This is a genomic window from Planococcus sp. APC 3900 (assembly GCF_030407735.1).
Classification (GTDB): domain Bacteria; phylum Bacillota; class Bacilli; order Bacillales_A; family Planococcaceae; genus Planococcus; species Planococcus notacanthi.
Genome location: NZ_JASDCT010000002.1, coordinates 461,371 through 576,713 on the forward strand (window position 1 = coordinate 461,371; position 115,343 = coordinate 576,713).

Annotated in this window: 110 protein-coding genes (2 of these 110 only partly in view); 103 read left to right on the forward strand and 7 right to left on the reverse strand. The window is 45.9% G+C overall.

Features of this window, described 5'->3' with window-relative positions:
• The 11 genes from carB to QMA04_RS06305 form a co-directional block, all read left to right on the forward strand.
• Positions 1–840 carry the 3' portion of a carbamoyl-phosphate synthase large subunit gene (gene carB / locus QMA04_RS06255; RefSeq protein WP_290184582.1) on the forward strand. The gene continues 2,349 nt to the left of window position 1, outside the view, so only the last 840 of its 3,189 coding nucleotides appear in the window; the start codon falls outside the window, past its left edge; the stop codon is at positions 838–840.
• Positions 837–1,604, forward strand: coding sequence for a dihydroorotate dehydrogenase electron transfer subunit (locus QMA04_RS06260; protein ID WP_290184584.1), 768 nt, complete (start codon positions 837–839; stop codon positions 1,602–1,604). The genes carB and QMA04_RS06260 overlap by 4 nt, the downstream gene beginning before the upstream one ends.
• The gene (locus QMA04_RS06265) at positions 1,601–2,515 is read left to right on the forward strand and encodes a dihydroorotate dehydrogenase (protein ID WP_191714015.1); all 915 of its coding nucleotides are present in this window, start codon (positions 1,601–1,603) and stop codon (positions 2,513–2,515) included. The genes QMA04_RS06260 and QMA04_RS06265 overlap by 4 nt, the downstream gene beginning before the upstream one ends.
• Positions 2,512–3,201 carry an orotidine-5'-phosphate decarboxylase gene (pyrF, locus tag QMA04_RS06270; RefSeq protein ID WP_290184586.1) on the forward strand — a complete coding sequence of 230 codons (690 nt, stop codon included), beginning with the start codon at positions 2,512–2,514 and terminating at the stop codon, positions 3,199–3,201. The genes QMA04_RS06265 and pyrF overlap by 4 nt, the downstream gene beginning before the upstream one ends.
• On the forward strand, positions 3,198–3,821 hold the full coding sequence (gene pyrE / locus QMA04_RS06275) for an orotate phosphoribosyltransferase (RefSeq protein ID WP_290184588.1): 624 nt from the start codon (positions 3,198–3,200) through the stop codon (positions 3,819–3,821). The genes pyrF and pyrE overlap by 4 nt, the downstream gene beginning before the upstream one ends.
• Before the next feature lie 156 nt (positions 3,822–3,977).
• On the forward strand, positions 3,978–4,331 hold the full coding sequence (locus QMA04_RS06280; RefSeq protein WP_290184590.1) for a PadR family transcriptional regulator: 354 nt from the start codon (positions 3,978–3,980) through the stop codon (positions 4,329–4,331).
• The gene (locus QMA04_RS06285) at positions 4,318–4,986 is read left to right on the forward strand and encodes a DUF1129 family protein (protein WP_290184592.1); all 669 of its coding nucleotides are present in this window, start codon (positions 4,318–4,320) and stop codon (positions 4,984–4,986) included. The genes QMA04_RS06280 and QMA04_RS06285 overlap by 14 nt, the downstream gene beginning before the upstream one ends.
• A gap of 85 nt (positions 4,987–5,071) precedes the next feature.
• Positions 5,072–6,409 carry a D-serine ammonia-lyase gene (locus QMA04_RS06290; RefSeq protein WP_290184594.1) on the forward strand — a complete coding sequence of 446 codons (1,338 nt, stop codon included), beginning with the start codon at positions 5,072–5,074 and terminating at the stop codon, positions 6,407–6,409.
• 6 nt (positions 6,410–6,415) lie between these two features.
• The gene (locus QMA04_RS06295) at positions 6,416–6,706 is read left to right on the forward strand and encodes a hypothetical protein (protein ID WP_191714493.1); all 291 of its coding nucleotides are present in this window, start codon (positions 6,416–6,418) and stop codon (positions 6,704–6,706) included.
• Complete coding sequence (locus tag QMA04_RS06300) at positions 6,703–6,987, forward strand: TIGR04104 family putative zinc finger protein (protein WP_225218328.1); 285 nt, start codon at positions 6,703–6,705, stop codon at positions 6,985–6,987. Before QMA04_RS06295 ends, QMA04_RS06300 begins: the two co-directional genes overlap by 4 nt.
• Before the next feature lie 98 nt (positions 6,988–7,085).
• Positions 7,086–7,496, forward strand: coding sequence for a VOC family protein (locus tag QMA04_RS06305; RefSeq protein WP_290184596.1), 411 nt, complete (start codon positions 7,086–7,088; stop codon positions 7,494–7,496).
• A 41-nt stretch (positions 7,497–7,537) separates the two neighbouring features.
• On the opposite strand, the gene QMA04_RS06310 is transcribed toward QMA04_RS06305, so the two are convergent.
• The 3 genes from QMA04_RS06310 to QMA04_RS06320 form a co-directional block, all read right to left on the reverse strand.
• On the reverse strand, positions 7,538–8,218 hold the full coding sequence (locus QMA04_RS06310) for an amino acid ABC transporter permease (protein WP_225218383.1): 681 nt from the start codon (positions 8,216–8,218) through the stop codon (positions 7,538–7,540).
• 12 nt (positions 8,219–8,230) lie between these two features.
• Entirely contained in the window at positions 8,231–9,019 is a 789-nt protein-coding gene (locus tag QMA04_RS06315) for a transporter substrate-binding domain-containing protein (RefSeq protein ID WP_290184697.1), read from the reverse strand.
• 386 nt (positions 9,020–9,405) lie between these two features.
• Positions 9,406–11,070, reverse strand: coding sequence for an Rqc2 family fibronectin-binding protein (locus QMA04_RS06320; RefSeq protein WP_191714023.1), 1,665 nt, complete (start codon positions 11,068–11,070; stop codon positions 9,406–9,408).
• Between the two features lie 263 nt (positions 11,071–11,333).
• On the opposite strand from QMA04_RS06320, the gene gmk reads away from it, so the two are divergent.
• The 12 genes from gmk (at position 11,334) to QMA04_RS06380 (ending at position 23,629) form a co-directional block, all read left to right on the forward strand.
• The gene (gene gmk, locus QMA04_RS06325) at positions 11,334–11,954 is read left to right on the forward strand and encodes a guanylate kinase (RefSeq protein ID WP_191714024.1); all 621 of its coding nucleotides are present in this window, start codon (positions 11,334–11,336) and stop codon (positions 11,952–11,954) included.
• The gene (gene rpoZ, locus QMA04_RS06330; protein ID WP_142826599.1) at positions 11,954–12,178 is read left to right on the forward strand and encodes a DNA-directed RNA polymerase subunit omega; all 225 of its coding nucleotides are present in this window, start codon (positions 11,954–11,956) and stop codon (positions 12,176–12,178) included. The genes gmk and rpoZ overlap by 1 nt, the downstream gene beginning before the upstream one ends.
• Positions 12,179–12,252: 74 nt before the next feature.
• Positions 12,253–13,458, forward strand: coding sequence for a bifunctional phosphopantothenoylcysteine decarboxylase/phosphopantothenate--cysteine ligase CoaBC (gene coaBC, locus QMA04_RS06335; protein ID WP_191714025.1), 1,206 nt, complete (start codon positions 12,253–12,255; stop codon positions 13,456–13,458).
• Positions 13,448–15,844 (forward strand): primosomal protein N', encoded by a 2,397-nt coding sequence (gene priA, locus QMA04_RS06340; protein WP_191714026.1) that lies wholly within the window; start codon positions 13,448–13,450, stop codon positions 15,842–15,844. The genes coaBC and priA overlap by 11 nt, the downstream gene beginning before the upstream one ends.
• Positions 15,845–15,863: 19 nt before the next feature.
• Positions 15,864–16,373 (forward strand): peptide deformylase, encoded by a 510-nt coding sequence (gene def / locus QMA04_RS06345; RefSeq protein ID WP_191714027.1) that lies wholly within the window; start codon positions 15,864–15,866, stop codon positions 16,371–16,373.
• Entirely contained in the window at positions 16,370–17,302 is a 933-nt protein-coding gene (gene fmt, locus QMA04_RS06350) for a methionyl-tRNA formyltransferase (protein WP_191714028.1), read from the forward strand. The genes def and fmt overlap by 4 nt, the downstream gene beginning before the upstream one ends.
• Positions 17,299–18,651 (forward strand): 16S rRNA (cytosine(967)-C(5))-methyltransferase RsmB, encoded by a 1,353-nt coding sequence (rsmB, locus tag QMA04_RS06355; RefSeq protein ID WP_290184598.1) that lies wholly within the window; start codon positions 17,299–17,301, stop codon positions 18,649–18,651. Before fmt ends, rsmB begins: the two co-directional genes overlap by 4 nt.
• Positions 18,652–18,684: 33 nt before the next feature.
• Positions 18,685–19,434 carry a Stp1/IreP family PP2C-type Ser/Thr phosphatase gene (locus tag QMA04_RS06360; RefSeq protein ID WP_290184600.1) on the forward strand — a complete coding sequence of 250 codons (750 nt, stop codon included), beginning with the start codon at positions 18,685–18,687 and terminating at the stop codon, positions 19,432–19,434.
• Positions 19,435–19,436: 2 nt separating this feature from the next.
• Positions 19,437–21,410, forward strand: a complete 1,974-nt coding sequence (gene pknB, locus QMA04_RS06365; protein WP_290184602.1) for a Stk1 family PASTA domain-containing Ser/Thr kinase — start codon at positions 19,437–19,439, stop codon at positions 21,408–21,410.
• A 23-nt stretch (positions 21,411–21,433) separates the two neighbouring features.
• Positions 21,434–22,333: a ribosome small subunit-dependent GTPase A gene (gene rsgA / locus QMA04_RS06370; RefSeq protein ID WP_290184604.1), complete on the forward strand. Its 900-nt coding sequence runs from the start codon at positions 21,434–21,436 to the stop codon at positions 22,331–22,333.
• Positions 22,326–22,991, forward strand: coding sequence for a ribulose-phosphate 3-epimerase (gene rpe, locus QMA04_RS06375; RefSeq protein WP_290184606.1), 666 nt, complete (start codon positions 22,326–22,328; stop codon positions 22,989–22,991). The genes rsgA and rpe overlap by 8 nt, the downstream gene beginning before the upstream one ends.
• Positions 22,988–23,629 (forward strand): thiamine diphosphokinase, encoded by a 642-nt coding sequence (locus tag QMA04_RS06380; RefSeq protein WP_290184608.1) that lies wholly within the window; start codon positions 22,988–22,990, stop codon positions 23,627–23,629. The genes rpe and QMA04_RS06380 overlap by 4 nt, the downstream gene beginning before the upstream one ends.
• Positions 23,630–23,778: 149 nt before the next feature.
• On the opposite strand, the gene rpmB is transcribed toward QMA04_RS06380, so the two are convergent.
• Positions 23,779–23,967, reverse strand: coding sequence for a 50S ribosomal protein L28 (gene rpmB, locus QMA04_RS06385; protein WP_049693306.1), 189 nt, complete (start codon positions 23,965–23,967; stop codon positions 23,779–23,781).
• 220 nt (positions 23,968–24,187) lie between these two features.
• On the opposite strand from rpmB, the gene QMA04_RS06390 reads away from it, so the two are divergent.
• From QMA04_RS06390 to sucD, 25 genes are all read left to right on the forward strand, one after another.
• Complete coding sequence (locus tag QMA04_RS06390) at positions 24,188–24,550, forward strand: Asp23/Gls24 family envelope stress response protein (RefSeq protein WP_191714035.1); 363 nt, start codon at positions 24,188–24,190, stop codon at positions 24,548–24,550.
• Positions 24,551–24,568: 18 nt separating this feature from the next.
• The gene (locus QMA04_RS06395) at positions 24,569–26,221 is read left to right on the forward strand and encodes a DAK2 domain-containing protein (protein ID WP_290184613.1); all 1,653 of its coding nucleotides are present in this window, start codon (positions 24,569–24,571) and stop codon (positions 26,219–26,221) included.
• A 132-nt stretch (positions 26,222–26,353) separates the two neighbouring features.
• On the forward strand, positions 26,354–27,016 hold the full coding sequence (gene sdaAB / locus QMA04_RS06400) for an L-serine ammonia-lyase, iron-sulfur-dependent subunit beta (RefSeq protein WP_290184615.1): 663 nt from the start codon (positions 26,354–26,356) through the stop codon (positions 27,014–27,016).
• 16 nt (positions 27,017–27,032) lie between these two features.
• A complete protein-coding gene (gene sdaAA / locus QMA04_RS06405) occupies positions 27,033–27,932 on the forward strand; it encodes an L-serine ammonia-lyase, iron-sulfur-dependent, subunit alpha (protein ID WP_203339424.1) in 900 nt (299 codons plus the stop codon).
• Positions 27,922–29,964, forward strand: coding sequence for an ATP-dependent DNA helicase RecG (gene recG / locus QMA04_RS06410; RefSeq protein WP_290184699.1), 2,043 nt, complete (start codon positions 27,922–27,924; stop codon positions 29,962–29,964). The genes sdaAA and recG overlap by 11 nt, the downstream gene beginning before the upstream one ends.
• Positions 29,965–30,055: 91 nt before the next feature.
• Positions 30,056–30,640, forward strand: a complete 585-nt coding sequence (fapR, locus tag QMA04_RS06415) for a transcription factor FapR (protein WP_290184616.1) — start codon at positions 30,056–30,058, stop codon at positions 30,638–30,640.
• Complete coding sequence (gene plsX / locus QMA04_RS06420) at positions 30,637–31,635, forward strand: phosphate acyltransferase PlsX (RefSeq protein ID WP_290184618.1); 999 nt, start codon at positions 30,637–30,639, stop codon at positions 31,633–31,635. Before fapR ends, plsX begins: the two co-directional genes overlap by 4 nt.
• Complete coding sequence (gene fabD / locus QMA04_RS06425) at positions 31,625–32,563, forward strand: ACP S-malonyltransferase (RefSeq protein ID WP_191714041.1); 939 nt, start codon at positions 31,625–31,627, stop codon at positions 32,561–32,563. Before plsX ends, fabD begins: the two co-directional genes overlap by 11 nt.
• Positions 32,560–33,306, forward strand: coding sequence for a 3-oxoacyl-[acyl-carrier-protein] reductase (gene fabG / locus QMA04_RS06430; protein WP_191714042.1), 747 nt, complete (start codon positions 32,560–32,562; stop codon positions 33,304–33,306). Before fabD ends, fabG begins: the two co-directional genes overlap by 4 nt.
• Positions 33,307–33,346: 40 nt before the next feature.
• The gene (locus QMA04_RS06435) at positions 33,347–33,583 is read left to right on the forward strand and encodes an acyl carrier protein (RefSeq protein WP_146556574.1); all 237 of its coding nucleotides are present in this window, start codon (positions 33,347–33,349) and stop codon (positions 33,581–33,583) included.
• 413 nt (positions 33,584–33,996) lie between these two features.
• The gene (gene rnc / locus QMA04_RS06440; protein ID WP_301610302.1) at positions 33,997–34,752 is read left to right on the forward strand and encodes a ribonuclease III; all 756 of its coding nucleotides are present in this window, start codon (positions 33,997–33,999) and stop codon (positions 34,750–34,752) included.
• Between the two features lie 2 nt (positions 34,753–34,754).
• The gene (gene smc / locus QMA04_RS06445; RefSeq protein WP_290184622.1) at positions 34,755–38,303 is read left to right on the forward strand and encodes a chromosome segregation protein SMC; all 3,549 of its coding nucleotides are present in this window, start codon (positions 34,755–34,757) and stop codon (positions 38,301–38,303) included.
• Positions 38,304–38,318: 15 nt separating this feature from the next.
• Complete coding sequence (ftsY, locus tag QMA04_RS06450) at positions 38,319–39,335, forward strand: signal recognition particle-docking protein FtsY (RefSeq protein WP_191714044.1); 1,017 nt, start codon at positions 38,319–38,321, stop codon at positions 39,333–39,335.
• Positions 39,336–39,402: 67 nt separating this feature from the next.
• Positions 39,403–39,726 (forward strand): putative DNA-binding protein, encoded by a 324-nt coding sequence (locus QMA04_RS06455; protein WP_191714498.1) that lies wholly within the window; start codon positions 39,403–39,405, stop codon positions 39,724–39,726.
• A 12-nt stretch (positions 39,727–39,738) separates the two neighbouring features.
• A complete protein-coding gene (gene ffh, locus QMA04_RS06460) occupies positions 39,739–41,097 on the forward strand; it encodes a signal recognition particle protein (RefSeq protein WP_191714045.1) in 1,359 nt (452 codons plus the stop codon).
• A 93-nt stretch (positions 41,098–41,190) separates the two neighbouring features.
• Positions 41,191–41,463: a 30S ribosomal protein S16 gene (rpsP, locus tag QMA04_RS06465; RefSeq protein ID WP_191714046.1), complete on the forward strand. Its 273-nt coding sequence runs from the start codon at positions 41,191–41,193 to the stop codon at positions 41,461–41,463.
• 13 nt (positions 41,464–41,476) lie between these two features.
• Positions 41,477–41,710: a KH domain-containing protein gene (locus QMA04_RS06470; protein WP_191714047.1), complete on the forward strand. Its 234-nt coding sequence runs from the start codon at positions 41,477–41,479 to the stop codon at positions 41,708–41,710.
• Between the two features lie 62 nt (positions 41,711–41,772).
• Positions 41,773–42,288: a ribosome maturation factor RimM gene (gene rimM, locus QMA04_RS06475; protein ID WP_203339427.1), complete on the forward strand. Its 516-nt coding sequence runs from the start codon at positions 41,773–41,775 to the stop codon at positions 42,286–42,288.
• Complete coding sequence (trmD, locus tag QMA04_RS06480) at positions 42,288–43,013, forward strand: tRNA (guanosine(37)-N1)-methyltransferase TrmD (RefSeq protein WP_290184703.1); 726 nt, start codon at positions 42,288–42,290, stop codon at positions 43,011–43,013. Before rimM ends, trmD begins: the two co-directional genes overlap by 1 nt.
• A 137-nt stretch (positions 43,014–43,150) precedes the next feature.
• Positions 43,151–43,495: a 50S ribosomal protein L19 gene (gene rplS, locus QMA04_RS06485; RefSeq protein ID WP_191714049.1), complete on the forward strand. Its 345-nt coding sequence runs from the start codon at positions 43,151–43,153 to the stop codon at positions 43,493–43,495.
• 99 nt (positions 43,496–43,594) lie between these two features.
• Positions 43,595–44,152 (forward strand): signal peptidase I, encoded by a 558-nt coding sequence (lepB, locus tag QMA04_RS06490; RefSeq protein WP_191714050.1) that lies wholly within the window; start codon positions 43,595–43,597, stop codon positions 44,150–44,152.
• Between the two features lie 11 nt (positions 44,153–44,163).
• Positions 44,164–45,027: a ribosome biogenesis GTPase YlqF gene (gene ylqF, locus QMA04_RS06495; RefSeq protein ID WP_191714051.1), complete on the forward strand. Its 864-nt coding sequence runs from the start codon at positions 44,164–44,166 to the stop codon at positions 45,025–45,027.
• A 140-nt stretch (positions 45,028–45,167) separates the two neighbouring features.
• A complete protein-coding gene (locus QMA04_RS06500; RefSeq protein ID WP_290184625.1) occupies positions 45,168–45,947 on the forward strand; it encodes a ribonuclease HII in 780 nt (259 codons plus the stop codon).
• Positions 45,948–46,058: 111 nt separating this feature from the next.
• Complete coding sequence (gene sucC / locus QMA04_RS06505) at positions 46,059–47,219, forward strand: ADP-forming succinate--CoA ligase subunit beta (RefSeq protein ID WP_191714053.1); 1,161 nt, start codon at positions 46,059–46,061, stop codon at positions 47,217–47,219.
• A gap of 18 nt (positions 47,220–47,237) precedes the next feature.
• Positions 47,238–48,140 carry a succinate--CoA ligase subunit alpha gene (sucD, locus tag QMA04_RS06510; RefSeq protein WP_191714054.1) on the forward strand — a complete coding sequence of 301 codons (903 nt, stop codon included), beginning with the start codon at positions 47,238–47,240 and terminating at the stop codon, positions 48,138–48,140.
• Between the two features lie 153 nt (positions 48,141–48,293).
• On the opposite strand, the gene QMA04_RS06515 is transcribed toward sucD, so the two are convergent.
• The gene (locus QMA04_RS06515) at positions 48,294–48,491 is read right to left on the reverse strand and encodes a glycine zipper domain-containing protein (RefSeq protein WP_290184626.1); all 198 of its coding nucleotides are present in this window, start codon (positions 48,489–48,491) and stop codon (positions 48,294–48,296) included.
• 733 nt (positions 48,492–49,224) lie between these two features.
• Between QMA04_RS06515 and dprA the strand changes: the two genes are divergently transcribed.
• From dprA to QMA04_RS06700, 37 genes are all read left to right on the forward strand, one after another.
• Positions 49,225–50,121: a DNA-processing protein DprA gene (gene dprA / locus QMA04_RS06520; protein WP_290184627.1), complete on the forward strand. Its 897-nt coding sequence runs from the start codon at positions 49,225–49,227 to the stop codon at positions 50,119–50,121.
• Positions 50,122–50,221: 100 nt separating this feature from the next.
• On the forward strand, positions 50,222–52,291 hold the full coding sequence (topA, locus tag QMA04_RS06525; protein WP_191714117.1) for a type I DNA topoisomerase: 2,070 nt from the start codon (positions 50,222–50,224) through the stop codon (positions 52,289–52,291).
• A gap of 21 nt (positions 52,292–52,312) precedes the next feature.
• Positions 52,313–53,623 carry an FADH(2)-oxidizing methylenetetrahydrofolate--tRNA-(uracil(54)-C(5))-methyltransferase TrmFO gene (gene trmFO / locus QMA04_RS06530; RefSeq protein WP_191714118.1) on the forward strand — a complete coding sequence of 437 codons (1,311 nt, stop codon included), beginning with the start codon at positions 52,313–52,315 and terminating at the stop codon, positions 53,621–53,623.
• A gap of 67 nt (positions 53,624–53,690) precedes the next feature.
• Positions 53,691–54,584, forward strand: coding sequence for a tyrosine recombinase XerC (gene xerC, locus QMA04_RS06535; protein ID WP_191714119.1), 894 nt, complete (start codon positions 53,691–53,693; stop codon positions 54,582–54,584).
• A 15-nt stretch (positions 54,585–54,599) separates the two neighbouring features.
• A complete protein-coding gene (gene hslV / locus QMA04_RS06540; protein ID WP_146556600.1) occupies positions 54,600–55,145 on the forward strand; it encodes an ATP-dependent protease subunit HslV in 546 nt (181 codons plus the stop codon).
• The gene (gene hslU / locus QMA04_RS06545) at positions 55,145–56,542 is read left to right on the forward strand and encodes an ATP-dependent protease ATPase subunit HslU (protein WP_191714120.1); all 1,398 of its coding nucleotides are present in this window, start codon (positions 55,145–55,147) and stop codon (positions 56,540–56,542) included. The genes hslV and hslU overlap by 1 nt, the downstream gene beginning before the upstream one ends.
• Before the next feature lie 86 nt (positions 56,543–56,628).
• Positions 56,629–57,408 (forward strand): GTP-sensing pleiotropic transcriptional regulator CodY, encoded by a 780-nt coding sequence (gene codY, locus QMA04_RS06550; protein WP_191714121.1) that lies wholly within the window; start codon positions 56,629–56,631, stop codon positions 57,406–57,408.
• A gap of 377 nt (positions 57,409–57,785) precedes the next feature.
• A complete protein-coding gene (gene rpsB / locus QMA04_RS06555) occupies positions 57,786–58,499 on the forward strand; it encodes a 30S ribosomal protein S2 (protein ID WP_290184628.1) in 714 nt (237 codons plus the stop codon).
• 93 nt (positions 58,500–58,592) lie between these two features.
• The gene (gene tsf, locus QMA04_RS06560; RefSeq protein ID WP_203339434.1) at positions 58,593–59,477 is read left to right on the forward strand and encodes a translation elongation factor Ts; all 885 of its coding nucleotides are present in this window, start codon (positions 58,593–58,595) and stop codon (positions 59,475–59,477) included.
• A gap of 82 nt (positions 59,478–59,559) precedes the next feature.
• Complete coding sequence (pyrH, locus tag QMA04_RS06565; protein ID WP_191714123.1) at positions 59,560–60,285, forward strand: UMP kinase; 726 nt, start codon at positions 59,560–59,562, stop codon at positions 60,283–60,285.
• Positions 60,285–60,842 carry a ribosome recycling factor gene (gene frr, locus QMA04_RS06570; RefSeq protein WP_290184629.1) on the forward strand — a complete coding sequence of 186 codons (558 nt, stop codon included), beginning with the start codon at positions 60,285–60,287 and terminating at the stop codon, positions 60,840–60,842. Before pyrH ends, frr begins: the two co-directional genes overlap by 1 nt.
• A gap of 151 nt (positions 60,843–60,993) precedes the next feature.
• Positions 60,994–61,785 (forward strand): undecaprenyl pyrophosphate synthase, encoded by a 792-nt coding sequence (locus tag QMA04_RS06575; RefSeq protein WP_191714125.1) that lies wholly within the window; start codon positions 60,994–60,996, stop codon positions 61,783–61,785.
• Entirely contained in the window at positions 61,782–62,573 is a 792-nt protein-coding gene (locus QMA04_RS06580) for a phosphatidate cytidylyltransferase (RefSeq protein WP_191714126.1), read from the forward strand. Before QMA04_RS06575 ends, QMA04_RS06580 begins: the two co-directional genes overlap by 4 nt.
• Before the next feature lie 16 nt (positions 62,574–62,589).
• Complete coding sequence (gene dxr / locus QMA04_RS06585; RefSeq protein WP_290184630.1) at positions 62,590–63,735, forward strand: 1-deoxy-D-xylulose-5-phosphate reductoisomerase; 1,146 nt, start codon at positions 62,590–62,592, stop codon at positions 63,733–63,735.
• Between the two features lie 42 nt (positions 63,736–63,777).
• Positions 63,778–65,037: an RIP metalloprotease RseP gene (rseP, locus tag QMA04_RS06590; RefSeq protein WP_191714128.1), complete on the forward strand. Its 1,260-nt coding sequence runs from the start codon at positions 63,778–63,780 to the stop codon at positions 65,035–65,037.
• 99 nt (positions 65,038–65,136) lie between these two features.
• Positions 65,137–66,840 (forward strand): proline--tRNA ligase, encoded by a 1,704-nt coding sequence (locus tag QMA04_RS06595; protein ID WP_290184631.1) that lies wholly within the window; start codon positions 65,137–65,139, stop codon positions 66,838–66,840.
• A 373-nt stretch (positions 66,841–67,213) separates the two neighbouring features.
• The gene (locus tag QMA04_RS06600; RefSeq protein ID WP_290184633.1) at positions 67,214–71,521 is read left to right on the forward strand and encodes a PolC-type DNA polymerase III; all 4,308 of its coding nucleotides are present in this window, start codon (positions 67,214–67,216) and stop codon (positions 71,519–71,521) included.
• Between the two features lie 125 nt (positions 71,522–71,646).
• Positions 71,647–72,132, forward strand: a complete 486-nt coding sequence (gene rimP / locus QMA04_RS06605; RefSeq protein ID WP_191714131.1) for a ribosome maturation factor RimP — start codon at positions 71,647–71,649, stop codon at positions 72,130–72,132.
• A gap of 20 nt (positions 72,133–72,152) precedes the next feature.
• A complete protein-coding gene (nusA, locus tag QMA04_RS06610) occupies positions 72,153–73,280 on the forward strand; it encodes a transcription termination factor NusA (protein ID WP_191714132.1) in 1,128 nt (375 codons plus the stop codon).
• A 20-nt stretch (positions 73,281–73,300) separates the two neighbouring features.
• Positions 73,301–73,579, forward strand: coding sequence for an RNase P modulator RnpM (rnpM, locus tag QMA04_RS06615; RefSeq protein ID WP_191714133.1), 279 nt, complete (start codon positions 73,301–73,303; stop codon positions 73,577–73,579).
• Entirely contained in the window at positions 73,579–73,923 is a 345-nt protein-coding gene (locus QMA04_RS06620) for a YlxQ family RNA-binding protein (RefSeq protein ID WP_191714134.1), read from the forward strand. Before rnpM ends, QMA04_RS06620 begins: the two co-directional genes overlap by 1 nt.
• A complete protein-coding gene (gene infB / locus QMA04_RS06625; RefSeq protein ID WP_191714135.1) occupies positions 73,901–76,258 on the forward strand; it encodes a translation initiation factor IF-2 in 2,358 nt (785 codons plus the stop codon). The genes QMA04_RS06620 and infB overlap by 23 nt, the downstream gene beginning before the upstream one ends.
• Positions 76,255–76,533 (forward strand): DUF503 domain-containing protein, encoded by a 279-nt coding sequence (locus QMA04_RS06630; protein ID WP_290184638.1) that lies wholly within the window; start codon positions 76,255–76,257, stop codon positions 76,531–76,533. The genes infB and QMA04_RS06630 overlap by 4 nt, the downstream gene beginning before the upstream one ends.
• 18 nt (positions 76,534–76,551) lie before the next feature.
• A complete protein-coding gene (rbfA, locus tag QMA04_RS06635; RefSeq protein ID WP_191714137.1) occupies positions 76,552–76,902 on the forward strand; it encodes a 30S ribosome-binding factor RbfA in 351 nt (116 codons plus the stop codon).
• A gap of 64 nt (positions 76,903–76,966) precedes the next feature.
• The gene (truB, locus tag QMA04_RS06640) at positions 76,967–77,896 is read left to right on the forward strand and encodes a tRNA pseudouridine(55) synthase TruB (RefSeq protein WP_290184640.1); all 930 of its coding nucleotides are present in this window, start codon (positions 76,967–76,969) and stop codon (positions 77,894–77,896) included.
• A 1-nt stretch (position 77,897) separates the two neighbouring features.
• Positions 77,898–78,848 carry a riboflavin biosynthesis protein RibF gene (ribF, locus tag QMA04_RS06645; protein ID WP_191714138.1) on the forward strand — a complete coding sequence of 317 codons (951 nt, stop codon included), beginning with the start codon at positions 77,898–77,900 and terminating at the stop codon, positions 78,846–78,848.
• A 135-nt stretch (positions 78,849–78,983) separates the two neighbouring features.
• Positions 78,984–79,253: a 30S ribosomal protein S15 gene (gene rpsO, locus QMA04_RS06650; protein ID WP_142826542.1), complete on the forward strand. Its 270-nt coding sequence runs from the start codon at positions 78,984–78,986 to the stop codon at positions 79,251–79,253.
• Between the two features lie 149 nt (positions 79,254–79,402).
• On the forward strand, positions 79,403–81,520 hold the full coding sequence (gene pnp, locus QMA04_RS06655; protein ID WP_191714139.1) for a polyribonucleotide nucleotidyltransferase: 2,118 nt from the start codon (positions 79,403–79,405) through the stop codon (positions 81,518–81,520).
• 59 nt (positions 81,521–81,579) lie between these two features.
• Positions 81,580–82,806, forward strand: coding sequence for a M16 family metallopeptidase (locus tag QMA04_RS06660; protein ID WP_290184643.1), 1,227 nt, complete (start codon positions 81,580–81,582; stop codon positions 82,804–82,806).
• A gap of 80 nt (positions 82,807–82,886) precedes the next feature.
• Complete coding sequence (locus QMA04_RS06665; RefSeq protein WP_290184706.1) at positions 82,887–83,924, forward strand: aspartate-semialdehyde dehydrogenase; 1,038 nt, start codon at positions 82,887–82,889, stop codon at positions 83,922–83,924.
• A 128-nt stretch (positions 83,925–84,052) separates the two neighbouring features.
• Positions 84,053–85,720: a ribonuclease J gene (locus QMA04_RS06670; protein ID WP_191714141.1), complete on the forward strand. Its 1,668-nt coding sequence runs from the start codon at positions 84,053–84,055 to the stop codon at positions 85,718–85,720.
• A 78-nt stretch (positions 85,721–85,798) separates the two neighbouring features.
• Positions 85,799–88,144: an FtsK/SpoIIIE family DNA translocase gene (locus tag QMA04_RS06675; RefSeq protein ID WP_203339443.1), complete on the forward strand. Its 2,346-nt coding sequence runs from the start codon at positions 85,799–85,801 to the stop codon at positions 88,142–88,144.
• A gap of 175 nt (positions 88,145–88,319) precedes the next feature.
• Positions 88,320–89,048 (forward strand): GntR family transcriptional regulator, encoded by a 729-nt coding sequence (locus tag QMA04_RS06680; RefSeq protein WP_191714143.1) that lies wholly within the window; start codon positions 88,320–88,322, stop codon positions 89,046–89,048.
• A 47-nt stretch (positions 89,049–89,095) separates the two neighbouring features.
• A complete protein-coding gene (locus tag QMA04_RS06685; protein ID WP_203339444.1) occupies positions 89,096–90,169 on the forward strand; it encodes a BMP family lipoprotein in 1,074 nt (357 codons plus the stop codon).
• Positions 90,170–90,331: 162 nt separating this feature from the next.
• Positions 90,332–91,891: an ABC transporter ATP-binding protein gene (locus QMA04_RS06690; RefSeq protein ID WP_191714145.1), complete on the forward strand. Its 1,560-nt coding sequence runs from the start codon at positions 90,332–90,334 to the stop codon at positions 91,889–91,891.
• Complete coding sequence (locus tag QMA04_RS06695; RefSeq protein WP_191714146.1) at positions 91,881–92,930, forward strand: ABC transporter permease; 1,050 nt, start codon at positions 91,881–91,883, stop codon at positions 92,928–92,930. The genes QMA04_RS06690 and QMA04_RS06695 overlap by 11 nt, the downstream gene beginning before the upstream one ends.
• Position 92,931: 1 nt before the next feature.
• Positions 92,932–93,891 carry an ABC transporter permease gene (locus tag QMA04_RS06700; RefSeq protein WP_191714147.1) on the forward strand — a complete coding sequence of 320 codons (960 nt, stop codon included), beginning with the start codon at positions 92,932–92,934 and terminating at the stop codon, positions 93,889–93,891.
• Here QMA04_RS06700 and QMA04_RS06705 read toward each other — a convergent pair.
• A complete protein-coding gene (locus QMA04_RS06705) occupies positions 93,875–94,033 on the reverse strand; it encodes a hypothetical protein (protein ID WP_290184649.1) in 159 nt (52 codons plus the stop codon). The two genes, QMA04_RS06700 and QMA04_RS06705, sit on opposite strands and share 17 nt — an antisense overlap.
• Positions 94,034–94,366: 333 nt before the next feature.
• Between QMA04_RS06705 and yfmF the strand changes: the two genes are divergently transcribed.
• The 17 genes from yfmF to QMA04_RS06790 all read left to right on the forward strand — a co-directional run bounded on the left by yfmF (position 94,367) and on the right by QMA04_RS06790 (position 114,193).
• Complete coding sequence (gene yfmF, locus QMA04_RS06710) at positions 94,367–95,641, forward strand: EF-P 5-aminopentanol modification-associated protein YfmF (protein ID WP_290184651.1); 1,275 nt, start codon at positions 94,367–94,369, stop codon at positions 95,639–95,641.
• The gene (yfmH, locus tag QMA04_RS06715) at positions 95,634–96,935 is read left to right on the forward strand and encodes an EF-P 5-aminopentanol modification-associated protein YfmH (RefSeq protein WP_191714149.1); all 1,302 of its coding nucleotides are present in this window, start codon (positions 95,634–95,636) and stop codon (positions 96,933–96,935) included. The genes yfmF and yfmH overlap by 8 nt, the downstream gene beginning before the upstream one ends.
• Positions 96,932–97,651, forward strand: a complete 720-nt coding sequence (gene ymfI / locus QMA04_RS06720) for an elongation factor P 5-aminopentanone reductase (RefSeq protein ID WP_290184654.1) — start codon at positions 96,932–96,934, stop codon at positions 97,649–97,651. The genes yfmH and ymfI overlap by 4 nt, the downstream gene beginning before the upstream one ends.
• A 94-nt stretch (positions 97,652–97,745) precedes the next feature.
• Complete coding sequence (locus QMA04_RS06725) at positions 97,746–98,546, forward strand: DUF3388 domain-containing protein (RefSeq protein ID WP_191714151.1); 801 nt, start codon at positions 97,746–97,748, stop codon at positions 98,544–98,546.
• Positions 98,547–98,554: 8 nt separating this feature from the next.
• The gene (locus QMA04_RS06730; protein WP_290184655.1) at positions 98,555–99,433 is read left to right on the forward strand and encodes a helix-turn-helix domain-containing protein; all 879 of its coding nucleotides are present in this window, start codon (positions 98,555–98,557) and stop codon (positions 99,431–99,433) included.
• A 47-nt stretch (positions 99,434–99,480) separates the two neighbouring features.
• A complete protein-coding gene (pgsA, locus tag QMA04_RS06735; RefSeq protein WP_191714153.1) occupies positions 99,481–100,059 on the forward strand; it encodes a CDP-diacylglycerol--glycerol-3-phosphate 3-phosphatidyltransferase in 579 nt (192 codons plus the stop codon).
• Positions 100,060–100,142: 83 nt separating this feature from the next.
• On the forward strand, positions 100,143–101,396 hold the full coding sequence (locus tag QMA04_RS06740; RefSeq protein ID WP_290184656.1) for a competence/damage-inducible protein A: 1,254 nt from the start codon (positions 100,143–100,145) through the stop codon (positions 101,394–101,396).
• Positions 101,397–101,570: 174 nt separating this feature from the next.
• Positions 101,571–102,632 carry a recombinase RecA gene (recA, locus tag QMA04_RS06745; protein WP_191714155.1) on the forward strand — a complete coding sequence of 354 codons (1,062 nt, stop codon included), beginning with the start codon at positions 101,571–101,573 and terminating at the stop codon, positions 102,630–102,632.
• A 598-nt stretch (positions 102,633–103,230) separates the two neighbouring features.
• Entirely contained in the window at positions 103,231–104,790 is a 1,560-nt protein-coding gene (gene rny / locus QMA04_RS06750) for a ribonuclease Y (RefSeq protein ID WP_191714156.1), read from the forward strand.
• A gap of 65 nt (positions 104,791–104,855) precedes the next feature.
• Positions 104,856–105,653: a TIGR00282 family metallophosphoesterase gene (locus tag QMA04_RS06755; RefSeq protein ID WP_191714157.1), complete on the forward strand. Its 798-nt coding sequence runs from the start codon at positions 104,856–104,858 to the stop codon at positions 105,651–105,653.
• A 388-nt stretch (positions 105,654–106,041) separates the two neighbouring features.
• Complete coding sequence (locus QMA04_RS06760; RefSeq protein ID WP_191714158.1) at positions 106,042–106,470, forward strand: YlbF/YmcA family competence regulator; 429 nt, start codon at positions 106,042–106,044, stop codon at positions 106,468–106,470.
• A gap of 591 nt (positions 106,471–107,061) precedes the next feature.
• Positions 107,062–109,587: a DNA mismatch repair protein MutS gene (mutS, locus tag QMA04_RS06765; protein ID WP_290184657.1), complete on the forward strand. Its 2,526-nt coding sequence runs from the start codon at positions 107,062–107,064 to the stop codon at positions 109,585–109,587.
• A 4-nt stretch (positions 109,588–109,591) separates the two neighbouring features.
• Complete coding sequence (gene mutL / locus QMA04_RS06770; RefSeq protein ID WP_290184658.1) at positions 109,592–111,406, forward strand: DNA mismatch repair endonuclease MutL; 1,815 nt, start codon at positions 109,592–109,594, stop codon at positions 111,404–111,406.
• A 73-nt stretch (positions 111,407–111,479) separates the two neighbouring features.
• Positions 111,480–112,400 carry an alpha/beta hydrolase gene (locus QMA04_RS06775; protein WP_191714161.1) on the forward strand — a complete coding sequence of 307 codons (921 nt, stop codon included), beginning with the start codon at positions 111,480–111,482 and terminating at the stop codon, positions 112,398–112,400.
• Positions 112,378–113,364, forward strand: coding sequence for a tRNA (adenosine(37)-N6)-dimethylallyltransferase MiaA (gene miaA, locus QMA04_RS06780; protein WP_483313713.1), 987 nt, complete (start codon positions 112,378–112,380; stop codon positions 113,362–113,364). The genes QMA04_RS06775 and miaA overlap by 23 nt, the downstream gene beginning before the upstream one ends.
• On the forward strand, positions 113,361–113,585 hold the full coding sequence (gene hfq, locus QMA04_RS06785) for an RNA chaperone Hfq (protein ID WP_146556690.1): 225 nt from the start codon (positions 113,361–113,363) through the stop codon (positions 113,583–113,585). The genes miaA and hfq overlap by 4 nt, the downstream gene beginning before the upstream one ends.
• 308 nt (positions 113,586–113,893) lie before the next feature.
• Positions 113,894–114,193 (forward strand): rhodanese-like domain-containing protein, encoded by a 300-nt coding sequence (locus QMA04_RS06790; RefSeq protein WP_290184661.1) that lies wholly within the window; start codon positions 113,894–113,896, stop codon positions 114,191–114,193.
• Between the two features lie 46 nt (positions 114,194–114,239).
• Here the strand turns inward: QMA04_RS06790 and QMA04_RS06795 are convergent, their stop codons facing one another.
• The gene (locus QMA04_RS06795) at positions 114,240–114,845 is read right to left on the reverse strand and encodes a trimeric intracellular cation channel family protein (RefSeq protein ID WP_191714164.1); all 606 of its coding nucleotides are present in this window, start codon (positions 114,843–114,845) and stop codon (positions 114,240–114,242) included.
• A 109-nt stretch (positions 114,846–114,954) separates the two neighbouring features.
• Between QMA04_RS06795 and QMA04_RS06800 the strand changes: the two genes are divergently transcribed.
• Positions 114,955–115,343 carry the 5' portion of a methionine gamma-lyase family protein gene (locus QMA04_RS06800; protein WP_290184664.1) on the forward strand. 844 nt of this gene lie beyond the right edge of the window, so the window shows 389 of its 1,233 coding nt (coding positions 1–389); it begins with the start codon at positions 114,955–114,957; its stop codon lies beyond the right edge, outside the window.

Consider the following 115,343-nt stretch of genomic DNA (forward strand, 5'->3'; position numbering starts at 1 on the left):
ATTGCGGTTTATCCAACGCAAAATATTTCAGCGGAATTATTGGATACGCTGGTCGACTATACGACGCGCCTTGCAAAAGGGCTGAACATCGTCGGGTTGCTGAATATTCAATATGTCATTTCCAAAGGTGAAGTGTACGTCATCGAAGTCAACCCGCGCTCAAGCCGGACGGTTCCGTTCATGAGCAAAATCACATCGATCCCGATGGCCAATATCGCGACAAAAGCGATTTTAGGGCAAAGCATCGTCGATCAAGGCTTTACGCCTGGGCTTGCACCGATTTCAAAAGGCGTCTTCGTTAAAGTCCCTGTCTTCTCATTTGCGAAGCTTCGCCGTGTCGACATCACACTTGGGCCGGAAATGAAATCGACAGGAGAAGTCATGGGCAAAGACACGACACTTGAAAAAGCGTTGTACAAAGGATTGGCAGCAGCTGGCATGGAAGTCAAAGATCATGGCACTGTGCTCTTGACGGTGGCAGATAAAGACAAAGAAGAAGCGGTTGGTTTGGCAAAACGCTTTAAAGCGATCGGCTACCAGATCATGGCGACCGGCGGCACAGCGAAAGCTTTCGAAGAAGCAGGCATTGTTGTTGCGCCGATCGGAAAAATCGGATCAGAAGGCAAGACCTTACTGGACGTCATCCAAAACGGCGATACGCAAATTGTCATCAACACGTTAACAAAAGGCAAACAGCCACAGCGTGACGGTTTCCGCATCCGCCGCGAATCTGTCGAAAACGGCATTCCGTGCCTGACTTCGCTGGATACAGCCGAAGCGATGCTGCGTGTCATCGAATCAATGACTTTCTCTGCGGAGGAAATGGGTGCAGGCGTATGATCAAACAAGAGCGCATGCAGGTCGTCAAACAGCAGGAAATCGCCAAGCATATCTTTGAATTAACGGTACAGGGCGGGCTGGCCAATGAAATGGCCGAGCCCGGGCAATTTGTCCATATCCGTGTCGCAGACAGCTTTGAACCGCTGCTGCGCCGGCCGATTTCTGTGGCGTCCATTGATTTGGAAGCTTCACAATTCACGATGATTTACCGGGCAGAAGGCCGCGGCACCGGATTGCTTTCAGAAAAAAAACCGGGTGATCTATTGGATGTCCTAGGACCGCTCGGCCACGGGTTTCCTGTGGAAGAAGCGCAGAAAAAAGCGTATTTGATCGGCGGCGGCATCGGTGTGCCTCCTTTATACGAACTCGCCAAGCAATTAAATGAACGGGGCATTGAAACCGTCCATATTCTCGGATTCGAAAGCAAGCAGGCTGTGTTTTACGAAGACAAGTTCCGAGAACTTGGCGACACGCATATTGCTACAGTCGACGGCTCTCATGGCACCCAAGGGTTTGTTACGCATATTCTCAATGAACTCCCGAGTGATTTTGATACGTATTACAGCTGTGGCCCGACGGCAATGTTAGAGGCTGTGCAATGGGCGTATCCCCAGAAAAAAGGCTTCTTGTCTTATGAACAGCGGATGGGCTGCGGCATCGGGGCATGTTTTGCCTGCGTCTGCCGTACAACGAAAAGCGAAACGGATTACATCAAGGTATGTTCAGATGGACCGGTATTTCCAGCAGGAGTGGTGATTTCATGACAGATTTAACAGTTGAACTTCCAGGACTCGATTTAAAAAATCCAATCATGCCGGCATCCGGCTGCTTCGGGTTCGGCAAAGAATATGCGCAGTTGTACGACTTGTCTCAGCTTGGCGCCATCATGATCAAAGCGACGACGGTTGAAACGCGGCTGGGAAATCCGACGCCGCGGGTTGCGGAAACGGCATCCGGCATGTTGAATGCCATCGGACTGCAAAATCCCGGACTTGAAAAAGTAGCGGGGCAGGAACTGCCTTGGCTTGAACAATACGATGTGCCGATCATCGCGAACGTGGCTGGCACGACGACTGAAGATTATGTGGAAGTCGCGAAAGCCATTTCGGAGGCGCCGAATGTCCATGCACTGGAAATCAATATTTCCTGCCCGAACGTCAAACTCGGCGGCATCACTTTTGGAACAGACCCGGATGTAGCCCGCGAACTGACGCGTGCAGTGAAAGAAGTTTCTTCCGTGCCTGTCTATATCAAATTATCGCCGAATGTCACGGATATCGTGTCGATCGCCAAAGCGGTCGAAGAAGGTGGAGCGGATGGCATCACCATGATCAATACACTGCTCGGCATGCGCATGGACACCAAAACAGGACGCCCGATCATCGCCAACATCACAGGGGGCTTGTCAGGTCCTGCCATCAAGCCGGTAGCGCTGCGGATGGTCTACGAAGTCAGCAAGCACACCAAGCTGCCGATTATCGGAATGGGCGGCGTCACCAATGTGGATGATGTCATCGACTTCTTATCAGCTGGGGCCAGTGCAGTGGCTGTCGGTACAGCCAACTTCGTCAATCCTTTTGTCTGTCCCGAAATTATTGGGCAATTGCCTGAACGCTTGCATGAACTTGGATTTGATTCGGTAAAAGAACTTGTCGGAAGGAGCCACCGTCTGTGAATAAACCCATCATCGCTTTAGATTTTGCATCGAAGGAACAAGTAGAGGAACTTCTGTCGCGGTTTTCCGAGCCGCTTTTTGTGAAAGTGGGCATGGAACTTTATTTCCAGGAAGGTCCGGATCTCATCCGTTACATCAAGTCACAGGGGCACGACATTTTCCTGGACCTGAAACTGCACGATATTCCGAATACGGTGGAATCCGCTATGCGGGGCTTGGCCAAACTGGGTGTGGACATGGTCAACGTCCATGCCGCAGGCGGGCTGGAAATGATGAGAGCCGCCAAACGCGGATTGGCAGGCAGCAGCACAAAACTCATTGCCGTCACGCAATTGACGTCGACGAGCGAAGAAGAGATGCATGAAGATCAGCTTGTCTATGTCAGCCTTGAAGAATCCGTGCTGCATTATGCAAAGCGGGCGATGCAGGCAGGGTTGGACGGAGTGGTTTGTTCGGTTCTGGAAGCTGAAGCCATCACCAAAGTCTGCGGCCCGGATTTCCTTATGGTGACACCGGGAATACGGCCGGCATCGGTTTCAGCCGATGATCAAAAACGGGTGGCGACACCTGCGGAAGCGCGTGTAAAAGGCTCTAGCCATATCGTCGTTGGGCGAGCTATCACGAAGTCGGAGAATCCGGCAGAAAGCTATGCACAAATTGCAGCAGAATGGAGTGGAAGATCTTGAAAAATGAAATTGCAGACCACTTATTATCCATCGGAGCGGTCGAGTTGCGTCCGCAAGATCCTTTTACGTGGGCATCAGGGGTCAAATCACCGATTTACTGTGACAATCGCCTGACGATGTCCTATCCCGCGGTGCGCAAAGACATTGCGGCTGGATTAGCAGAAACCATCAAAGCGTATTATCCGGAATGCCAAGTGGTTGCCGGAACAGCGACTGCGGGAATCCCGCATGCAGCATGGGTCAGCGACTTGCTTGAATTGCCGATGGTCTATGTCCGGTCCAAAGCGAAAGAGCATGGCCAAACGAACATGATCGAAGGCAAAATTGAGCCTGGCCAAAAAGTGGTAGTGGTGGAAGACCTCATCTCTAAAGGCGGATCGGTGCTGCAGGCGGCACAGGCACTTGAAGCAGCCGGTTTTGAAGTATTGGGCATCGTAGCCATCTTCACTTACGAGTTGCCGCAGTCGATCCAAGCGATTACCGGAGCAGGCTATACGTTCCATACGTTGACGGATTTTTCTACACTGGTGGAACAAGCTTTAAATACCGGTGCTATTAGTGAAAACGACATGCCGATGCTTGCGGATTGGCACGAAAAATTAAAAGCAGGAACTTTGTAAAGCCGGCCTCTTGGTCGGTTTTTATAATGAATCAAGAGAATTGGTTGACAAAATGAAATTGAATGAATACAATGAAAACAACTAATTGGTAATGCAAGGTAGTTATTTTTTTGGATCACTATCATGTATCGCCAAGTACCGTAAGGAGGAACAGATATGGCTCTCAGAAGCCAGTTGCTGAAAGGGGTACTGGATGCTTGTGTCATGGCGGTAGTAGAAGAACAGCCTGTTTATGGCTATGAGCTTTCGCAAAAACTGCAAGGAATCGGTTTGCCGGACATCAGTGACGGCACCATATATCCGGTATTGCTGAGGCTTCAGAAAAACGGATTTATCCGAGGTGAAATGAGGCCGTCTGCATCGGGACCCAACCGCAAATATTATTTTTTGACCGATCAAGGAAAAGCGGAGTTGGAACAAATTGCTGCTGAATGGCTGGAAATCGCCAAACCGGTCAGCCAATTATTGAAAAGGGGTGGAGGATATGAGGGAGACAATGGAATTAATTAAAGAGAATAACCACAAAAGAGATTTTTTAAATGCGGAAAACGAGAAAATTTACGAAGATTTATTGCTATATATCCGGACAGACTTACGAGTCAATGAACAGGCAGCAGAAGAATTATTAATGGATTTACTAGACCATTTGATCGAAGCGCAAGAAAATGGTAAAGCTGCTGCAGATCTTTTCGGTGATTCTCCTGAAACCTATGCAGATGAACTCATTGCCAATATGCCGAATGAAGACAAGAGAAATCTCATGTTGCTTTTCGCGTCAGGAATATTGGGGCTAGTCGGTTGGTTTGCAGTTTCTTATGGAATAATAAATGCTGCCATTTCTATTTTTACTTCTGTAGAAAATGATTTTGCTTTAGGAAGCGGTTTAATGATTTTAGTGGCATTAATTCTTGTTGGAGTGATTGGAGTTTTTTTCATTTTCCGTATTATCCGCTCTACTGTTTTCAAACCGGCAAATCAGGAATGGAAAATTTATGTGTACTCAGGATTATTCAGTATGGCAGCATTTGCTTTTGTTTTAGGAATTGGTTTTTTCTTTGATGGAATTGGTCCAGTCATCCATATACAATGGTGGTTATTCATTGTAATTGGCTTAGCTCTACTAGGAATTAACAAAGGAATGAGCCGGTTGTCTGCCAACCAGTAAAAACATACTTTATGAGGATTAATTTTTTATAGTGGTCCTGTATGATTAAACTAACCGCATGAACGACTGAAAGGGGATTCGTAAGATGAGCATGGGACAACAGGAATTAAACAGCTGGATCGAAAAGTATCCATTGCTGAAGACTATCATCGATTTGAAACCGGTCGTCTGGCAAAATCCGAAACGGCAAAAAATCAATGCAATGAAGCTTCCTATCGGTCTGCAGGACATGGAGCAGGCAGAACAGCTGTGGCAACGATTTGCCCCGTATCTGTCAACGGAATTTCCGGACACCGCAGCAACAGGCGGTATTGTGGAATCGCCGCTGCGCGAGATTCCATCCATGAAAAAGCGGCTCAGTGAATATGTTGATGGAGCTATAGCTGGCCGGTTGTTTCTTAAATGCGATAACGAATTGCCGATAGCGGGATCGATTAAAGCTCGCGGCGGCGTTTATGAAGTGCTGCATCATGCGGAAAAATTGGCTAATGACGCCGGCTTGCTGGAAGCCGGGAAATCCTATGAACAATTCTCATCTGATCGGTTCAAGCAATTTTTCAGCCAGTATGCCATTGGTGTTGGCTCAACGGGGAATTTGGGCCTCAGCATCGGCATCATCAGTGCCAAACTCGGTTTCCAGGTATCTGTTTATATGTCTGCAGACGCCAAGCAATGGAAAAAAGACTTGCTGCGTGAAAAAGGTGCCAGGGTGGTGGAATTTGAAGGAGATTTCAGCGAAGCAATTTCTGAAGGGCGAAGAGAGACACTTGCCAAGCGGGATGCTTATTTTGTCGACGACGAGAAATCCAGACACCTGTTTTTGGGCTATAGCGTCGCGGCTTTCCGACTCAAAAAGCAATTGGAGGATAGGGGCATCCAAGTGGATGCCGAGCATCCGCTGTTTGTCTATCTTCCGTGCGGAGTGGGAGGTGCTCCCGGCGGCATTGCATTCGGTCTGAAGCAGGTTTTTGGTGACGCTGTCCACTGCTTTTTTGTGGAACCGACGCATTCGCCTGCCGTGCTGATTGGATTGATGACCGGTGAAAAAAACAAAGTCAGCGTCCAGGATTTTGGCATCGACAATGTGACCGAAGGCGACGGGTTGGCTGTCGGCAGGCCATCGAGCTTTGCTTCAGGCATCAGTGAACAAACAGTCAGCGGCATCTACACGGTGGAAGACCGGGAGCTGTTCAAATTATTGGCGCTGCTGGCGGACAGCGAAGAAATTTTTGTCGAACCATCCGCCACTGCCGGACTGCTGGGGCCGTTGAAAATACAGGCGACAGATTATGCCGAAACAAATCAGCTGCAGATGGCTGCGGCTAGTCATATCGTCTGGTCGACTGGAGGCGCCTTGGTGCCGAAAGAAGAAATGGAAGGGTTTTACCAACGCGGAAAAACCTATTTGGGAGGTGCTGAATAAATGGATTTGTCATGGATTATGATTATTATTGGGGCTGTTCTTGTATTGGTCTATATCTTTTATAATGCCACGGAACAGCGGATTAAAGCCTTGGAAACCAGAGTCAGGCATATGGAGAAACTTCTCCAGAAATCCTCGCAAGGTGAAACGTTTACAGAACCTGAAATCAATAAAGAACTCCGGCGACTGCTGCAGCAAGGGAAAAAAGTCGAAGCCGTCAAACGAACCAGACAGGAATTCGGCTGGTCACTGTTGGAAGCGAAACAATATGTAGATGGGCTGAAGGGTGGAGAATGATGCAGCGATGTGAAATCTGCCAGACTTCATTTACTTGGAAACAAGTCAGCAAGTCTCTTTGGCTGGCCTATAAACCGATTGCCTGCCCGGCTTGCGGCAAGCTCTATAAAGTCCAATTCCTTTCAAGGATTTTGGCATCGGTTTTGCTAGTTGGACCAATCTTCGCTTTCAGCTCCTTTGCCTATCCAATTAGCACATATGCATTAATTTTTAGCGTCTTGGTCTTGTTTCCGGTTATTTCTCTCTTGCTGCCTTATATATTGCGATACCGCCTGGCTTAAAAGATCCTTTTAAAGGATCTTTTTTTTATTGGGCAGGAGATTTTGTTCTAACAGAGAATAATGCAGATAACAAAAAAACAGGAAAGGAGGGGAGAAAAATGAGTGTCCAATCCAAGCATATTTTTGTCAACTTGCCGGTAAAAAATTTAGATCGGTCCAAAGCATTTTTCGAAGAAATGGGCTTTGGGTTTGATGAAGAGATGACAGATGAAAAAGGAGCCTGCATGATTATCGGGCCATCGATTTACGGGATGCTGCTGACTGAAGAGTTTTTCAAGAGTTTTTCAAAAAGAGAAATTGCGGATACCTCGAACAGTGCGGAAGTGATCACAGCTATTTCTGCAACCAGCAAAGATGAAGTGGATAGCCTGGTCAATGCTGCTTTCGCAGCAGGAGCTCAACAAGCCGGTGAAAAAATGGATGATGAATATATGTATCTCAAGAGTTTCAAGGACCTGGACGGGCATATGTGGGAAGTCCTCTATATGACTGAGGAAGAAACAAAATAAAGTAAAAAAAAGCATCTCGGAGAAAAATCTCCGGATGCTTTTTAAAGGTAGTCCGCATAACGCTTTTCAAGGTAGTTCTGCAAAATGGTCATCGCTGAACAGATCGCCCAGTAGATCAACGCCACCAAAATCAACATGGTCAATAAATCATATTCACGGGCGCCGACGATCCGCGCTTTCTGAAAAATCTCCGGAACGGTGATCATGGCAGCCAATGAAGAGGCTTTGATCAAATCCAAGTAGACATTCGATAAAGGCGGGACCGCAATCCGCACTGATTGCGGCAAAATGATCCGGCGCATCGATTGCCAATAGGTCAAGCCGAGTGCAGTGGATGATTCCCATTGCCCTTTATCGACTGAGGCAAGAGATGAACGGAATACTTCAGCGATATAAGCGGCGCTGTTGATGGTGAATCCGATCAAGGCGGCCTGTACGGCTGAAAATTCAATGCCGATGACCGGCAGGGCGAAATACAGCAAGAACAGGATCACCAGAATTGGAACACCTCGCATAAAGGAAATATACAGGCGTGCAGGAAATTGCAGAATCTGTAACCGCGATGTACGGGCGAGTGCCAGGAAAAAGCCGATGAATATGCCAAGAACCATACTGACTACGGAAATCAATAAGGTATAGCCGATTCCTTCCAGTACGTAGGGAAGGGATTCGATCGCCAATGCCGGGTCAAACAGCAATCCCCATTCGATATCATTCATCAGACAACCTCCTGCTTAATTTTCTTCAATGTCCGGTTTGACAGAGACATCCGCACCGCCGAAAAATTCTGCAGAGATTTCAGTGATCGTGCCGTCTGCAAGCATCTCTTCCAATGCTTTATTGACGTTATCGGCCAATTCGGTATTGTCTTTGTTCATAACGAGCCCAACTTCTGACGGAGCATATTTGATGTCAGGGTGAATGGTGATATTCAAGTCAGGAAAAGCTGCGACACCGAATGTGGATAGATAATAATCGTTCAGGATAACATCGGTACGGCCGATTGAAACATCGCGCAAATACACTTCGTTTGTGGCGTTGTCATAAGTTACTTCTTCTGCGCCGTATTCACGTGCAATTTCCATATAGATTGACGTAGAAGCACCTGCTGCTTTTTTCCCAGGAAGGTCTTCCAAACTTGCGATGCCGGACAAATCATCTTTTCTCACAACCGCAGTCCCATAGGAATGCTTGATCGGAGTCGAGAAGATAAACTCTTCCGCACGGTCTTCAGTGATTTCAATATCATTGGCTGCAATGTCAATTTGCCCTGTATTGACACTTGTCAGCATTTCATCAAATCCGATTTCAGTGAACTCAATATCAAGATCCAAACGTTCCCCAAGTTCCCGGACAACTTCCACTTCAAAACCCGTCAGTTCATCCGTCTCCGCGTCATGAAAAGATGTGGCCAATAGCGTCCCGGAAGTCGCAACAGTCAATGTTCCTTGTTCCTGAATTTCATCCCACGCGGTTTTCTTTTCTTCAGTTTGTGTTTCGTCATTGCCACAGCCTGCCAGCATAGCTACAGCAATGGCACTTGCAGCAAAAAATAAATTTCTCTTAGTTGAGTATGTATACACGTGTAAAGCCCCCTTAAATTTTCAATCCTTTATGAACATAGCATTTAAGTCTGGCCAGGGCAACGGGTTATGCTTAATATGTGTGAAAACTCTTTCGGTTTAACATATTAATGTTATGTAAACTAAATGAGTGCAGCCATTACGCTTTCAATTTCGCAGTAAATAAACTTGTTAACATGATGTCTAAGAGTGATGAAGGAGTAAACAGACTGCTTGGATAAATAGGTCAATTCTCTCCAATAAACTGTGGAATTCCATGTTAATTGCAGTTCACTGATTAACTTCAATAAAAAACCGGAAAGCATAAAGCTTTCCGGCATCCTAACTTATTTTTTCAATTTAATGACCAGTTCTTCATCTGGCGTGACGAATACGGTTTTCTGTTCAAAATAAATGACGAATCCAGGTTTTGAGCCATTCGGCTTTTTCACTTGGCGGACTTCAGTGTAATCGACCGGTACAGAAGAAGATTCACGTGCTTTGCTGAAGTAAGCAGCAATCGTAGCAGCTTCGAGTATAGTCGTTTCATCGGGATTGCTGTCATGGATGATGACGTGTGAACCCGGAATGTCTTTTGTATGAAGCCATGTATCGGATTTGGAAGCTACTTTGAATGTCACGTAATCGTTTTGCTTGTTGTTTTTGCCGACAGAGATTGGCGTTCCGCTAGAAGAAACATAGGCTTCTACAGAAGGCTTGGTCGGTTTTTTCTTTTTCTTTGATTTTTGAGCCTTCATAAACCCTTGCTCAGCGAGTTCTTCACGGATTTCTTCAATATCTGAAATGCCGGCTTGTTGGACTTGAGACATCAAGGTCTCGAAATACTCGATATCCTCTGTCGTTTTGTCGATTTGTTCCTGGGTTTTGACGACGGCTGTTTTCGCTTTCTGGTAGCGTGAATAATAACGCTGGGAATTGTCGATCGGCGTTTTCCGCGGATCCAACGTGATGGTGACTTTTTCATCGTTGTAATAATTGTCGACTTCGATTTCCTTCATGCCTTTGGTGATGCGGTGAAGGTTGGCCATGATCAATTCGCCATTTAATTGAAGCGTTTCACGTTTTTCAGCCTGATCCTGTTCTTTTTTCAATTTCTTCAGCTTCAGTTTCAACTTGGAAATTTCATTTTGCAGCCATCTTTCCAGATCCCCGGCCTGCTGTTTAACACGGTCGCGTTCGGCTTTTGCGTAATACATCCGGTCAAGCAGTTCACCAAGTGTCGGGAATTCCAGTCCTTCTTCTTGGATATGGGTCAACGGAGTGGCAGAGAAAAAGCTTTTGCCGCCATGTTCGACATAATAGCCTTGTGGCTGCTGTTTCAGGAAATCTGCCAGAAATGCTTCAGCAATTGCCGCCTTCTTGTCGGAAGTTTCCAGACGAAATGCAAGTTCACGCGCATTTAATGGAGAAAATCCGGAAAATTGGCTGACGATTTCTGTTGGCTCTGTAACCGCCAATTCCTCGGCTGCTTCGAACGGATCTTTTTTCTCCTGGGATGGAGGAAAGATATAAGGCTGGCCGGGAAGAATGGTGCGAAAAGAGTTGACGCTTGGCGGCAAATGTTTCAAGCTGTCGAGAATCATCGTACGCTCCGCATCAATCAGGATGACGTTCGAATGCCGACCCATCATTTCGACGTGGAGTTCACGTTCGATGTCATCGCCGATTTCATTTTTTGCTTTGATCTTCAACATGATCAGGCGGTCCATCCCGTATTGCGAGATTTCGGTGATGACGCCGCCTTCGATGTGCTTGCGAAGCAGCATGCAGAACATCGGCGGTTCAGAAGGGTTGATGTTTGCTGCGGCCGTCAAGTGAATCCGTGAATAGGACGGATGGATGGAAATCAACAATTTATGGTTCTTTCCTTGGGCACGTATATGTAGAAGCAGTTCAAGCTGGTTGGGCTGATGAACTTTTGAAATTCTGCCGGTGACGAGCTGTTGAAGTTCGCTTGTCATCGATTTTGTAAATAATCCATCAAATGCCATTAAATATCCCTCTTTCAAATCGTTTTGTTCCATCTTATCATTTTCTCGGTGTATTATGATATAATAAGACAGTTAGTTAGAAAACGAAGAATAAGGTTCAGCAGAAAATGTCCGTGAAACAATCTGTGAAAAGCAGGAGAATTCAGTTCGATCTGCTGGACGCGAAAATGGAACGGCACATCGGGTGATCCGGTAACGGCAGAGCAGGAACCTGTAGTTCTGGCGTTTGAAAGAAAATGATGACGAGGCAAGTGAGGGATAAAATGAGAAACCAACGTGGACTGCTGATAGTCCTATCAGGGCCTTCGGGTGTTGGAAAAGGCACCGTAAGAAAAGAGCTGTTCTCACAGCCGGATACAAATTATGAATACTCCATCTCGATGACGACCAGAGCGCCACGGGAAGGGGAAGTTGATGAAGTCGATTATTTCTTTAAAACACGCAGTGAGTTTGAGGAATTGATCGAGCAGGATCAACTGCTCGAATATGCAGAGTTTGTCGGAAATTACTATGGGACACCGCTTGAGTACGTCAACAAGATGCGCGATGCGGGCCGTGATGTATTTCTGGAAATCGAAGTACAGGGTGCTGCCCAGGTCCGTTCGAAAGTTCCGGATGGCCTGTTTATCTTTTTGGCGCCGCCGAGCCTGTCGGAACTTGAAGAACGGCTGGTCGGGCGTGGCACCGAATCGGATGACGTGATCGCTTCCCGCCTGCAAGCCGCGAGGCAAGAGTTGGAAATGATGAACTTGTACGATTATGTAGTCGAAAATGATGAAGTTGAAAATGCCTGTGACCGAATCAATGCCATCATTATTGCGGAGCATTGCAAACGTGAACGTGTTGAAAAACGATATTTTGATATGCTAAAGGAGAATGTCTGATGTTATACCCATCCGTTGATAAACTGAAAAGCCGAATTGATTCAAAATACTCGCTGGTTGCGCTTGCTTCTAAACGTGCACGCCAATTGCACGAACACGGTGATGAAAAATTGGATTCATATGTTTCTACTAAATCGGTCGGAAAAGCACTTGAAGAAGTAGCCGCCGGCGCTTTGACACAGGAAAAACAAGATGAATTTGCAGTATACGAAGACGAAATTTAACCATTAATCGCAACAGACGACTCCCAGAGCAAACTTGTTCTTTGGGAGTTTGTTGTTTAGAAAGGGTGTTTGAGTTGTTGGAGAATCGTAAAATCCTACTATGTGTCAGCGGAGGAATTGCCGTCTATAAAGCTGTGGCGCTTGTCAGCAAGCTTTCTCAGGCGGGAGCTTCCGTTAAAGTCATCATGACCCGTTCAGCACAGCAATTTGTGCAGCCGCTGACGTTCCAGGTCATGTCCAGAAACGATGTCTATACCGATACATTTGATGAGAAGGATTCTTCCGTCATCGCGCATATCGATCTTGCGGATTGGGCAGACCTGATCATTGTTGCGCCGGGCACAGCCAATGTCATCGGCAAATTGGCCGGCGGCATTGGTGACGATATGGTCACGACTACTTTGTTGGCAGCAACCGCTCCTATCTGGATTGCTCCGGCAATGAATGTCCATATGTACGACCATCCGGCAGTGAAACGCAACATCCAGCAGCTTCATGCAGACGGCATCCGTTTTATCGAACCTTCCGAAGGCTTTTTGGCCTGTGGCTATGTCGGCAAAGGACGCCTTGAAGAGCCGGAGAAAATCACAGAGCTCGTCAAAGGTTATTTTACGCGCGAGCATAAACTTGCTGGAAAAAAAGTCATTGTTACCGCTGGGCCGACACGTGAACGCATCGATCCTGTTCGGTTTCTGACCAATTTTTCAAGCGGCAAGATGGGCTATGCCATGGCAGGTGCTGCTGCGGAGATGGGAGCCGAAACCATTTTAATCAGCGGTCCCGTGTCATTGCCGGTGCCAAGCGGCGTTACCCGGATACTGGTGGAAAGTGCTGAAGATATGCTGCAGGCAGTCGAAGCGCATTACGACAGTTCAGATTACGTCATCAAAACGGCTGCTGTGGCTGATTACCGACCAAAAACAGTAGCTGATCGAAAAATGAAGAAACAAGAAGGCGGCTCGACCATCGTTCTTGAACGGACAGTCGATATCCTTCAACAGTTAGGCGAAAACAAGAAAAACCAGGTGTTGATCGGTTTCGCGGCCGAGACCAATGATGTTGGACAATACGCCAAAGATAAATTGGAACGTAAAAATGCAGATTATATTATTGCCAATGATGTAACAGAAGCACAGGCGGGCTTTGAATCGGATACCAATCGGGTGACAGTCTACGGGAAAAACGGCTTTGAACAAGCATTCGACATGATGTCCAAGCAGCAATTGGCCCGCCAATTGCTTGACTTGATTACGGAAAAGGAAAAACTGCATGATAGCTGAAGTCATTGTGGACGTAGCTGCCCATCCGATCGACCGCCCTTTTGATTATGCCATTCCAAAAGAAGTGGCAGTACTGGCAGAGCCGGGAATGCGTGTCAAAGTGCCTTTTGGCAACCGCAAAGTACTGGGGTTCATCACTAAGCTCAAAGAGACTTCAGAATTTGACCCGAAACGCCTGAAACCGATTCATGAGCTGATGGACGTGGTGCCGGTTTTAAATGAAGAACTGCTGAAGATGGCCCAATGGATGAAAGAGCAAACGGTTTGTTTTGAAATTGACGCGCTGCAGGTCATGGTGCCAGCAGCTTTGCGGGCAAAATACGAGAAGCGTTTTGTACTGAATGCACCGCTTGAAGAAATTGCAGCGCCTTTGCGCATTTATTTCGAAAAACGGCCTTTTATCCGGCTGCAGGACGCAGTGGACATATACAGTCTGCTGAAAAAAGAGATGGAAAAAGGCACAATCATTGCGGATACCGATATTCAACAGCAAACCGCTGTTAAAAAAGTCCGTATGATTCATATCTCTGACAGCATTGAAAAGCTGGAAGCCATTGAAATTCGTGCCAATGCCAAGCAACAGCTCAAGTTGATGGACTTTTTCCTGAGAAATGCAGGCCGCTCGATCGAATCTTCCCAACTTCAGAAAGAAGCGGAGGTTTCGCTGCCGACAATCTACAGCTTAGTGGAAAAAGAAGCCGCTCAGATTTCCAATATGGAATCGTACCGGGATCCGAAGCTGCTGACTGAAATCGAGCAAAAATCGTCGCTGCAATTGACCGGAGCCCAACAAATTGCTTTTGATTCGATTGAAAATGCATTGAATACACCGAAGACCTTTCTGCTGCATGGCATTACTGGCAGTGGGAAGACCGAAATCTATCTGCAGACCATCGACCAGGTGCTGAAGCAAGGAAAAGAAGCGATCATGCTGGTGCCGGAAATTTCGCTGACCCCTCAAATGACCATTCGCTTTAAAGAGCGTTTCGGAGACCAGGTCGCTGTTTTGCACAGTGGATTGTCGGCTGGCGAAAAATACGATGAATGGCGAAAAATCCAGCGGGCTGAAGTGAAAGTGGTAGTAGGGGCACGTTCGGCTATTTTTGCGCCTTTTCAGAATCTGGGTCTGATCATTCTGGATGAAGAGCATGAATCCAGCTATAAGCAGGACGATTCCCCACGCTATCATGCACGCGACATGGCCATTTGGCGCAGTGAATACCATAATTGTCCGGTTATTCTTGGCAGCGCAACGCCTTCATTGGAATCATATGCACGTGCACAAAAAGGCGTCTATGAATTGCTGGTACTGGAAAAACGGGCAAAAAACCAACCATTGCCCGATGTCCATATTGTGGATATGCGGGAAGAACTGCGCAACGGCAACCGGTCCATGTTTTCGGTGCAATTAGCGGATGCTATCCGCGACCGTCTGGAGAAAAAGCAGCAGACCGTATTGTTCCTCAATAAACGCGGCTATTCATCATTTGTGTTATGCCGGGATTGCGGAACGGTCATGCAATGCCCCAATTGTGATATTTCGCTGACTTACCACCGCTCAAGCGAAACGATGAAATGCCATTATTGCGGCTATGATGAACGCGTACCGAAAACCTGTCCGGAATGTGAAAGCGAGCATATTCGGTTTTTCGGAACCGGCACGCAGAAAGTCGAAGAAGAGCTGGCGAAAGTGGTGCCGGAAGCACGCGTTCTTCGAATGGATGTCGACACGACGCGCAATAAAGGTGCGCATGAGAAAATCCTGTCCGCTTTTGGCGAAGGCAAAGCAGACATCCTGCTGGGTACCCAAATGATCGCCAAAGGCTTGGATTTTCCGAATATCACATTAGTAGGTGTGTTGTCGGCGGATACTACTTTGCATCTGCCTGACTTCCGGGCGGCGGAAAAGACCTATCAATTGCTGACGCAGGTCAGCGGCCGCGCAGGGCGGGATATTCTGCCGGGGACGGTTTTTGTCCAATCCTATACGCCGGAACATTACGCCATCACGTTGGCGAAAGACCAATTGTATGAGCCGTTTTATGAACAGGAAATGGCCATGCGCAGAGCGAGTGGTTATCCGCCGTATTACTATGTCGTCAACATCCAGTTTACGCACGAAGATTTAATGACAGTGGCTGAATACGCCGATCAAACGGTCCGTTATTTGAAGAGCCACTTGTCTCCCAACACCTTGATCATCGGGCCCTCAGCTTCCCTGATCGCCCGTGTCAACAATAGATATCGTTATCAATGTTTGATAAAATACAAAAAAGAACCGAAACTGACCGATACGATGCAGCAACTGATCAAAATCCATCGCACGGAATGGCTGAAAAAAGGCGCCACGCTGTCGATTGACATGAATCCGACATCGGTCATGTAACAGAAAAGAGGAAATGAATATGTCTATTCGAATGGTAGTAAAACACCCGAACGAAGTATTGGAAACGAAATGTCAGCCGGTGACGGCTTTTGATAAAAAATTGGCTGCGCTTTTGGATGATATGCATGAAACAATGGTGGAATCGGACGGCGTCGGCATTGCCGCCCCTCAAGTGGGCGTAGCAATTCGTGCCGCGATCGTTGATTTCCGTGAAGGGCAGGATCCGATTGAAATGATCAATCCGGAACTGGTGCTATTTGAAGGCGCTGAAACCGATATTGAAGGCTGCCTCAGCTTCCCAGGGATTTTTGGGGAAGTGGAGCGCTATGACCACATCAAGATTAAAGCGCAGGAACGCGACGGTTCCTGGTATGAGCTGGAAGCGGAAGGCTATGAAGCCCGCGCGATCCAGCATGAAATGGACCATTTGGACGGCGTCTTGTTTACCAGCAAAATCACAAAATATGTGACACAGGAAGAATTGGATGAAATGATCCGCCAGCAGGAAGAAGAGGAGGAACAGGTTTGACCAAAATCGTATTTATGGGAACCCCTGCCTTTTCCGCACCCATTTTGCGGATGCTCGTCGAGGAAGGCTATGAAGTCATTTCCGTCGTTACGCAGCCGGATCGGCCAGTCGGACGCAAAAAAATTATGACGGCAACACCGGTTAAAGAAGAAGCGATGCGCCTTGGATTGCCGGTCTATCAACCGGAAAAACTGAAAAATCCGGAAGAGCTTCAACATGTGTTGGATCTTGAAGCTGATTTGATTGTTACTGCAGCATTTGGGCAGATTTTGCCAAGTGAGATTTTGGAAGCACCGAAACTTGGAGCCATCAATGTCCATGCGTCATTGTTGCCGGCATACCGCGGAGGCGCGCCGATCCATCAAGCCATCATGGATGGCCAGAAAGAAACAGGCGTTACAATCATGTACATGGTGGACCGGTTGGACGCTGGCGATATCATCTCGCAGGTGGTCGTACCGATTGAAGAACGCGACCATACGGGCAGCATGTTCGACAAGCTGAGCATTGCCGGGCGTGATCTGTTGAAGAGAACACTGCCGCCGATTATTGCGGGAACAAACGAACGCATACCTCAGGACGAACAGGCGGTTACTTATGCCCGCAATATTTCGCGTGAGCAGGAACGCATCGACTGGTCGAAGCCAGCAGCGGCCATCTATAACCAAGTTCGGGGATTGCATCCATGGCCAGTTGCTTACACAACGTTCAATGGAGCGAATATGAAAATCTGGTGGGCTGAAAAAACGTCATCAAACGCCAGCGGCCAAGCCGGCAAAGTTGTCGGCTTGACCGAAGACTCGATTTTGGTCCAGACCGGAGAAGGCGTTTTGGCCATCACCGAATTGCAGCCGGCAGGAAAAAAACGCATGACGGCAAAAGAGTATTTAAAAGGACCTAAAATCCAGGCAGGAGATTTATTCGAATGAAAAACAAAAAACTTCAAGGCAACGTCCGCGATGCCGCATTCTCAATCCTATGGGCAGTGGAGAACAAGCAGGCTTACAGCAACTTATTGCTTCACCAGACGATTGAAAGCTATGGCATTGCAGCTAAAAACAGGGGCTTGCTGACGGAAATCACATATGGCACTCTCCAGCATCAAATGACACTGGATTATTACCTGGAACCTTACCTGAAAGGAAAAATCGAACCTTGGGTTAAAACCTTGCTGAGATTATCCTTGTACCAGATTGTCTACTTGGATCGCATTCCTGCACACGCAGTGGTCCATGAGGCGGTTGAAATCGCAAAACGCCGTGGACATGGCGGAGTGGCTTCTGTGGTCAATGGCGTTCTGCGTTCAGTTCAGCGCAATGGCGTCCGTTCGTTCAACACCATCAGTGACCCATACGAAAAGATTTCCATCGAAACGAGCCACCCAATCTGGATGATCAGACGTTGGGCAGAACAATTCGGTTTGGAAAAAACACGTGAAATGGCATTGGAAAACAACAAAACGCCATTGCAGACTGTCCGTGTCAACACTACCCGTGCCACAGTCGAAGAAGTGATTGAAATGCTTGAATCAGAAGAACTGGAGGCAGTGCCGAGTAAATTCATCCCGGAATGCCTGATTGTCACAAATGGCCAACCTGCCCGCACGGCTACATTCGAAAAAGGTTTTATCACCATCCAAGATGAAAGTTCCATGCTGCCGGCTTATGCCCTGCAGGTTGAACCGGAAATGACCGTGCTTGATATGTGCGCAGCACCTGGCGGCAAAACCACCCACATTGCGGAAAAGATGAACAATAGCGGAACTTTGTATGCGCTTGACCTGCACGCACATAAAGTAAAGCTGATTGACGAAACAGCCAAGCGATTGGGCCATACGGTCATTGAAACAGAAGTGGGCGACGGCAAGAAAAGCGTTGAACGTTTCGGTGAAGAAAAATTCGACCGCATCCTTGTGGATGCTCCGTGCAGCGGTTTGGGTGTCATCAAACGTAAACCTGATATTAAGTATACGAAAAAAGAAGAGGACTTCGCCCGTCTGCAGAAAATCCAACTCGAGCTGCTGGACCAGGCAGCCCGCCTATTAAAAGAAGGCGGCATCGTGGTCTACAGCACCTGTACAGTGGATGCCATGGAAAACAGAGGGACAGCTGAACAGTTTTTGAAAGAACATCCTGAAATGGAGAAAATCCAGGCAGCCTTGCCTGCAGCCATGGGCATCAAGCATACAGGCTTTGTTCAGGTATTTCCGCAGGATTATGGAAGCGATGGTTTTTTCATCGCGGCTTTTCAAAAGACCCAGAAAACAGCAACAGCTTAAAGCAGGATAAGATTAGAATCGGGGTGTCATGATTTGTTTCGGTATGTGGTAGAAAGTGATACAGGTAGGATCCGTGAAGTAAATGAGGACAGTGTGGCGGTATTAAAACGCCCCGACGGCCTCCTATTGGCAGTCGTGGCAGATGGAATGGGCGGACATAAAGCCGGCGATGTTGCCAGCAAAATGACCGTCGATCAGCTCAGCCAGTATTTTCTGGAAGATGAGTCAATGTCGTTCCTGACGCTTGACAGCAAAAGGAAATGGCTTTCGGAACGTATTCAAACAGTCAACCGGCTGGTTTTTGAACATTCGTTAGCCAACCCGGAATGCAAAGGGATGGGCACGACGTTGATTGCGGCGCTGATTGATGACAAAGAAGGCATTTTATGCCATATCGGCGACAGCCGTGCTTACTTGATCAATGGTGGCATCAGTCAGATTACACGAGACCATTCGTATGTCAATGTGCTGGTCGACAGCGGGGAAATCAGCCAGGAAGAAGCTGAAGAACATCCGAAGAAAAATTGGATTGTCCGGGCGCTCGGGACCGAGGCTGAGATTGAAAGGGAAATGATTAATTTCTCTTTTGATGAAGCCTCCTATCTATTGATTTGTTCAGATGGCCTCAGCAATAAAGTTTCGAAAGAGGAATTGGCTTCCATCGTCAGATCAACAGCTCCGCTTTCCCAGAAAGGGCAGAAGCTGGTCACTTTGGCCAATGATCTTGGAGGAGAAGATAATATTTCCTTGATTCTTCTGTCCTCTGTGGATGAGGAGGTATAAGTATGTTGATAGGCAAAAGCGTCAACGGCCGCTACAAAATCAAGGAGTTGATTGGCGGCGGCGGAATGTCCAATGTGTATTTGGCACATGACATGATTTTGGACCGGGACATTGCGATCAAAATCCTCCGTTACGATTTTTCAAATGAAGAAGAACTGCGCAGACGTTTCCAACGGGAAGCGTTGTCCACAACCAGTCTGGCGCATCCGAACATCGTCAATATTTTCGATGTGGGCGAAGATGGATCCGTGCATTATTTAGTGATGGAATACGTTCCGGGAAAAACGTTAAAAGAATACATAATCGAACATTCACCAGTGTCGCCTGAGCGGGCTGTTGAGATTATGAAACAATTGACTTCGGCATTGGCGCATGCGCATCACAATCAAATTGTCCACCGGGACATCAAGCCGCAAAACATTTTAATGGATGCAGAAGGCAATGTGAAAATCTCTGATTTCGGCATTGCGATGGCATTAAGTGCAACTTCTTATACCCAGACAAATTCTGTGCTCGGGACCGTCCATTACTTGTCGCCTGAGCAGGCACGCGGAGGCACCGCCAATAAAAAATCCGATATCTATTCACTGGGCATCGTGATGTACGAATTGATCACAGGGAAACTGCCGTTTTCCGGTGAATCGGCCGTATCGATTGCCTTAAAGCATCTGCAGACAGAGACTCCATCTTTGCGCGATGCTGTTCCGACACTTCCTCAAAGTTTAGAGAACATCGTTTTAAAAGCTACGGCAAAAAATATGCAGCACCGTTATCAGTCAGCTGACGAAATGGAAGAAGATTTGGCAACGGCTTTATTGCCGGAGCGGCTGAATGAACCGAAATTCACGGTTCCTGAAGATCAGGATGAAACGCGTGCTATGCCAGCAATAAAGGATACATCGGCTTACACGAACGTGGCGGATACGAAAACAATGCCGCTGCCGGTGAATGAAGTGAAAAAAGAACAGCAAGCTCCGCCTAAAAAGAAAAAGAAGAAATGGCCATGGATTGTGGGCATACTAGCCTTTCTGCTGATCAGCGGATTGGTCCTCGCGATTGCTTTTCCGGGTTTATTTGAACCAAGGCAAGTGGCTGTTCCGGATATAACAGGTATGGAGCGCAACGAAGCACTTGAAGAACTCCAGGCCGCAGGGTTTGTTGTGGGGGAAGAAACAGATGAGTACTCAGAGCAAGTAGCAACCGATCACGTGATTCGAACAATTCCGGAAGCCGGAAAAATGAGGGACCGCGAAACGCAAATTCAACTGTTTGTCAGCATGGGCAAAGAAATTGCTGAAATGGATGATTTTGTCGGCAGCACCCTTGAAGAGGCAGAAGAAGCGCTGGAAGAACAGAAATTTGCGCCAGCTGAGTCCAGTGAAGAATTTTCCGACCAGCCGGTAGGCACCATTCTGACTCAAGAACCCGCAGCCGGTAAAGAAGTCATCATCAGTGAAACCACTGTCGAGTTTATTGTCAGCAAAGGTCCGGATCTGCGCAACGTAGAAAATTTGGCAGGGTTTACAGAAGAGAACCTCAATGACTATGCCCGTTCTTCCGGTTTTAATATCCGCATAATATCCGAACAGGCTTCTGATGAAGTCGAAGCAGGAAAAGTCATGTCACAAACCCCTGCTGCTGGAGAACAGCTGGAAGCCGGCAGTACAATTGAAGTCGTCATTTCTGCAGGCCAACCGGAAAAACCGTTGAAAACCTATATCCATACGGTGGAAATTCCATATGAACCTGCGGAACCCGCCGCAGAAGGTGAAGAGCCGGTGGAGCAGACCGTACAGATCTATGTCCAGGACAATTCACAGACGATGGTAGAACCTGTCGAGGAGTTTACTATCACAGAAGACAAGCAGCAGCGCATTGAAATGCAGATTGCCGAAGGGGAAAGTGCTTCTTACCGGATCGTCCGGGACTCTACGGTCATCCAGGAAGAAACTTTTGAATATTCAAGTGTAGACTAAACAGCAGCTAAAGGAGTGGAAAGATGCCGAAAGGTCAAATCAGAAAAGCATTGAGCGGATTTTATTATGTATTGGATGAAGATGGACAACGTTACATCCAGTGCCGTGGCCGTGGAGTATTTCGCAATCGCCAAATAACGCCGCTCGTCGGGGATTACGTTGACTACAAAGCGGAAAACAACGATTTGGAAGGAACGATCCTGCATGTTTATGAGCGGAAAAACGAATTGGTGAGACCGCCGATTTCAAATGTCGATCAAGCCATCCTTGTTTTTTCAGCCAAACAGCCGGACTTCCATCCCTTGTTGTTGGACCGCTTTTTAACGGCTATTGAGTCGCATTCAATTCAACCGATCATTTGCCTGACAAAAATGGATCTGCTGAAAGATACGGAGAAAGAAAAAATCCAACGCTATGTAGCCGATTATGAAAAGATTGGTTACGAAGTAATTCCGACATACATTGATGACCCTGCGTTAAGAGATCGTCTGATGCCCGTCCTGGAAGGGAAAATCAGTGTTCTGGCAGGACAGTCGGGAGTAGGGAAATCGACTTTACTGAACACCATTTTGCCGTCTTTGGAATTGAAGACGGACGATATTTCAAAAGCGCTGAACCGCGGAAAGCATACCACACGCCATGTCGAACTGATTGCAGTCAATAATGGGTTGCTGGCGGATACACCCGGCTTCAGCTCATTCGACTTTGAGACCATTGAGCGGGAAGAATTGTCTGCATGTTTCCCTGAATTCGCAGCGCGTTCCAATGACTGCAAATTCCGTGAATGTTTGCACATGAATGAACCTAAATGTGCGATTAAAGCGGCCGTAGAGGCTAATGAAATTCCTGATTACCGTTATAAGCATTACCTGAAATTCCTGGAAGAAATAATGAGCCGAAAGCCGAGGTATTCAAATGATTAAAATTGCACCGTCTATTTTAGCAGCCGATTTTGCCAAACTTGGAGAAGAAGTACTGGAAGTGGAAAGAGCAGGAGCGGATTGGATCCACGTGGATGTCATGGACGGCCATTTCGTGCCGAATATTTCATTTGGGCCGATTGTCCTGAATGCCATCCGTCCGTTGACCAAATTGCCGATGGATGTCCATTTGATGATCGAAAATCCGGACCTTTACATTGAGGAGTTTGCAAAAGCAGGCGCTGACTTTATCACTGTCCATGTAGAGGCTTGTCCGCACCTTCACCGGACCATTCAATTGATCCGTTCGTTTGGCGTCAAACCGGGTGTCGTCTTGAACCCGCATACACCGATAGAAACGATCCAGCACGTGCTGGAAGATATCGATATGGTCCTGTTCATGACCGTCAACCCAGGATTCGGGGGACAAAAGTTCATTCATTCTGTTGTTCCGAAAGTCAAACAACTGTCGGATATCATCAAAGAAAAAGACCTTTCCATCGAAATTGAAATAGATGGCGGCATCAATGAAGAAACCATCAAACCTTGTGCAGAAGCTGGCGCGACTGTATTTGTAGCCGGATCAGCCATCTACAGCAAGGAAGACCGGACGCAGGCTCTTCAGGCGATCAGGAAAGCAGGAGAAGAGGCGATTTCGTGAACGTCATTCTCATCGCAGGAGGTCCGGCAGGTGAACTGCCGGACTTTTCTTTTTTTCCGGAAGCTTCCTATATCGGCGTCGATGCCGGTACGCTGACGCTTCTCGAAAAAGGCATTCAGCCAGCAGCAGCTGTGGGTGATTTCGATTCGGTGACAGCGGAAGACTATAAAAAAATCCTTGCAGTTTTGCCTGAATTGGCGCGGTCTCCATCTGAAAAAGAGCAGTCGGATACCGAGCTCGGGTTGGAGAAGGCGATGACCTATCAGCCCGATCAAATCATCTTGGCAGGTGTGACAGGCGGGCGGCTCGATCACTATATGAGCGCTTTGCATATCATGTTCAAATATCAGCAGGAATTTCCGAAAACGAATTTTGTTCTATTGAACAACCAAAACCGCATTCGCTTTTTTAGTCCGGGCACCCACGCTGTGGAAAAGGATGAACGCTACCGTTATGTGTCGTTTTATCCATTTGCAGAAGAAGTCGGGGGACTGACGTTATCCGGCTTTAAGTATCCAGTGACTGATGACACAATCCCTTTTGGGAGCACGCGATTTGTCAGCAATGAGTTGCTTGGGCAGGGCAGCGTCACCATTCAAAGTGGATGCTGTCTGATGGTGGAAAGTTCTGACGGGTAAGTGTTCAGTGCAACATAAAACAGGCAGCGAAAAGGAAGACTCTTTTCGCTGCCTGTTTTTATGTTGCGTTTAAACGATCTTATCATTAATCGTTAACAACGAAAAAATGCCAGGCTGATTAGATCAGCACCGGCATTATCCATGAGCGATTATACGCGCTCAACTTTTCCTGATTTCATGGCTCTTGCAGAAACCCATACACGTTTCGGTTTACCGTCTACAAGGATGCGAACTTTTTGAAGGTTTGCTCCCCATGTACGTTTCGTCGAATTCATTGCGTGCGAACGGGCATTTCCGGCGCGAGCTTTACGTCCACTAATTGCACATACTTTAGGCATGTAAGTCCCTCCTCACAAGTGAAGCTGAAAATTATTATAGAATTTCAGTTCGTTTTTCGTTTCACATACTTTAATAATTTACCACAGACATATCGGGTTTGCAACTATATTTCGAGGTCTTTAAAGAAAAAAACCTTTACACCCTAAAACGCCTCCTTTTCTTCTATAAGGGTTTAAGGTAGAATGAAAAGAGTGAAATAGGACTCAAGGAGGAATTTCAATGTCGATTGAATTGAAGAACGAATATGGTCAAATCGATATTTCCAATGATGTAATTGCTCAAATAGCAGGCGGCGCCGCTATCGAATGCTATGGTATTGTAGGCATGGCAACGAAACACCAGATACGTGACGGCTTGACAGATATCCTTCGCAAAGAAAATTTCGCTAAAGGAGTGCTTGTGCGCCAGGAAGATGACGATTTGGTCATTGATATGTATGTCATCATCAGTTATGGTACGAAAATTTCTGAAGTAGCTTATCAAGTCCAGTCCAAAGTGAAATACACAGTAAACCAAACATTAGGAATGTCAGTAAAAGCAGTAAACATTTTTGTCCAAGGAGTTCGTGTAACGAACCCGTAGGAGGAGGAAGAGTCAGTTATGAAGTCATTAAACGGATTAAAGTTCGCTGAAATGGTGCAGATGGGATCACACCATCTTTTTCAAAATGCGGATTATGTTGATGCATTAAACGTGTTCCCGGTGCCTGATGGCGATACAGGAACGAATATGAATTTATCGATGACTTCTGGAGCGAAGGAAACGACTGCCCAAGCAGAAGAACACATCGGCAAAACAGCAAACGCTTTATCAAAAGGCTTGTTGATGGGTGCCCGAGGAAATTCGGGTGTTATTCTTTCTCAGCTTTTCAGAGGTTTCAGCAAATACATTGCAGCCGAAACGGAATTGTCCGCACTTAAGTTTGCTGAAGCTCTTCAGCATGGCGTAGAGACGGCGTATAAAGCTGTAATGAAACCGGTTGAAGGAACAATTTTGACGGTCGCAAAAGATGCGGCTGCCAAAGGCATGGAAACAGCGAAGACAGAAGAAGATCTCATTGTATGGTTCGAAACGGTTTTGGCGGAAGCACAGGCTTCTTTAGAGCGGACTCCGGATCTTTTGCCCGTTTTGAAAGAAGTGGGTGTCGTTGACAGTGGCGGACAAGGTCTCGTATATGTCTACGAAGGTTTCTTGGCTTCATTGAAAGGCGAAGAATTACCGGAAAAACATACGCATAACTCAATGACGGACTTAGTCAGCGCAGAACATCATAAAAATATTGCGAGCTTCATGGATACAGCTGATATTGAATTTGGCTACTGCACGGAGTTTATGGTGAAATTTGAAAAAGGCAAGAAAGAGTTTAACGAAGCTTTATTTCGTTCTGATTTGAGTGAGTATGGAGATTCTTTGCTGGTCATCGCTGATGATGAAATTGCAAAAATTCATATCCATTCGGAAGAACCAGGAAAAGTGCTTACATATGGGCAGGACTACGGAAGCCTGATCAGCATGAAAATAGAGAATATGCGTCAGCAGCATATTGATATTGTCGGCGAAGACTTCCAGAAAAATGCGCCAAAACAGCAGACAGTACAGCCATACGCGGTGGTGACGGTTGCAATGGGCGAAGGTATCGCAGATTTGCTTCGCAGCATCGGCGCTTCCTATGTTATTGAAGGCGGCCAGACGATGAACCCATCGACAGAAGATATCGTCAACGCGGTCAAGTCGATCGGTGCAGAGCGCGTGCTGATCTTGCCGAACAACAAGAACATTATTATGGCTGCAGAACAGGCAGCTGAACTTTTGGATATTGAAGCAGCAGTCGTACCGACAAAAGATGTACCTCAAGGGATGTCTGCTTTGTTGGCCTTTAATCCAGATGCTTCGGTGGAAGATAACCAGGCTGCCATGGCGAGCGCTTCCAAACATGTGAAGTCGGGATCTGTGACATTTGCGGTCCGCGATACTTCAATCGATGGCATCGAAATTAAAAAAGATGACTTCATGGGGATTTCTGAAGGCAAAATCGTTGTCTCTGACAGCAACCTGGATTCGGTAACCGAAAAACTGGCTAAACAGCTGGTGGACAGTGAAGCGGAAATTGTTACCATTCTTTTCGGTGAAGATGTGACAGCGGCTGATGCTGAAAAGTTGGGTCAATTCATTGAAACGCTGAACAGCGACGTCGAAGTTGAAATTCATGAAGGCAAACAACCTCTTTATCCGTTTATAATTGCTGTAGAATAATATTATTTTTTTAGATTTTCCAATAAAATTAAGATTTGAGCGCATACCCTGTATGCGCTTTTATTTTTGTTAAATATGTCGAAATAGTGTAAACTATTGATATACGTAAATTGAAAGAAAGGGGTTTGAGCCATGAAGTTCAAATCTGTTTTTGATATAATCGGCCCAGTCATGATTGGGCCATCCTCTTCGCATACTGCGGGAGCAGCACGCATCGGAAGAGTAGCGAGAGATTTATTCGGCAGGCAGCCGGATTGGGCAAAAGTTCATCTCTATGGCTCGTTTGCAGAAACCTATAAAGGACATAGCACGGATGTCGCAATCATTGGCGGGTTGTTGGATTACGATACGTTTGACGAACGCATCAAAACCTCATTCGAGGAAGCAGAGAAAGTGGGCATGACGTTTGAATTCATTCCCGAAACCGGACATGTAGACCACCCGAACACTGCTCGCATCGTCATAGGTGACCAGGATTCTGAAATGTCGATGATGGGCATTTCAATCGGCGGCGGAAAAATTGAAATTACGGAATTGAACGGTTTTCCGCTTCGCTTGTCAGGGAATCATCCGGCCATACTCGTAGTTCATGAAGACCGTTCAGGCTGTATTGCGAATGTGGCAAACTGTTTGTATAAATATGATATTAATATTGGCCACATGGAAGTATCCCGAAAAGAAAAAGGGCATATGGCATTGATGGTCATCGAAGTTGATCAAAATGTGGATCGAAAAGTAATGGATGAGTTGAGAAAACTTCCGAACATTACGCAGGTGACGAGAATCGCCGATTAAATTGGAGGGTATAAAAATGGAAGCTTTATTCCGCAATGTACGAGAATTGGTTGAGCGGGCTGAAAAAGAGCAGAAATTGATTTCTGAAATCATGATTGAACAAGAAATGCTCATGACAGACCGTTCACGTGAAGATATTATGAAGCAGATGGACCGTAATTTAACGGTCATGGAAGAAGCCGTAGAAAAAGGCCTGCAAGGCGTCCATTCCGTATCAGGATTGACAGGTGGAGACGCCGTCCTGTTGCAAGCTTATCGTGCGAAAGGCAACACGCTCTCAGGCGACCTATTGCTTGATGCAGTCAGCAAAGCAGTTGCGACCAACGAAGTAAACGCTGCCATGGGAACTATTTGTGCTACACCAACAGCAGGATCAGCTGGCGTTGTACCGGGAACATTATTTGCGGTACAGAATAAATTGAATCCGACTAGAGAGCAGATGATCCGTTATCTGTTTACAGCAGGTGCCTTCGGATTTGTGGTGGCCAATAATGCTTCGATTTCCGGAGCTGCAGGCGGTTGCCAGGCAGAAGTGGGATCAGCAGCTGGAATGGCATCAGCAGCGATAATCGAAATGGCGGGAGGAACACCTCAGCAAAGTTCGGAAGCCTTTGCAATCACGATGAAAAACATGCTTGGCTTGGTCTGCGATCCAGTGGCGGGATTAGTGGAAGTGCCATGTGTGAAGCGTAATGCAATGGGAGCCGCCAATGCAGTTGTAGCTGCGGATATGGCCTTGGCCGGTGTCACCAGCCGCATTCCATGCGATGAAGTGATCGGTGCCATGTTCGAAATCGGCCAATCCATGCCGAGTGCATTGCGGGAAACTGCAAAAGGCGGACTTGCTGCAACACCTACCGGAAAGTGGCTTGAGTCCAAAATCTTTGGTGGAGCAGTTGTTGGCAGTGGGCAGTAAAGATTCAGTCGCCACATTAAAAGGGGTCGGCAAACAGGCTGCCGAAACCCTGCAGGAAATGAAGATTGAGACTATACATGACTTGATCATGACATTTCCGTATCGCCATGAAGATTTTCAGTTGAAGGATTTGGCAGATACACCGCATAATGAACGCGTGACGGTGGAAGGAAGGGTGGAGAGCGAAGCTTCCATCCTTTTTTTGGGTAAGAAAAAATCACGCACACAAGTACGGGTGTTGGTTGGACGCCACTTGGTTAAGGCTATTTTCTTCAATCAGCCCTATGTGAAAGCCAAATTGCATCTAGGGGAAGTCATCACACTTACAGGGAAATGGGACCGTGGCCGCCAGGTAATTACGGTATCAAGCCATTCCATCGGTCCGCGCACCGGCGGAGCGGATTTTGAACCTGTCTATAGCCTGAAAGGCAGTATCCACCAAAAAACGTTCCGTAAGCTGATGAGGCAGGCATTAGATTTGGCGAAAGAAGACATTGAAGAATGTCTGCCACAGCGATTTCTTGCCACTTATCAGTTGGCTTCAATTCAAGATGCTTTGGAATGGGTTCACTTCCCGCCGGATGGTGAAGCAGTCAAACAAGCGCGCAGGCGTTTTGTTTATGAAGAATTATTGATGTTTCAATTGAAGATGCAGGCGCTCCGCAAAAAGAACCGCGAAGAAGAAGGCGGTTCGTTTATCGATTATGATTTGGAGCGATTGAAGCTCTTTATTGACGCCTTGCCTTTCGATTTGACTGCTGCGCAAAAACGCGTAGTCAATGAGATTTGCAAGGATATGAAAGAGCCGTTCCGCATGAATCGCCTGTTGCAGGGCGACGTGGGTTCAGGGAAGACAGTTGTGGCAGCCATTGCGCTATATGCAGCCCATACGGCTGGGCTGCAGGGTGCTTTGATGGCGCCGACTGAAATCCTCGCTGAACAGCACGCCAATACATTGTCCCAATGGTTTCAGCCGTTTTCTTTGAATATCGCTTTATTGACGGGGTCGGTAAAAGGCAAGAAGCGCCAGTTGATCCTGCAGCAGCTGGCAGCGGGAGAAATCGATTTGCTGATCGGTACACATGCGTTAATTCAGCCGGAAGTGCAGTTCCGTAAACTCGGGCTTGTCATAACCGATGAACAGCACCGTTTTGGTGTAGACCAACGCCGTGTCCTGAAAGACAAAGGTTATAATCCGGACGTGTTGTTCATGACAGCCACGCCGATTCCAAGGACTTTGGCCATTTCTGCTTTCGGGGAAATGGACGTGTCCATTATTGATGAAATGCCGGTTGGCCGAAAAGAAATCGAGACTTACTGGATGAAAAAAGAGATGTTCGGAAAAATTGTTGGCCGAATGGAAAAAGAATTGTCAGCTGGACGACAAGCTTATGTCATTTGCCCGTTGATCGAGGAATCCGATAAATTGGATTACCAAAACGCAGTCGATCTGTTTCAACAGCTGGCGATGTATTTCAAAGACCGTTTTACGGTCGGGCTGATGCACGGCCGCCTGCATTCTGAAGAAAAAGAACAGACCATGCGCGAGTTTACAGAAGGAAAAATCGATGTATTGGTATCGACCACCGTAGTTGAAGTCGGAGTCAACGTACCGAATGCGTCCTTTATGCTCATTTATGATGCTGAACGTTTTGGGTTGTCACAGCTGCATCAATTGCGCGGCCGTGTCGGACGCGGCAGTGAGCAATCCTATTGCGTCCTATTGGCGGATCCGAAAACGGAAATCGGCAAAGAACGTATGGCGACGATGACTGAAACCAATGACGGGTTTGTGCTTGCAGAAAAAGATCTGCAGCTGAGGGGTCCTGGAGACTTTTTCGGCCGTAAGCAAAGCGGTATTCCCGAATTTAAAATGGCAGATCTCGTGCACGATTATCGGGCATTGGAAACAGCCAGAAAAGATGCAGAACAATTGATCAACAGTGAAGAATTTTGGCAGGCGGATGACATGCGCTGTCTGCGCCGCCAAATAGAACAGTCCGGTGTATTATCAGGTGGAAGATTGGATTAAGAATGCAGGGGGGCATAATTTCCCTTGCATTCTTTTTTTGTTATTTATATACTGATGTTAGTACCAAGTGCTAATAGCGGGCGGTGACATAGTGAGAAGACCAAAAAAAGAGCGGCAACAAGCATTGAAGGATACGATCAGGGATAATCCATTTGTAACGGACGAAGAGCTGTCGGTTGAATTTGATGTCAGCGTGCAGACGATCCGTTTGGACCGGATGGAACTTGCCATACCGGAATTGCGGGAGCGCATTAAGCACGTAGCCGTAAAAACCTTTGAAGACGAAGTGAAATCCCTCCCGATTGATGAAGTCATTGGGGAGATTATTGATATTGAATTGGATAAAAAAGCAATTTCGATTTTTGATGTAAAACCGGAGCATGTTTTTCAGCGAAATCAGATTGCCAGGGGACATCACCTGTTCGCGCAGGCCAATTCTCTGGCAGTTGCGGTGATGAACGAAGAGTTGGCATTGACCGTGAAATCGGAACTGCAATTTTTGCGTCCGGTTACAGCGGGCCAACGTGTCGTTGCGAAAGCGGAAGTGGTCGACAGCCATCCTGAAAAAAATCGGGCGTTCGTGAAAGTCGTTTCGGCAGTCGATCAACTGACGGTTTTCATCGGAACATTTGAAATGTATCGAATGACAGAGCAAAGTGAAGGTGACGAGAAATGAAAATAGCGGTTGACGCAATGGGTGGAGACAATGCCCCCAAAGAAATTATCGCAGGAGTATACAAAGCATTGGATGAATTCAGTGATATTGAAATCCAACTATACGGCCATCAGGAAAAAATGCAGGAATTTCTTAAGGAACATGAACGCCTGACAATCGTCCATTGTGAAGAGGTCATCGAGTCGGAAGATGATCCGGTCCGGTCAGTCAGACGCAAGAAAGACGCTTCCATGGTCCGTATGGCTCAAGCTGTAAAAGACGGCCAGGCAGACGCATGCGTATCAGCAGGAAATACAGGAGCACTCATGTCAGCAGGCTTGTTTGTTGTAGGCCGAATTGACGGTGTGGACCGGCCTGCATTGGCACCAACCTTGCCGACTATTGATGGAAAAGGGTTTGTTATGCTGGACATGGGCGCCAATGCAGAAGCCCGGCCGGAACACCTTGTGCAATACGCCATCATGGGAAGCATCTATGCGGAAAAAGTCCGAGGTATTGAAAATCCGACGGTCGGGTTACTGAATATCGGGACGGAAGAGAAAAAAGGCAATGATTTGACCAAAGCAGCTTTTCCTTTATTGAAGGAAGCGCCTGTCAACTTTATCGGCAACGTGGAATCGCGTGATCTGTTGAATGGTGTTGCGGATGTTGTGGTCACCGATGGGTTTACAGGCAATATGGTGTTGAAAACAATAGAAGGTACGGCAATGAATGTCTTTTCCATGATTAAAGATGTGTTCATGAGTTCTGCTAAAACAAAAGTTGCCGCTTTCTTGGTGAAAGACAATATCAAAGGCTTGAAAGGCATGCTGGATTACAGCGAATACGGCGGTGCTGGCCTGTTTGGTTTGAAGGCGCCTGTCATCAAAGCGCATGGTTCGTCGAACGCTACAGCATTGTTCAATGCGATACGCCAGACACGCACGATGGTGGAATATGATGTAACCGGAACAATTTACAGTACGCTGAAAAAGGAGACTGTCCATGAAGACTAAAATTGCATTTATCTATCCAGGCCAAGGATCTCAGGCGGTCGGAATGGGCGAAAGCTTTTTAACTGATGATACAAGCCGGAAGTTTTTTGAAAACGCGGATCAGTCCCTAGGCCTGAACTTATCCAAACTGATGCTTGAAGGGCCGCAGGAAGAATTGACGCTGACTTATCATGCTCAACCTGCCTTGCTGACAGTCAGTTCAATGATTACAGAACGGTTGATCCGTGCTGGTATCCGGCCTGACTATACAGCCGGCCATAGCCTTGGTGAATACAGCGCGCTGGTTACTTCCAATGTGATGGAATTTCCGACAGCTGTCGACATCGTACATAAACGTGGTTTGTTCATGAATACCGCTTTTCCTGCAGGAGAAGGCACGATGGCGGCTATTCTGGGTATGGACAGTGCAGAGCTGGAAAAAGTGACGAATGAAGTCACTGATACCACAGGTGTTGTTCAATTGGCCAACTTAAATTGCCCAGGACAAATCGTTATCTCTGGAACAAAAGCAGGAGTGGAGCAGGCTTGTCTGCTGGCCAAAGAACGCGGTGCCAAAAGAGCGATTCCGCTTGATGTCAGCGGACCCTTCCATTCGGAATTGATGCGTTCGGCATCGCAGGACCTGGCAAAAGAATTGAGTGCTGCTTTCCTATTGGATGCTAAAGTACCGGTGGTTTCGAATGTTACGGCCAAATCGGAAACGAATGCTGCTCAAATACAGGATCTATTGGTACGCCAATTGTATTCACCGGTGCTATGGGAGCAATCTGTCCGTGAAATGATCGATTTGGACGTTACGGTCTTCATCGAAATCGGCCCAGGAAAAGTATTGAGCGGACTTGTGAAAAAAATTGACCGTTCGGTTAAAACCTTGCCGGTCTATGACCTGGAGTCATTTGAAAAAGCGGTAGAGGAGTTGGCGAAATGAGCAAATTAGCTGGGAAAACAGCAATCATTACCGGAGCGTCCCGCGGGATCGGAGCGGAAATCGCTCGGCAATTCGCAGCAAACGGAGCTAAAGTGGTTGTCAATTACAGCGGCAGCCAAGAAAAAGCGGAAGCGGTTGTAGCAGATATCCAAGCAAACGGCGGAGAAGCGATTGCAGTCAAAGCCAATGTCTCAGATTCAGAATCAGTCAAGGCAATGGTGGATGGAGCCATGAAAACTTTCGGGTCTGTGGATATTTTGGTCAATAACGCCGGAATTACCCGTGATAACCTGATGATGCGCATGAAGGACGATGAATGGGATGATGTCATCAACACCAATTTAAAAGGTGTCTTTGTTTGCACCAAAGCGGTGACCCGCCAAATGATGAAACAACGTGCTGGCCGGATCATTAACATCGCTTCAATCGTAGGTGTCATGGGCAATGCGGGACAGGCAAACTATGTCGCATCAAAAGCGGGTGTCATCGGATTGACTAAAACAACAGCCCGTGAATTGGCAAGCCGCGGCATCACAGCCAATGCTGTAGCGCCCGGATTCATCACGACCGATATGACCGACCAATTGACCGAAGATGTCCAAAAAGCGATGTTGGGACAAATTCCGTTGGGCCGGTTCGGTGCGCCTGAAGATGTCGCGAAAGCTGCGCTTTTCCTGGCTTCTGATGATGCTTCCTATATGACGGGCCAAACGCTTCATCTTGATGGCGGAATGGTCATGTAAGAAAGTTTTTTGTATACTGATTTGAGGGGAGGTGACGACATTGTCAACAGTATTAGAGAGAGTAACTAAAGTAATCGTGGATCGTCTAGGTGTAGAAGAAAGCGAAGTGAAACTTGAAGCTTCATTTACCGGTGACCTAGGTGCAGATTCATTGGACGTAGTGGAATTGGTTATGGAACTTGAAGATGAATTCGATATGGAAATTTCTGACGAAGATGCTGAAAGCATGGCTACAGTAGGCGACGCAGTAACGTACATCGAGAAGAAGCAAGCTTAAGGCCGAAATGCTGAAGCGATCGTTAAGACCCGACAGGCATAAGGCGCGTTGACGAAGCGGCGTGTTTTTGCCGCACAGTCGACGTGACTTATGAACCCGAGGGTCTGATCGCTGAAGCTGGACACCACGAAATGCAGAAGCGCCTGTGTAGCTCTGACGGGCATAAGACGCTCCGTCGAAGCGGCGTTTTCAGCCGCCTAGCTGGAGTGGCTTATGACCCTAGAATCTGGCCGTTGAAGCTGGACACCAAGAAATGCAGAAGCGACCAAGCGGTCCTTTCGAAAAAGATACTTAAACACCCATTGACGCACAATTGCTGTTATACTAAGCAGTTGTGCGTCAATTCTCTTTTTGCACAATAGCTGAAAAAAAGGTAAAATTGATGGAAGTCCACAAAGGAAGGCAGATAAAAAATGGCAATGAATAGAAAAGCGAATCATCAAAAGCCAGGCGTTATAAAAGAAAGTGCCAAAGCGGCGTTTGAACAACTGCAAAAAGAGCTGAACGTTTCATTTAATAAACCCGCCCTGCTGTATCAGGCATTTACGCATTCATCTTATGTGAATGAGCATCGGAGAAAACAATTTACCGATAACGAACGATTGGAATTTTTGGGAGATGCAGTGCTGGAACTATCGGTTTCGCATTACCTCTATATGAAATATCCTGAAATGAGCGAAGGCGAATTGACGAAGCTGCGTGCAGCCATCGTTTGTGAACCGTCACTTGTTTTATTTGCCAATGAACTCCAATTCGGCAAATACATCCTGTTAGGAAAAGGGGAAGAGCTGACAGGGGGCCGGACGCGTCCAGCTTTGCTTGCAGATGTATTTGAATCCTATATCGGCGCTCTGTACCTGGATCAGGGAATGGACCCAGTTGTCGCGTTTTTGGAGAAGATATTGTTTCCAAAAGTAGAAATCGGTGCTTTTTCGCATGTGATGGATTATAAAAGCCAATTGCAGGAATTAATACAGCAGAAGAATAATGGGGCATTGAGTTATGAAATTATCGATGAAACCGGACCTGCACACAGCCGTGTGTTCGTGACGCGAGTGTCTCTGGCAGACCAGGAGCTCGGAGTCGGCAACGGCCGGTCCAAAAAAGAGGCGGAACAGCAGGCAGCTCAGCTGGCAATCCGTAAATTGCAAGAAGCAGCGGAGGATTAACGATGTTTTTGAAGAGATTGGAAGTCATGGGGTTCAAATCGTTTGCTGATCGCATTGGCATTGATTTTGTACCCGGAGTAACAGCCGTCGTCGGACCGAACGGCAGCGGCAAAAGCAATGTCACCGATGCCATCCGTTGGGTGCTCGGTGAACAATCCGCGAAATCACTGCGCGGAGCCAAAATGGAAGATGTGATCTTTTCAGGAAGCGATTCCCGAAAACCGCTGAATTTTGCGGAAGTCACGTTAATTTTAGATAATGCAGATGGCCGTGTCCCTCTCGATTACAGCGAAGTCAGCGTAACGAGAAGGGTTTTTCGCAGTGGCGAAAGTGCCTATTTGCTGAACAAGCAAAATTGCCGGCTAAAGGATATCACCGACCTGTTTATGGATTCAGGGCTTGGAAAAGAAGCCTTTTCCATCATTTCACAGGGGCGTGTAGACGAGATCCTGAATTCCAAAGCAGAAGAGCGCCGGTCGATTTTTGAAGAAGCCGCCGGTGTCCTGAAATACAAACAGCGCAAGAAAAAAGCTGAAGTGAAATTAAACGAAACCGATGAAAACCTGAATCGGGTGCTGGATATCCTGCATGAATTGGATGGCCGGATGGAACCGCTTCAGATCCAAGCTTCTACAGCGCGCGATTATTTGGATATGAACGAACAACTGAAAGATGCCGATATCGCTTTATTGGCATTTGATGCGGGCAACTTGGAGCAGGAATTGGAACAGCTGACGTTCGATGCTGCAGCACATACGGAAAAAGAACAGCAATTATCAGCTGATATCCATCTGAAAGAACGTGCAGTTGCAAAAATCCGCCGTACTTTGGCTGATCTGGATAATAAAATAGATCAGGCGCAGAATTCTCTTGTGGAAGCGAGTGCGGAGACCGAGAAATGGCAAGGGCGCAAATTGCTCATGTCCGAGAAAAAGAGCAATGCCCATCGGCAAGCCAAGCAATTGCAGGGAAATGTGGATGCTGAAAAAATAGAAAATGTTTTTTTGGAAAAGAAGCATACCGAGCAATTAGTTTTGCTGGAAGAGCGCAAAGTGGAGCTGCAGACAATTAGAGCGGCAATCAAACAACTTGAAGAACAATTGAACCGCAGCCCGGCTGACATCGAAAATGAAATTGAAAACTGCAAGTCTATTTATATTGAATTGATGAATGAACAGGCAACAGTTAAAAATGAATTGAAGAATATCGGTTTGCAGGCACAGCAATTATCCGAGTCGACAGGACGCATCGAATCACAGCGCACGGACTTTACGGCAGAGTTGTCCAAGCTGGAAAGTGAAAAAACGAAAGCGGAGCAGAACGCTCAAGAAATCCGAACGTTATTGGATGACAAACGCCAGCAATACAAAGACAGCGAAGCTGCCTACCAACAGCAGAAGCAAAACTTCGAACAAAAACAGTCGATGCTGTTCCAGGCGTATCAATCGCAGAAGCAATTAGCTGCACGGATTGGCACACTTCAAGAACTGGAAGCTGATTTTTCGGGGTTTTTCCAAGGGGTACGTGAAGTGTTGGTAGCGCGTGAAAAAGGTCATCTAGCAGGAATTAGAGGGGCTGTCGCTGAGCTTGCGCAAGTGGAGAAAACCCACGCCAAAGCCATCGAAACGGCTTTGGGCGCTTCCAGCCAGCACATTGTCACGGAAAATGAACAGCATGCCCGTGAAGCCATCGATTTTCTTCGGAAGAAAAGAGCAGGCCGTTCCACGTTCCTGCCGATGACTGTCATGAAGGCCAGAAAGATTCCAGAACATACACTGGCCACAGTCCGTGAACATCCTTCCTATATCAGCATGGCTTTTGAATTGGTCAGCTACGATCCACAATACAGCATGATCATTGAAAACTTATTGGGCAATGTCATCATTGCGACTGATTTAAAAGGTGCCACGGCTATTGCAAGAGCAACCGGCAACCGTTTCCGTGTTGTGACACTAGAAGGCGATATCGTCAATGCCGGTGGATCGATGACAGGCGGAGCCAGCAAAATGCAAGCCTCTTTCTTTACGCGAAAAGCGGAGCTTGAACAATTGCTGGTACAGGCTTCGGAATTGAAAGAAACGATCCTGAATGCAGAGAAAACCGTTCAGAAAGAGCAGGCGGATGTCAAAGCAGCTGAAGAATCGATTCAAATTCTGCGGGCCGAAGGCGAAAAATACCGCGATATGGAAGCCGAAAGTGCCATTATCCTGCGTGAAATTGAGGCGGTACTAAAAACCACCATTGAGCGTTTCCGCCTTTTCGAAGCGCAACAGAAAAACAGGGAATACGATTTGACGGCCATTACCGGGCGTCAGGAAACAGCCGCCAGCCGCCTTGAGAGCATCGTTAAAGAATTGCACGCCATTACTGTGAAAATCGACGAATTGACGCTGTTCAAGCAGCAAAATGAATCAGCACGCGATCAGGTTCTGGAGAAATTAGCTGAACAGAAGTCCTTATATGCGGTGACAAAAGAACGTGTCACGCAATTGACTGCCAGCGAAGCTGAACTTTCTGAACGCTTGGAGAAAAGTAACCGCAAGCTGCAGGAACATCAAAAAGAACTGCAGTGGATCCAGTCGGAAGAAGCGGCAAAAGTCTATTCGGATGAGGAAATCCTTCGTGAAATCGAGTCTTGGTCAGCGAAGAAAGTGCAGATTCAGCAAACTGTCAACCAGACGAAAGAACAGCGGGCAGAGCAGCAAAATGGCCTGAATGAGCTTGAAGAAAACCTAAGGGAACAACAGCGCATCTACAAAGGCTATGTAGAGGCCATCCGAATCTGTGAAGTCAAATCGACGCGATTGGATGTCCAGATCCAAAGCCTTATTGCGCAGCTTGAAGCCAGTTACCAGCTGACACTGGAGCAGGCGAAACAATTTGAAATGATGGACGAAGAAACAGTTGTCCGCAGAAAGGTCAAGTTGCTGAAGCAGTCGATTGAGGAACTCGGGCCGGTGCATCTTGGCGCCATCGAGGAATTCGATCATGTTTCTGACCGCCATGCATTTTTGACGGAGCAGCGCAATGACTTGAATGAAGCAAAAGATACTTTGCGTACATTGATTCGTGAAATGGATGGGGAAATGACCAGCCGTTTCGATGAAACCTTCCACGCAATCCGCAAACAGTTCCAACGTGTCTTCAAAGAGCTTTTTGGTGGAGGTTCGGCGGATCTCGTACTGACCGATCCGCAGGACTTGCTTATGACCGGTGTGGAAATAATCGCTCAGCCGCCAGGCAAAAAACTGCAGAACCTGACCCTTTTATCGGGAGGGGAACGTGCACTGACTGCCATCGCTTTATTGTTTGCGATTTTGAATGTGCGCCCTGTGCCATTCTGTGTCCTTGACGAAGTAGAAGCGGCGCTTGATGAATCGAATGTCGTGCGTTACAGTCAATACCTGAAGAAATTCAGCGAAGACACACAGTTCATCGTCATTACGCATCGTAAAGGAACAATGGAAGGCGCGGATGTTTTGTATGGCATAACCATGCAGGAATCTGGAATTTCGAAATTGGTTTCCGTTAAACTTGAAGAGAAAATTTAAAAGAGGAGTGGTCACGTGAGTTTCTTTAAAAAATTAAAAGAAAAATTTGCTGGGAACGCCGAGGCTGAAGAATCAACTGAAAAATACAAAGAAGGCTTAGCCAAAACCCGTACAGGCTTTACTTCAAAAATCAATGATTTAGTGGCGAAATACCGCAAAGTCGACGAAGACTTTTTTGAGGAACTGGAAGAAATCCTTTTGCAGGCGGACGTTGGATTTGAAACAGTCCTTGAGTTGATGGACGACTTGCGTTTTGAAGTGCAGCGGAAAAACGTCAAGGACACATCAAACGTTCAATCTGTCATCTCTGAAAAATTGGTTGAAATCTATCAGGCTGGCGAAGCCGAAATCAACGAAATCAATTTCGTTGAGGGTCTGACGGTTATTTTAATGGTCGGCGTCAATGGGGTCGGAAAAACTACCACAATCGGTAAATTAGCGCATCGTTTCAAAAACGAAGGCAAAACCGTCATGTTGGCCGCAGGTGATACATTCCGTGCGGGAGCAATCGAACAATTGGATGTTTGGGGCCAGCGTGTAGGCGTTGACGTCATCAAGCAAAGCGAAGGTTCAGATCCTGCGGCCGTCATGTATGACGCTGTCCGTTCGGCTAAATCCCGCGGAGTGGATGTTTTGATCTGTGATACGGCTGGCCGTCTCCAGAACAAAGTCAATCTGATGAATGAACTGCAGAAAGTGCACCGTGTCATATCACGTGAAGTTCCAGGCGCGCCCCATGAAGTGCTGCTGGCACTTGATGCCACAACCGGACAAAATGCCATGATCCAAGCGCAGACGTTCAAAGAAGTAACGGATGTCACAGGCATTGTCCTGACCAAATTGGATGGAACGGCAAAAGGCGGTATTGTCTTGGCGATCCGCAACAAGCTGAAGATTCCTGTGAAATACGTAGGCTTGGGTGAAAAATTGGATGATCTCCAACCGTTTGACGCCCAAAAATATGTCTATGGTTTATTTGCTGAAGGCTTGGATAAAGAGCAGCAATTGGAAGATGCACAGACAGACAAGTAAAATTACTTGACAGCATTATTAAAATTCAGTATTCTAAGCAGTAGAATGAGTGGGGTGAGCATCAATGATGGGATTGGAAAAAACAACACGCATGAACTATTTGTTTGATTTCTATCAGGAGCTCCTGACGCCTAAACAGCGCAGCTATATGATGCTGTATTATTTAGATGACCATTCACTGGGCGAAATTGCGGAAGAATACGACATCACCCGCCAGGCAGTTTATGATAATATCCGCCGAACGGAAGCGATGCTCGAAGAATATGAACGCAAATTGCAGCTGTTCGAGAAATTTCAGAAACGGCAGCAATTGGTTTCGTCATTTGAAAAACAGCCATTCACAGAAGAACACGTCCAGCAATTTCTGGACGAACTGAAGGAATGGGACTAGGAGGCGGAAAGAATGGCATTTGAAGGATTATCCGAACGCCTGCAAGGCACCATGACAAAGATCAAAGGCAAAGGAAAAGTCAACGAAGCAGACGTTAAGGAAATGATGCGGGAAGTCCGTTTCGCCTTAATCGAAGCGGATGTCAACTTGAAGGTCGTCAAAGAATTCGTCAAGAAAGTCAGCGAACGCGCGGTTGGTGAGGATGTCATGGAAAGCCTGACTCCTGGCCAGCAAGTCGTCAAAATCGTTAAAGATGAACTGACTGAATTGATGGGCGGCGAAGAACGGAAAATCGAATTTTCCACAAAACAGCCAACCGTCATTATGATGGTCGGGCTGCAAGGAGCCGGTAAAACGACCACTACCGGAAAACTCGCCAATCTGTTGCGCAGAAAACACAACCGTAAACCACTGCTGGTAGCAGCCGATGTTTACCGTCCGGCTGCAATTCAGCAGCTTGAGACAATCGGTAAACAACTGTCTCTTCCAGTCTTTTCGAAAGGGACAGAACTGTCTCCTGTTGAAATTGCCCGCCAGGCGATTGAACATGCAAAAACAGAACATTTGGATACAGTCATCATCGATACGGCAGGCCGTCTGCATGTCGATGAAGCCTTGATGCAGGAATTGAAGGATATTCGTGCCCTTAAAGAGCCGGATGAGATTTTCCTGGTCGTTGATGCTATGACTGGTCAGGATGCCGTAAACGTGGCGCAGAACTTCGATGAAGCTGTCGGCATTTCAGGTGTCGTCTTAACGAAACTGGATGGCGATACGCGAGGCGGTGCAGCTCTGTCAATCCGTTCTGTTACCCAGAAACCGATCAAGTTTGTCGGGATGGGTGAAAAAATGGATGCGCTGGAAGCTTTCCATCCGGAACGTATGGCATCGCGTATCCTTGGGATGGGCGATATGTTGTCGCTGATCGAAAAGGCGCAGTCAAGCGTGGATGAAACAAAAGCCAAAGAACTGGAAGAGAAGTTCAGAACTTCCACGTTCACTTTTGATGATTTCCTTGAACAAATGTCTCAGGTCAAGCAAATGGGGCCATTGGATGAAATTCTGAAGATGCTTCCAGGGGCCAATAAAATTAAAGGCCTTGAAAACGCTAAAGTTGATGAAAGCCAAATGGATCGTGTGGAAGCCATCATCTATTCGATGACGACGAAGGAAAAAACCACACCCGAAATCATCAACGCAAACCGAAAAAAACGAATTGCCAAAGGTTCAGGAACGAGCATTCAAGATGTCAACCGGCTCTTGAAACAGTTTGAAGACATGAAGAAAATGATGAAACAAATGTCTGGCATGACCAATAAAAAAGGCAAAAAGAAAATGGGAATGCCAGGCCTGGACTCACTTTTCAAGTAAAAATTTAAGGTGTTAAGAAAAAATACTTTACAAACTATTTAAAGCTTGCTAATATAATATCTTGTGTGAAACTATTCGGAGGTGCTTTAAGAAATGGCAGTAAAAATTCGCTTGAAACGTATGGGAGCTAAGAAATCTCCTTTTTACCGTATTGTAGTAGCTGACTCACGTGCTCCACGTGACGGCCGTCAAATCCAGACAGTAGGTACTTACAACCCGCTGACAGTTCCAGCTGAAGTTAAGATCGACGAAGAACTAGTGTTGAAATGGCTTCATGATGGTGCTAAACCATCTGACACTGTGCGCAACTTGTTTTCTCAAAAAGGCATTATGGAGAAATTCCATAACGAAAAATTAAGCAAGTAAGGGAGATTTTCTTATGAAGCAGCTGATTGAGACCATTGTGAAACCGTTAGTTGATTATCCGGAACATGTTCATGTCGAAACCGACGAAAACGCAAGCCGAATCGTCTACAAGCTTTCTGTGCATCCTGAGGATACAGGGAAAGTGATCGGGAAACAGGGACGAGTAGCGAAAGCTGTCCGTTCAATTGTGTACTCAGCAGCAGGTGGTTATCATAAGAAGAAAACTTACCTCGATATTGTGGATTAAGAAGAAGGAAGGAGCCCTGGTTCCTTCCTTTTTTTTCAGAAAAAACGAAAGGATGTTTGCTTGTGCAATGGTTTAATGTAGGGAAAATTGTCAATACCCATGGAATCCGTGGCGAAGTGCGTGTTTTGTCGCGCACCGATTTTCCGGAAGAACGATTTGCGGTAGGAACGAAACTGGGGCTTTTCACGCCGGATGCAAAAAAACCGATCATGGTGAAAATCGCCAGCCATCGCCAGCATAAGAATTTTGAATTGGTGACGTTTGAAGGCTACCCAAACATCAATGATGTAGAACCGTTTAAAGAATCCTATTTAAAGATCGCTGAACACGATTTGTCGGAGCTTGAAGACAATGCGTTCTACCATCATGAAATTTTAGGCTGTACAGTTTTTTCAACTGATGGAGAGGAAATCGGAACCATCAGTGAAATTTTGGAGACAGGCGCCAATGATGTTTGGGAAGTGACCCCGAAAACAGGGAAGAAACACTACATTCCTTATATTGAAGATATTGTAAAAGAAGTGGATGTAGATGAAAAGAAAGTGATCATCGAAGTGATGGAAGGTTTGTTGTCTTGATGAACATTAACGTCCTATCGCTGTTTCCTCCGATGTTTGAAGGCGTCTTTCAACATTCGATCATGAAAAAAGCGCAGGAAAAAAATGCGGTCAGCTTGAATGTTGTGGATATCCGTGAATTTGCCGATAACAAGCGGCAAGTTGATGACTATCCATTCGGCGGAGGTGCTGGCATGGTATTGAAACCTGAGCCCATTTTCAATGCCGTTGAAAGTCTGACTCAAGAAAGCACGCCAAGGGTCATTTTGATGTGTCCACAAGGCGAGCGTTTTACGCAGCAAAAAGCAGAAGAGCTGGCGGCTGAGAAGGAACTGGTATTCATCTGCGGCCATTATGAAGGCTATGATGAACGCATCCGCGAACACTTGGTTACGGATGAGATTTCGATTGGGGATTTTGTGTTGACTGGTGGAGAACTGGCAGCCATGACGGTCATCGACAGTGTCGTCAGACTGCTTCCAGGGGTATTAGGGAACGCAGACTCTCCTGTTCGTGACTCATTCTCTACAGGGCTCTTAGAACACCCTCAATACACGCGTCCAGCCGAATTCAGAGGGTGGAAGGTGCCGGAGGTCTTGACTTCCGGGAATCATGGCAAAGTCGATCAGTGGCGTGAAGAACAAACCTTGAAACGGACGTTGGAGCGCCGGCCGGATTTGCTTGATAAAATCGAATTGAACGACAAGCAACAGAAAATAATCGCTCAGCTGAAAAAACAAAAATAGATCGCAGTATGCTCTTGCGCTGGAATTTGTTTAGTGGTAGTATGGATACTGTACTTTTATGTGAAGTACAGGATCACGATGTTCCGCTGCAACAGTCCATTTGGGTGTAAGAGCATCTGTAGAAGGAGAGAAAAATAATGCAAAACATTATTACAGAAATCACTAAAGAACAGCTTCGTACGGATCTTCCAACGTTCCGTCCTGGAGATACTGTCCGCGTCCACGTTAAAGTTGTCGAGGGTACACGCGAACGTATTCAGGTATACGAAGGAGTAGTTATCGGTCGTCGTGGAGGCGGAATCAGTGAATCATTCACTGTTCGCAAAATCTCATACGGTGTTGGTGTTGAGCGTACATTCCCTGTACACACACCAAAAATTGCACAGCTTGAAGTTACCCGCCGTGGTAAAGTACGTCGTGCGAAATTGTACTACTTGCGTGATCTACGCGGTAAAGCAGCTCGTATCAAAGAAATTCGATAAGATTGCATTAATGAAAGAGGGCGCTTGCGCCCTCTTTCTTTTTGCTAAAAAGTTTATTTCCTTGTACAATTAAAGCAGTACGCATGGGGAGGAACACGCATGGAGACTGAAGTGAAGAAGAAGAATGAACTGTGGGAATGGTCCAAAGCTCTGTTGATCGCCTTCGGTTTGGCAGCAATTATCCGTTTCTTTTTATTCACGCCGATTGTAGTGGATGGAGAATCGATGATGCCGACTCTAGAACATGGAGATCGGATGATCGTCAACAAGATCGGTTATTCTGTCGGAGAACCTGACCGTTTCGATATCATCGTTTTTCATGCACCGGAACAAAAAGATTATATCAAGCGTATAATCGGATTGCCGGGAGATCATGTCGCCTATGAAAACGATCAGTTATATATAAATGGTGAAGCAGTTGAAGAGCCCTATCTGGATATCTACAAGCAAGGAATAACCGGTACATTGACAGAAGATTTTGCTCTGGAGGATGTAACGGGAGAAAGCACCATACCCGAAGGATCTGTTTTTGTGATGGGCGATAATCGCCGCCAAAGCAAAGACAGCCGCCATATCGGATTGGTCCCGACCGACGAAGTGATCGGGGATACAAGTTTCGTTTTTTGGCCGTTGGCTGAAGCGGGAGTTGTCAAATAAGGAGTGGTTTTATGACGATACAATGGTTTCCTGGACATATGGCAAAAGCACGGAGACAAGTTACTGAAAAATTAAAGTTGGTTGATATCATTTTTGAACTTGTGGATGCCAGGTTACCTTTATCTTCACGAAATCCGATGATCGATCAAGTGATTCAGCAAAAACCCCGTCTCATTATCTTGAATAAAATGGACATGGCAGATGAAGTTGAAACGAAAAAGTGGATTCGTTATTTTGAGGATCAAGGTACCCGGGCGGTAGCCATCAATTCCCTTGAGGGAAGAGGGCTCCAGCTCGTGACAAAAGCGTCGAAAGAAATACTGTCAGACAAATGGGATCGCATGATTGCCAAAGGCATCAAGCCCCGTGCCATTCGTGCGATGATTGTCGGCATTCCAAACGTCGGAAAATCGACGCTCATTAACCGTTTGTCGAAGAAGAGTCTTGCGAAGACCGGTAATATGCCGGGGGTGACAAAAGCACAGCAATGGATTAAAGTCGGCAAGGAAATTGAGTTGTTGGATACCCCTGGTATTTTATGGCCGAAGTTTGAGGATCCGGAGACCGGCTTGAAATTAGCGGTAACGGGTGCCATCAAAGATTCAGTCATCCAAATGCAGGAATTGGCGATTTACTCTTTGAAATTCCTGGAAGAGCGCTATCCGGAACGCATGATGGAGCGCTATGGCATTGACCATGTTGACGAGGAAATCGTCAATACCTTTGATCACATCGGCAAAAAACGCGGTTGTTACGACCAACATGGCGATATCGATTATGAAACGACGGCAGAAGTAGTGGTTCGGGATATCCGCAACCAGCATTTAGGTAAAGTGACGTTCGATTACAGAGATGAAATGATTGAAGAAGAGTGAGGATTCGCTCCATTCGGTAACTGGCTGTTCCTCAGGTTTGAGGAACAGCTTTTTATGTTGAAGCGAAGAATAATGGGCTTTTAGATCTTGGCAAGGTATGCGGCAAACGAGAAAAATTGCAAAAGAAAGAAGTTGGAGAAATGCAAAAAACAAATGAAATAAAAATCAGGCTGAACGCGACCACAGAATGGCAGCTGTGGATGGATGAACTCCAAGATGATCCACGCAAAAGCGTACAGGCTTTATTGGCCTCATGGCATAGAAAAAGAATGCAGCAGGAAAAATTGCTGGAAAACCATAATGCTAAATTGCATTTCGACAGTTTGTTTAGAAAGCAAGGCTCTGCCTTAGTGGCAGGCATCGATGAAGCAGGCAGAGGTCCGCTTGCTGGCCCGGTTGTCACGGCTGCAGTCATTCTGCCTGAGGATTGTTCCAGCCTTATAGGGTTAAATGATTCCAAACAATTAAGCAAACTCAAACGTGATCAGTTTGCCGAAATCATCAAACAGATTGCTGTCAGCTACTCAGTGCACGTTCAACCGCCGGAAGAAATCGATCGGGTGAACATTTACCAGGCGACCAGGAATTCCATGGCCAAAGCAGCTCTGGAGCTTTCGCCTGCGCCTTCTATCGTGCTGGCAGATGCCATGATGCTGGATTTGCCGATGCCTTGTGAATCCATCATCAAAGGGGATGCCAAGAGTTTGAGTATTGCAGCAGCCTCGATTTTGGCAAAGACCGGTAGAGATGCCATCATGGAGAAATACGCAATTCAATATCCGCAATATGGCTTTGAAAAACATGCCGGATACGGCACCAAAGACCATGTCGCCGCACTTGAGAAGCATGGGCCATGCAGGATACATCGAACCACGTTTGAACCTGTTAAATCTCTTTTAACGAGAAGTTCTCTGTTTTAAGCAAAGGAAATTCCTGCTTAACAGCTAACTTGGTGGACATTTTGTGACAACTTTAATACAATGGTAAAGGTAATAAAATTACGATAGAGATGTTTGATTGGAGGATGACAGATGAATATCCATGAATATCAGGGAAAACAAATCCTAAAGCAATATGGAGTAGCAGTTCCTGAAGGCTATGTAGCTTTTTCTCCTGAAGAAGCCGTGAAAGCCGCTAAAGAACTTGGTACAGATGTTGTTGTGGTGAAAGCCCAAATCCATGCAGGTGGCCGTGGTAAAGCTGGCGGAGTAAAACTTGCAAAAAATTTAGATGAAGTGCGTACATACGCTAAAGAACTTCTTGGCAAAGTGCTTGTTACGCATCAGACAGGTCCAGAAGGTAAAGAAGTGAAACGCTTGTACATTGAAGCGGGCAGCGATATTCAAAAAGAATATTATCTTGGATTGGTTCTAGACCGCGAAACTTCACGTGTAACTCTTATGGGTTCTGAAGAAGGCGGAATGGACATTGAAGAAGTAGCAGCAAACACACCGGAACGCCTTTTCTATGAAGAAATCGATCCGGTTGTCGGATTGACTGGCTTCCAGGCACGCCGTATGGCTTTCAACATGAACATTCCTGCAAAATTGGTCAACAAAGCAGCTAAATTGATGCTTGGTTTGTATCAAGCCTATGTTGATAAAGATGCAGCGATCGTTGAAATCAACCCATTGGTTGTCACTGGAGACGGACAAGTTGTGGCATTGGATGCGAAGTTCAATTTTGATGCTAACTCTCTTTACCGTCATCAGGACATTATGGAAATGCGCGACTACGACGAAGAAGATCCAAAAGAAATTGAAGCTTCCAAGTATGACTTGAGCTATGTTTCTTTAGATGGGAACATCGGCTGTATGGTTAACGGCGCCGGACTTGCTATGGCAACGATGGACACGATCAACTATTACGGCGGAACACCCGCTAACTTCCTTGACGTTGGGGGCGGTGCCACTGCTGAGAAAGTAACAGAAGCTTTCAAAATCATTCTGTCTGATAAGAATGTAAAAGGAATCTTCGTTAACATTTTCGGTGGTATCATGAAGTGTGACATCATTGCGGAAGGTGTTATTCAAGCTGCTAAAGAAGTAAGTTTGGAAGTGCCGTTAGTTGTCCGTCTTGAAGGAACTAATGTTGATTTAGGTAAAAAACTGCTAAACGAATCAGGTCTTAATATTATCGCTGCTGGTACAATGGCAGATGGCGCTAAACAGATCGTAGAACTTGTAGGCTAAAGAAGGGCAGGGACAAAAATGAGTGTATACATTAACAAAGACACAAAAGTGTTAGTACAGGGAATTACAGGGTCAACTGCCCTTTTCCATACGAAGCAAATGCTTGAATACGGAACGAAAATCGTTGCGGGTGTAACACCGGGTAAAGGCGGAACTGAAGCTGAAGGCGTGCCTGTTTTCAACACAGTTGAAGACGCAGTTAAAGCTACAGGTGCCAATGTATCTGTAATTTATGTGCCGGCTCCTTTTGCAGCTGACGCAATTCTTGAAGCTGTTGATGCTGATCTTGATATGGCCATCTGCATCACTGAACATATTCCTGTATTGGATATGGTCAAAGTGAAGCGTTACATGGAAGGCAAGAAAACACGTCTTGTCGGACCAAACTGCCCGGGCGTAATTACTCCGGACGAATGTAAAATCGGCATCATGCCGGGCTACATTCACAAAAAAGGACATGTTGGCGTTGTTTCGCGTTCAGGTACTTTGACGTATGAAGCGACTCACCAATTGTCAGAAGAGGGAATTGGCCAGTCGACAGCTGTCGGCATCGGTGGTGACCCTGTCAATGGCACGAACTTTATCGACGTATTGAAGGAATTCAATGAAGATGAAGATACTTACGCAGTCGTAATGATCGGTGAGATTGGCGGAACAGCTGAAGAAGAAGCTGCTGCGTGGATTAAAGCGAACATGACGAAACCTGTAGTAGGATTTATCGGTGGACAAACTGCACCTGAAGGAAAACGTATGGGCCATGCCGGTGCGATCATTTCTGGCGGTAAAGGAACAGCTGCCGATAAAATCAAAGCTATGAACGAAGCAGGTATCGAAGTTGCAGACACTCCATCCGTTATCGGAGAAACTTTGATCAAAGTCATCAGAGAAAAAGGGTTGTACGACAAGTGTAAAACCCATTAATAATAAAGGCTCAAAACGCTGCTTATATAGCGTTTTGAGCCTTTTTCTTTGTATGTGTATTGATGAAGCGGAAAAGTCTTGCGCAGCTTCCAGTGGGCGTTTTTTGAAGGCAATGAAACTTTATGAAACCTTCGATAATTTTCCGTACATTCATTACTTTTTGCTTGTAAAAGCCCCGGAACTGCCAAAAGCAATTCCAATCCCTATGCCAAGTGCGATGCCAATAGCCAAATTATCCATAGCCACCCCGATAGCGGATCCAATAGATACCCCAAGTGCAATGCCGACGCCCATGTTGGCGGCGTTTTCTTTGTTTCGTTTTTCTTCTTGAACATCTTTATTTTCACCCATACTGGCACCTCCATCATTTTATTCCGGAGAAGTTCGAATATCTATGTATACGGACAAAGTTAAACATAGTTCCAAGAATTCAACAAATGATTTTCCGGATGAGCCTTTTTAAACTGCAAATCGAAAAGGGATAAGTGTTCATCTAGCATATTTCTATTATTATATAGAAGAAAAACGGATTTTTGTGGATGGAATTTAGAGATGGCGGCAATGCCATCCCCTTGTCGGTCTACCTAAATGTCCCTGTTAAAGCTAAAAATAGATCTGCAGTAAACCAAATGGCGAATCCGATATAGAAAATGAAAATAAATAAATTCAATTTGTTGAAGCCCACCCGACTTATAAAGACAATAAAACATAAAAACAAGCTGACATACAACGGATTTTTCCAATACCCCGCATTCAAATAATAAATATAGAAAAGGTAAGCAGCAGAGAAAGACCAGAGGACTGCCGCTAAGCAATGAATGATGATTTTGATCTGCACTATATGGACTCCTTCCGATAATCAGCTCATAAAAAGCAGGAGATTGTGTCTGATGGATAGCTATTCGTTTTCAATGTAGGTATACGCGGAATGCCGGAAAACCAATTTTAAAAATCAAAAGGCAAGCCCACAAGCAATAAAAATATTTTCCGGTTTACGGTTAGCCTAAAACCCATTAGTATGGAGACAAGGTGCTCTTTTGCTGAAGCAGTTTATTTTTATCCAAACTAGAACAGGAGGAACAAAATGGACAAAAAATTTACGAAGCGCTTATTGGCGTTGCATTATGTATTTCCGAAAAGCTTGCAGAAATTACTGCCGCTTTTGGCACAGGATCCGGATTTGACGAAGCTTGAACAAATGTCTCCATACGAGCTGATGCTGTTATTGAACATAAAACTGGAACAGGCGACTAAGTTGAAAGCCTCTTACCGACAATCTTTGACATTCCCCTTGATTGAAACCTACGAAAAGTATAAGATAATCCCCGTATCTTATCAACATCCCCTGTATCCTCAAAACCTGTTTGAATTGATCGATCCACCTGCTGTGCTCTATGCTAAGGGAGACCTTACTTTATTGGCTGAACCGAAAAAGATAGCGATCATTGGTTCGCGAAAAGCATCCCCCTACTCACGGGCAGCGTTGCAGAAGATTGTGCCGCCACTCGTTGAAAACGGCTTTGTCATAGTCAGTGGACTGGCAAGAGGCGCAGATGCGATGGCCCACCAAAAAACGATCGATCTTGGTGGCCGGACGATTGCTGTGACCGGCAGCGGCTTTCTTCACCCTTATCCAAAAGAGAATGCGTCATTGAATAATATAATAGAAGAAAAACATTTGGTTATAACGGAATATCCACCGTATATGGAACCGAGAAAATGGAATTTTCCGATGAGGAACCGCATTATCAGTGGATTGTCTAAGGGCGTTGTTGTCACAGAAGCCTACGTGAAAAGTGGAACTTTGAGTACAATTGAACATGCCCTAGATCATGGCAGGGATATTTTTGCAGTGCCAGGGGACATTAGCTCTCCATTATCCGAAGGGCCGCATAAATTAATTTTAGAGGGTGCAAAACCAGTTTGGAATGGCTGGCAAGTGCTTGAAGAGTACCAACAAATGACAGCTGAAAAAGAATGAGGAAATGAAAAGCCTTGCATTAAGCGAAAATCTGTTATACATTTTGCAACAGGTAATTCTTTAAGCAGTTCTGAGAAACCTCTATGAGGAGGAAAATATTATGGCGGATTTTTTAGTGATTGTTGAGTCGCCTGCAAAGGCGAAAACAATCGAACGGTATTTGGGCAAGAAATATAAAGTCCGTGCATCACTAGGACATTTACGTGATTTGCCCCGCAGCCAAATGGCTGTGGATGTTGAAAACAATTATGAACCTCGTTACATTACAATCAGAGGCAAAGGGCCGATCTTGCAGGATCTTAAAAAAGAAGCGAAAAAAGCGAAGAAAGTCTTTCTCGCGGCTGACCCCGACAGAGAAGGGGAAGCGATTGCATGGCATTTGGCAACAGCGCTCGGCATTGATCAAACCTCGGATTGCCGAGTGGTATTCAACGAAATCACCAAGGATGCCATCAAGGAATCATTCAAGCATCCCCGCAAAATCGATATGGATTTAGTCGATGCGCAACAGGCGCGCCGAATATTGGATCGTCTCGTGGGCTACAGCATCAGCCCATTGTTGTGGAAAAAAGTTAAAAAAGGCCTATCGGCCGGACGCGTGCAATCCGTTGCACTTCGACTCGTCATTGACCGTGAAAACGAAATCAAAAACTTTGAACCAGAAGAATACTGGTCCATCACTGGTGATTTCGAGAAGGACAAGAAGAAATTTGAAGCGCAGTTCTACGGCAATGCAAAAGAAAAAATGAAATTACAGAATGAAGCTGACGTTAACGCCGTTATGGCCACCATGTCCGGCAAAGACTTTACGGTAAACCGCGTGGTGAAAAAAGAGAGAAAGAGAAACCCATCCCCCTCTTTTACAACCTCTTCACTCCAGCAGGAAGCTGCCCGCAAATTAAACTTCCGTGCTAAAAAAACAATGATGCTCGCGCAGCAATTGTATGAAGGTATTGCAGTGGGTAAAGAAGGCATCACCGGTTTGATTACGTATATGCGGACAGATTCCACACGGATCTCCGATACAGCGAAAAAAGATACAATCGATTTCATCGTTGATAATTACGGTGAACAATACGTCACGCAAAAAGCTGCTGCCAAGCAATCAGCGAAATCTCAGGATGCCCACGAAGCGGTGCGTCCGACAAGTGTGATGCGGACACCGGAATCGATGAAGAGCATTCTATCAAGAGATTTATATCGTTTGTATAAATTGATTTGGGATCGTTTCGTAGCGAGCCAGATGTCACCGGCAGTCCTGGACACGGTTATGGCTGAATTGCAGAACGGAGAAGCGGTATTCCGTGCGAATGGTTCCCAGGTCAAATTTCCGGGCTTCATGAAACTTTATATTGAAGGCACGGATGACCAAAAAGAAGAAAAAGACAATATTCTGCCGGAAATGGATGAAGGGGATATCGTGACAGCGCTTGAAGTTACGCCGAATCAGCATTTTACGCAGCCGCCTCCACGCTTTACGGAGGCCCGCTTAGTGCGGACACTCGAAGAACTGGGGATAGGGCGTCCGTCCACGTACGCGCCTACACTGGATACCATCCAAAAACGCGGCTATGTGACATTGGATGCCAAACGGTTTATCCCGACCGAATTGGGTGAGATTGTCCATCAGCTGGTGCTCGAATTTTTCCCGGACATTTTGAATATCGAGTTTACTGCCAAAATGGAACACGATCTAGATACCGTTGAAGATGGCGAAGTCGATTGGCGCGCTATTATTGACGCATTTTATCAAGACTTTGAAAAAAGTGTTGAAGTCGCGGAAAGTGAAATGGAAAAAGTCCAGATCAAAGATGAGCCTGTGGGAGAGGATTGTGAGTTATGCGGTTCGCCGATGGTCTATAAATTGGGGCGTTACGGCAAATTCATGGCTTGCAGCAATTTCCCGGAATGCCGGAATACAAAAGCGATCGTCAAACACATCGATGTCAAATGCCCGACCTGTAAAGAAGGCGAGATCGTTGAAAGAAAGAGCAAGAAGCGCCGGATATTCTACGGTTGCGAACGGTATCCGGAATGCGAATTCGTTTCATGGGATAAACCGATTGAACGGCCGTGTCCGAAGTGCAACGAATTGCTGGTAGAGAAAAAAGTGAAAAAAGGCGTTCAAATCAATTGCACGAGCTGTGATTACAAAGAAGAAGTTCAATAATAATTATAGAGGTGTTCGAAAATGACGAAATATGTAAACGTAATTGGCGCAGGACTGGCGGGCAGTGAAGCTGCTTGGCAAATCGCGAAACGGGGAGTAAACGTCCGTCTATACGAAATGCGTCCGGTAAAGCAGACAGCAGCCCATCATACGGACAAGTTTGCGGAACTGGTATGCAGCAATTCATTGCGCGCCAATTCCCTAACAAATGCAGTTGGTGTCATCAAAGAAGAAATGCGCAAATTGGATTCGGTGATCATTGAATCTGCAGACCGGGCATCTGTGCCAGCTGGTGGAGCACTTGCTGTGGATCGCCATGAGTTTGCCGGAGCTGTGACCGACAAAGTAAAAAATCACCCATTGGTGGAAGTGATCAACGAAGAAGTGACTGAAATTCCGGAAGGCATCACAATCATTGCCACTGGTCCATTGACTTCTCCGGCACTTGCGGAAAAAATTCGCGTTTTGACAGGCGAAGAATATTTGTATTTTTATGATGCAGCAGCGCCGATCGTCGAAAAAGACAGCATTGATATGGACAAAGTTTATCTGAAATCCCGTTATGACAAAGGGGAAGCGGCTTATCTGAACTGCCCGATGACAGAAGAAGAGTTCAAGCGTTTCCATACAGCTCTTGTCGAAGCAGAAGTGGTGCCATTGAAAGAATTCGAAAAAGAGATTTATTTCGAAGGCTGTATGCCAGTCGAAGTAATGGCAGCCAGAGGCGAGAAGACCTTGACGTTTGGACCGATGAAACCAGTTGGACTGGAAGATCCGAAAACGGGCAAAATCCCTTATGCAGTCGTTCAGCTTCGCCAGGATGATGCGGCTGGAACACTTTACAATATTGTGGGTTTCCAAACGCATTTGAAATGGGGACCTCAAAAAGAAGTGCTTAAATTGATTCCAGGACTTGAAAATGTTGAAATCGTCCGTTATGGCGTGATGCACCGCAATACATTCATCAACTCACCGCGCGTTCTGAAGCCGACATACCAATTGAAGGCTGATGAAAACATTTTCTTCGCGGGTCAAATGACTGGAGTCGAAGGCTATGTTGAATCAGCGGGAAGCGGATTGCTGGCAGGAATCAACGCAGCTAAAATGGCTTTAGGTGAAGAATTGCTGGTATTCCCGGCTGAAACAGCCCTGGGCAGCATGGCGCGTTACATTACGGAAGCCGACAGCAAGAACTTCCAGCCGATGAACGTCAACTTCGGACTGTTCCCGGACTTGGGTGAACGCATCCGTTCGAAGCAGGAACGAGCTGAGAAGCATGCCGATCGTGCATTGGCGGCAATTCAAAATTATATGAATACAGTGACTGTTTAATTGATAAAAGCCTCTAAATTTTGGTATAATTTAGAGGCTTTTGTATTTGGTGAAAGGTGGAGCATATATGGAAAAAGAAAAGATGCTTGAATCTTTTATGACCTATATTCAACTGGAGAAGAACTATTCTGAACACACCGTCCACCATTATGAACATGATTTGATGGATTTTTTTCTGTTTTTGAATGCCGAGGGCGTACCTGATATCAAAGAAGTCGAATATATACATGCACGAAATTACGTGACGAAATTATATGATGCCAAATTATCCAGAACGACGGTTTCCCGGAAGATTTCAGCAATCCGCTCATTTTTCCGTTATGGAAACCGTGAATTTGGATTGAATGAAGCAGCATTCAGGTCATTGTACCATCCGAAAAAAGAAGAGCGGCTGCCGCAATTCTTTTATGAAGAAGAGCTGGCTCAGCTGTTCAAATCGGTTGTGGGAGAAGATAAATTATCGATCCGCAACACCGCGTTATTGGAATTGCTGTATGCTACGGGCATGCGTGTCAGTGAATGCGTTTCGATTCGAATGGGAGATTTGGATCAAACGATGCAGATTGTCAAAGTGATGGGGAAAGGCCGGAAAGAGCGCTATATCCCATACGGACAGTTTGCCCAGGATGCCCTGGAACATTACATTGAGGATTCGCGTCCTAAGTTGATGAAGAATCAAAAACACGATCATCTGTTTGTTAACAGCCGGGGTGAAGCTTTGACAGACCGGGGTGTTCGCCATATTCTAAGTGAATGCATGAAGAAGGCATCTGTCAATTCATCGATTTATCCGCATATGATCCGCCACACATTCGCTACTCACCTGATCAATAATGGTGCTGATATCCGGACTGTACAGGAACTGCTGGGGCATTCCCATTTAAGTTCAACACAGGTATACACCCATGTCACCAAAGAGCATTTACGGAATACCTATTTAAATTCACACCCAAGAGCTTAGAGAGGAGATTTTATCATGCAAGAATTCCATGCCACCACGATATTCGCGGTTCAGCATAACGGCAAATGCGCCATGTCAGGCGATGGCCAGGTAACATTCGGCAACGCCGTAGTCATGAAACATACAGCCAGAAAAGTACGGAAATTATACAACGGGCAAGTGCTGACCGGATTTGCAGGATCGGTTGCAGATGCTTTTACCTTGTTCGAGATGTTCGAAGGGAAGCTGACGGAGTACAACGGCAATCTTCAACGCGCTGCAGTTGAACTGGCTAAACAATGGCGCGGGGACAAAATGCTTCGCCAATTGGAAGCTATGCTCATCATCATGAACAAAGACGAATTGCTGCTGGTATCCGGAACAGGTGAAGTCATCGAGCCGGATGATGGCATTTTGGCAATCGGTTCAGGCGGAAACTATGCATTGGCAGCAGGGCGTGCCTTGAAAAAATACGCAGGCGATAATCTGACCGCTGCGCAAATCGCACAATCCGCTTTGGAAACAGCCGCGGATATCTGTGTCTACACCAATCATCAAATCGTTGTGGAGGAATTGTCCTAATGAAAAATCAATCTGATTTAACGCCAAGACAAATCACTGACCATTTGGATCGCTACATCGTCGGCCAAAAAGAAGCGAAACGTTCTATTGCCATCGCATTGCGCAATCGGTATCGCCGAAGCCGGCTGGATGAAGAAATGCGTGGTGAAGTCATTCCGAAAAACATCTTGATGATCGGGCCGACAGGTGTGGGCAAGACGGAAATCGCCCGCCGTATCGCTAAACTGACGGGAGCGCCTTTCATCAAAGTGGAAGCGACGAAGTTTACGGAAGTCGGCTATGTCGGCCGTGACGTCGAATCGATGGTACGCGACCTGGTTGAAGCCGCTGTAAGAATCGTCAAAGAAGAAAAATTCGAAGCTGTGAAGTTCCAGGCGGAAACCGCTGCCAATGAGCGGATCGTCAAGTTGCTGGCACCGTCCATGCGCAAGAAACAAACGAACCAAAACCCGCTGGAAATGCTTTTTGGCCAGAAATTCGAGCAGGAAGAGGAAGAACCGACAGCGGAAGTGGAAGTTCGGGTGAAGAGAAGAGAAATTGCTGCAGACCTGAAAGCTGGAAAGCTGGAAGATGAATGGGTAACAGTGGAAGTGCTTGAAAACACATTGTCCATGTTTGATGCCATGCAAGGCTCGGGAATGGAACAAATGGGTGCGAACATGCAGGATGCGTTATCATCGCTGATGCCGAAGAAAAAGAAAAAACGGCGTTTGCAGGTAAAAGAAGCCCGCCGCATTTTAACGACTGAAGAAGCCGCTAAATTGGTGGATGATGAAGAAATTTCGCAGGAAGCGATTGACCGCGCTGAGCAGCACGGCATCATCTTCATCGACGAAATGGATAAAATCGCCAGCAAGAGTAATTCTTCATCTGCTGATGTTTCGCGTGAAGGTGTCCAGCGTGACATTTTGCCGATCGTTGAAGGTTCCACGGTTTCGACTAAGTACGGTGCAGTCCAAACGGATTATATGTTGTTTGTTGCTGCCGGGGCATTCCACATGTCGAAACCATCCGATCTGATCCCTGAGCTGCAAGGCCGATTCCCGATCCGTGTGGAATTGCAGAAGCTTGAAGTTGAAGATTTTGTCAAAATCTTGACGGAACCGAAACATTCTTTGATAAATCAGTATAAAGCCCTTCTCGAAACTGAGGGAATTGTGGTACACTTCAATGATGCCTCAATAGTCAGACTTGCAGAAATTGCATATGAAGTAAATCAGGACACAGATAACATCGGTGCTCGTAGGCTGCACACTATACTCGAGCGCCTGTTAGAGGATTTGTCTTTCGAAGCTTCCGAGATTTCACCAGCGCAAATTGACATTACCCCCCAATATGTGAATGAAAAACTCGAAAATGTGGCGAAAAATAAAGACTTGTCACAATTTATTCTGTAAATCAAGGCGAATTAGTTTCAATAAAGAGTAAAAACCTTTAGAATATTGAATAAACAGGGTACGAATTATGTAGGAGGTTCATTTAAATGAATTTATTAGGAAAAACAAGACGAATTAACTCTATGCTGGAAGCAGCAGGCGGTAAAAAAGTAAACTTTAAAGACATGGCTGAGACATTGAGCGAAGTAATTGAATGTAACGCTTTCGTAGTTAGCCGCAAAGGTAAAGTATTAGGTTATGCAATTAACCAACAAATCGAAAACGAGCGTATGAAAGGGATGTTGGAAGAACGCCAATTTCCGATTGAATACACTCAAAAGCTTTCGAACATCACTGAAACAACTGAGAACTTGGATGTTAACAGTGAACACACGATCTTCCCGGTGGAAGAACGTGAATTGTTCAAAAACGGCTTAACAACAATCGTTCCGATCAATGGCGGCGGAGAACGTTTAGGAACACTTCTTCTTGGACGTGTAGATGCAGAATTCCATGACGACGATTTAATTCTTGGAGAATACGGCGCTACTGTAGTAGGGATGGAAATCCTTCGTGAAAAAGGCGACCGCATCGAAGAGGAAGCACGCAGCAAAGCTGTTGTGCAGATGGCGATTTCTTCACTTTCATATAGTGAGCTTGAAGCAATCGAACATATTTTCGAAGAACTTGACGGCAACGAAGGCTTGCTGGTAGCTTCGAAAATTGCTGACCGCGTGGGTATTACACGTTCAGTTATCGTAAACGCACTTCGCAAGCTTGAAAGTGCAGGCGTTATCGAATCACGCTCTCTAGGAATGAAAGGGACATACATCAAAGTATTGAACACGAAATTCCTTGCTGAACTTGAACAATTGAAAATGAACTAAGTAAACAAGAAACGATGCGGGGATCTGCCTGGCATCGTTTTTTTAATGGATTAAAACCGGTTTTTCTGTACTTAACGGATTGAAGCATACAAGTTCTTCTTTAAGAGCTCGGATGACTTGAATGTATGGAGGGCGCTTCTGCGAGAGTATTCCCGTAAAACTGCCAAAGTGATGAAAGAAAAGGCATTTGATCATTTTAAATTTGTTTTAGTTTTTATGAGAGAAACTTGTTGCGGTCTTCGCGTAAAGCGTGGTATAATTTCAAATGGTGTTAAATACACACGCATTTCGATTTGAGTCGTAGGTGCCCATGCGGGTAACGGTTCAGAGAAGAAAAATGCGGAGGGAAAAAATAACCTATCAGGAGGAAACAAATCATGGCAGTAATCTCAATGAAACAATTGTTAGAAGCTGGTGTACACTTCGGTCACCAAACTCGTCGTTGGAACCCGAAAATGAAAAAATATATTTTCGTGGAACGTAACGGTATCTACATCATCGATCTTCAAAAAACAGTCCGCAAATTGGAGGAAGCTTATAGCTTCATGAAACAAGTGGGCGAAGAAGGCGGTAAAGTACTTTTCGTTGGTACGAAAAAACAAGCTCAGGACGCAATCAAAGAAGAAGCAGAACGTTCTGGCAACTACTACATCAACCAACGTTGGTTGGGTGGAACACTTACAAACTTCGGTACAATCCAAAAACGTGTGAACCGTTTGAAACAAATCGAGCGCATGGAAGAAGATGGAACTTTCGAAGTTCTGCCGAAAAAAGAAGTTGTGCAATTGAAGAAACAACACGAACGCCTTGTTAAATTCCTTGGCGGTATCCGTGATATGAGTTCACTACCGGACGTTATGTTCGTAGTTGACCCACGCAAAGAACGCATTGCAGTTGCAGAAGCAATGAAATTGAACATTCCAATCGTTGGTATCGTTGATACGAACTGTGATCCGGATGAAATCGATTATGTTATTCCTGCAAACGATGATGCTATTCGCGCAGTTAAATTGTTGACTGGTAAAATGGCGGATGCTTTGCTTGAATCAAAACCGGAAGAAGAAGAAACTCAAGCTGAATCTGCTGAGTAATTCGTAATTTACACAGGTGATAAGCGGCCAACCCCTCTTATCACCTTTTTTTGAGAAAATGATAGCAAGCAAATACAGAGGAGGAATTTAATCATGGCAGTTACAGCACAAATGGTAAAAGAATTGCGTGCAAAAACAGGCGCAGGTATGATGGATTGCAAAAAAGCATTAGTAGAAACAGACGGTAATATGGAAGCAGCTCTTGATTTCCTACGCGAAAAAGGCCTTTCAAGCGCTTCTAAAAAAGCAGACCGTATCGCAGCTGAAGGAACAACTTCTATTCTTGTAAAAGAAAACGAAGCAGTAATCTTCGAAGTGAATGCGGAAACTGACTTTGTTGCGAAAAACGAAGGGTTCCAAACATTAGTAAAAGAATTAGGCGAGCACTTGATCACAACTAAACCAGCTACAGTAGAAGAAGCTAATGCTTCAACTATGTCTAATGGTTTGACAGTTGCTGACCACATTTCTAACGCTATCGCTAAAATCGGTGAAAAAATTACTTTGCGCCGCTTTGAAGTACGCACAAAATCAGATGCAGATGCTTTCGGTCCTTACCTGCACATGGGCGGAAGAATTTCAGTACTAGTTGTTCTTGAAAACTCTACTGATTCAGATGCTGCACGCGATATCGCTATGCACATTGCTGCATTGAACCCTAAATATGTATCACGCGATGAAGTTTCTGCTGAAGAAGTAGAACACGAGCGCAAAATCTTGACTGAGCAAGCATTGAATGAAGGCAAACCTGAAAAAATCGTTGCTAAAATGGTCGAAGGCCGCCTTGGCAAATATTTCGAAGACATCTGCTTGCTTGACCAAGCATTCGTTAAAAACTCAGATCAAAAAGTTCGTGATTTTGCAGCTTCAACAGGTGGATCTGTTAAAGAATTCATCCGTTACGAAGTTGGAGAAGGCATCGAAAAACGCGAAGATAACTTTGCTGATGAAGTTATGAGCCAAGTTAACAAAAAATAAGATCATTTATCATATGATTCATTTCGGGGAACACGAGAATGTGTTCCCTATTTTTCAATAAATTATGTAATGGAGGGTACCGATGAGTGTTCAGCAATATAAACGCATTGTATTAAAACTAAGTGGTGAAGCAATGGCAGGAGGGCAAGGTTTCGGATTGTCCCCTGAAATTATCAAATCAGTAGCAAGCCAAGTTAAAGAAGTGGTTGAACTCGGAGTGGAAGTGGCAGTCGTTGTAGGCGGCGGCAATATCTGGAGAGGCAAAGTCGGTTCTGAAATGGGAATGGACCGTGCGACAGCTGATTACATGGGCATGCTGGCAACAGTTATGAACTCATTGGCTTTACAGGATTCATTGGAAAAGCAGGATGTGGAAACCCGCGTATTGTCCTCCATTGAAATGCGCCAAGTAGCTGAACCTTATATCCGCAGAAGAGCGATTCGCCATTTGGAGAAAAAGCGTGTCGTCATTTTTGCAGCCGGTACCGGAAATCCTTACTTCTCAACTGATACAACAGCAGCATTGCGTGCGGCAGAAATTGAAGCCGATGTCATCTTGATGGCGAAAAACAATGTTGATGGTGTTTATTCAGCTGATCCGAAGACGGATTCAGAAGCTGTGAAATACGAAGAGCTTTCTTATTTCGATGTGATCCAACAAGGCTTGCAAGTGATGGATTCTACAGCTTCCACACTTTGTATGGACAATGATATCCCACTCGTAGTATTCTCAATTATGGAAAACGGAAATATAAAACGGGCTGTTCTCGGAGAGAAAATCGGGACAGTAGTGAGGAGAACAATATAATGCCGAAAACAGTGATGAGTGAAACTAAATCTAAAATGACTAATGCAATTCAGGCTTTCTCGCGCGATTTGTCTTCAATCCGTGCCGGCCGTGCAACGCCGTCGATTTTGGATAAATTGACGATCGATTATTACGGTTCTCCAACACCGGTTAACCAGGTTGCTGGAATCTCGATTCCAGAAGCGCGTCTAATCATGATTCAGCCATACGACAAATCAGTTCTGGGCGATATTGAAAAAGCGATTCTTAAATCTGATCTGGGATTAAGCCCATCAAATGATGGTTCAGTGATTCGCTTGGCAGTTCCTGCTTTAACGGAAGAGCGCCGCAAAGACCTTGTGAAGCAAGTGAAAAAAGAAGCAGAAGAATCGAAAGTCGGAATCCGTAATATTCGCCGTGATGCGAATGACGAGTTCAAGAAGCTGGAGAAGAAAAGTGAAATTACAGTGGATGACTTGCGTGGCTATACCGATGATGTCCAGAAATTGACGGACGACAACATCGCGAAGATCGACGAAATGGCTAAAGATAAAGAAAAAGAGATTATGGAAGTTTAATCGAACTTCATTTCATGTCAGGCGTCCTGTTAAGCAGGACGCTTTTTCATGCCAAAAATAAATGCTGTATTGGGAAAGAAGCGCACAATGCCGTTTTTTTTGATATGATAAGCAATAGACATGCCGATTTGTAATAGGTGGAGGACTAACTATGTTTAATAAACTACTAAAGCGAAATACTGATTTGGTCTTGGAAAGTGGAGATCGCTCAGTTTTGATTTCGAATGAAGCCGTTCCGGCCCATATAGCAATTATTATGGACGGTAATGGACGCTGGGCAAAAAAACGTTCGTTGCCAAGAGTCGCTGGACATCACGAAGGAATGAAGACGGTCCGAAAAGTGACCAAACTGGCCAATGAACTTGGGGTTGGCGTATTGACCTTATATGCATTTTCCACTGAAAACTGGAAACGCCCAAAAATCGAAGTGGATTTTTTGATGCGTTTGCCTGAAGAGTTTTTGACAACCTTCCTTCCAGAACTCATTGAAGAAAATGTTCGTGTGGAAATGATGGGGTATCATCATAATTTGCCTTTGCATACATTGAGAGCCATCAAAAAGGCAAAAGAGGCGACCAAGGAAAATACGGGGCTTGTTTTGAACTTTGCTTTGAACTACGGCAGCCGCGCAGAAATAGTCGATGCCGTCAAAGACATTGCTGCACAGGTTGCTGCGGGAACGTTGGATGTCAGTGATATCAACGAAGACCTTATTTCGGGGGGCTTAATGACAAAAGGGCTGCCTGAGCCGGATTTATTGATCCGCACAAGTGGTGAAGTTCGTTTAAGCAATTTTATGCTTTGGCAATTAGCCTATACCGAGTTTTGGTTCACGGAAACTTTATGGCCCGATTTTAATGAAGATTCCTTACTGGAAGCGATTGAGAATTACCAAAAACGCAATCGCCGGTACGGAGGGTTGAAAGGAGACGAAGTGAAATGAAACAGCGTATTATAACAGGGGCTATTGCGGCTGCGCTTTTTATCCCTTTTGTCATTTATGGAGGAGTGCCATTTATCCTCTTGGTCTATTTGCTGGGGACAATCGCATTGCAAGAGCTTTTGAAAATGAAAGGCCGGAGTTTATGGAGTATTCCCGGCCTTATTTCTTTGTTGGCGCTATACGCGTTTATGCTGCCCGATCAATGGGCAGACAATGTACTTGAATGGACAGGCTATGAAAAAGTCGAATTTGCCTTTTTAGCTGTTATTCTTTTATTGATACATACGGTTATTGTGAAAAACAGCTTCACCTTTGATGATGCGGCTTTCGCTATTATGGGTACTTTATATGTCGGCATCGGGTTCTTTTATTTTATTGAGACACGTGAAGCCAGTTTAAGCTTTTTGATTTTTGCATTGTTGGTTGTATGGTTCACAGATTCAGGTGCTTATTTTACAGGCCGAAAAATCGGCAAGCGGAAGCTATGGCCGGAAATTTCCCCAAACAAAACAATAGAAGGTTTTGTGGGTGGCATCATCTGGGCGATTGGAATTGCTTTGATCTTCAATTATTTTATTCCTTTAAACCATTCAATCTTCCTGATTATCATTGTGACGATCATCGCCTCGATTTTTGGGCAAATGGGTGATTTGGTGGAATCTGCATTAAAACGCCACTTCAATGTGAAGGATTCAGGTTCGATTTTGCCGGGGCACGGCGGAATTCTGGATCGTTTTGACAGTATTTTATTTGTAATGCCTTTGCTTCATTTTTTACATTTCATCTAAGAGAGGAAATTGCTGAATGGTTAAGAAAATTACGTTGCTGGGTGCTACGGGTTCAATTGGTGTACAGACAGCTGACATCATCCGTGAACATCCACATGAATTTAAATTGGTCGGTTTTTCTGCCGGAAAAAATATGGACGTCACACGTAACCTGATTGCTGAATTCAAACCTGAAATCGTCTGTGTGCAGCGGAAAGAAGACGCTAAGGATTTAGCGGCTGAATATCCGGCTGTGGCAATCGTATCAGGCGCTGAAGGGCTTATCGACATTGCTGTTTATGAGGCTGACATTTTGGTTAATGCAGTTCTTGGCAGTGTGGGACTGGAACCGACCCTTGAAGCCATCAAACTTGGACGAACCATTGCGATTGCCAATAAAGAAACCTTGGTGACAGCAGGACATCTTGTGATGGAAAGCGCCAAACAATTCGGTGCGGCCATCCTGCCTGTTGACAGTGAGCACTCAGCTTTATTCCAAGCCTTGAATGGAGAAAAGAAAGACCAGGCAAGCCGTTTGATTCTAACGGCTTCAGGCGGCAGTTTCCGTGACTTGACGCGTGAACAGTTGAAAAACGTCACCGTCCAAGATGCGTTAAACCATCCGAATTGGTCAATGGGATCGAAAATCACCATTGATTCAGCCACTATGGTCAATAAAGGGCTTGAAGTGATCGAAGCACACATTTTGTTTGATTTCGCATATGCGGATATAGATGTGGTGCTTCACCGCGAAAGCATCATCCATTCCATGGTCGAGTTCCAGGACACCAGTGTTATGGCACAGCTCGGCACACCCGATATGCGTGTCCCGATTCAATATGCCTTATCGTATCCTGACCGCCTTCCACGTGAGCAGGCGAAACGGTTGAATTTGGCTGAAATCGGAAAACTGAATTTCCAAGAGATGGACTACACGCGGTTTCGGGCATTGCAGCTGGCATTTGATGCCGGTGTTGCAGGAGGCACGATGACCACTGTCCTCAATGCCGCAAACGAACAGGCTGTTGCGCTATTCCTGAATGAGGAAATTAAATTCCTTGAGATTGAGGAAATGATCGAGCGGGCGATGGATCAGCACGAAGTTATTGCAACACCTGACTTGGAAACGATCTTGCATGTCGATGCTGAAACGAGAAAATCTGTAAAAAACATGCTAAAATAGCTAAAGATCAAAACCGAATAACTTTATAAGGATGGGTTCAAAATGGAGACAGTTATCTCGTTTATAATAATTTTCGGTGCTTTAGTGTTTTTCCATGAATTTGGCCATTTCCTGTTTGCCAAACGCTCCGGCATTTTAGTGCGCGAATTTGCAATCGGAATGGGCCCGAAAATTTTAGGCATCACCAAAGGGGAAACGCTTTATACACTGCGTTTATTGCCGATTGGTGGATATGTACGCATGGCCGGGGAAGATATGGATACCATTCATCTTCAAGCAGGCCATCGCATCGGCGTTCTGTTGAACAAAGAAGGCCAGGCTAAAAAGATCATCATGAACCAAAAGCATGTTTATCCGGAGATCTTGTTTCTTGAAGTAGAAGAAGCGGACCTGGAAAAAGAATTGTGGATCAAAGGATATGATGAAGAGGAAAAGCTGATCCGCATCGAAGTGGCACGAGATGCAGTTGTAGAGGAAAATGGCAGAGAAACCATTTTGGCTCCTTACGACCGTCAGTTTGATTCGAAGTCAGTCGGAAAACGGTTTATGACGATTTTCGCAGGTCCGTTATTCAACTTCATCCTGGCGTTTCTGATTTTCACGGCGCTTGGCATGATGCAAGGAATTCCTACCTTTGAACCTGTCATTACCGAAGTGACAGAAGACAGTCCGGCAGCAGAAGCCGGGATGCAAAACGGCGATTTGGTGACTGAAATTGAAGGGAATCCGATTGGCACTTGGGATGAACTGGTTGAATCAGTTCAGAACAATGCCGGCAATGCTCTTGAGTTCGAAGTTGAACGTAACGGAGAGCCATTGAATTTCACCATCACTCCTGAGGTATCCGAACAATCGCCTGAAGAAATCGGCGTAATCGGCGTACTGTATCAAAGTCCTGTCGAAAAAGACTTTTTTGGATCTTTTGTGTACGGTGCTGAACAAACCGTCTTCTGGTTCAAAGAGATCTTCCGTTTGCTAGGAATGCTTGTAACCGGCCAATTTACGATTGATGCTTTATCAGGTCCGGTTGGAATTTACAAGACGACTGAAGAAGTAGCCAAATACGGTTTCTTCACATTGATGAGCTGGGCAGGTATGCTCAGCATCAACTTGGGAATCATGAACCTGCTTCCGCTTCCGGCATTGGACGGCGGACGTCTCATGTTCTTCATTCTTGAAGCGGTGCGCGGCAAGCCGGTTGATCGGCAAAAAGAAGGAATGGTTCATTTTGTCGGGATCATGCTTCTCATGCTGTTGATGATCGTCGTCACGTGGAACGATATCCAAAAATATTTCTTTTAATAATTGATTGAGCATTACCGGACAGGCGATTATTATTGCCTGTCCTCAACTTTTAATCCCTTTATAAAAATTCTATAGTCAGTTGAGGTGTATTCTGGAATGAAACAAACAGCAACTTTTATCCCAACATTACGTGAAACTCCAGCCGATGCCGAAGTAAAATCGCATCAGCTTTTATTGCGCGCGGGCTTTATCCGCCAAAACACAAGCGGCATTTACTCATTCCTGCCGCTCGGCAAACGTGTACTGCAAAAAGTGGAAACCGTTATCCGAGAAGAAATGGAAGCCGCTAACAGTGTTGAAATCTTTATGCCAGCACTTCAGCAAGCTGAATTGTGGCAGGAATCAGGGCGTTGGTATTCTTACGGTGACGAATTAATGCGTTTGAAGGACCGGAATGATCGTGAATTCGCTCTAGGTGCGACACACGAAGAAGTCATCACTAGCTTGTTGCGGGATGAAATCAAATCCTATAAGAAGCTGCCTTTAAATCTGTTCCAAATACAGTCAAAGTTCAGAGACGAAAAACGTCCGCGTTTCGGATTATTGCGTGGCCGTGAATTCCTGATGAAAGATGCTTATTCGTTCCATGCTACTCCTGAAAGCCTGGATGAAACTTATGACGTCATGATGCAGGCTTACACCAATATCTTCACACGCCTGGGACTTGATTTCCGTGCTGTAATTGCGGATTCAGGTGCTATCGGAGGAAAAGATAACCACGAATTCATGGTGCTGTCGGAAATCGGTGAAGATACGATTGCGTATTCCGATAGTTCTTCTTATGCAGCGAACATCGAAATGGCAGCAGTCAATGTTTCATATCCGGTTTCAGACGAAACACCAGGAGAAATGGAAAAAGTGGCAACGCCAGGCAAGAATACCATTGCTGAGGTAGCAGAATTCATGGGGACGACTGCTGAAAAATGCATCAAAACCCTGGTTTTTAAAGCGGATGACGAATTGGTAATCGTTTTGGCGAGAGGCGATCATGATATTAATGACGTCAAAGTCAAACATGCAACAGGTGCTAAAGTTGTTGAGATGGCAACACCTGAAGAAGTACAGCAATTACTGGCGTGTGACATCGGCTCTCTTGGACCGATTAATCTTCCTGCTGAAGTCCGCTTGTTTGCTGATCACGCGGTGGAAAACATGGTCAATGGTGTAACTGGCGCGAACGAAAGCGGCCATCACTACAAAAATGTTACGCCCGGAAAAGACTTTACGGGCGCTGCTTACCACGACCTTCGTTTTATCCAGGAAGGGGATGCATCGCCGGACGGCCAAGGCACAATTCAATTTGCCAAAGGCATTGAAGTCGGCCATATCTTTAAATTGGGGACGACATACAGCATTCCGCTTAAAGGCACATTCCTGAACGATCAAGGAAAAGCGATGCCTTATATCATGGGATGCTATGGAATCGGCGTATCACGTGTGATGGCTGCCGTTGCTGAACAATTCCAGGACGACAATGGCTTTACATGGCCGGACATCGTTGCTCCTTACGAAGTTCATCTCGTACCTGTAAACGTCAAGGATGATATACAGCGCGAACTCGGTGAAGAGTTGTATTCCCTATTGAAATCAAATCGCTACGAAGTGCTGCTTGATGACCGCAAAGAACGGGCAGGCGTGAAATTCACAGACGCTGACCTGATTGGGTTGCCGGTTCGCATCACCATCGGTAAAAAAGCGGCTGAAGGAATTCTGGAAGTCAAAATACGTCGGACAGGTGAAACATTCGAATGGACACGTGACGAATTGCTTGATCAATTGCAGCAGTTTTTTAAAAAATAACAGCAAAATCTGATATGATGAAAGGAAAGTACAAATTGTACTTTCCTTTCTTTTTCTGCTTGTTCGAGAAAATTGTAAATGTGAGTTTGCACTTTTTTAAGGTGAACGAAAGAAATGGTTTTAGCAAAATAGTTAAATGTGTAAAGTGTAAAGAAATCGTTGCGGGAAAGCAGATCAGTGATACAGCTCTCATTTTGTATCAGAGCTATCTCAGCTGTGCAGATGCTAAAGCTTGGGGTTTAGTGGAACTGGATGGCGAAAAATCCATACCAGCAAATGTTTAGTATGTTCAAATGTTAAATTGCCCTAATCCAACGCCGCCAGACAAAATGCACGTACGCTTTCTTAAATCACTACTACGAAGGGGATAATTATGACAAACCAGCAAGATCCTAAGATGCGGTTTAAAATGCTGCTTCAGCATCTCGACTTAACGGACGATGTACATATGCCCTTTTTCGAAGAGGCTGAACTGACACGGATGACTGTCCATAAAAAAGAACGATCGTGGAAATTCCTTGTAAAAGTAAAGAATATCCTGCCGATCGATTTGTACCTATTACTTAAAGAACGACTATATAGCACATTTTCTCCAATTGCTTCGGTTCAATTGAACATCGAATCTGCACAAGAGACAGCACAGGAAAACCTCGTCTTATCCTACTGGAGATACGCGGTTGAAGAATTGGCTGACATGGCGCCGCCGCTGCGTGAACGATTGCTGTCACAGGCGCCGGTTTGGAACGGCAACAAGCTTCTGCTGCAATGCAATCATGAACACGAAATGATGGCATTAAAGTCAAAATACAGCGATAAACTGGCTGGGGTATACCGCCAGTTTGGATTCCCGCATGTCTCCATCGATTTTCAGCTGTCGAACGAAGACCAGGAAGCGGCGCATGCGGCTTTCATGGCAGAACGTCTGCGTGAAGAAGAGGAGATGGCGAATAAAGCCTTGTCCGATATGAAAAAGCGGGAGACGAACCGAAAAGAGAACGGTACGCCTTCTGGGCCTTTCCAGATGGGTACGGCTATCAAACCGGATGAAAATATTGTGGAAATCCAATCGATTGTTGATGAGGAACGTCGAGTGACCATTGAAGGCTACGTCTTTGATGCAGAAGTCAGAGAACTTCGGAGCGGCCGTTCATTATTGACCGTCAAGATTACAGACTATACCGATTCGATTCTTGTGAAGATGTTCTCACGTGACAAAGAAGATGCTGAATTGATGGCCAATGCTAAAAAAGGCATGTGGTTAAGAGCTCGCGGTTCGATTCAGACGGATACCTTTGTGCGGGATCTGGTGATGATGGCACAGGATATGGTTGAGATCAAACCGGTTCTTCGCCAAGATACAGCTGAAGAAAAACGCGTCGAGTTGCATCTGCACACACCGATGAGCCAAATGGACGCCGTTTCGTCTGTTGAATCATTGGTCAGCCAAGCTGCCAGATGGGGCCATCCGGCGATTGCCATTACGGATCATGCCGGCGTACAGTCATTCCCGGATGCATATGCAGCCAGCAAAAAACATGGCATTAAAGCGATTTTTGGCTTGGAAGCGAATTTAGTGGATGACGGTGTACCGATCGCTTATGAAGAGCGCCATGCTTTATTGGAAGATGAAACGTTCGTTGTGTTTGACTTAGAGACCACGGGCTTGTCCGCTGTTTACGATACCATCATTGAATTAGCTGCTGTTAAAATCAAAGGCGGCCAGATCATCGATAAATTCGAGAGCTTTGCGAATCCTCATCATGAGCTTTCATCGACAACGATTGATTTGACTGGCATCACCGATGATATGGTCAAAAACGCACCGGAAGTGGAAGAAGTGATCCGCAAATACCACGAATGGGCAGGCGACCACATCATGGTTGCCCATAACGCTTCATTCGACATGGGCTTCCTGTATGTCTGCTATAAGAAATACGGTATTGAAACAAAGCATGCCACGATCGATACACTGGAATTGGCGCGTATGCTTCATCCAGAACTGAAAAACCACCGATTGAACACGTTGGCCAAAAAGTTCGGAATCGAGCTGACACAGCATCACCGGGCCATTTACGATACGGAAGCGACATCTTATTTATTGACGCATCTCTTAAAAGAAGCAGATCAAAAAGGCATTCTTTATCATGACCAATTAAACGATTATGTGGGCAGCGGAGACGCTTATAAACGTTCACGGCCGACCCATTGCACACTGTTGGCGCAGAACAATGAGGGGCTGAAAAATCTCTTCAAACTGGTGTCTGCATCTCACATCGATTATTTCTACCGGGTGCCTCGCATTCCGCGTTCATTGCTCCAACGACATCGGAAAGGCCTGCTGGTCGGTTCCGGTTGTGACAAAGGCGAAGTTTTCGAAGCGGTCATGCAAAAATCAATGGAAGAAGTTGAACAGACTGCGCAATTCTACGATTATCTGGAAGTTCATCCAAAAGAGGTTTATTCCCATTTGATTGAGCGGGAAATGATCCGCGATGAATGGAACTTGGAAGACATTATCCGGAAATTGGTGAAAATCAGCCGTAAGTTGGAAATACCTTTGGTTGCGACGGGCAATGTCCATTACTTGGATGAGACAGATGCCATTTTCAGACAGGTACTTATCGGATCCCAAGGCGGGGCGAATCCGTTGAATCGCCACAAGCTGCCGAAAGTGCATTTTAGAACAACCAACGAAATGCTCGATGCATTTGATTTCCTCGGTGCTGAAACAGCCCATGAACTGGTTGTGGAAAACTCGGTTAAAATCTCCGAGATGATCGATGTTGTCAAACCAATTAAAGATGAATTGTATACACCGAAAATTGAAGGCGCTGATGAAGAGGTTCGGGAATTGAGTTACAACATGGCCCGACAAATTTACGGAGATACTTTGCCTGAAATCGTGGAAGCGCGGATTGAGAAAGAATTGAAATCCATCATTGGACATGGTTTTGCGGTCATCTATCTGATCTCCCATAAGCTGGTTAAAAAATCATTGGATGACGGTTATTTGGTTGGTTCCCGTGGATCGGTCGGTTCTTCGCTTGTAGCGACGCTGACTGAAATAACGGAAGTCAATCCGTTGCCGCCGCATTATATTTGCCGGAAATGCAAGAAATCGGAGTTTTTTGATGACGGTTCTGTCAGCTCAGGATTCGATTTAAAAGACAAGAATTGTCCGGATTGTGATGTTCCTTATCAAAAAGAAGGACAGGATATTCCGTTCGAAACGTTCTTAGGATTTAAAGGGGATAAAGTTCCCGATATCGATTTGAACTTCAGTGGAGAATACCAGGCAGTTGCCCATAACTATACGAAGGAACTGTTTGGAGAAGACAATGTTTTCCGTGCAGGCACCATCGGCACAGTAGCGGAAAAGACGGCTTATGGCTATGTCCGCGGCTACGCGAACGATCGAGACATGACATTGCGCGGGGCGGAAATCGACCGGCTTGTACAAGGATGTTCGGGCGTTAAGCGCAGTACTGGACAGCATCCGGGGGGGATCATCGTTGTTCCGGACTATATGGACATCTATGATTTCTCGCCAATCCAATTCCCGGCAGATGCGCAGGATTCAGAATGGAAGACTACACATTTTGACTTCCACTCTATCCACGATAATCTATTGAAGCTCGATATACTTGGTCACGATGATCCGACAGTGATCCGCATGCTCCAGGATTTGTCCGGCATCGATCCGAAGACCATCCCAACTGACGATCCGGAAGTCATGAAAATCTTCGCCGGACCTGAATCACTCGGTGTGACGAAAGAGCAGATTGGCTGTAAAACAGGCACGCTCGGCATTCCTGAATTCGGTACGCGTTTTGTGCGCCAGATGTTGGAAGAAACAAAACCGAACACATTCTCGGAACTTGTCCAGATTTCCGGATTGTCCCACGGGACGGATGTATGGTTGAGCAATGCGCAGGAATTGATCCAAAATGGAACCTGCCAGCTGTCCGACGTAATCGGCTGCCGTGATGACATCATGGTATATTTGATTTACCAGGGACTTGAATCTTCCTTGGCATTTAAAATCATGGAGTCTGTCCGTAAAGGTAAAGGATTGACGCCAGAATTTGAAGAAGCCATGAAAAAAGAAGGCGTGCCGAACTGGTACATCGAGTCCTGCAAAAAAATCAAGTACATGTTCCCGAAAGCGCACGCCGCTGCCTATGTTTTGATGGCTGTCCGCATCGCCTACTTTAAAGTGCATTTCCCTGTTCTTTACTATGCGGCTTATTTTACAGTGCGCGCAGAAGATTTTGATGTCAACGCTATGGCCAAAGGATCACATTCGATTCGTGCTGTGATTGATGAAATCAACAGCAAAGGCCTGGAAGCATCGACAAAAGAGAAGAACTTGCTGACGGTTATGGAATTGACGCTGGAAATGGTGGAGCGGGGCTACAGCTTCCAAAAGGTTGATTTATACAAATCATCTGCTGATCAGTTCATCATAGATGGCAACAGCCTGATTCCGCCATTCAATGCCATTCCTGGATTAGGGACCAACGCCGCAAAATCCATCGTGGCTGCACGCGAACATGGGGAATTCCTATCCAAGGAAGACCTTCAGCAACGTGGCCGCGTTTCAAAAACGATCATCGAGTACATGGATGATCATGGCTGTTTAGAAGGGATGCCTGAAGCCAACCAACTGTCTCTCTTCTAGCCAGTTGCACCACAGCGCGATTTGTGGTATTATTGTAGTAACATTTACTGATAGCTCTGTCGCAGAAGAGTGGGTTCTCCCGCTCTTTTCTGTTTGTTATGGCATAAAATTGGCGGGAGGCATGTATGAGCAAAATTACAGAACAAATCGAGAAGATAGCACAACCCATCACCAGTGAACTAGCCCTGGAACTTGTAGATGTGGAATTCCTTAAGGAAGGCCGCAACTGGTTTTTACGAGTGTATGTGGACAATCCGGAAGCACCGATTGATATTGATCAATGTGCTTTAGTAAGTGAAAAGCTCAGTGAGATTTTGGATCAACTCGATCCGATTGAACAAAATTATTTCCTGGAAGTTTCATCTCCGGGTGCAGAACGTCCGTTGAAGAAGGAAAAAGATTTCGAGAAAGCTATCGGTAAATTTATTTACATCAAAACTTATGAGCCGGTTGAAGATGCAAAAGAGTTTGAAGGCTATTTAAAGTCCTATGACGATGAACAAGTGGAAATTGAAATTAAAATCAAAACACGCAGAAAAATAATCAACATTCCGAAAGATAAGATTGCGATAATCCGTTTGGCCATTGATTTTTCTGTTAAACCTGATTGAAGAACCTGGGAGTGAATAAAATGAGCAGTGAGTTATTGGATGCTTTTGAAGTACTAGAGAAACAAAAAGGGATTTCCCGTGAAGTCCTGATTGAGGCAATTGAAGCTGCATTGGTAACGGCATACAAACGGAATTTCAACCAGGCACAAAATGTCCGTGTGGATTTGAACTTGGACACCGGCACGATGCTGGTCTATTCCCGCAAGGATGTTGTAGAAGAAGTGGAAGACGAACGTCTTCACATTTCATTGGAAGATGCTAAAGTCATCAACCCTGCTTACGAGCTTGGAGATGTGGTGGAAGAAGAAGTGACGCCGCGTAATTTCGGACGTATTGCTGCACAGACAGCGAAACAAGTTGTAACTCAACGTGTTCGTGAAGCTGAGCGCGGCCTAATCTTCGAAGAGTTTGTTGATCGTGCTGACGATATCGTCAACGGCATCGTTGAACGCATGGACGCACGCAACTTGTACGTAGGACTTGGCAAAGTTGAAGCAGTGCTTCCACAGACTGAGCAAATGCCGAATGAGCATTACAAGCCTCATGACCGCATCAAAGTGTATATCACAAAAGTGGAGCGCACAACTCGCGGGCCACAGGTATTTGTGTCGCGCACCCATCCGGGATTGCTTCGCCGTCTGTTTGAAAACGAAGTGCCTGAAATTTATGACGGCATCGTTGAAATCAAGTCGATTGCACGCGAAGCAGGAGACCGTTCTAAAATTTCCGTATTCGCACACCGCGATGACATTGATCCAGTAGGGTCATGCGTCGGATCTAAAGGCGGACGTGTCCAAACGATCGTCAATGAGTTGAGTGGAGAAAAAATCGATATTGTTGAATGGTCTGAAGAGCCGGTAGTCTTTGTAGCCAATGCACTTAGCCCATCCAAAGTATTGGATGTGCAAGTCAATGAAGAAGCAAAATCAACGACGGTTGTTGTTCCTGACTATCAATTATCTCTTGCGATCGGCAAACGTGGGCAAAATGCCCGTTTGGCAGCAAAATTGACTGGATGGAAAATTGACATTAAAAGCGAGACTGACGCTCGGGAAATGGGCATCTACCCGAACCCGAATGCTGATATCGAATTAGTGGAATCCGGTGAAGAACTGGACGATTTTGATTTTTACGAAGAAAAAGAATAATGTAGAAAAGGTGATGTCCGTTGGCTCTGCAAAAGAAAATTCCATTACGGAAGTGTGTAGCTACAGGCGAGATGCATCCTAAAAAGGAAATGATCCGCGTTGTCCGTTCAAAAGAAGGCGAAGTAGCCGTCGATTTGACTGGCAAAAAATCAGGACGCGGCGCATACCTTTCGAAATCGGAAGATGCCATCGCGACTGCCCGCAAAAAGAAAGTGCTGGACAAGCAATTGGAAGTCAAGATTCCAGACGAAATCTATGATGAGTTAATTCGCGTCGTTCTCAGAGAGCAGTTGAAATAATGACGAAACAAAAAATTCTTCAATTACTTGGATTGGCTACACGTGCAAGAATGACCATTTCCGGTGAAGAAATGACCGTGAACGAAGTTCGAAAAGGAAAAGCGAAATTAGTAATAATTTCAGAAGACGCTTCGGACAATACCAAAAAGAAATTGCAGGACAAATGCAAATCATTTGGAGTGGATCTGCATGTTTTAGGATCGCGGTTCGATTTGGGACATGCGATAGGCAAAGAAGAGCGGGTAGTGATTGCAATCACCGATAAAGGTTTTGCAAAAAAAATAACCAGCTTATTCGAAGAAATTAATCGGGGGCGAGCAGATGACCAAAATTCGAGTACATGAATACGCTAAGAAGGTAGACAAGCCAAGCAAAGAAATCATCAATGAATTGTCTAAACACAATATTAACGTGCAAAACCATATGGCTACATTAGAAGACAATGCTGTTTCGAAATTAGACAGCATCTACAAAAATGCGTCTGCAGGACAGCGTCCAGCAGCACAATCGCGTCCATCAGGACAAAGCCAATCCCGTCCGTCACAAGGCGGCCAGTCCCGTCCATCAGGACAAGGGCAATCACGTCCATCACAAGGCGGCCAGTCCCGTCCATCAGGACAAGGGCAATCGCGTCCATCACAAGGCGGCCAGTCCCGTCCATCAGGGCAAAGCCAATCCCGTCCGGCAGCAGCTCCAAGCCAAGGGCAATCCCGTTCGCAAGGAAACGGCCAGCGTCCGACTACACCAGCAAAAACTGGTTCGAACTTCACACCAAAAGCAGCTAAACCGACGGCAGGCCCAGGCCAACGTTCTTCAGGACGTCCAGGAGGCGGAAACCGCAATGGCTTCCAAAACCGCAACCGTAAAGGGAAGCAGCAGCAACCGGTAAATCCGTTGCCGCCAATGCCTAAAAAAGAGAAAGAATTGCCGGCTAAAATTACATTCAGCGAGTCATTGACTGTAGCTGAGCTGGCGAAAAAATTAGGGCGCGAGCCTTCTGAAATCATCAAAAAATTATTCATGCTTGGTGTAATGGCTACCATTAACCAAGAGTTGGATAAAGATGCAATTGAATTGATCTGTGCTGAATATGAGGTTGAAGTGGAAGAAGAGATTCTTGTTGATAAAACAGATCTTGAAGTTTACTTTGAACCTGAAGACGAAAGCCTGAACGAAGAACGTCCACCGGTTGTGACAATCATGGGGCACGTTGACCATGGTAAAACAACATTGCTTGATTCAATTCGCCACACGAAAGTGACGGCAGGAGAAGCCGGCGGAATTACGCAGCATATCGGTGCTTACCAAGTTGTAGACAACGGCAAAAAGATCACATTCCTTGATACTCCTGGACACGCAGCATTTACAACCATGCGGGCACGCGGAGCGAAAGTGACAGACCTTGCCATTATTGTTGTTGCAGCAGACGACGGCGTTATGCCACAAACAGTTGAAGCCATCAATCATGCTAAAGCTGCAGAAGTTCCGATCATCATCGCAGTCAACAAAATGGATAAGCCAAGCGCAAATCCAGACCGTGTTATGCAAGAACTGACTGAGCATGGCTTAGTTCCTGAAGCATGGGGCGGAGACACGATTTTCGTACCGATTTCCGCATTGACTGGAGACGGCATTGATTCGTTGCTTGAAATGATCTTGCTTGTTTCTGAAGTAGGGGAATTGAAAGCTAACCCGGCACGCCGTGCAATTGGAACGGTTATTGAAGCAGAGCTTGATAAAGGCCGTGGTTCAGTAGCTACACTTCTAGTACAGGACGGTACGTTAAATGTTGGAGATCCGATCGTTGTCGGCAACACATTTGGACGCGTCCGTGCAATGGTTTCGGATGTAGGCCGTCGCGTAAAAGAAGCGGGCCCATCAACTCCAGTTGAAATCACTGGGTTGAATGATGTACCACAAGCAGGAGATCGTTTTGTTGTCTTTGAAGATGAAAAAACAGCTCGTCAAGTGGGCGAAACACGTGCAACATCTGCGCTTCAAGTTCAGCGTTCAGAAAAAACACGCGTAACACTTGATAACTTGTTTGATCAGTTGAAACAAGGCGAAATGAAAGAATTGAACCTGATCGTCAAAGCAGACGTTCAAGGAGCAGTTGAAGCTATGGCAGCATCACTTCTTAAAATCGATGTAGAAGGCGTCAACGTGAAAATCATCCACACAGGCGCTGGTGCGATTACAGAATCTGATATCTCATTGGCAGCTGCATCAAATGCCATCGTTATCGGCTTTAACGTTCGTCCGGATGCAAACGCGAAACGCGCTGCTGAAGCAGAAGGCGTAGATATCCGTTTGCACCGCATCATCTATAAAGTGATCGAAGAAATTGAATTCGCAATGAAAGGGTTGCTTGACCCGGAATTCGAAGAAAAAATCATCGGCCAAGCTGAAATCCGCAGCACATTCAAAGTATCTAAAGTCGGAACGATTGCCGGAAGCTATGTAACCGAAGGCAAAATTACACGTGACAGCGGCGTTCGCGTCATCCGTGAAGGCATCGTAGTATTCGAAGGTGAAATTGACACATTGAAACGTTTCAAAGACGATGCAAAAGAAGTGGCTAAAGGCTATGAATGCGGTATTACAATCAAAAACTTCAACGATGTGAAGGAAATGGATATCATTGAAGCGTATATTATGGAAGAAATCGTACGCAAATGATCCTGTACATGGAATGCGAATTTTTCATTCCAACGGCACATTCGTTAAAAGATAAGCGGGCAGTCGTGAAAAGCATGCTGACCCGCAGCAGACAAAAATTCAACGTTTCCGCAGCGGAAATTGACCACCAAAATGTTTGGCAGCGGACCCGCATCGCTTTTGTTATCGTCTCTTCCTCAAAAGAAATGGCTAATAAGGAAATGGCGCAGGTTCTCTACTACTTGGAAAGCAACCCCGCTTGGGAATGTTTGGAGATTGAGAAAGAATATTTGTAAGAACGAGGTGGATTAGCAATGACAATGCGCGCGAATCGTGTAGCCGAGCAGATGAAAAAAGAGCTCAGCGATATCATCAGCCGAAAACTGAAAGATCCACGTATCGGATTTGTCACTGTAACAGATGTTGAAGTTACAGGAGATCTCCAGCAGGCAACTGTATATATCAGCGTGTTAGGTGAAGACCATGCAAAAGAACAGACATTGCTTGGGTTAACGAAGTCGAAAGGATTTATCCGCACCGAAATCGGACAGCGGATCCGTCTTCGCAAAACTCCTGAATTGTCTTTTGAAATCGATTCATCGGTTGCTTACGGCAATCGAATCGATACATTACTGCGTGATATTCAAGAACCAAAAGAAGATTAAAAAAAGCCTGCTGTCTATTTCAGATAGCAGGCTTTTTTTGCATCAAGCAAAGGAGTTAAGGCATATGGCGCTGAACGGAATTCTACCATTGTGGAAAGAAAAAGGGATGACCTCCCATGATTGTGTCTTTAAGTTAAGGAAGATCCTGCAAACGAAAAAAGTCGGACATACTGGGACTTTGGATCCTGAAGTGGATGGCGTACTGCCTATCTGCATCGGCAATACGACCAAAGTGGCAGAATATATCACCGACCAAGGAAAGACTTATGAAGCGGAAGTGACCATCGGCTATTCGACTGAAACAGAAGATGCAACAGGCGAAACGGTGGATACGGACCTTTCAGAGAAGCTCATTACCCGCCAGCAAATTGCTGAAGTCTTTTTGCAGCTTACCGGAAATATTAAACAGATTCCCCCAATGTATTCAGCCGTCAAAGTGAACGGCAAAAAGCTATATGAATATGCACGCCAAGGAATCGCCGTTGAACGGCCTGAGCGGACAGTCCGCATCGATTCGATTGAGTTATTGGATGATGATCTTCAATGGACTGGCCAGCAAATCAAATTCAATATCCGTATCCGCTGCGGCAAAGGAACTTATATCCGGACTTTGGCTGTGCAAATCGGAGAAGCATTAGGCTTTCCTGCGCATATGTCCCGGCTGACCCGGACAGAATCCGGTAAATTCGCCAAAAAAGATTGCGTAACACTTGCCGAAGTGGCTGAACTTGCTCAAAATGGAGTTATCGGCGACATTTTGAAACCGCTCAGCTATGGTCTAGAGGTGTTTCCATTCATGGAAATCGAACCGAAACAGATATTTGCTGTAAAAAACGGGCAAGTACTGGCGCGTCATGCCATACTTGATCAAATGGGATTTGTAGTTTTGACCTATCAGGGACAACCTGTGGCACTCTATAAAAACCATCCTGAAAAAGCGGATAAGATGAAGCCTGAAAAAATGTTCGGTTTTCCGACAGCGGACGAGGTGTAGTATGGAAATTATTCATTTAAGTTATCCGATTCACGTTAAACCCGATAGTGAGACGGGACCATTGTCCTTGGCCCTCGGCTTTTTCGACGGTGTACATAAAGGACATCAGCGCGTGATAGGCGACGCCATCAAACAAGCTGAAAGCAAAGGCATTAAATCAGCGGTTATGACGTTCGATCCACATCCTTCATTGGTTTTGGGCGGCAGAAAAGAAGAAGTCTTTTATATTACGCCTATGCAGCAGAAGATGGAAATCCTTGAAGGAATGGGCGTCGATTATTGCTTTATCGTGCGCTTTACTTCAGAGTTTGCCAAATTGACGCCGCAACAGTTTATCGAGATATTCATTAAGGAACTGAATGTCAGCCATGTCACAGCCGGGTTCGATTTTTCGTTCGGCAGCAAAGGCAAAGGCGATATGACCTTGATGAAAGAGCTGGGAGACGGGCAGTACGGCGTCACTGTCATAGAAAAACAGGAAGATGGCAATGAAAAAATCAGTTCGACACGCATCCGTGAGCTATTGAAAAACGGTGCAGTCGAGCAGGTTTGCCATTTGTTGGGCCGGCCATTCCGTGTTTTAGGAACCGTGGTCAATGGTGATAAACGGGGACGCACCATCGGATTTCCGACGGCCAATATAGAGCCGGAACTGGGTGCTGTCGTGCCAAGCCGCGGCGTTTATGCGGTGAAAATTCAAGTGCAGGGGCAGACTTACAATGGTGTCTGCAATATTGGCTTCAAGCCGACGTTTAATAATCCCGATGTGAAAAAGCAAGTCATCGAAGTGCATATTCTTGATTTTGACAAATCGATCTACGGGGAAATGGTGGAAGTCGAATGGCATGAACGGATCCGGGATGAGCAGAAGTTCTCCGGCATTGATGAGTTGAAAGCGCAAATTCAGCGAGACAAGATGACGGCTGAGCAGTTTTTCGCTGGCATTAATTAATCAGTGTGGTTGATTTCGGAAATGGCTTATGCTATTATTTATGAGTACTGAATGTACAAACCGTTGCTTGGCAAATCGAATCACCAACGTTTGCTCGGTAATTGGGGATATCAGAAATTAGGAGGTGGAAACAGTATGGCAATCACACAAGAACGTAAAAATGAATTGATCAATGAATACAAAGTGCATGACACTGATACTGGGTCTGCAGAAATTCAAATCGCCATTCTTACAGAAGACATCAACAACTTGAATGAGCACTTACGTACTCACAAAAAAGATCATCACTCACGTCGTGGTCTATTCAAAATGGTTGGACGCCGTCGTAACTTGCTAAAATACTTACGTGAAAACGAAGTTGCTCGCTACCGCGAGTTAATCGCAAGACTTGGCCTACGCCGTTAATAGCAAAAAGTAAAAGCGGGATTCGTCCCGCTTTTTCTTTATGGATAAAACTTTAAATTATCGCATCGCATACCGGATGCTTTTTTGATACACTACTATTGGATACATATAGTATAGAGAAACAAGGTAAGAGAGAGGAGCTCGATATTATGGGGCAAACAAAAAAAGTCTACACACTTGATTGGGCTGGCCGCGAATTACAGGTTGAGGTCGGCCAATTGGCAAAACAAGCAAACGGAGCAGCATTGATCCGTTATGGTGATACAGCAGTTCTTTCAACTGCAACCGCTTCAAAAACTCCGAAACCTTTGGATTTCTTCCCATTGACGGTCAACTACGAAGAGCGTCTTTACGCTGTCGGTAAAATCCCAGGCGGATTCATCAAACGTGAAGGACGCCCTTCTGAAAAAGCGACTTTGACAAGCCGTTTGATCGATCGCCCAATCCGCCCGTTATTCCCGGATGGTTTCCGCAACGAAGTTCAAGTCATCTCCATGGTTATGTCTGTAGATCAGGATTGTCCATCAGAAATGGCTGCAATGTTCGGTTCTTCTCTGGCCTTGATGATATCGGATATTCCTTTCGGCGGTCCGATCGCTGGAGTAATCGTCGGTTTGATCGACGGACAATTTATCATCAATCCGACAAACGATCAGCTTGAGCAAAGCTCGATCAACTTGACGGTTGCCGGTACTAAAGAAGCCATCAACATGGTGGAAGCCGGAGCGAAAGAAGTTTCTGAAGAAGTGATTTTGGAAGCCATCATGTTCGGGCACGAAGAAATCAAGAAATTGATTGCCTTCCAAGAACAGATTGCTGCAGAAGTCGGCAAAGAAAAAACGGCAATCCAGCTTTACGAATTGGATGCAGAATTGACGGCGACGCTTAAAGAAGCAGTAGAAGCTGAATTGAATGCAGCTGTCCAAATCAATGAAAAACAAGCACGCAATGAAGCGATTGACGAAGTCAAAGCCCGTGCAATGGCGGCATACGAAGAATCGGATGACGCTGTGAAAAAACAGGCTGGCCAGATCCTTGATAAAATGGTCAAAGACGAAGTACGCCGCTTGATCACAGATGAAAAAATCCGTCCGGACGGCCGTGGACCTTCTGAAATCCGTCCATTGTCATCAGAAGTCGGCATTCTTAACCGCACACACGGTTCAGGCTTGTTCACTCGCGGTCAAACGCAGGCGATGAGCATCTGTACGCTAGGCGCTTTAGGTGATGTTCAAATCATCGACGGCCTTGGCATCGAAGACACAAAACGTTTTATGCACCATTACAACTTCCCGTTGTTCTCAGTAGGTGAAACCGGATTCCTTCGTGGGCCTGGACGCCGCGAAATCGGACACGGAGCACTTGGTGAGCGCGCTCTTGAAGCAGTCATTCCAAATGAGAAAGATTTCCCTTACACGATCCGTCTTGTTGCAGAAGTATTGGAATCTAACGGTTCGACTTCACAGGCGAGTATCTGTGCTTCCACACTTGCGATGATGGATGCCGGTGTTCCGTTGACAGCTCCAGTTGCAGGTATTGCGATGGGCCTTGTCAAAAAAGGCGAAAACTACACAGTACTTTCTGATATCCAAGGCATGGAAGATCACCTTGGCGATATGGACTTTAAAGTAGCCGGTACTGCAAAAGGCATTACCGCTCTTCAAATGGACATCAAGATTGATGGCCTGTCACGTGAAATCTTGGAAGAAGCGTTGACGCAAGCTCAAATCGGACGTATCCACATCCTTGAATCGATGCTGGCGACGATTGCTGAACCAAGAACGACACTTTCCAAGTATGCACCGAAAATCATCATGGTGAAGATCAATCCTGACAAGATCCGTGATGTTATCGGACCTGGCGGAAAAGTGATCAACAAAATCATCGATGAAACAGGCGTTAAGATCGATACGGAGCAAGACGGTACGATCTTCATTTCTTCAGTAGACGAAGAAATGAATGCGAAAGCGAAAGCGATGATCGAAAATATCGTGCGTGAAGCGAAAGTCGGCGAATATTACGAAGGCAAAGTCAAACGCATTGAAAAGTTCGGCGCATTCGTTGAATTGTTCCCGGGCAAAGACGGACTCCTTCACATTTCGGAAATCCAGGAAGAACGGACGAAAGAAGTGGAAGATGTTCTGAAGATGGACCAGATCGTCCAAGTCAAAGTAATTGAAATTGACCGCCAAGGACGTGTAAACTTATCACGTAAGGTTGTTTTGAAAGAACAAAAAGAAGCAGCTGAAAAACAAAACCAAGAATAATCATCTATTCAAATTGCCGACTTTGTCGGCAATTTTTTACTATGAGGAGGAACATGCACATGGTGACTACACAGACTTGCAAAAATGGATTGCGCATTGTTTCCGAACACATTCCCCATTTTCATTCCGTAGCAGTTGGGGTTTTTGTCAATAACGGTTCACGGGATGAGTTGCCGGAAGAAAACGGCATTACGCATTTTATTGAACACATGCTGTTCAAAGGAACGGATTCGCGCACTGCGAAAGAAATCGCCCGGGAATTCGACCGCATCGGCGGCGATATCAATGCCTATACATCAAAAGAATATACCTGTTACTACGCAAAGGTTTTGGACCATCATGCGGAACATGCTGTAACGGTACTCGCGGATATGCTGTTCAATTCGCAGATGGATCCGGTGGAATTCGACAAGGAACGCCAAGTCATCCTTGAAGAAATCAGCATGACTGAAGACATGCCGGACGACGATGTGCATGAGCAATTATGGCGCGTCATGTATCCGCAGAACTCGATCGGCGCACCGATTCTTGGTACCGCTGAAACCTTGGCAAGCTTTACGCCTGAGAAAATCCGCGACTATATGGATCGCCATTATACACCTGCAAATACGGTCGTTTCGGTGGCAGGCAACATCACTCCAGCTTTACTGGAAAAGATTGAAGCGTTATTCGGCTCATTCGAGAAAAAAGAAAGTCCGAAAAAGTACGAACTTCCTGTTTTCACATCCGGCTATTCACTGAAAAATAAAGAAACGGAACAAGGGCATCTATGCCTTGGCTTTCCCGGCCTGTCTTTAAATGATCCGGATATCTACAGCTTCACTGTTCTGAACAACATCATCGGCGGATCCATGTCTTCAAGGCTGTTCCAGGAAATTCGTGAGCAACGTGGATTGGCCTACTCGATTTTCTCCTATCATTCTGCTTATTCCGATCATGGAACATTGGCGATCTACGGTGGAACATCAGATGAACAAATGGCTGAAATGCAGCAAGTCATTATGATCTTGTTAAAGGAATTGAAAAATGGCGGTATTACGGAAGAGGAAGTGACCGACTCCAAAGAACAGCTGAAAGGCAGTTTGATGCTGGGTCTTGAAAGCACAAGTGCGCGTATGAGCCGCAACGGCCGTCACGAACTATTGCTGGGCAAACACCAGACTTACGATGAAGTGCTTTCTCAAATCGACCAGGTAACATTAGAAAAAGTTTATTCCTTATTGGAGATCCTGGTGGAATCGCCAGCGGTTTCCATCATACGTCCGAAAGAAGCTTCCTTAGTATAAAGGGAGCTTTTTTGCTGTTTTGCTCCTTTAGCAGGGTAAATTATGTTACAATAATTCAAATCAACATTGAAGGAGCGAATATTGTGAAAACATTCAACGTAGCGATAATGGGAGCAACAGGTGCAGTCGGCCAGCAAATGACAGAGCAATTGGAGAAACGGAATTTTCCTATAAAAGACATTGTCTTTTTGTCTTCAAGCCGATCTGCCGGAAAAGAGATTACATTCAATGGCCAGACTTTCACCGTTCAGGAAGCCAAACCTGAATCATTTGAAGGCATTGATATTGCCTTATTCAGCGCAGGAGGAAGTGTTTCAGAAAAATTCGCCCCTGAAGCGGTTAAGCGTGGTGCCGTTGTTATAGACAATACCAGCGCGTTCCGTATGGACAAGGAAGTGCCTTTAGTTGTTCCTGAAGTGAATAAAAGCGATCTTTCTCTCCATAAAGGAATAATTGCCAATCCAAACTGTTCTACAATCCAGATGGTCTGTGCATTGCAGCCATTAAAAGAACTGTTTGGCATGACGAAAGTGGTGGTTTCCACTTATCAGGCAGTATCGGGAGCGGGAATTGATGCCATCAATGAATTGAAAGAACAAGCTGGCGACTTTGACAACGCAAAAACAGCTGATGCAAAAATGCTGCCGGTTAAATCGGCTGAACGCCATTACCCGATCGCTTACAATGTAATTCCGCAAATTGATCAATTCACCGACAACGGTTATACATTCGAAGAAATGAAAATGATCAACGAAACGAAAAAAATCATGCACGATGATTCCCTGGCAGTCGCAGCGACATGCGTACGCTTGCCGGTGGTCACAGGGCATTCTGAATCGGTTTATGTGGAACTCAAAGAAGCGGCAACTATTGAGCAGGTCAAGCAGGCAATTTCGCAAGCACCAGGCGTGGAACTGATGGACGATCCATCAAACCAGCTGTACCCGATGCCTTTGATGACTGCAGGGCTTGATGAAGTATTTGTCGGCCGTATCCGCCAGGACCTGGACAATCCAAATGGTTTCCACTTATGGGTCGTTTCAGATAACCTGGTCAAAGGCGCAGCACTGAACTCGGTTCAGATTGCAGAAGCCCTGATTGAAGAAAATATCATTTAATCCCGAACGGCAATCGAAAAAAAGAACCGGCCATTGCGCCGGTTTATTTTTTTCTTTGGACTGTTTCCGGTGATTCCCGTATAATGAATTCTATGGATGTGTACGGGTGAATTTTAGGAGGAAATAAATTGAGTAAAATTAAAAATGAAGTAATAAGAGTTATCCCTTTAGGCGGAGTCGGCGAAATCGGCAAAGCAATGTACGTAATAGAAATTGATGAAGATCTTTTCGTTGTGGACAGCGGTTTGATGTTCCCGGAAGATGAAATGCTGGGTGTCGACATCGTCATTCCGGATATGACTTTCCTGGAAGAAAACAAAGACCGTGTCAAAGGAATCTTTTTGACTCACGGCCACGAAGATGCGATTGGTTCAATCGCTTATTTACTGAAGAAGATCCAAGCGCCGGTCTACGGATCGAAATTGACAATTGCGTTAGCCAAAGAACATATTAAAGAACAAGGTTCTTTAAAACATGTCAAGTTCTTTGAAGTAACCAATAAGAGCCGCATGAACTTCGACAAAACACATGTGACGTTCTTCCATACGACACATAGTATTCCTGACGCATTTGGGATCGTCTTCCACACATCTGAAGGCGCAATCGTGCATACAGGCGAATTTAAATTTGATCAGTCAGCTAAAGGCAGTTACAAGCCCGATATCGCAAAAATGGCGAAATTAGGGGAAGACGGCGTATTGATGCTGCTGTCCGACTCTACTGAAGCTGAACGCCCAGGATATACAACTTCGGAAATTGTGGTTGCAGACCATATCCTGTCGGCATTCCTTGCTGCTGAAGGCCGTGTACTGGTATCCCTTTATTCATCAAACTTTATTCGTATCCAACAGGTATTCGATATCGCGGCAGCGACAGGCAAAAAAGTCGCTGTAGCCGGAAGAAGTCTGGAGAGCAGCTATGAAGTCGGCCTGCGCCTAGGCTACTTGACAGTCGACGAAGATACAGTCATTTCCCTGAAAGACCTGGAGAACTACCGTGATGACGAAGTGGTCATCATTGTTACCGGTAACCAAGGGGAGCCGCTTGAAGCTTTGGACAAAATGGTCCGCAAGCAGCACAAAGACGTAAAAATCAAAGAAACAGATACAGTATTAATTACATTCACACCATCACCCGGTATGGAAGTTCCAATGTTCCAAACAATGAATAAGTTGGCGAAAGCCGGCGCAAATGTTTTGACCGCCAGCAAAAAAGTCCACGTATCAGGACACGGCAGCCAAGAAGATCTTAAAATGATGCTGAACATGATGAAGCCGAAATATTTCATTCCGATCCAGGGTGAATACAAAATGCTGATTGCGCATTCTAAATTGGCGCAGCAGGTCGGCTTGCATAAGTCTGAAATCTTTATCGCCGATAAAGGCGATATCGTGGAATACAAAGAAGGCAAAGTCCGGATGAGCGGGCGCGTTACTGCCGGCAATGTACTTATTGATGGAATCGGCATCGGCGACGTAGGCAATATCGTTCTGCGTGACCGTAAGCTATTGTCCCAGGATGGGATTTTCATCGTTGTGGTTACGCTGAACCGCAAAGAGAAGAAAATCGCTTCCGGCCCTGAAATGATTTCACGCGGTTTTGTCTATGTCCGTGAATCAGAAGAGCTGATGGATGAATCTACAAGACTTGTACGCAAGGTCGTTGAAAAATATGTCACCAGAGACGCATTCGAATGGAATAACATCAAGCAGGAAATTCGCGATACATTGAATTCCTACCTATTCCAGCAAACGAAGCGCCGTCCGATGATCATCCCGATAATTATGGAATACTAAGAAAAAAGCAAAAGGATTTCCATACCGATCTAATCGGAGGGAATCCTTTTTCGATTATGGAAGAAAAGAGGGATCGCTATGACCAGGGCTCGTACAACTACGAAAGCAAAACCAAAAGCGAGAGCAAAAGCAAAACCGCGGCAAAAGCCGAAAAATAAAAAAAAGCAGCCGATGCCGATGATCGCTTATGAAGTGATTGGTTTGGTACTGCTTGGAATCGCCGTGTTGATGGTGTTCCAGTTGGGCGTCATCGGCAAGATGTTCTACAATTTAGCTGAGTTTATCGGTGGCTATATGGCCTTCCTGATTCCACTGGCAATTGTCTATGTCGCGATCTATGTAATGGTTAAGCGGAAATGGCCAAAGCCAAGACTGAAAGTGGCAACAGGAGCCGGCTTTATCCTGATCGGCATTTTGTTGATTTGCCATTTAATCTGGGCGGCCGGATCCATCCTGCCGATTACATCAGCCAATGTCATTTCTGAAACCATTCGCCATACGCAAATGACCGGCACAATCTGGACTACGTATTTGGCGACAGGCGGCGGAATCGTCGGTGCCTTTTTATATGCGCTATTGCATGTGTTGTTTGATACAGCGGGAACTTGGATCGTCGCGATTATCCTGATGTCGATTGGTGCCATCATCTTGACAGGAAAAGCGGCCGCACCGTTTATTGCCGAAAAAATTCCAAGTGCACGTCCGGCAATCGATTCGCTGATGAATCGTTTCCAGCGGAATGAGCCGAAAAAACTGCGCGCTCCGCGCAAGAAATCAGCACCTGAACAAGTGCTGGAAATCAATGAATCCCTGGCTTATGAAGAAGAGGAAGAAGAAGACCTTCTGTACCGCCCACAGCCTGAAGAACCGATCATATCGGCATTTACTGAAAACGTGAAACCCAAACAGCCGGAAGTGCAGAACGTGCCTGCTGCGGAAACTGCTGCAGAACCGGACACCGGTGATATCCAGTTGATGTCGACTGCAGAAGAACTGGAAAACGAAGAATACCAGCTGCCGCCTCTCAGCTTGTTGACACTGCCGCCGCACCACGACCAAAGCGGCGAGTATTCAGGCATCCAGAAAAACGCCAAGAAACTTGAGAAAACGTTCCAGAGCTTCGGCGTCCGTGCGAAAGTGACGCAGGTCCATTTAGGGCCAGCTGTGACTAAGTACGAAGTGCTGCCCGATACCGGCGTCAAAGTCAGCAAAATCGTCAGCCTGCACGACGATTTGGCATTGGCCTTGGCTGCGCGCGATATCCGGATTGAAGCGCCGATTCCCGGAAAATCCGCAATCGGCATTGAAGTGCCAAACACGGAAGTCTCGATTGTCAGTCTTCGTGAAGTGCTGGAATCGGAAGAAAACAACCGGCCTGATGCTAAATTGCTGTTTGCCTTAGGCAGAGATGTTACAGGCCAAGCAGTGATGACAGAATTGAATAAAATGCCGCATCTGCTCGTTGCCGGATCAACAGGAAGCGGGAAGTCGGTGTGCATCAACGGCATCATCACCAGCATCATCATGCGGGCAAAGCCGCATGAAGTGAAAATGATGATGATCGATCCGAAAATGGTGGAGCTGAACGTCTATAATGGCATTCCACATTTGTTGGCACCGGTTGTCACAGATCCGCGGAAAGCGGCACAAGCGTTGAAGAAAATCGTTTCGGAAATGGAAAGAAGATACGAACTGTTTTCTCACACCGGAACTCGCAATATCGAAGGATACAATGAATACGTACGGGTCTTCAATGAGGAAAATGAAGACAAGCATCCAAAGCTGCCGTTTATCGTCGTCATTGTCGATGAGTTGGCTGATTTGATGATGGTTGCTTCAAACGAAGTGGAAGACGCCATTACTCGCCTGGCACAGATGGCGCGTGCAGCAGGGATCCATTTGATCATTGCGACACAGCGCCCGAGCGTCAACGTCATCACTGGCGTCATCAAGGCGAATATTCCATCACGCATCGCTTTTGCGGTGTCATCTTCCATCGATTCACGGACAATCCTGGATATGGGTGGAGCTGAAAAATTACTAGGACGCGGGGATATGTTATTCCTTGGAGCAGGCCAATCAAAACCGGTCCGTGTGCAAGGGGCATTCCTGTCAGATTCAGAAGTTGAAAAAATTGTTGACTTTGCAATTGAGCAACAAAAAGCTCAGTACCAGGAAGACATGATTCCAAGTGAAATCGACGAGACCAAAATCGATGAAGAAACAGATGAAATCTATGATGATGCGGTCCAGTTGGTGACAGAAATGCAGACAGCTTCGGTTTCCATGCTGCAACGACGCTTCCGTGTGGGCTACTCGCGTGCTGCCCGCATCATAGACCAAATGGAGCAGCGGGGAGTCGTCGGACCTTATGAAGGCAGCAAACCGCGGACAGTGTTAGTTCCAAAGCAGGAAGAATATTGAGTAATTTGGGTTTTTTTGTGACAAAATGATTAGTATTTTTGAATATAGGGAAATGAAAATTCGCTAAATTCGACAAATTGCTATTTATTTCATTTCTAATAAGTGGTATAGTAATTTTGATTAGTAGGAATGTTTTACATCAGATGTCTGATCTCTGTCATGGGTGGTGAATCATATGACAATTAAATCGGATCATCGTGCTTTGTACCTTCAGGTTATTGACCGAATGAAGCAGGATATTGCTGCGGGCGTCTACAAAGAAAAAGAGAAGTTGCCGTCCGAATTCGAATTGTCAAAAACCCTGGGAGTCAGCCGGGCGACTTTGCGAGAAGCGCTGCGGCTGTTGGAAGAAGATAATATCATCGTCAGACGCCACGGAGTCGGCACATTCGTCAATTCAAAGCCTGTTTTCACATCTGGGATTGAACAATTGACGAGTGTGTCCGATATGATCCGTCAGGCAGGAATGGAACCCGGCGCTATCTACTTGAGCACGTCGGAGACCCTTTCTTCTGAGGAAGATATAAAACGCTTTCATTGCACCGCCGATGATACTGTCATTACAATTGAACGCGTTCGCACGGCAAACGGAGAGCCTGTCGTTTACTGCATCGACAAGGTGCCTTCGGACTATTTGCCTGCAGATTTTTTAGGGCGCAAGGAAAGTTCCATTTTTACAGCGATTGAAGAATCCGGCGATATTCATATTTCCTACGCGGTGACGTTCATTGATCCGACTGGGTATCATGAAGATGCTTCTCCAATCCTGGAATGTGAACCGGAAACGGCTTTACTGGTATTAAAACAGCTCCATTACGATGAAGACGATCGATTGGTGCTTTATTCAAAGAATTACTTCAGAGCTGATAAATTTAGCTTTCATGTGGTTCGCAAACGCGTGTAAAACATCAAATTCCTGCTAATATCAAAAAAACCTTGGGGGTTATTACATTGACAAAACGTAAATTTGGTCTAGGTTTATCATTAATGCTTGCTGCTGGTACGATGCTTGCTGCCTGCGGAAGCGAAGAAGATACTTCAACAGGTGAAACTGGCGGAGGAGAAGGCACGGAAGAAGCTGCTGATTTCTCGGTTGCCATGGTTACAGATGTTGGCGGTGTGGATGATAAATCCTTCAACCAATCTGCTTGGGAAGGGGTCCAGCAATTTGGTGAAGAAAATGGCCTTGAAAAGGGCGATGGTGGCTTTGACTACCTTCAATCTGCATCAGATGCGGATTACAACACCAACTTGAACAACTTGATCCGCCGTGATTTTGATGTCGTCTTCGGTATCGGCTACCTTATGGAAGGTGCTGTAGCAGAAATTGCTGAGCAGCAGCCGGAAGCTCAAATCGCCATCATTGATGCGGTAGTAGAAGCTCCAAACGTTGCAAGTGTCCTGTTCAAAGAGCAGGAAGGCGCATTCCTTGCGGGTGTAGCAGCAGCTCTAATGACAGAAACGAAAAAAATCGGATTTGTCGGTGGGATGGAAATTCCAGTAATCGAACGTTTTGAAGCAGGATTCCTTGAAGGGGTTGCAGCTGTAGACGAAACAGTTGAAGTCGATGTTCAATATACAGGGGCTTTTGATAAAGCGGAATTAGGTAAAACAACTGCAAACCGTATGTACTCAGCTGGAGCTGATATCATTTTCCACGCAGCTGGCGGTACTGGGAACGGTGTATTCACTGAAGCAAAAGAACGCAAAGAAGCAGATCCGGATGCAAACATCTGGGTTATCGGCGTAGATGCTGACCAATACGATGAAGGCCAAACTGGCGATGCCAACGTAACTTTGACATCTGTATTGAAAGGTGTAGACAAAGCAGTAATCAACATTTCTGAACAGGCAATGGCTGGAGATTTCCCAGGTGGCGAAACAATCACTTACGGCCTTGCTGATGATGGTGTAGGCCTTGCGGATTCTCGTGGAGCAATTCCAGAAGATGTGATGACTAAAATCGAAGAATTTAAAAAACAAGTTATCGATGGCGAAATCACAGTACCAGAAAAAGTAGAGTAACAGTCACTCAGAAACACGGTCATCATAAAGACCGGGTCAACCGGTCTTTATGATTTTTTTTATCTAAAGAAGGAAGTTAATAGATGAAAGGCTTTTGGCAACGGAAGCCTTTCCTGTATTAATTAAATAAAAGAAGTCAGCAGTTTCGAGGGAGTGACAACAGTGGAATATGTAATTGAAATGCTGAATATCCGTAAAGAGTTCGGTACGTTTGTCGCAAATGACAATATTACGCTGCAACTGCAAAAGGGAGAAATTCACGCATTATTAGGGGAGAACGGCGCAGGGAAATCGACGTTGATGAACGTCTTGTTCGGTTTGTACCAGCCGGAAGGCGGAGAAATCCGGGTTCGGGGCAAGAAAGTGGATATTGCCAATCCGAATGTCGCAAACGATCTGGGAATCGGAATGGTCCATCAGCATTTCATGCTGGTCGAAAACTTTTCGGTCACCGAGAACATCATCTTGGGCAGTGAGCCAACCAAATACGGCATCACCAATAAAAAAGACGCGGCCAAGAAAGTTCAAGCGTTATCTGAACAATATGGGTTGAACGTAGATCCGTATGCGATTATTGAAGACATTTCTGTAGGCATGCAACAACGGGTCGAAATATTGAAGACTTTGTACCGCGGAGCCGAAATTTTGATTTTTGATGAACCGACTGCTTCCCTGACACCTCAGGAAATCACGGAATTGATTCAAATCATGAAAAGATTGATTGCTGAAGGAAAATCAATTATTTTGATTACCCATAAACTAAAAGAAATCATGGATGTGTCGGACCGGGTTACGGTTATTCGCAAAGGCCAGGGAATTGGCACAGTCATCACTTCAGAAACAAATCCAAATGACCTTGCGTCGTTGATGGTTGGTCGGCAAGTGGAATTCACCACCGTTAAAGGGCAAGCTTTCCCAGGCGAAGAAGTCTTGGATATTAAAGATTTGGTCGTCCAGGATTATCGCGGGATCGATAAAGTGAAAAGCTTGAATCTGAACGTTCGCAAAGGTGAAATTGTCGGAATTGCGGGAATTGATGGGAATGGCCAATCCGAATTGATCGAAGCCATAACTGGCCTTCGAAAAGTGAAAAGCGGCACTATTTTTGTCAATGGCAAAGACGTCACGAATATGAAACCACGCAAAGTGACAGAAACGGGAGTCGGCCATATCCCCCAGGATCGCCATAAGCATGGCCTTGTACTGGATTTCCCGGTAGGCCATAACATTTCACTTCAAACGTACTATACAAAACCCATCTCTAAATCAGGAATTATTGATTACAATAAAATCAATGAGAAGGCGCTTCAAATTATCAAGGATTTTGATGTCCGGACGCAAGGACCGTCAGAATTAGCCCGTTCACTATCGGGAGGAAATCAGCAAAAAGCCATTATCGGACGCGAAGTAGACCGCAATCCGGATCTATTGATTGCAGCGCTGCCGACACGGGGGTTGGATGTCGGTGCAATCGAGTTTATCCATAGCCGCTTGATTGAACAGCGTGACAACGGCAAAGCCGTTCTATTGATTTCGTTTGAACTCGACGAAGTCATGAACGTTTCAGACCGTATTGCTGTTATCCACGACGGAGAAATTGTGGATATTGTCACGCCTGAAACCACCACTGAGCAGGAATTGGGCTTGTTGATGGCAGGACACACCGGTCACAAAGATACACAGGATTTGACGAAGAAAGGTGAGGATCAGCATGTCGAATAGAGCGACCAATCTCCTGGTCCCCATCGTTTCCGTTATTTTAGGATTGCTAGTCGGTGCAGTGATCATGCTGGCCAGCGGCTATAATCCATTGGAGGGCTATGCCGCCCTTTGGAACGGAATTTTTGGAGACATGTATACGATCGGAGAAACGATTCGCCAAATCACTCCTTATTTACTGGCCGGTCTGGCAGTTGCTTTTGCGTTCCGCTCAGGACTTTTTAACATTGGTGTGGAAGGGCAACTGATCGTTGGCTGGTTTGCTGCGGCGTATGTCGGAGTAGCCGTCGAATTGCCGAAGATCATCCACTTGCCATTAGCCATTATCGCAGCAGCAGTAGCTGGAGCTTTATGGGGCTTTGTGCCAGGTCTTTTGAAAGCGAAATTCCATGTCCATGAAGTAATTGTCACAATCATGATGAACTACATCGCTTTGCATGTTACAAATGCATTGATTCGGACCGTTTCTGATGGCGGTGACCGCACAGAAAGCATTTTTGCAAGTGCTTCCCTGCGCTCAGAGTTTTTAGAGAATCTGACGGAATTTTCGCGTCTGCATCTGGGAATTGTCATTGCTTTGCTTATGGTCGGTGTCATGTGGTTCATTTTGGAGAAAACAACGCTCGGCTTTGAGCTGAAAGCTGTTGGATTTAACCAGAATGCTTCTCAATATGCCGGCATGAATGTCAACAAAAACATCATTCTCGCCATGGTCATTTCAGGGGCGTTTGCTGGATTGGGTGGAGCGATGGAAGCACTTGGAACATTCGAGTACGTTTCTTCCAAGGGTGGATTTACCGGAATCGGTTTTGATGGAATCGCCGTTGCCTTGCTCGGCATGAATACGCCACTGGGTGTCATCTTCGGTGCAACCTTGTTCGGTTCCTTGAAATATGGAGCTTTGAATATGCCGAACGCTGCCGGTATTCCAATTGAGATTGTAGAGATTGTAATTGCGGTTATCATCTTCTTTGTAGCTTCAGGCTACATCATTCGCTTGCTGCTGCTCCGCGCATCAGCTAAGAAGAAGGAGGCGAAGTAATATGAGTTTCCTTGACGTTCTATACTTCATCATTCCTTCAGCGATCTTCTATGCAGCGCCACTGATCTTGGTGGCGATCGGCGGTGTCTTCTCGGAAAGATCGGGTGTTGTCAACATCGGCCTTGAAGGGCTGATGGTCATTGGTGCGTTTGTCGGGATTTTGTTCAACTTATTGTTTGCCGATACGTTCGGCGCAGCCACACCTTGGATTTCATTGATCGCCGCCATGGTTGCCGCATTGCTGTTATCTCTATTGCATGCAGTTGCATCCATATCATTCCGCGCAGATCAGGTAGTATCAGGTGTTGCCATCAACTTATTGGCAGTTGCGTTGTCTTTGTATCTGGTGAAAAGAATTTTCGATAAAGGGCAGACAGACTTTATCACTGAGCGCTTTTCGCGCTACAATGTTCCGTTCCTTTCGGACATACCGGTTATCGGTCCATTATTCTTTACTTCTGTTTACAATACATCGTTCTTCGCGATTGGGGTTGCCTTTGTAGCCTGGTTCATCATCTATAAAACGCCGTTCGGCTTGCGCTTGCGTGCTGTAGGTGAGCACCCAATGGCAGCGGATACGATGGGAATCAATGTAGCGAAAATGCGTTATGTCGCGGTTATGATTTCCGGTGCGTTAGCGGGAATCGGTGGTGCAATCTATGCGCAGACCATCACCAATGATTTTGGCCATGCCACAATCAATGGCCAGGGCTTCATGGCGCTGGCAGCGATGATTTTCGGTAAATGGCATCCGCTTGGTGCAATGGGAGCTGCTTTGTTCTTCGGATTCGCGCAATCCTTGAGTATCGTCGGATCATCTATACCGATAATCCAGGAAATTCCGAATGTGTTCCTATTGATTTTGCCGTACGTCTTGACGATCTTTGCACTAGCCGGATTTATCGGACGCGCCAATGCACCACTGGCGAACGGAAAACCATATATCAAAGGACAACGATAAAGTATTTTAAAAGGGGCTGTCCCAAAAGGTCATGAAAGATGACTTTTGGTGACAGCCCTTTTGTCGTTCCCGAAAGACCTGGCTGATGTCCAATGCGGCGGATGCGTTCCGCGGGCACGTCTTCTGCCGCTTTCCTTTCCATCAGCCGGCTGCTCTCAGAAAACGTATTCCTACATCCAAAAATAACCGGAGAGAAAGGCTTTTTATCTCTCCGGCCATGTTATTTTAGAGACTTACGAAAAAGCCACTTTTTATTGTATGCCGATCCAGTCGCTTTCGCTTTTCTTATGATCCAGCTCCGACGCCCGGTCCCTCGAGGTCGCTTCAGACTTGCTGATGATGGCAAAAAGCGCCATTAACAGCAAATCCTTCAGCGCTTGTCAGGGCGAATACGGGCATCTTCGCTTTTCTTTATTTGCAATTAACGGAAAAGGTTCGGTATAGTTAGAACATGAACGACGAGAGGGGATTCAACATGTTTGAAACGATTAACATTGCTAAAGGCGTTAATGTGCACGTCAATGAAACTACACAGTTTAAAACGATAAATTTCTCGATTAAATTCAAAGATAAACTTACCAAGGAAAAAGCATCTGCCCGTTCGATTTTGGCAAATGTACTGCAGCACAGCAATGAGGTCTATCCCTCACACACGGCGCTGCGTATGGTTCTTGACGACCTGTACGGTACATCTCTTTACATAGATTCTTCAAAGCGGGGCAATGAGCATATTGTGACGCTGAACGTTGAAACGGTGAATGATCAATACCTGTCTGAAAAAGGGGTTTTGGAAAAAGTCCTGAATTTGATGTACATCGTTTTGTTCAAGCCGAATTTTGAGCATGGCTTATTTATGGAAGCTATTTTTAAACGTGAAAAAAATGCCATTATCCAACGCATTGAATCCGTTTTTGATGAAAAGACGCGTTATGCGCAGCAGCGTATGATGGAATTGGCATTGCCCAATCATCCGGCTTCAATCACATCGAATGGTACTATTGAGGATGTAGAAAATGTCACCAACGAACAATTGGTTGCCGAATACAAAGAAATGTTGACTGAAAATGAAATTGAAATATATGCAGTGGGTGACGTTAAACCGGAAATGATTGCGTCTCATATCCGTGAATTTTTTCACTTCAAGGATCGGGAAAAAGCGATAGCTGCACCGCCTTTGGAATTGGTTAAACCGGAACAGTCACGCGTGCTTGAATATGAAGACATGAAACAAGGGAAATTGCATATGGCATTCTTTACACCAATTACGTTCCGCGACGAAAAATTCCCCGTCATGCAATTGATGAACGGCGTCTTTGGCGGTTATGCACATTCGAAGCTGTTTGTTAATATTCGCGAAAAAGAAAGCATGGCTTACTACGTATCAAGTTCTTTCGCTTCGCAATTTGGCTTGATGTTTGTGCTGGCAGGGATTGATTCAAAACTGGAAGAAAAAGCAGTGGCATTGATTCTGGAACAATTGGAAGAAGTCAAAAAAGGCAATATTTCTGATATTGAGCTTGAACAGACAAAGGCCTTGCTGACCAACCAATTGAAAGAGGCATTGGATTCAGCGCGTGGACAAATCGATATTTATGATCAATACATGGAATTGACGGATTCATTTGAACCGGAATTTATGATCAACAGATGGAAACACGTTACCAAAGACGACATTGCCGCTGTTGCTCAGGAACTGTCTTTGGAAATGACTTATTTCTTATCAGGCAAGGAGGATGAAAAAGATGCATAAAGTCGAATTTGAACAATTGGAAGAAACGCTTTTCCACGAGAAGTTGGATAATGGGCTGGACGTTTATATTCTGCCAAAAAAAGGATTTTCGAAGACTTTTGCGACTTTTACTACTAAATACGGTTCGATCGACAACCATTTTGTCCCTCAAGGTGGAATGGAACCGATTAAAGTGCCGGACGGCATCGCTCATTTCCTTGAGCATAAAATGTTCGAAAAAGAAGAAGGGGACGTTTTCCAGGAGTTCAGCAAACAGGGTGCTTCAGCAAACGCCTTTACTTCATTTACCCGGACCGCTTATCTGTTTTCGGCTACGGGCGAAATCGATAAAAACGTCAAAACACTTTTGGATTTTGTCCAAAGCCCTTATTTTACGGAAAAGACCGTAGAAAAGGAAAAAGGCATCATTGCGCAAGAAATTACGATGTACGATGACCAGCCTGATTGGCGCCTGTATTTTGGCATCATCGAAAACCTTTATAAAAACCATCCGGTGAAAATTGATATTGCGGGCACTGTAGAATCCATCCAGGACATCACGGCTGAACATTTATACACGTGCTACAACACGTTCTATCATCCGTCCAATATGTTGTTGTTCGTCGTCGGAAATGTCGATCCGGATCAGATGATGAAATTGGTGAAAGAAGATCAAGCGCAGAAAACATTTGAAGCGCCAACAGAAATCAAACGCATTTATCCGGAAGAGCCGAAAGAAGTGGCAATCAAGGAACGCGTACTGGAAATGAGCGTTCAGAAGCCGAAAGTCTTTTACGGCATCAAACCGGAAAAGTTGGATTTGATTGGGCCTGATATGCTCAAGCATGAATTGGCAGCTCAATTGGCCTATGAATTGCTGTTCGGTCGGACATCGGATTTTTATCATCATGCTTACGAAAACGATTGGATCGATGAATCTTATTCTTTTGATTATTCATTAGAGCATGGTTTCGGATATGCTTTGATCGGTTCTGATACCCACAAACCCGAAGTGCTGATAAAGGAAATCAAACATACGCTTCAAAATGCAATTGAAAAATGGCCTTTTGGACAGGAAGACCTTGACCGTGTTCGCCGCAAGAAAATCGGTTTTTTCCTGAGAGCGTTGAATTCGCCTGAATATATCGCGAACCAGTTTACCCATTACGCGTTCAATGAAATGAACTTATTCGATGTTGTCCCCGTTCTGGAGAGCCTGGAAGTGGTTGACCTTCAAAATGCTTTTGCTTTAGTCAGCCATGAATCCCAGCAATCGATCTTCACTATTATGCCGACTGCGAAAGAAGCAGAGTGAAACGGTTTGCCGTCTTATTAGGAGCTTCTGGAGAAATCGGTGAAAGCATCGCTCATCAATTGGCAAAGAGCGGATGGTCGCTGTACCTGCATTGGAATTCGAATCCAGCAAGTAGGCTTGCGGCCCGGTTAACGGAACAGTATCCTGCACAGGAGTTTGTTCCGATACAGGCTGACTTTGCTGATGAAGCAGGATCCGGGCAGTTGGCTGAAAATGTTTATGATGCAAGCTGCGTTATTGTGGCGAGCGGGCATTCCTTACAGAAAATGCTCATTGATACAACAGAACAGGACATGGAGTCACTTTGGCGTGTGCATGTGAAAAATCCGATTTCGGCGATCCGTTCGATTTCACCTTTTTTTCATCGTTATAATAAATCTTATGTTGTCTTTATCTCTTCAATCTGGGGTGAGACCGGTGCCTCTATGGAAACGGTGTATTCAGCTGTGAAAGGTGCCCAACTGGCATTTGTTAAAGCCTATGCCAAAGAAATGGCGCCGTCTGGAACACGTGTCAATGCAGTGGCACCAGGGTTCATCATGACGAAAATGAATGATTCCTTTTCTGCAGAAGAATTGCAGGAAATCGAGGACGATATCCCATTGGGGTTGGGGTCCCCTCAGGATATAGCGGATGCCGTCGAATTTCTGGTCGGCGGAACAGCGGATTATATGACTGGGCAAACCCTCCGAATTAATGGCGGATGGCTGATATAATCGCATTTCCTGTAACTATATGCCCCTTTCCCCATAGCAGTAAATCCGCTATCATATTAACTAGAGATTCCTGTAGAGAAAGGTCTGGTATTGCATGAAAGAATGGTATTTTGAATACGAAATTCAAGTGAACCGTCCTGGTCTGCTTGGCGATATCGCTTCTCTTCTGGGAATGCTGCGCGTCAATATCGTAACCATCAATGGTGTCGACCAAGGCCGGCGTGGAATGCTGCTGCGTGCTGAGCATGATGTTCAGCTGGAGCGCTTTGAACAGATACTGTCGACCATCGAAACTATCAAAGTGACGAAATTCCGCGAACCGAAGCTGCGTGACATCCTGGCAGTGCGCCATGGGCGTTATATCCAGCGTGACGCGGATGATCGGAAAACCTTCCGCTTTGTGCGTGATGAATTGGGTCTGCTGGTTGATTTTATGGCTGAAATCTTCAAGCAGGAAGGCCATAAGTTGGTGGGGTTAAGAGGAATGCCACGAGTCGGAAAAACCGAGTCGATTGTCGCAGCCAGTGTCAGCGCCAATAAAAAATGGATATTTTTATCTTCCACAATGATCAAGCAAACCGTCCGCAATCAATTGATGGGCGACGAACACAACGCCAATAATATATTTATCTTGGATGGCATTGTCACTCGCCGTTCATCCGATGAACGGCATATGCAATTGGTGCGTGAAATGATGCGTATGCCCACCATTAAAGTAGTGGAGCATCCGGATAAGTTTGTTGAGCAATCAGATTACAGCATTGAAGATTTTGATTATATTATCGAATTGCGCCATCATCCAGAAGAAAAAATCACCTATGAAGTGTTGGAAAAAAACACTTTTATGAACGAAAAATCACAAGGCGATATGTTTGGTGACGGATTCAACTTCTAAGTAGGCAGGTGATTGTATTGAGTGAATTGGGTACGCGGCTCAAAGAGGCCAGAATCGCCAAAGGGTATAGTTTGGAAGACCTGCAGGATTTGACCAAAATACAAAAACGGTATTTGGCTGGTATAGAAGACGGCAACCATAGTATGATGCCTGGCGCTTTCTATATACGTGCGTTTATCAGGCAATATGCTGCAGCTGTTGGGCTGAACGGGGAAGAATTGCTCGAACAGCATAAATTGGAAATGCCGGCCGATCAACCTGCTGCTCAACCACAAATGCCAAATACCTTTTCTTCCAGAAGCCGCTCAGTCACAAGGACAGCGCCCAATGAAGCATATGCCGAATTTATCCCTAAAGTCTTGGTGGCGCTGTTTATAGTCCTGATCCTTGCGGTTGCCTGGTATTTTTACAGCGCATCAACAAACAGGGATTCTACGGGTACGCCTGTGGAGGAGGGCAACGGTGTTCCTTATGAGACACCGGCTCCTGCTGTGCCGGAGGAGACGGAAGAACCTATTGAGGAAGAGCCCGCCGACGAGCCTGCTGCAGAACCTGAAGAGCTGGAAGCAGTATTGACTGTTGAAGGAACGCAAGGGGAAACAACGACTTACTCGTGGCAGGGGCCCGCTGAACGTGAGTTGGAAATAACGGCAAGCGGCCCGTCGTGGATTGCAGCTACTGATGAAAATCAGCAGGAATTGACTTCTGAAGCCCGTGTCATGCAAGCTGAGGAAACAGAAAAAATCGATCTATCGGAAGTGGAAAGCGTTCGTTTGCGTATTGGCGATTATTCAAATATTACCTTGACGCTCAATGGTGAACCGATTGAGTATTCCCAAAACATTCAACCCCAAAATATCGTTATTCAATTTAGGAACGCCGAATAGCCATCTTGGATGGCTATTTTTCTTGACAGTTTGAAAGGAGAAACAATATGAACATACCAAATCAGATCACCATTTCGAGGATTTTATTGATTCCAGTATTTATGGTGGTCATGCTAGCAGGTTTCGACTGGGGAAACATAACGCTTTTCGGAGCTGAAATGCCTGTCACTCATTTTGTAGGAGGACTTATTTTTATCTTTGCTTCATTGACGGATTGGGTGGACGGCTATTATGCCCGTAAATATAACCTCGTCACGACTTTCGGGAAGTTTTTGGATCCGTTGGCCGACAAACTATTGGTTTCAGCTGCATTGATCATTCTTGTAGAACTGGGCTTTGCCGCATCGTGGATTGTCATCATCATCATCAGCCGTGAATTTGCTGTGACGGGCCTCCGATTGGTGCTTGCTGGAGAAGGCGAAGTGGTCGCTGCTGGCAGCCTGGGGAAAATCAAGACAACCGCGCAAATCTTGGCGATTGCAGCCTTGTTGCTGCATAATACTATTTTCACATTGGTTGGCTTGCCGTTCGGTGAAATTATGCTCTACATCGCTTTGATCTTCACGGTGTGGTCGGGCTGGGATTATTTCTATGCCAACCGCCGCGCATTGATGGCTTCAAAATAACTCAAAAAAATTGTAGGCAGTGGAGGTGTTTTTCTTCACTGGCTTTAACTGCAGGATAAACGCATGCAAAGGGGATTGAACAGATGAACGCTGAAATTATTGCGGTAGGTTCAGAATTATTATTAGGCCAGATCACCAATACAAATGCCCGTTTCCTGTCTAATCATTTAGCGGAACTGGGCATCAATGTTTATTATCATACCGTGGTGGGAGACAACTCAGACCGTTTGGAAGATGCAATTAAAATTGCAGAAAGCCGCGCTGATTTGATCCTGTTCACTGGAGGGCTGGGACCGACTAAAGATGATTTGACGAAAGAGTCGATCGCCCGACACTTGGACACGACGCTCGAAATGAACCAGGAAGCATTGGACTCCATCGTTGCTTTTTTTCAGCGAGCAGGCAGACCCATGACCGAGAACAATAAAAAGCAGGCGCTGGTATTGAAAGATAGCGATGTGCTCGTCAACCATAACGGAATGGCGCCGGGCATGATGTACGAAAAAGACGGACGCGTCTATATTCTGCTACCCGGACCACCAAAAGAAATGGAGCCCATGTTCCAGTTCGAAGCAAAACCGAAGCTGGCCAGACTGCTGAATAAGGCGGATGTCATTTTGTCGCATGTTCTGCGTTTTTATGGCATTGGCGAAGCTGAACTTGAAGACCGGCTGCAGCACATTTTAGATAAACAGTCGAATCCGACCATTGCGCCTTTGGCTGCAGATGGGGAAGTGACTCTTCGCATTACGGCCAAAACCAATACGGTTGAAGAAGCATGGCAATTGATCAATAGCACCAAGAACGAAATATTGGATTTGGTTGGTGACTATCTCTACGGCTATGACGACGATTCATTGGCTTCAAAGACGGTGGAACTTTTGAAAGGGCAGGGAAGAACGATTTCCGCCGCTGAAAGTTTAACCGCGGGTCTTTTTCAGTCTGAATTAGCATCGGTCGCAGGAGCAAGCGCTGTGCTTGCAGGCGGTGTCATCACTTACAATGAGGAAATGAAAATACATCAGCTTGGCCTGTCTTCTGAGCTTCTTGCTGAACACGGTGTGGTCAGTGAACAGACAGCGCTAGCGATGGCTGAAGCTGTGCGCAGCAAATTTAAGACTGATATCAGCGTTTCACTGACAGGCGCAGCAGGTCCCGATGCCCATGGCGATCAGCCGGCAGGTACGGTTTGGATCGGCATCGCTACAGAAAACGGTTCGCAGTCTTTCCGGCTCCAGTTATCTGGCATGCGGAATACAAACCGCTTGCGGGCTGTTAAACTGGCGCTGCATTATGTGATTCGAACGTTAACCAATGAAGATGCACGCAAAATTTAATTTTGCGTGTTTTTTTCTGCCCATAAATGGGAATTGCACTTTATAAGGCGTTTAAATTTCGCTTTTAAATAAATAAAGCGAATAAACGTTCGCTTTTTTCTTGTGTATTTCTCAATAAGCTAGTATACTAGAAACAGGTAGAAAATTAGGTTTTCATTTAGAGGAGGATTTCTTTTGAGCGATCGTAAAGCAGCGTTAGACATGGCGTTAAAACAAATAGAAAAGCAATTCGGTAAAGGTTCTGTCATGAAATTGGGGGAAAAAACCGACCGTAATATCTCATCAGTTTCCAGTGGATCTTTGGCATTGGATACAGCGTTGGGAATAGGCGGATATCCGCGCGGACGTGTGATTGAGATATATGGTCCTGAAAGTTCAGGTAAAACGACTGTCTCGCTTCATGCGATTGCAGAAGTGCAGGCAACCGGCGGAACAGCAGCATTTATCGATGCGGAACACGCATTGGATCCGGTTTACGCAAAAAACCTTGGCGTTAATATCGATGAATTGCTATTGTCTCAGCCGGATACTGGCGAGCAGGCATTGGAAATCGCAGAAGCGCTTGTCCGTAGTGGAGCAGTTGATATCGTAGTTGTCGACTCGGTAGCAGCATTGGTGCCAAAAGCGGAAATCGAAGGCGAGATGGGCGATTCTCATATGGGATTGCAAGCGCGTTTAATGTCTCAAGCTCTACGCAAACTTTCTGGCGTCATCAACAAATCGAACACGATTGTGATTTTCATCAACCAAATCCGTGAAAAAATCGGCGTTATGTTCGGTAACCCGGAAACGACTCCTGGTGGCCGTGCGTTGAAATTCTATTCTTCCGTACGCTTGGAAGTGCGCCGTGCAGAAGCCTTGAAATCAGGTACTGAAATCATCGGTAACAGAACGAAGATCAAGATTGTGAAAAACAAGGTTGCACCACCATTCCGTACAGCTGAAGTTGATATCATGTACGGAAAAGGGATTTCTCGTGAAGGTGAAATCGTTGATATCGGTTCAGAATTGGAGATTATCCAGAAGAGCGGTTCATGGTATTCATACAACGACGAACGCATTGGCCAAGGCCGTGAAAATGTTAAACAGTTCTTGTTGAATAACCCTGAAGTCCGCAATGAAATTTCTGGGAAAATCCGTGAGTCTTACGGTATGGCGGCAGCATCCTACACAATTGCCGGCAATAAAGAAGACCCAGAAGATTTCAACCTGTTACTGGATGAAGACGACGAATAAAATCACTTGAATAAGCAGGGAAAAGCCGCCAAGCACATGCTAAGCGGCTTTTCTGCGATTTCAGGAATGAATTATTAGGTTCGATTTGTATAAGAACCAGGAAAGCGTTTGTCTGATGTCTATCAGAATTCCACAGACTCTGAATCAGGTAACTGTTGATACAGGAAGTCTCATACTTAGGCTACTTCCCTTATATGATCGCTTGCGCTTTTCTCTTGTCCAGCTCCAGCGATCAGCCCCTCGGGGTCATAAGTCCCTCTGTCCATGCGGCTGAAGAGATGCCGCACAGCCAAAGTGCCTTATGCCTGTCAGGGCTACACGATCGCTTGCGCTTTTCTCTAGTCCAGCTCCAGCGATCAGCCCCTCGGGGTCATAAGTCCCTCTGTCCATGCGGCTGAAGAGATGCCGCACAGCCAAAGTGCCTTATGTCTGTCAGGGCTAGACGATCGCTTGCGCTTTTCTTGGTTGACACGACATAAGTCCATCTATACAATTAAAATTGTATAATTTACTAATTCTTAAATAGTTGCAGTTGAAAAAATTTTTACTTATTCATCTTTTAAACTGAAAAAAATCAATAGCAAGAGGAGGTGTCCGAATGGGTATTAACGAGTTCATCTTCGCTTTGCTTGGTATCATCGTCGGTGTGGTTGTTGGATATTTTGCATTGAAAAAAGCTAACGATTCCAATATTGCAGGCGCTAAAAACTCTGCGGAGCAAATAGTCGAAGATGCAAAACGAGAAGCTGAAGCGCTGAAAAAAGAAGCCTTATTGGAAGCGAAAGACGAAAATCATAAATTGCGTACTGAAACAGAATCTGAAATTCGGGAACGCCGATCTGAGTTACAAAGACAAGAGAATCGGTTGTTGCAGAGAGAAGAAAATTTAGATCGCAAGGATGATGCTTTAAACAAAAGAGAAGCGAGTCTGGAACGCAAAGACGAAGCGCTCGCAGAAAAACAACAGCATATTGAACAGATGGAAAGCAAAGCTGAGGAGTTAGTCCGGCAGCAGCAGTCCGAAATGGAACGCATTTCATCTTTGACACGCGAAGAAGCGAAATCAATCATCTTGCAGGACGTTGAAAAAGAACTTTCAACTGATATTGCTGTAATGATGAAAGAATCGGAAGCCCGCGCCAAAGAAGAATCGGACAAAAAAGCGAAAAACATTTTGTCATTGGCGATGCAGCGTTTCGCAGCAGACCATGTAGCAGAAACTACCGTATCGGTAGTCAACTTGCCGAATGATGAAATGAAAGGTCGTATCATCGGGCGTGAAGGACGTAATATCCGTACGCTTGAAACCTTAACAGGAATCGATTTAATCATCGATGATACGCCGGAAGCGGTTATTCTATCAGGATTCGACCCGATCCGCCGTGAAACGGCGCGATTGGCACTTGAAAAACTTGTATCAGATGGCCGTATCCATCCTGCACGCATCGAAGAAATGGTCGAGAAGTCAAGACGCGAAGTGGATGAACAAATTCGTGAAATTGGTGAACAAACCACATTTGACGTAGGTGTACATAACCTGCATCCTGACTTGATCAAAATTCTTGGGCGCCTTCGCTACCGCACAAGTTACGGACAAAATGTACTGAAGCATTCTGTGGAAGTTGCATTCTTGTCAGGCTTGATGGCAGCAGAACTTGGAGAAGATGTTACACTTGCCAGACGTGCTGGCCTTCTGCATGATATCGGTAAAGCGATTGATCATGAAGTGGAAGGAAGCCACGTGGAAATCGGTGTGGAACTTGGAACCAAGTACAAGGAACATCCGGTTGTCATTAACAGTATTGCCTCTCACCATGGCGACACCGAAGCGACTTCAATCATTTCGGTCATCGTTGCAGCAGCAGATGCATTGTCTGCCGCTCGTCCAGGTGCACGAAGCGAAACACTGGAAAATTACATCCGCCGCTTAGAGAAGCTTGAAGAAATTTCCGAATCGTATGAAGGTGTTGAGAAATCATTCGCCATTCAAGCGGGACGCGAAATTCGCATAATGGTTCGCCCTGAACAGATCGATGACATGACGGCGCATCGTCTGGCCCGTGATATCCGGAAACGGATTGAAGAAGAGCTGGATTATCCAGGTCATATCAAAGTGACGGTCATCAGAGAAACCAGAGCAGTTGAATACGCAAAATAATAAGGGTGAGGCTTCGATGAATGTCTATTCAAAGAAGCCTTTTTCTTATGGAAAAAGGTGAGTTTGTGAAAATTTTATTTATTGGAGATATTGTAGGGTCAATCGGAAGAGATGCATTGGAGTCATATTTGCCGAGATTGAAAAGAAAGTATTCGCCGGATGTCATCATCGCCAATGGCGAGAACGCCGCAGCAGGCCGCGGCATCACTAAAGCTATCTATCAGGATTTACTGTTCATGGGAGTGGACATGGTGACGATGGGCAACCATACATGGGACCAGAAAGAGATTTTTGATTTTATTGATGAAGTGGATTACTTGATCCGTCCCGCTAATTTTTCGGACGAAGCACCTGGCCGTGGCATGGCGACTGTGACGAAAAATGGCCAAACCTTGTCTGTCATCAACTTGCATGGCCGCGTCTTCCTGCCGCCGCATGAAGATCCCTTCCAAAAAGCAGACGAGCTGATAGAGGAAGCCAAAGCAATTTCTCCGTTAGTGTTTGTGGACTTCCATGCAGAAGCAACCAGTGAAAAAATCGCCATGGGCTGGCATTTAGATGGCCGTGCCTCCGTTGTAGTGGGAACCCATACGCATGTTCAGACTGCCGATGCACGTATTTTGCCAAATGGCACAGCGTATATCTCGGATGTTGGGATGACAGGTCCATATGATGAAATACTCGGCATGAATAAAGATGCCGTACTTTACCGTTTCAAAACCAATATGCCGACGCGTTTTGAAGTGCCGAAACGCGGCCGGTCAGTGGTCAGTGGATTCTTTACGGAAGTGGACGACCAATCGGGCAAGGCAAAATCATTTGAACGTGTATATATCAATGAAGATTATCCGTTCCAGGGCTAAATCTGCAGCTTCTTGACGAAACACCGACAATTCGAGCAGACGCCTTGTAGAACATGCGTGATTTTCAGTATAATAAGGTATCGAATGAAAGTTTTTATGCAATAGAAGTGAAGGCAATGCTTTCAACTTGTCCATGCATTGTCTTCTTTTCATCGTGCGGCTAAAACTTTCGGCGAATAATTGAAGGCATTGCTTGTACAAGGCGGAAATCTTGTCTGCCAGATCCATTTACCTGTACAATCAGATTCAGTGGCAATAGTGAAGATTGCAGTATGCAACTATTCACGTCCGCACTGCATCGTGCATTAAGAATTACTAAAACTAAAACATGGTCATTGAACGGTGAACTTATGGAAGTCGTATCAGACCAAGAAGTGGGTGTCTATAAATGACGTATACAAAGCAGGAAATCATCGACAAAGCACGTGAAGTAGCAGATATGATCGCAGCAACAGAAGAAGTGGATTTCTTTAAACGTGCGGAAGCGCAAATTAACGAAAACCAACAAATCCGCGAAAAAATCGCCAGCTTGAAGAGCTTGCAGAAACAAGCAGTCAACTTCCAGGCATACGGTAAAGAACGCGCATTGACTTTGATTGAAGGCAAAATCACTAAAATTGAAGAAGAAATTGACGCTGTGCCGATTGTCCAGGAATTCAAACAATCGCAAAGTGACGTCAACTCTTTATTGCAGATGGTCTCAACAGCCATCGCTAACCAAGTGACAAACAACATCATCACAGAAACAGGCGGCGACTTGTTGCGTGGCGAAACTGGATCAAAAGTCCGCAACGACACACCAGGAAGCTGCGATTAATAGAAAAGCGGAAGCGATCGTGTAGTCCTGACAGGCATAAGGCACTTTGGCTGTGCGGCATCTCTTCTGCCGCATTGCCAAAGGGACTTATGACCCCGAGGGGCTGATCGCTGGAGCTGGACAAGAGAAAAGCGGAAACGGCCGTTCAGCTCCGAAAGGCATAAGACGATTTGGCGAAGCGGCGTTTTTTCAGCCGCATAGCCAGAGTGGCTTATGACCCGAGGGGCTGGCCGTTGGAGCTGGACAAAAAGAAAAGCGGAAACGATCATTTAAGAAAGGTAACCTAAGTACGCGACGTCCTGTCGCAACGGTTACCTGATCCACATCCTGTGGACCTCCGTCAGGCATAAGACAGGCCAGCAGAGTGGCGCGCTTTGCCACGCAGCTGGGTTGACTTATGACCCCGAGGGGCCGATCGCTGGAGCTGGACAAAGAAAAGCGGAAACGGCCGTGTGTTGAATACCAACACTGACTCATAACTTTTCCATCAGCATTAAACTGAAAGAGCCAAAGCTCTTTCAGTTTTTTCTTTTCCCCTTTGAATTTTGGTATAATAGAGAAACGACGAATCGATTTGAAAGAGGTTTTAAAATGGCACCGACACCAATGATGCAACAATATTTTCAAATAAAGTCCGAATACCTGGATGCGTTTTTATTTTTCCGTATGGGCGATTTCTATGAGTTGTTCTATGATGATGCCATCAACGCATCGCAGATTTTGGAAATTACGCTGACGAGCCGCGGAGGCACTGGAGATGACCGAATTCCCATGTGCGGCGTTCCCCATCATGCAGCGAAGAATTACATCGATCAATTAATACTGAAAGGCCATAAAGTGGCCATCTGTGAACAAGTGGAAGATCCGAAAACGGCCAAAGGAGTGGTCAAGCGTGAAGTGGTGCGCCTTGTTACCCCAGGTACGCATACAGAAGGGAAAAGCGTCGATTCCAAATCGAATGTATTCCTTGCAGCTGCTGACGAGTTATCGGATGGCTTCGGGCTATCGTATGTTGATATCAGTACAGGCGAAGCAACAGCTACATACATAATGGGGACAGAAAAAGCCCTTCTTCAGGAACTTCAATCGTTGAACATCCGTGAATTGGTAGTTTCCGAGCAGTTATTTGTCTTATTGACCGAAGAAGAGCAGGACCTGGTGCTGTCTATCGAAACGATGGAAGAAGCGGCTCCGTTAAGCCCTTCGCTTGTGGCTAACTGTCCGAATGACCTGCACATGAGCTGCCACCGTCTTCTGGCGTATATTGCGCGGACTCAAAAGCAATCACTTGATCACATTCAAGCGTTTGCCTACAAAGAGAACAATCAATTATTGAGCATCGATTTCCACTCGAAGCGCAACCTGGAATTGCTGCAGTCGATCCGTGGCGGTGAAACAAAAGGCACTTTGTTGTGGCTTTTGGATGAGACCGTTACAGCGATGGGCAGCCGGAAATTAAAGCAGTGGCTGCACCAGCCTTTAGCGAATAAACGGATGATTGAAGAACGCCAGCACATGGTGGCCGCATTGATCGATCAATATTTCGTGCGTGTAGAGCTTCAGGGGCTGTTGAAGGAAGTCTATGACTTGGAACGCCTATCCGGCCGTATCGCCTTTGGGAGCGCCAGTGGGCGCGATTTGGCGCAGCTTCGGAGCTCGCTTGAGAAAGTGCCGGTGCTGATTGAAGAATTGGCCAATTCGGGAAATCCGGCATTGGTGGAGTTCAGTGAAAAACTGGATCGCTGCATCGAGGTCTGGGAATTGCTGCAGGCCATCAGTGAAAATCCACCCTTGTCTTCAAAAGAAGGCGGCGTCATCCGTGATGGCTTTAATCAGCAACTGGATGAATACCGGGATGCTTCACGCAACGGCAAAGACTGGATTGCAGAACTAGAGCAGAAGGAACGTAAACTGACAGGCGTCAAATCCCTGAAAATCGGGTACAACCGCATATTCGGCTATTACATTGAAATGTCCAAAGCGAATATGCATTTGGCGGATTTGGAGCGTTATGACCGCAAACAGACGCTGGCGAACGCTGAACGCTATACAACGCCTGAACTGAAAGAAAAAGAAGCGTTGATTTTGACAGCTGAAGAAGAAAGTCTGTCACTTGAATATGATTTATTCGTAGCGATCAGAGATGAAGTCAAACAATACATTTCTCGTATTCAGCGATTGGCTTCCTCCTTGAGCGGGCTGGATGTCTTCCTGAGTTTCGCCAATGTAGCGGAAAAATATCGTTTTGTTAAACCTGATTTTAATGATGCCAATGAAATTTCCATCATCGAAGGACGGCATCCGGTTGTGGAAAAAATGCTCAACAAGCAGCATTATGTGCCGAACGATTGCGTGCTCGCAGAAGGCCAGAACATGTTGTTGATCACCGGACCGAACATGTCGGGTAAAAGTACGTATATGCGGCAAGTGGCACTGACGATTGTTTTGGCCCAGATCGGCAGTTATGTACCGGCTGAATCCGCAAATCTGCCGATCGTCGACCAAATCTTCACGCGCATCGGGGCAGCTGATGACTTGGTGTCCGGACAAAGTACATTCATGGTTGAAATGCTGGAATCGCAATATGCCATCACCCACGCGACCAAAAACAGCTTGCTGCTGTTTGATGAAATCGGCCGAGGCACCTCGACCTACGATGGCATGGCACTGGCACAATCGATGATTGAATACATCCACCGTGAAATCGGGGCTAATACGTTGTTTTCCACGCATTACCATGAGCTGACGGCGTTGGAAGGTACGCTTGATAAGCTTCACAATGTCCACGTGGCGGCAATGGAACAATCGGGCAAAGTGGTGTTTCTCCACAAAGTGAAAAAAGGCCCGGCGGATAAGAGTTACGGAATCCATGTCGCGGAGCTTGCGAACTTGCCGGAACCGATATTGGCACGCGCACGCGAGCTGCTGAAAACATTTGAACAAGATAAAAAGCAACAGCCAAAAAACATTGAACAGTTATCCTTCTTTGATGAGATGGATACCGAAAAAGATGAAATCCTTCAGACCATCACGGATGTGCAAGTTGCCGCGATGACACCGCTTGAAGCGTTGCAGCTCATTAACGAATTGCAGCAAAAACTGATTAATAAGGAGTGAAATCATGGGCGTCATTCGATTGATGGACGAACCTTTATCCAATAAAATAGCCGCTGGTGAAGTGGTCGAACGCCCGACTTCGGTCGTTAAGGAATTGGTGGAAAATGCCATCGATGCCGGCAGTACAGCAATTGAAGTGCTGCTGATCGAAGCCGGACTGACGTCCATCCAGATCATCGACAATGGTGTGGGAATGGATGCCGACGATGCATTGTTGTCGTTCTCCCGCCACGCTACCAGTAAAATTGCCAATGAACATGATTTGTTCCGGATCCGCACGCTTGGATTCCGCGGAGAGGCGCTGGCCAGTATCGCCTCGGTCTCCAAAGTGACTTTGCACACATCCAATGGAACAAGTGGGACGTTTGTACAAATGGAAGGCGGACGCCTGACAGAGCATCGTGCCGGTTCTTTGAGAAAAGGAACCGACATTAAAATCGATCAATTGTTCTTTAATACGCCGGCGCGCTTGAAATACATGAAGACGCTGCAAACGGAACTGGGCCATACCATCGACTTGCTGAACCGGTTTGCATTGAGTTATCCCGCCATCGCCTTCAAATTGACCCATGACGGCAGAACCATTCTGCAAACAGCCGGCAGCGGAGAAATTAAGCGTGTACTGGCAGATATCTACGGAGTGGCCATCGCCAAGAAAATGGTGCCCTTTGAGGGTCAATCGCATGATTATAAGATATCAGGTTACGCGTCACTACCCGAAATCACCCGTGCCAATAAAAACTATATTTCGTTGTTCGTCAATGGCCGTTGGGTAAAACATTACGCGATCACCAATACGGTACACCGCGCTTATCATACCTTTTTGCCGCTTGAGCGGCAGCCGATTGTGGTGATGAATATTGAAGGCGATCCTTATTTGACAGATGTCAATGTCCATCCGGCGAAACTGCAGATTCGGTTAAGCAAAGAAAAAGAATTGATGGAATTGATTCATGAAACGATCCGCCGGACGATCAGTACGGTCGTTCGTGCACCCGTCATCGATAAACCAAAACCAGTAAAGCAGGCGCCGACCAAACAACTGGATCTGTGGAAAAGTTCCTTTACAGTCCAGGAGCCGAAGCAGCCTTTGCCTGAGAGGGCCGCGGAGGACTGGAGCGAACTGCCGATTGAAAAAGAAGTGGAGCCGGTTCGCCGGCAATCCGAGGAAGCCGCACCGGTCAAGGAAGTGCTGCAGCCATTGCCGGAACGTGAAGAAGATGACAGCCCGCAATTCCCTGAGCTGGAAGTAGTGGGGCAGATCCACGGCACTTATATTGTGGCGCAAAGCAATGACGGATTTTATCTCATTGATCAACACGCGGCACAGGAGCGCATCAAATACGAATATTTTCGCGAAAAAGTGGGCGATATCGACAGCAATGAGCGCCAATCACTGCTCTTGCCGTTGACGTTCCATTACAGCCGCGATGAAGCTTTGCGGTTAAAGGATAATTTGAATGTGCTGGCAGACAGCGGGGTGTTTCTCGAGGAGTTTGGCGATACGTCATTCATTGTGCGTGAATACCCGACCTGGTTCCCGAAAGGCTTCGAACAGGAAGTCATCGAAGACTTAATTGAACAGGTCCTGACAGAACGCAAAGTCGATGTTAAAAAGTTGCGTGAAGACGCAGCCATCATGATGAGCTGCAAGCGGTCGATCAAAGCGAATCATTTTTTGCAGAAGCATGACATGGAGCGGCTGTTGGCGGATTTAAAACAAGCGGAACAGCCGTTTACTTGTCCGCATGGACGTCCTGTAATCATTCATTTCAAAACCTATGATGTTGAAAAAATGTTCAAGCGAGTCATGAATTAGGTGTCTCAGTTTGGAGAGTTTTGGGTAAGTATAAAGAATAGGTGATATGACTCAGTGAGGAAGGGTGTGGAGAATGCAGGTACGCAAAGATTATATGCATGTGTCTGATGGACACGAACTTTATTATGTATGCTATGAACCGCCAAACCCAATCGGACATGTCCATATCATTCATGGAATGGCAGAACATATTGCCCGCTATGAAGAGTTTGCTGAGTATTTGGCATCGCGGGGGTTTATTGTTTCCGGCCATGATCAGCGCGGCCATGGGAAAACTGCGGAACGCAACGGTGTGCAAGGCTATTTTGCAGATCATGACGGTTTTAACGAAGTCGTTGAAGATGCCCGCTCAGTCATCACTGAAGTCCAGCAGGCAACCGGCAACTTGCCGCTTATTTTATTCGGCCACAGTATGGGGTCATTTGTGGCCCGGCGTTATATGCAGCTTTACAGCGAAGACATCAGCCGGGTCGTCTTATCAGGCACAGGCGGCAACCCGGGGGCTTCCGGAAAAATGGGGTTGGCTGTGGCATTGGCCTCTGCAAAAATGCAAGGCAAACAGCAGCCCAGTAAGACTCTTGGTAAAATGACCTTCGGTAGTTTCAATAAACCTTTTGGCGACGAAGGTTCAGCGAGTGCTTGGCTATCGAGTGATAAAGAAGCGGTTGCAAAATACGAAGCGGATCCTTGGTGCGGTTTTGAATCGACCAATCAGTTTTATGTGGATTTGTTCTCAGGCTTGGCCCTCATCAACAAACCATCCGAAATTGACCGCATCCGCAAAGACTTGCCGGTGCTGTTGATCAGCGGCGCAATGGATCCTGTTGGCGGCAATGGAAAAGGGGTTTTCAGTTCAGCAAAGCAATTCGATAAAGCAGGCATGAAGAACGTCAAAATTTATCTTGCGGAGCAAGGACGCCATGAATTGCTGAACGAAATTGATCGCCATTTTCATTTTGAGCTGATCGGTGATTGGATGTGCGGAAATGATTGATGTAATAGCCATCGTTGGCCCGACCGCATCCGGCAAGACGGCATTGAGCCTCGAACTGGCTAAGCGATTGGACGGGGAAGTCATTAATGGGGACTCGATGCAGATCTATCGGGACATGACGATAGGGACGGCGAAGATTTTGCCGGAAGAAATGCAGGGGATTCCTCACCATCTTCTGGATATTAAAAATCCGGACGAAAGTTTCTCTGTTGCTGAATACCAAACGCTGGTACGCGAAAAAATTGCAGATATTCAATCGCGCGGCAAGCTGCCGATTATTGTTGGCGGCACTGGACTTTACGTGCAGGCGGTTTTGTTTGATTACCGATTCTCGGAGGAAGCAGTGGACCAGGAACTTCGAGACAGTCTGCATCAGGAACTGGAGGAACTGGGTCCTGACAACATGCACCGGAAATTGCTGGCACTTGACCCAGATTCGGACATCCATCCCAATAATACACGCAGGGTTATTCGTGCCATTGAAATCCTGATGAGCGGCCAGAAAAAAGGTGACCGGGAGTTAGCATTATCGCCTATGTACAATGAACTGATCATCGGCTTGGATATTTCGAGAGATATCCTTTATGAGCGCATCAATCAGCGTGTAGAGGTGATGCTTGGGCGAGGCCTGATTGCTGAGGTTGAGTCATTGCGAAACAGGGGCGTACGGGATGTCCAATCCATTCAAGCCATTGGTTATAGAGAAATCTACGCTTATTTGGACGGGAAGGCAACCCGTGAAGAAGCGGTTCGAAAACTCAAACAAAACTCAAGGAAGTATGCCAAAAGGCAATTTACTTATTTCAAGAACAAATTACCGATATTCTGGATTGATGCATTGGCAGATCCCGAAAAGAATCTGCAGGAAATAATCGCCTTCATGCAGGAAAATGACAGAGACTGTCGAATTGATAAACTGACAACAAAATTTAATACAAGTAGAGAATTAGGGGGATTTTCATGAAACCGATCAATATCCAAGATGTCTATCTGAATCAGCTTCGTAAAAATAATATTTATGTAACTGTCTTTTTACTCAACGGCTTCCAATTAAAAGGAACCATTAAATCCTATGATAACTTTACGGTGCTGGTCGAAACGGAAGGCAAGCAGCAATTGATCTATAAACATGCTATCTCAACGTTTTCTCCAGCAAAAGCTGTAGCGATCGAACACGAAGAGTAAGGGAGATTCCGGACTGCCGTTGCAGTCCGGTTTTTTATTGGGCTTAGTTTCAGTTTTCTGTCGCTTTGCCGAAATGGCTTATGCCTGTCCAATCTAAACGGCTGTTTCAGCTTTTCTTGATGTTCAGCTTCAGCAGCCAGCTCAGGGTCATAAGTCACTCCGGCAATGCAGCTGAAAAGATGCTGCACAGCCAAAGCGCCTTATGCCTGTCGGGTCTAGACGGCTGCTTCAGCTTTTCTGGTTGACAGGTGGCTTTTGACGGTATAGCATTTTCAGTGGAAAAGGAATTACATTCAGGAGGCGTATGTATGAAAACCATCACAGCAGATGAATTACAGCAACGAGTAGAAGCTGGAGAAGAACTGAACATCATTGACGTTCGCGAAGCGGACGAAGTGGCCGCGGGAATGATTCCTGGAGCTAAGCACATTCCTCTGGGGGAAATGGCAGACCGCATCGAGGAACTGGATGCCGGGAAAGAATATCATATGGTGTGCCGTGCAGGCCGCCGCAGCGAAATGGCATGTGGGATTTTGGAATCAAACAACATCGATACAATTAACGTCGAAGGCGGCATGACTGCCTGGAACGGCGAGACAATCGCATAACATAAAAAATCAGACCGCCCGGGAAATTTAGCCGAGTGGTCTGTTTTCATGAAGTTTGGATTTTGCGGGCAGGCAATCTCCATTTGAATGTATAAGAGAGAATCCGCAAGGCTGTAATCAGCACAAACAAAGAATAGAGCATCAGGTCAGTTTGCACTAAATTAAAGCTGATAAACAATCCCGCCAAAGCAGCCCAGACCGCATAGATTTCCGCTTTCAAAACCAATGGCTTACGGCCTGCCAGCAAGTCGCGGATGATTCCTCCTCCGGATCCTGTCAGGACTGCTGCAACGATCACTGCAAAAAGCGGCAATTCCAAATCGACCGCATAAATGGCACCTTGTACGGCGAACGCCGACAATCCGATTGCATCAAAGAAATAGCCCCAGCGATTCCAATGGCCAAGCAATTTATGCGGGAATAAAAACACAATCGTGATAGAGATAAGGGCTAGCTGAAACATAAACTCCTGTTCCCACAGCGCCGAAACCGGCACGCCAATCAATAAATTCCGGACGGCACCACCTCCAAAGGCAGTGACTACGCCAAGAAGGTACACGCCGAAAATATCGTATTCTTCTTCCATTGCAATAATGGCCCCGGAAATTGCAAAAGCAATCGTTCCAATGGCGCTCAGTACTTCCCAAGCCATAGCCTTTTATCCCCCTTCGCGTACGACTCTATGAATTGTATCAGAATTTGACGCTATTTCAAGTCGTGCCTCATAATAAGATGAGAAGTTTAACAGAATGGAGAATTGCATGCATACACAGATTAGAACAATAGAAGAAACTATCCAACTACAGCTCCAGCTGGCTGATGAAATTGCATACGTTAATCAGAAGAAAGTGCTGGATGCTTTCCATAACCAGCGTGTCAGTGATCACCATTTCAACCCGTCAACGGGCTATGGCTACGATGATGAAGGGCGCGATACGCTGGAACGCGTTTACGCAGATGTCTTTAAAGCGGAAGCGGCACTCGTGCGGCCTCAAATTATCTCTGGCACCCATGCCATCACAATTGCATTATTCGGTATCTTGCGGCCGGGAGATGAGTTGCTTTACCTTACAGGAAAACCCTATGACACCTTGGATTCCATCGTTTCAGGAGGAGAAAAAGATACGGGTTCGTTGAGGGATTTCGGCAT

Excerpts from the sequence above, each read along its gene's own strand:
- QMA04_RS06795 (WP_191714164.1), bottom strand. The coding sequence starts at position 114,845 with ATGGCTTGGGAAGTACTGAGCGCCATTGGAACGATTGCTTTTGCAATT.
- pknB (WP_290184602.1), top strand. The coding sequence starts at position 19,437 with ATGTTGATAGGCAAAAGCGTCAACGGCCGCTACAAAATCAAGGAGTTG.
- QMA04_RS06705 (WP_290184649.1), bottom strand. The coding sequence starts at position 94,033 with ATGGAAAGGAAAGCGGCAGAAGACGTGCCCGCGGAACGCATCCGCCGC.
- rbfA (WP_191714137.1), top strand. The coding sequence starts at position 76,552 with ATGACAATGCGCGCGAATCGTGTAGCCGAGCAGATGAAAAAAGAGCTC.
- rpe (WP_290184606.1), top strand. The coding sequence starts at position 22,326 with ATGATTAAAATTGCACCGTCTATTTTAGCAGCCGATTTTGCCAAACTT.
- QMA04_RS06675 (WP_203339443.1), top strand. The coding sequence starts at position 85,799 with ATGACCAGGGCTCGTACAACTACGAAAGCAAAACCAAAAGCGAGAGCA.
- QMA04_RS06260 (WP_290184584.1), top strand. The coding sequence starts at position 837 with ATGATCAAACAAGAGCGCATGCAGGTCGTCAAACAGCAGGAAATCGCC.
- QMA04_RS06300 (WP_225218328.1), top strand. The coding sequence starts at position 6,703 with ATGATGCAGCGATGTGAAATCTGCCAGACTTCATTTACTTGGAAACAA.
- ribF (WP_191714138.1), top strand. The coding sequence starts at position 77,898 with ATGGAAATTATTCATTTAAGTTATCCGATTCACGTTAAACCCGATAGT.
- dxr (WP_290184630.1), top strand. The coding sequence starts at position 62,590 with ATGGTTAAGAAAATTACGTTGCTGGGTGCTACGGGTTCAATTGGTGTA.
- mutS (WP_290184657.1), top strand. The coding sequence starts at position 107,062 with ATGGCACCGACACCAATGATGCAACAATATTTTCAAATAAAGTCCGAA.
- QMA04_RS06285 (WP_290184592.1), top strand. The coding sequence starts at position 4,318 with ATGGAATTAATTAAAGAGAATAACCACAAAAGAGATTTTTTAAATGCG.
- QMA04_RS06700 (WP_191714147.1), top strand. The coding sequence starts at position 92,932 with ATGAGTTTCCTTGACGTTCTATACTTCATCATTCCTTCAGCGATCTTC.
- rpsP (WP_191714046.1), top strand. The coding sequence starts at position 41,191 with ATGGCAGTAAAAATTCGCTTGAAACGTATGGGAGCTAAGAAATCTCCT.
- QMA04_RS06575 (WP_191714125.1), top strand. The coding sequence starts at position 60,994 with ATGTTTAATAAACTACTAAAGCGAAATACTGATTTGGTCTTGGAAAGT.
- ffh (WP_191714045.1), top strand. The coding sequence starts at position 39,739 with ATGGCATTTGAAGGATTATCCGAACGCCTGCAAGGCACCATGACAAAG.
- fabD (WP_191714041.1), top strand. The coding sequence starts at position 31,625 with ATGAAGACTAAAATTGCATTTATCTATCCAGGCCAAGGATCTCAGGCG.
- nusA (WP_191714132.1), top strand. The coding sequence starts at position 72,153 with ATGAGCAGTGAGTTATTGGATGCTTTTGAAGTACTAGAGAAACAAAAA.
- QMA04_RS06515 (WP_290184626.1), bottom strand. The coding sequence starts at position 48,491 with ATGGGTGAAAATAAAGATGTTCAAGAAGAAAAACGAAACAAAGAAAAC.
- frr (WP_290184629.1), top strand. The coding sequence starts at position 60,285 with ATGCCGAAAACAGTGATGAGTGAAACTAAATCTAAAATGACTAATGCA.
- gmk (WP_191714024.1), top strand. The coding sequence starts at position 11,334 with ATGAGAAACCAACGTGGACTGCTGATAGTCCTATCAGGGCCTTCGGGT.
- rsgA (WP_290184604.1), top strand. The coding sequence starts at position 21,434 with ATGCCGAAAGGTCAAATCAGAAAAGCATTGAGCGGATTTTATTATGTA.
- rpsB (WP_290184628.1), top strand. The coding sequence starts at position 57,786 with ATGGCAGTAATCTCAATGAAACAATTGTTAGAAGCTGGTGTACACTTC.
- trmFO (WP_191714118.1), top strand. The coding sequence starts at position 52,313 with ATGACGAAATATGTAAACGTAATTGGCGCAGGACTGGCGGGCAGTGAA.
- QMA04_RS06740 (WP_290184656.1), top strand. The coding sequence starts at position 100,143 with ATGAACGCTGAAATTATTGCGGTAGGTTCAGAATTATTATTAGGCCAG.
- codY (WP_191714121.1), top strand. The coding sequence starts at position 56,629 with ATGAATTTATTAGGAAAAACAAGACGAATTAACTCTATGCTGGAAGCA.
- tsf (WP_203339434.1), top strand. The coding sequence starts at position 58,593 with ATGGCAGTTACAGCACAAATGGTAAAAGAATTGCGTGCAAAAACAGGC.
- QMA04_RS06390 (WP_191714035.1), top strand. The coding sequence starts at position 24,188 with ATGTCGATTGAATTGAAGAACGAATATGGTCAAATCGATATTTCCAAT.
- rpoZ (WP_142826599.1), top strand. The coding sequence starts at position 11,954 with ATGTTATACCCATCCGTTGATAAACTGAAAAGCCGAATTGATTCAAAA.
- QMA04_RS06600 (WP_290184633.1), top strand. The coding sequence starts at position 67,214 with ATGACAAACCAGCAAGATCCTAAGATGCGGTTTAAAATGCTGCTTCAG.
- QMA04_RS06265 (WP_191714015.1), top strand. The coding sequence starts at position 1,601 with ATGACAGATTTAACAGTTGAACTTCCAGGACTCGATTTAAAAAATCCA.
- truB (WP_290184640.1), top strand. The coding sequence starts at position 76,967 with ATGGCGCTGAACGGAATTCTACCATTGTGGAAAGAAAAAGGGATGACC.
- rsmB (WP_290184598.1), top strand. The coding sequence starts at position 17,299 with ATGAAAAACAAAAAACTTCAAGGCAACGTCCGCGATGCCGCATTCTCA.
- mutL (WP_290184658.1), top strand. The coding sequence starts at position 109,592 with ATGGGCGTCATTCGATTGATGGACGAACCTTTATCCAATAAAATAGCC.
- QMA04_RS06455 (WP_191714498.1), top strand. The coding sequence starts at position 39,403 with ATGGGATTGGAAAAAACAACACGCATGAACTATTTGTTTGATTTCTAT.
- sdaAA (WP_203339424.1), top strand. The coding sequence starts at position 27,033 with ATGGAAGCTTTATTCCGCAATGTACGAGAATTGGTTGAGCGGGCTGAA.
- QMA04_RS06790 (WP_290184661.1), top strand. The coding sequence starts at position 113,894 with ATGAAAACCATCACAGCAGATGAATTACAGCAACGAGTAGAAGCTGGA.
- pgsA (WP_191714153.1), top strand. The coding sequence starts at position 99,481 with ATGAACATACCAAATCAGATCACCATTTCGAGGATTTTATTGATTCCA.
- pyrH (WP_191714123.1), top strand. The coding sequence starts at position 59,560 with ATGAGTGTTCAGCAATATAAACGCATTGTATTAAAACTAAGTGGTGAA.
- hslV (WP_146556600.1), top strand. The coding sequence starts at position 54,600 with ATGCAAGAATTCCATGCCACCACGATATTCGCGGTTCAGCATAACGGC.
- QMA04_RS06630 (WP_290184638.1), top strand. The coding sequence starts at position 76,255 with ATGATCCTGTACATGGAATGCGAATTTTTCATTCCAACGGCACATTCG.
- hfq (WP_146556690.1), top strand. The coding sequence starts at position 113,361 with ATGAAACCGATCAATATCCAAGATGTCTATCTGAATCAGCTTCGTAAA.
- QMA04_RS06470 (WP_191714047.1), top strand. The coding sequence starts at position 41,477 with ATGAAGCAGCTGATTGAGACCATTGTGAAACCGTTAGTTGATTATCCG.
- def (WP_191714027.1), top strand. The coding sequence starts at position 15,864 with ATGTCTATTCGAATGGTAGTAAAACACCCGAACGAAGTATTGGAAACG.
- infB (WP_191714135.1), top strand. The coding sequence starts at position 73,901 with ATGACCAAAATTCGAGTACATGAATACGCTAAGAAGGTAGACAAGCCA.
- QMA04_RS06290 (WP_290184594.1), top strand. The coding sequence starts at position 5,072 with ATGAGCATGGGACAACAGGAATTAAACAGCTGGATCGAAAAGTATCCA.
- rnc (WP_301610302.1), top strand. The coding sequence starts at position 33,997 with ATGGCAATGAATAGAAAAGCGAATCATCAAAAGCCAGGCGTTATAAAA.
- sucD (WP_191714054.1), top strand. The coding sequence starts at position 47,238 with ATGAGTGTATACATTAACAAAGACACAAAAGTGTTAGTACAGGGAATT.
- QMA04_RS06695 (WP_191714146.1), top strand. The coding sequence starts at position 91,881 with ATGTCGAATAGAGCGACCAATCTCCTGGTCCCCATCGTTTCCGTTATT.
- dprA (WP_290184627.1), top strand. The coding sequence starts at position 49,225 with ATGGACAAAAAATTTACGAAGCGCTTATTGGCGTTGCATTATGTATTT.
- QMA04_RS06305 (WP_290184596.1), top strand. The coding sequence starts at position 7,086 with ATGAGTGTCCAATCCAAGCATATTTTTGTCAACTTGCCGGTAAAAAAT.
- sucC (WP_191714053.1), top strand. The coding sequence starts at position 46,059 with ATGAATATCCATGAATATCAGGGAAAACAAATCCTAAAGCAATATGGA.
- QMA04_RS06620 (WP_191714134.1), top strand. The coding sequence starts at position 73,579 with ATGACGAAACAAAAAATTCTTCAATTACTTGGATTGGCTACACGTGCA.
- priA (WP_191714026.1), top strand. The coding sequence starts at position 13,448 with ATGATAGCTGAAGTCATTGTGGACGTAGCTGCCCATCCGATCGACCGC.
- rpsO (WP_142826542.1), top strand. The coding sequence starts at position 78,984 with ATGGCAATCACACAAGAACGTAAAAATGAATTGATCAATGAATACAAA.
- smc (WP_290184622.1), top strand. The coding sequence starts at position 34,755 with ATGTTTTTGAAGAGATTGGAAGTCATGGGGTTCAAATCGTTTGCTGAT.
- topA (WP_191714117.1), top strand. The coding sequence starts at position 50,222 with ATGGCGGATTTTTTAGTGATTGTTGAGTCGCCTGCAAAGGCGAAAACA.
- QMA04_RS06280 (WP_290184590.1), top strand. The coding sequence starts at position 3,978 with ATGGCTCTCAGAAGCCAGTTGCTGAAAGGGGTACTGGATGCTTGTGTC.
- QMA04_RS06395 (WP_290184613.1), top strand. The coding sequence starts at position 24,569 with ATGAAGTCATTAAACGGATTAAAGTTCGCTGAAATGGTGCAGATGGGA.
- QMA04_RS06680 (WP_191714143.1), top strand. The coding sequence starts at position 88,320 with ATGACAATTAAATCGGATCATCGTGCTTTGTACCTTCAGGTTATTGAC.
- rplS (WP_191714049.1), top strand. The coding sequence starts at position 43,151 with ATGCAAAACATTATTACAGAAATCACTAAAGAACAGCTTCGTACGGAT.
- QMA04_RS06595 (WP_290184631.1), top strand. The coding sequence starts at position 65,137 with ATGAAACAAACAGCAACTTTTATCCCAACATTACGTGAAACTCCAGCC.
- QMA04_RS06320 (WP_191714023.1), bottom strand. The coding sequence starts at position 11,070 with ATGGCATTTGATGGATTATTTACAAAATCGATGACAAGCGAACTTCAA.
- xerC (WP_191714119.1), top strand. The coding sequence starts at position 53,691 with ATGGAAAAAGAAAAGATGCTTGAATCTTTTATGACCTATATTCAACTG.
- QMA04_RS06660 (WP_290184643.1), top strand. The coding sequence starts at position 81,580 with ATGGTGACTACACAGACTTGCAAAAATGGATTGCGCATTGTTTCCGAA.
- plsX (WP_290184618.1), top strand. The coding sequence starts at position 30,637 with ATGAAAATAGCGGTTGACGCAATGGGTGGAGACAATGCCCCCAAAGAA.
- trmD (WP_290184703.1), top strand. The coding sequence starts at position 42,288 with ATGAACATTAACGTCCTATCGCTGTTTCCTCCGATGTTTGAAGGCGTC.
- QMA04_RS06580 (WP_191714126.1), top strand. The coding sequence starts at position 61,782 with ATGAAACAGCGTATTATAACAGGGGCTATTGCGGCTGCGCTTTTTATC.
- QMA04_RS06315 (WP_290184697.1), bottom strand. The coding sequence starts at position 9,019 with ATGCTGGCAGGCTGTGGCAATGACGAAACACAAACTGAAGAAAAGAAA.
- rimP (WP_191714131.1), top strand. The coding sequence starts at position 71,647 with ATGAGCAAAATTACAGAACAAATCGAGAAGATAGCACAACCCATCACC.
- yfmH (WP_191714149.1), top strand. The coding sequence starts at position 95,634 with ATGCATAAAGTCGAATTTGAACAATTGGAAGAAACGCTTTTCCACGAG.
- QMA04_RS06725 (WP_191714151.1), top strand. The coding sequence starts at position 97,746 with ATGAAAGAATGGTATTTTGAATACGAAATTCAAGTGAACCGTCCTGGT.
- yfmF (WP_290184651.1), top strand. The coding sequence starts at position 94,367 with ATGTTTGAAACGATTAACATTGCTAAAGGCGTTAATGTGCACGTCAAT.
- rseP (WP_191714128.1), top strand. The coding sequence starts at position 63,778 with ATGGAGACAGTTATCTCGTTTATAATAATTTTCGGTGCTTTAGTGTTT.
- rny (WP_191714156.1), top strand. The coding sequence starts at position 103,231 with ATGGGTATTAACGAGTTCATCTTCGCTTTGCTTGGTATCATCGTCGGT.
- QMA04_RS06775 (WP_191714161.1), top strand. The coding sequence starts at position 111,480 with ATGCAGGTACGCAAAGATTATATGCATGTGTCTGATGGACACGAACTT.
- fabG (WP_191714042.1), top strand. The coding sequence starts at position 32,560 with ATGAGCAAATTAGCTGGGAAAACAGCAATCATTACCGGAGCGTCCCGC.
- ylqF (WP_191714051.1), top strand. The coding sequence starts at position 44,164 with ATGACGATACAATGGTTTCCTGGACATATGGCAAAAGCACGGAGACAA.
- QMA04_RS06500 (WP_290184625.1), top strand. The coding sequence starts at position 45,168 with ATGCAAAAAACAAATGAAATAAAAATCAGGCTGAACGCGACCACAGAA.
- pnp (WP_191714139.1), top strand. The coding sequence starts at position 79,403 with ATGGGGCAAACAAAAAAAGTCTACACACTTGATTGGGCTGGCCGCGAA.
- rpmB (WP_049693306.1), bottom strand. The coding sequence starts at position 23,967 with ATGCCTAAAGTATGTGCAATTAGTGGACGTAAAGCTCGCGCCGGAAAT.
- QMA04_RS06760 (WP_191714158.1), top strand. The coding sequence starts at position 106,042 with ATGACGTATACAAAGCAGGAAATCATCGACAAAGCACGTGAAGTAGCA.
- hslU (WP_191714120.1), top strand. The coding sequence starts at position 55,145 with ATGAAAAATCAATCTGATTTAACGCCAAGACAAATCACTGACCATTTG.
- sdaAB (WP_290184615.1), top strand. The coding sequence starts at position 26,354 with ATGAAGTTCAAATCTGTTTTTGATATAATCGGCCCAGTCATGATTGGG.
- lepB (WP_191714050.1), top strand. The coding sequence starts at position 43,595 with ATGGAGACTGAAGTGAAGAAGAAGAATGAACTGTGGGAATGGTCCAAA.